The sequence below is a fragment of the Sediminibacterium soli genome (genome assembly GCF_009939225.1).
Classification (GTDB): Bacteria; Bacteroidota; Bacteroidia; order Chitinophagales; family Chitinophagaceae; genus Sediminibacterium; species Sediminibacterium soli.
The window spans coordinates 230,686-346,028 of sequence record NZ_JAACJR010000003.1; the positions used below are offsets into that span (position 1 = coordinate 230,686).

At 49.9% G+C, this 115,343-nt stretch carries 92 protein-coding genes, 1 tRNA gene and 1 riboswitch (2 of these 94 only partly in view); of the genes, 60 read left to right on the forward strand and 33 right to left on the reverse strand.

Features of this window, described 5'->3' with window-relative positions; genetic code table 11:
- The 6 genes from GWC94_RS01120 to panD all read left to right on the forward strand — a co-directional run.
- On the forward strand, positions 1-2,437 hold the 3' portion of the coding sequence (locus tag GWC94_RS01120) for a SusC/RagA family TonB-linked outer membrane protein (RefSeq protein WP_161833161.1). Its footprint begins 818 nt before the window's first position; only the last 2,437 of its 3,255 coding nucleotides appear in the window; the start codon falls outside the window, past its left edge; the stop codon is at positions 2,435-2,437.
- Positions 2,438-2,460: 23 nt separating this feature from the next.
- Positions 2,461-4,233: a RagB/SusD family nutrient uptake outer membrane protein gene (locus tag GWC94_RS01125; RefSeq protein ID WP_161833162.1), complete on the forward strand. Its 1,773-nt coding sequence runs from the start codon at positions 2,461-2,463 to the stop codon at positions 4,231-4,233.
- A gap of 102 nt (positions 4,234-4,335) precedes the next feature.
- Positions 4,336-5,232, forward strand: a complete 897-nt coding sequence (locus GWC94_RS01130) for an endonuclease/exonuclease/phosphatase family protein (RefSeq protein ID WP_161833163.1) — start codon at positions 4,336-4,338, stop codon at positions 5,230-5,232.
- Positions 5,233-5,438: 206 nt separating this feature from the next.
- A riboswitch (cobalamin riboswitch) is annotated at positions 5,439-5,667 on the forward strand.
- 96 nt (positions 5,668-5,763) lie between these two features.
- Positions 5,764-6,735 (forward strand): ribonucleoside-diphosphate reductase small subunit, encoded by a 972-nt coding sequence (locus tag GWC94_RS01135; protein WP_161833164.1) that lies wholly within the window; start codon positions 5,764-5,766, stop codon positions 6,733-6,735.
- Positions 6,736-6,780: 45 nt separating this feature from the next.
- Positions 6,781-9,171, forward strand: a complete 2,391-nt coding sequence (locus GWC94_RS01140; RefSeq protein WP_161833165.1) for a ribonucleoside-diphosphate reductase subunit alpha — start codon at positions 6,781-6,783, stop codon at positions 9,169-9,171.
- A 157-nt stretch (positions 9,172-9,328) separates the two neighbouring features.
- Positions 9,329-9,673, forward strand: a complete 345-nt coding sequence (gene panD / locus GWC94_RS01145) for an aspartate 1-decarboxylase (RefSeq protein ID WP_161833166.1) — start codon at positions 9,329-9,331, stop codon at positions 9,671-9,673.
- Between the two features lie 78 nt (positions 9,674-9,751).
- Here panD and GWC94_RS01150 read toward each other — a convergent pair whose 3' ends face one another.
- The 3 genes from GWC94_RS01150 to GWC94_RS01160 are packed head-to-tail and all read right to left on the reverse strand — an operon-like array spanning position 9,752 to position 14,576.
- Positions 9,752-10,609 (reverse strand): hypothetical protein, encoded by an 858-nt coding sequence (locus GWC94_RS01150; protein WP_161833167.1) that lies wholly within the window; start codon positions 10,607-10,609, stop codon positions 9,752-9,754.
- Positions 10,610-10,619: 10 nt separating this feature from the next.
- Positions 10,620-11,915: a hypothetical protein gene (locus GWC94_RS01155; protein WP_161833168.1), complete on the reverse strand. Its 1,296-nt coding sequence runs from the start codon at positions 11,913-11,915 to the stop codon at positions 10,620-10,622.
- 6 nt (positions 11,916-11,921) lie between these two features.
- On the reverse strand, positions 11,922-14,576 hold the full coding sequence (locus tag GWC94_RS01160; protein WP_161833169.1) for a leucine-rich repeat domain-containing protein: 2,655 nt from the start codon (positions 14,574-14,576) through the stop codon (positions 11,922-11,924).
- A 209-nt stretch (positions 14,577-14,785) separates the two neighbouring features.
- Between GWC94_RS01160 and GWC94_RS01165 the strand changes: the two genes are divergently transcribed.
- The 5 genes from GWC94_RS01165 (at position 14,786) to GWC94_RS01185 (ending at position 20,252) form a co-directional block, all read left to right on the forward strand.
- The gene (locus GWC94_RS01165; RefSeq protein ID WP_161833170.1) at positions 14,786-17,308 is read left to right on the forward strand and encodes an SUMF1/EgtB/PvdO family nonheme iron enzyme; all 2,523 of its coding nucleotides are present in this window, start codon (positions 14,786-14,788) and stop codon (positions 17,306-17,308) included.
- A 52-nt stretch (positions 17,309-17,360) separates the two neighbouring features.
- Entirely contained in the window at positions 17,361-18,101 is a 741-nt protein-coding gene (locus GWC94_RS01170) for a polysaccharide deacetylase family protein (protein WP_161833171.1), read from the forward strand.
- Between the two features lie 148 nt (positions 18,102-18,249).
- Positions 18,250-18,498 (forward strand): YtxH domain-containing protein, encoded by a 249-nt coding sequence (locus tag GWC94_RS01175; protein WP_161833172.1) that lies wholly within the window; start codon positions 18,250-18,252, stop codon positions 18,496-18,498.
- A 27-nt stretch (positions 18,499-18,525) separates the two neighbouring features.
- A complete protein-coding gene (locus GWC94_RS01180) occupies positions 18,526-18,696 on the forward strand; it encodes a YtxH domain-containing protein (protein ID WP_161833173.1) in 171 nt (56 codons plus the stop codon).
- A 137-nt stretch (positions 18,697-18,833) separates the two neighbouring features.
- On the forward strand, positions 18,834-20,252 hold the full coding sequence (locus tag GWC94_RS01185; RefSeq protein ID WP_161833174.1) for an arylsulfatase: 1,419 nt from the start codon (positions 18,834-18,836) through the stop codon (positions 20,250-20,252).
- A 122-nt stretch (positions 20,253-20,374) separates the two neighbouring features.
- Here the strand turns inward: GWC94_RS01185 and GWC94_RS01190 are convergent, their stop codons facing one another.
- Positions 20,375-21,472: a SusE domain-containing protein gene (locus GWC94_RS01190; RefSeq protein WP_161833175.1), complete on the reverse strand. Its 1,098-nt coding sequence runs from the start codon at positions 21,470-21,472 to the stop codon at positions 20,375-20,377.
- Between the two features lie 450 nt (positions 21,473-21,922).
- Between GWC94_RS01190 and GWC94_RS01195 the strand changes: the two genes are divergently transcribed.
- From GWC94_RS01195 to GWC94_RS01215, 5 genes are all read left to right on the forward strand, one after another.
- Positions 21,923-22,975, forward strand: a complete 1,053-nt coding sequence (locus GWC94_RS01195; protein ID WP_161833176.1) for an Atu2307/SP_0267 family LLM class monooxygenase — start codon at positions 21,923-21,925, stop codon at positions 22,973-22,975.
- A gap of 174 nt (positions 22,976-23,149) precedes the next feature.
- Positions 23,150-23,533, forward strand: coding sequence for a hypothetical protein (locus tag GWC94_RS01200; RefSeq protein WP_161833177.1), 384 nt, complete (start codon positions 23,150-23,152; stop codon positions 23,531-23,533).
- A 99-nt stretch (positions 23,534-23,632) separates the two neighbouring features.
- Positions 23,633-24,715, forward strand: coding sequence for an efflux RND transporter periplasmic adaptor subunit (locus GWC94_RS01205; RefSeq protein WP_161833178.1), 1,083 nt, complete (start codon positions 23,633-23,635; stop codon positions 24,713-24,715).
- 46 nt (positions 24,716-24,761) lie between these two features.
- Positions 24,762-27,929: an efflux RND transporter permease subunit gene (locus tag GWC94_RS01210; RefSeq protein ID WP_161833179.1), complete on the forward strand. Its 3,168-nt coding sequence runs from the start codon at positions 24,762-24,764 to the stop codon at positions 27,927-27,929.
- Positions 27,922-29,349, forward strand: a complete 1,428-nt coding sequence (locus tag GWC94_RS01215) for a TolC family protein (RefSeq protein WP_161833180.1) — start codon at positions 27,922-27,924, stop codon at positions 29,347-29,349. The genes GWC94_RS01210 and GWC94_RS01215 overlap by 8 nt, the downstream gene beginning before the upstream one ends.
- A 122-nt stretch (positions 29,350-29,471) precedes the next feature.
- On the opposite strand, the gene GWC94_RS01220 is transcribed toward GWC94_RS01215, so the two are convergent.
- The 4 genes from GWC94_RS01220 to GWC94_RS01235 form a co-directional block, all read right to left on the reverse strand.
- Positions 29,472-29,882 carry a response regulator gene (locus GWC94_RS01220; protein WP_161833181.1) on the reverse strand — a complete coding sequence of 137 codons (411 nt, stop codon included), beginning with the start codon at positions 29,880-29,882 and terminating at the stop codon, positions 29,472-29,474.
- Complete coding sequence (locus GWC94_RS01225) at positions 29,869-31,317, reverse strand: sensor histidine kinase (protein ID WP_161833182.1); 1,449 nt, start codon at positions 31,315-31,317, stop codon at positions 29,869-29,871. Before GWC94_RS01225 ends, GWC94_RS01220 begins: the two co-directional genes overlap by 14 nt.
- A gap of 100 nt (positions 31,318-31,417) precedes the next feature.
- Positions 31,418-32,245 (reverse strand): hypothetical protein, encoded by an 828-nt coding sequence (locus tag GWC94_RS01230; RefSeq protein WP_161833183.1) that lies wholly within the window; start codon positions 32,243-32,245, stop codon positions 31,418-31,420.
- Positions 32,246-32,316: 71 nt separating this feature from the next.
- Positions 32,317-32,883, reverse strand: a complete 567-nt coding sequence (locus GWC94_RS01235) for a hypothetical protein (RefSeq protein ID WP_161833184.1) — start codon at positions 32,881-32,883, stop codon at positions 32,317-32,319.
- A 97-nt stretch (positions 32,884-32,980) separates the two neighbouring features.
- Between GWC94_RS01235 and GWC94_RS01240 the strand changes: the two genes are divergently transcribed.
- The 4 genes from GWC94_RS01240 to GWC94_RS01255 all read left to right on the forward strand — a co-directional run bounded on the left by GWC94_RS01240 (position 32,981) and on the right by GWC94_RS01255 (position 36,553).
- Positions 32,981-33,403 (forward strand): nucleotide pyrophosphohydrolase, encoded by a 423-nt coding sequence (locus GWC94_RS01240; protein ID WP_235918417.1) that lies wholly within the window; start codon positions 32,981-32,983, stop codon positions 33,401-33,403.
- The gene (locus GWC94_RS01245) at positions 33,400-35,262 is read left to right on the forward strand and encodes a DUF2075 domain-containing protein (RefSeq protein ID WP_161833185.1); all 1,863 of its coding nucleotides are present in this window, start codon (positions 33,400-33,402) and stop codon (positions 35,260-35,262) included. The genes GWC94_RS01240 and GWC94_RS01245 overlap by 4 nt, the downstream gene beginning before the upstream one ends.
- A gap of 250 nt (positions 35,263-35,512) precedes the next feature.
- Positions 35,513-35,893: a hypothetical protein gene (locus tag GWC94_RS01250; RefSeq protein ID WP_161833186.1), complete on the forward strand. Its 381-nt coding sequence runs from the start codon at positions 35,513-35,515 to the stop codon at positions 35,891-35,893.
- 9 nt (positions 35,894-35,902) lie between these two features.
- A complete protein-coding gene (locus GWC94_RS01255; protein WP_161833187.1) occupies positions 35,903-36,553 on the forward strand; it encodes a sigma-70 family RNA polymerase sigma factor in 651 nt (216 codons plus the stop codon).
- 253 nt (positions 36,554-36,806) lie between these two features.
- On the opposite strand, the gene GWC94_RS01260 is transcribed toward GWC94_RS01255, so the two are convergent.
- A complete protein-coding gene (locus GWC94_RS01260) occupies positions 36,807-37,307 on the reverse strand; it encodes a hypothetical protein (protein WP_161833188.1) in 501 nt (166 codons plus the stop codon).
- 264 nt (positions 37,308-37,571) lie between these two features.
- Here GWC94_RS01260 and GWC94_RS01265 point away from each other — a divergent pair, with 264 nt between their 5' ends.
- The 3 genes from GWC94_RS01265 (at position 37,572) to GWC94_RS01275 (ending at position 40,334) form a co-directional block, all read left to right on the forward strand.
- Positions 37,572-38,081 carry a hypothetical protein gene (locus GWC94_RS01265; RefSeq protein WP_161833189.1) on the forward strand — a complete coding sequence of 170 codons (510 nt, stop codon included), beginning with the start codon at positions 37,572-37,574 and terminating at the stop codon, positions 38,079-38,081.
- 369 nt (positions 38,082-38,450) lie between these two features.
- Positions 38,451-39,446, forward strand: a complete 996-nt coding sequence (locus GWC94_RS01270; RefSeq protein ID WP_161833190.1) for an agmatine deiminase family protein — start codon at positions 38,451-38,453, stop codon at positions 39,444-39,446.
- 240 nt (positions 39,447-39,686) lie between these two features.
- Positions 39,687-40,334: an alpha/beta hydrolase gene (locus tag GWC94_RS01275; RefSeq protein WP_161833191.1), complete on the forward strand. Its 648-nt coding sequence runs from the start codon at positions 39,687-39,689 to the stop codon at positions 40,332-40,334.
- Positions 40,335-40,484: 150 nt separating this feature from the next.
- Here the strand turns inward: GWC94_RS01275 and GWC94_RS01280 are convergent.
- Positions 40,485-40,556: transfer RNA gene (locus GWC94_RS01280), tRNA-Arg, on the reverse strand.
- A gap of 218 nt (positions 40,557-40,774) precedes the next feature.
- On the opposite strand from GWC94_RS01280, the gene GWC94_RS01285 reads away from it, so the two are divergent.
- The 3 genes from GWC94_RS01285 (at position 40,775) to GWC94_RS01295 (ending at position 49,166) form a co-directional block, all read left to right on the forward strand.
- On the forward strand, positions 40,775-41,221 hold the full coding sequence (locus GWC94_RS01285) for a VOC family protein (protein ID WP_161833192.1): 447 nt from the start codon (positions 40,775-40,777) through the stop codon (positions 41,219-41,221).
- 128 nt (positions 41,222-41,349) lie between these two features.
- The gene (locus GWC94_RS01290) at positions 41,350-42,003 is read left to right on the forward strand and encodes a tetratricopeptide repeat protein (protein WP_161833193.1); all 654 of its coding nucleotides are present in this window, start codon (positions 41,350-41,352) and stop codon (positions 42,001-42,003) included.
- A gap of 383 nt (positions 42,004-42,386) precedes the next feature.
- Positions 42,387-49,166, forward strand: coding sequence for an Ig-like domain-containing protein (locus tag GWC94_RS01295; protein WP_161833194.1), 6,780 nt, complete (start codon positions 42,387-42,389; stop codon positions 49,164-49,166).
- Between the two features lie 30 nt (positions 49,167-49,196).
- Here GWC94_RS01295 and GWC94_RS01300 read toward each other — a convergent pair whose 3' ends face one another.
- The 4 genes from GWC94_RS01300 to GWC94_RS01315 form a co-directional block, all read right to left on the reverse strand.
- Complete coding sequence (locus GWC94_RS01300) at positions 49,197-50,486, reverse strand: serine hydrolase domain-containing protein (protein WP_161833195.1); 1,290 nt, start codon at positions 50,484-50,486, stop codon at positions 49,197-49,199.
- A gap of 49 nt (positions 50,487-50,535) precedes the next feature.
- A complete protein-coding gene (locus tag GWC94_RS01305; RefSeq protein WP_161833196.1) occupies positions 50,536-50,979 on the reverse strand; it encodes a hypothetical protein in 444 nt (147 codons plus the stop codon).
- Between the two features lie 218 nt (positions 50,980-51,197).
- Positions 51,198-51,929: a TylF/MycF/NovP-related O-methyltransferase gene (locus GWC94_RS01310; protein WP_161833197.1), complete on the reverse strand. Its 732-nt coding sequence runs from the start codon at positions 51,927-51,929 to the stop codon at positions 51,198-51,200.
- Positions 51,930-51,966: 37 nt separating this feature from the next.
- Positions 51,967-52,956 carry a phosphoribosylglycinamide formyltransferase gene (locus tag GWC94_RS01315; protein ID WP_235918418.1) on the reverse strand — a complete coding sequence of 330 codons (990 nt, stop codon included), beginning with the start codon at positions 52,954-52,956 and terminating at the stop codon, positions 51,967-51,969.
- Positions 52,957-53,320: 364 nt separating this feature from the next.
- Between GWC94_RS01315 and GWC94_RS01320 the strand changes: the two genes are divergently transcribed.
- The 16 genes from GWC94_RS01320 to GWC94_RS01395 all read left to right on the forward strand — a co-directional run bounded on the left by GWC94_RS01320 (position 53,321) and on the right by GWC94_RS01395 (position 71,980).
- Positions 53,321-54,571, forward strand: coding sequence for a c-type cytochrome (locus GWC94_RS01320; protein ID WP_161833198.1), 1,251 nt, complete (start codon positions 53,321-53,323; stop codon positions 54,569-54,571).
- 177 nt (positions 54,572-54,748) lie between these two features.
- Positions 54,749-57,844 (forward strand): TAT-variant-translocated molybdopterin oxidoreductase, encoded by a 3,096-nt coding sequence (locus tag GWC94_RS01325; protein WP_161833199.1) that lies wholly within the window; start codon positions 54,749-54,751, stop codon positions 57,842-57,844.
- A gap of 120 nt (positions 57,845-57,964) precedes the next feature.
- Complete coding sequence (locus GWC94_RS01330; protein ID WP_161833200.1) at positions 57,965-59,425, forward strand: hypothetical protein; 1,461 nt, start codon at positions 57,965-57,967, stop codon at positions 59,423-59,425.
- Positions 59,416-59,916 (forward strand): hypothetical protein, encoded by a 501-nt coding sequence (locus tag GWC94_RS01335; protein WP_161833201.1) that lies wholly within the window; start codon positions 59,416-59,418, stop codon positions 59,914-59,916. The genes GWC94_RS01330 and GWC94_RS01335 overlap by 10 nt, the downstream gene beginning before the upstream one ends.
- A gap of 125 nt (positions 59,917-60,041) precedes the next feature.
- Positions 60,042-61,484: an NrfD/PsrC family molybdoenzyme membrane anchor subunit gene (nrfD, locus tag GWC94_RS01340; RefSeq protein ID WP_161833202.1), complete on the forward strand. Its 1,443-nt coding sequence runs from the start codon at positions 60,042-60,044 to the stop codon at positions 61,482-61,484.
- A gap of 146 nt (positions 61,485-61,630) precedes the next feature.
- Positions 61,631-62,218, forward strand: a complete 588-nt coding sequence (locus tag GWC94_RS01345; RefSeq protein ID WP_161833203.1) for a DUF3341 domain-containing protein — start codon at positions 61,631-61,633, stop codon at positions 62,216-62,218.
- Between the two features lie 17 nt (positions 62,219-62,235).
- Positions 62,236-62,877, forward strand: a complete 642-nt coding sequence (locus tag GWC94_RS01350) for a c-type cytochrome (protein WP_161833204.1) — start codon at positions 62,236-62,238, stop codon at positions 62,875-62,877.
- A gap of 57 nt (positions 62,878-62,934) precedes the next feature.
- On the forward strand, positions 62,935-64,164 hold the full coding sequence (locus tag GWC94_RS01355) for a quinol:cytochrome C oxidoreductase (RefSeq protein WP_161833205.1): 1,230 nt from the start codon (positions 62,935-62,937) through the stop codon (positions 64,162-64,164).
- Positions 64,165-64,368: 204 nt separating this feature from the next.
- Entirely contained in the window at positions 64,369-65,451 is a 1,083-nt protein-coding gene (locus GWC94_RS01360; RefSeq protein ID WP_161833206.1) for a cytochrome c oxidase subunit II, read from the forward strand.
- Between the two features lie 59 nt (positions 65,452-65,510).
- On the forward strand, positions 65,511-67,322 hold the full coding sequence (locus GWC94_RS01365; RefSeq protein ID WP_161833207.1) for a cytochrome c oxidase subunit I: 1,812 nt from the start codon (positions 65,511-65,513) through the stop codon (positions 67,320-67,322).
- Positions 67,323-67,527: 205 nt separating this feature from the next.
- On the forward strand, positions 67,528-68,487 hold the full coding sequence (gene cyoE / locus GWC94_RS01370) for a heme o synthase (RefSeq protein ID WP_161833208.1): 960 nt from the start codon (positions 67,528-67,530) through the stop codon (positions 68,485-68,487).
- A 112-nt stretch (positions 68,488-68,599) separates the two neighbouring features.
- Complete coding sequence (locus GWC94_RS01375; protein ID WP_161833209.1) at positions 68,600-69,172, forward strand: cytochrome c oxidase subunit 3; 573 nt, start codon at positions 68,600-68,602, stop codon at positions 69,170-69,172.
- A 77-nt stretch (positions 69,173-69,249) separates the two neighbouring features.
- Positions 69,250-69,927, forward strand: coding sequence for a cytochrome c oxidase subunit 3 (locus tag GWC94_RS01380; protein ID WP_161833210.1), 678 nt, complete (start codon positions 69,250-69,252; stop codon positions 69,925-69,927).
- Between the two features lie 28 nt (positions 69,928-69,955).
- On the forward strand, positions 69,956-70,450 hold the full coding sequence (locus GWC94_RS01385; RefSeq protein WP_161833211.1) for a cytochrome C oxidase subunit IV family protein: 495 nt from the start codon (positions 69,956-69,958) through the stop codon (positions 70,448-70,450).
- Positions 70,451-70,523: 73 nt separating this feature from the next.
- A complete protein-coding gene (locus GWC94_RS01390) occupies positions 70,524-71,330 on the forward strand; it encodes an SCO family protein (RefSeq protein WP_161833212.1) in 807 nt (268 codons plus the stop codon).
- A gap of 65 nt (positions 71,331-71,395) precedes the next feature.
- Positions 71,396-71,980, forward strand: a complete 585-nt coding sequence (locus GWC94_RS01395; protein ID WP_161833213.1) for a DUF420 domain-containing protein — start codon at positions 71,396-71,398, stop codon at positions 71,978-71,980.
- A 333-nt stretch (positions 71,981-72,313) separates the two neighbouring features.
- Here the strand turns inward: GWC94_RS01395 and GWC94_RS01400 are convergent, their stop codons facing one another.
- From GWC94_RS01400 to GWC94_RS01420, 5 genes are all read right to left on the reverse strand, one after another.
- Complete coding sequence (locus GWC94_RS01400; RefSeq protein ID WP_161833214.1) at positions 72,314-72,706, reverse strand: MGMT family protein; 393 nt, start codon at positions 72,704-72,706, stop codon at positions 72,314-72,316.
- A 95-nt stretch (positions 72,707-72,801) separates the two neighbouring features.
- Positions 72,802-73,896, reverse strand: a complete 1,095-nt coding sequence (locus GWC94_RS01405; RefSeq protein ID WP_161833215.1) for an acyltransferase family protein — start codon at positions 73,894-73,896, stop codon at positions 72,802-72,804.
- Positions 73,897-73,986: 90 nt separating this feature from the next.
- Positions 73,987-74,178 (reverse strand): DUF5522 domain-containing protein, encoded by a 192-nt coding sequence (locus GWC94_RS01410; RefSeq protein ID WP_317163407.1) that lies wholly within the window; start codon positions 74,176-74,178, stop codon positions 73,987-73,989.
- Positions 74,162-74,863 (reverse strand): tRNA (guanosine(46)-N7)-methyltransferase TrmB, encoded by a 702-nt coding sequence (gene trmB, locus GWC94_RS01415; RefSeq protein WP_161833216.1) that lies wholly within the window; start codon positions 74,861-74,863, stop codon positions 74,162-74,164. The genes GWC94_RS01410 and trmB overlap by 17 nt, the downstream gene beginning before the upstream one ends.
- Positions 74,864-74,952: 89 nt before the next feature.
- Positions 74,953-75,258: a putative quinol monooxygenase gene (locus tag GWC94_RS01420; RefSeq protein WP_161833217.1), complete on the reverse strand. Its 306-nt coding sequence runs from the start codon at positions 75,256-75,258 to the stop codon at positions 74,953-74,955.
- A 100-nt stretch (positions 75,259-75,358) separates the two neighbouring features.
- On the opposite strand from GWC94_RS01420, the gene GWC94_RS01425 reads away from it, so the two are divergent.
- On the forward strand, positions 75,359-75,655 hold the full coding sequence (locus GWC94_RS01425; RefSeq protein ID WP_161833218.1) for a hypothetical protein: 297 nt from the start codon (positions 75,359-75,361) through the stop codon (positions 75,653-75,655).
- Between the two features lie 204 nt (positions 75,656-75,859).
- Here GWC94_RS01425 and GWC94_RS16970 read toward each other — a convergent pair whose 3' ends face one another.
- Both GWC94_RS16970 and GWC94_RS01435 read right to left on the reverse strand, forming a co-directional pair.
- Positions 75,860-76,495, reverse strand: coding sequence for a response regulator transcription factor (locus tag GWC94_RS16970; protein ID WP_317163408.1), 636 nt, complete (start codon positions 76,493-76,495; stop codon positions 75,860-75,862).
- 408 nt (positions 76,496-76,903) lie between these two features.
- Positions 76,904-78,358, reverse strand: a complete 1,455-nt coding sequence (locus tag GWC94_RS01435) for a hypothetical protein (RefSeq protein ID WP_161833219.1) — start codon at positions 78,356-78,358, stop codon at positions 76,904-76,906.
- 620 nt (positions 78,359-78,978) lie between these two features.
- Between GWC94_RS01435 and GWC94_RS01440 the strand changes: the two genes are divergently transcribed.
- The 6 genes from GWC94_RS01440 (at position 78,979) to GWC94_RS01465 (ending at position 88,798) form a co-directional block, all read left to right on the forward strand.
- Positions 78,979-82,089 carry a SusC/RagA family TonB-linked outer membrane protein gene (locus GWC94_RS01440; protein ID WP_161833220.1) on the forward strand — a complete coding sequence of 1,037 codons (3,111 nt, stop codon included), beginning with the start codon at positions 78,979-78,981 and terminating at the stop codon, positions 82,087-82,089.
- A gap of 21 nt (positions 82,090-82,110) precedes the next feature.
- Positions 82,111-84,063, forward strand: a complete 1,953-nt coding sequence (locus tag GWC94_RS01445; protein WP_161833221.1) for a RagB/SusD family nutrient uptake outer membrane protein — start codon at positions 82,111-82,113, stop codon at positions 84,061-84,063.
- A gap of 258 nt (positions 84,064-84,321) precedes the next feature.
- Positions 84,322-85,185 (forward strand): IS3 family transposase, encoded by an 864-nt coding sequence (locus GWC94_RS01450; protein WP_262886243.1) that lies wholly within the window; start codon positions 84,322-84,324, stop codon positions 85,183-85,185.
- Positions 85,186-85,969: 784 nt separating this feature from the next.
- The gene (locus tag GWC94_RS01455) at positions 85,970-86,443 is read left to right on the forward strand and encodes an Lrp/AsnC ligand binding domain-containing protein (RefSeq protein WP_161833223.1); all 474 of its coding nucleotides are present in this window, start codon (positions 85,970-85,972) and stop codon (positions 86,441-86,443) included.
- Between the two features lie 47 nt (positions 86,444-86,490).
- Entirely contained in the window at positions 86,491-87,351 is an 861-nt protein-coding gene (locus GWC94_RS01460; RefSeq protein ID WP_161833224.1) for a GumC domain-containing protein, read from the forward strand.
- Position 87,352: 1 nt separating this feature from the next.
- On the forward strand, positions 87,353-88,798 hold the full coding sequence (locus GWC94_RS01465) for an O-antigen ligase family protein (RefSeq protein ID WP_161833225.1): 1,446 nt from the start codon (positions 87,353-87,355) through the stop codon (positions 88,796-88,798).
- Positions 88,799-88,824: 26 nt separating this feature from the next.
- Here GWC94_RS01465 and GWC94_RS01470 read toward each other — a convergent pair whose 3' ends face one another.
- A complete protein-coding gene (locus GWC94_RS01470) occupies positions 88,825-89,901 on the reverse strand; it encodes an ABC transporter permease (protein ID WP_161833226.1) in 1,077 nt (358 codons plus the stop codon).
- Positions 89,902-90,126: 225 nt separating this feature from the next.
- Positions 90,127-91,275 (reverse strand): glycosyltransferase, encoded by a 1,149-nt coding sequence (locus tag GWC94_RS01475; protein ID WP_161833227.1) that lies wholly within the window; start codon positions 91,273-91,275, stop codon positions 90,127-90,129.
- Positions 91,276-91,391: 116 nt separating this feature from the next.
- On the opposite strand from GWC94_RS01475, the gene GWC94_RS01480 reads away from it, so the two are divergent.
- The 3 genes from GWC94_RS01480 to GWC94_RS01490 all read left to right on the forward strand — a co-directional run bounded on the left by GWC94_RS01480 (position 91,392) and on the right by GWC94_RS01490 (position 95,088).
- Positions 91,392-91,832, forward strand: coding sequence for a MarR family winged helix-turn-helix transcriptional regulator (locus GWC94_RS01480; protein ID WP_161833228.1), 441 nt, complete (start codon positions 91,392-91,394; stop codon positions 91,830-91,832).
- Between the two features lie 96 nt (positions 91,833-91,928).
- Positions 91,929-93,719 carry an acyl-CoA dehydrogenase family protein gene (locus GWC94_RS01485; RefSeq protein ID WP_161833229.1) on the forward strand — a complete coding sequence of 597 codons (1,791 nt, stop codon included), beginning with the start codon at positions 91,929-91,931 and terminating at the stop codon, positions 93,717-93,719.
- A 199-nt stretch (positions 93,720-93,918) separates the two neighbouring features.
- A complete protein-coding gene (locus GWC94_RS01490; RefSeq protein ID WP_161833230.1) occupies positions 93,919-95,088 on the forward strand; it encodes an N-acetylmuramoyl-L-alanine amidase in 1,170 nt (389 codons plus the stop codon).
- A 79-nt stretch (positions 95,089-95,167) separates the two neighbouring features.
- Here GWC94_RS01490 and GWC94_RS01495 read toward each other — a convergent pair whose 3' ends face one another.
- Complete coding sequence (locus GWC94_RS01495) at positions 95,168-97,318, reverse strand: S9 family peptidase (protein WP_161833231.1); 2,151 nt, start codon at positions 97,316-97,318, stop codon at positions 95,168-95,170.
- A 218-nt stretch (positions 97,319-97,536) separates the two neighbouring features.
- Here GWC94_RS01495 and GWC94_RS01500 point away from each other — a divergent pair, with 218 nt between their 5' ends.
- A complete protein-coding gene (locus GWC94_RS01500; RefSeq protein WP_161833232.1) occupies positions 97,537-97,884 on the forward strand; it encodes a carboxymuconolactone decarboxylase family protein in 348 nt (115 codons plus the stop codon).
- A gap of 99 nt (positions 97,885-97,983) precedes the next feature.
- Positions 97,984-99,021: a 2-oxoacid:ferredoxin oxidoreductase subunit beta gene (locus GWC94_RS01505; RefSeq protein ID WP_161833233.1), complete on the forward strand. Its 1,038-nt coding sequence runs from the start codon at positions 97,984-97,986 to the stop codon at positions 99,019-99,021.
- A gap of 68 nt (positions 99,022-99,089) precedes the next feature.
- Here GWC94_RS01505 and GWC94_RS01510 read toward each other — a convergent pair whose 3' ends face one another.
- Entirely contained in the window at positions 99,090-99,743 is a 654-nt protein-coding gene (locus GWC94_RS01510) for a response regulator transcription factor (RefSeq protein ID WP_161833234.1), read from the reverse strand.
- Between the two features lie 247 nt (positions 99,744-99,990).
- Positions 99,991-100,875: a cupin-like domain-containing protein gene (locus tag GWC94_RS01515; protein WP_161833235.1), complete on the reverse strand. Its 885-nt coding sequence runs from the start codon at positions 100,873-100,875 to the stop codon at positions 99,991-99,993.
- Positions 100,876-101,026: 151 nt separating this feature from the next.
- Here GWC94_RS01515 and GWC94_RS01520 point away from each other — a divergent pair, with 151 nt between their 5' ends.
- A complete protein-coding gene (locus GWC94_RS01520; protein WP_161833236.1) occupies positions 101,027-101,641 on the forward strand; it encodes an L-threonylcarbamoyladenylate synthase in 615 nt (204 codons plus the stop codon).
- Positions 101,642-101,785: 144 nt separating this feature from the next.
- Here the strand turns inward: GWC94_RS01520 and GWC94_RS01525 are convergent, their stop codons facing one another.
- Positions 101,786-102,424, reverse strand: a complete 639-nt coding sequence (locus tag GWC94_RS01525; RefSeq protein WP_317163409.1) for a ribonuclease HII — start codon at positions 102,422-102,424, stop codon at positions 101,786-101,788.
- Positions 102,425-102,509: 85 nt separating this feature from the next.
- Between GWC94_RS01525 and GWC94_RS01530 the strand changes: the two genes are divergently transcribed.
- From GWC94_RS01530 to GWC94_RS01540, 3 genes are all read left to right on the forward strand, one after another.
- A complete protein-coding gene (locus tag GWC94_RS01530; protein ID WP_161833238.1) occupies positions 102,510-103,574 on the forward strand; it encodes a COX15/CtaA family protein in 1,065 nt (354 codons plus the stop codon).
- A gap of 166 nt (positions 103,575-103,740) precedes the next feature.
- Complete coding sequence (locus GWC94_RS01535) at positions 103,741-105,969, forward strand: patatin-like phospholipase family protein (RefSeq protein ID WP_161833239.1); 2,229 nt, start codon at positions 103,741-103,743, stop codon at positions 105,967-105,969.
- Between the two features lie 18 nt (positions 105,970-105,987).
- On the forward strand, positions 105,988-107,751 hold the full coding sequence (locus GWC94_RS01540; RefSeq protein WP_161833240.1) for a cellulase family glycosylhydrolase: 1,764 nt from the start codon (positions 105,988-105,990) through the stop codon (positions 107,749-107,751).
- 31 nt (positions 107,752-107,782) lie between these two features.
- On the opposite strand, the gene GWC94_RS01545 is transcribed toward GWC94_RS01540, so the two are convergent.
- The 3 genes from GWC94_RS01545 to GWC94_RS01555 form a co-directional block, all read right to left on the reverse strand.
- Entirely contained in the window at positions 107,783-108,685 is a 903-nt protein-coding gene (locus GWC94_RS01545; RefSeq protein WP_161833241.1) for a diacylglycerol/lipid kinase family protein, read from the reverse strand.
- A gap of 93 nt (positions 108,686-108,778) precedes the next feature.
- Positions 108,779-109,828 carry a 3-oxoacyl-ACP synthase III family protein gene (locus GWC94_RS01550; protein WP_202628598.1) on the reverse strand — a complete coding sequence of 350 codons (1,050 nt, stop codon included), beginning with the start codon at positions 109,826-109,828 and terminating at the stop codon, positions 108,779-108,781.
- Positions 109,829-109,941: 113 nt separating this feature from the next.
- Positions 109,942-110,940 carry an alpha/beta hydrolase gene (locus GWC94_RS01555; protein WP_161833242.1) on the reverse strand — a complete coding sequence of 333 codons (999 nt, stop codon included), beginning with the start codon at positions 110,938-110,940 and terminating at the stop codon, positions 109,942-109,944.
- A 146-nt stretch (positions 110,941-111,086) separates the two neighbouring features.
- Between GWC94_RS01555 and GWC94_RS01560 the strand changes: the two genes are divergently transcribed.
- The gene (locus GWC94_RS01560; RefSeq protein WP_161833243.1) at positions 111,087-112,205 is read left to right on the forward strand and encodes an acyltransferase family protein; all 1,119 of its coding nucleotides are present in this window, start codon (positions 111,087-111,089) and stop codon (positions 112,203-112,205) included.
- A 185-nt stretch (positions 112,206-112,390) separates the two neighbouring features.
- On the forward strand, positions 112,391-114,205 hold the full coding sequence (gene typA, locus GWC94_RS01565) for a translational GTPase TypA (RefSeq protein ID WP_161833244.1): 1,815 nt from the start codon (positions 112,391-112,393) through the stop codon (positions 114,203-114,205).
- Between the two features lie 15 nt (positions 114,206-114,220).
- On the opposite strand, the gene GWC94_RS01570 is transcribed toward typA, so the two are convergent.
- From GWC94_RS01570 to obgE, 3 genes are all read right to left on the reverse strand, one after another.
- Complete coding sequence (locus GWC94_RS01570; protein ID WP_161833245.1) at positions 114,221-114,415, reverse strand: hypothetical protein; 195 nt, start codon at positions 114,413-114,415, stop codon at positions 114,221-114,223.
- A gap of 131 nt (positions 114,416-114,546) precedes the next feature.
- Complete coding sequence (locus GWC94_RS01575) at positions 114,547-114,963, reverse strand: hypothetical protein (protein ID WP_161833246.1); 417 nt, start codon at positions 114,961-114,963, stop codon at positions 114,547-114,549.
- A gap of 274 nt (positions 114,964-115,237) precedes the next feature.
- A protein-coding gene (gene obgE, locus GWC94_RS01580) for a GTPase ObgE (protein ID WP_161833247.1) crosses the window boundary here: on the reverse strand, positions 115,238-115,343 show its end. Its footprint extends 893 nt past the window's final position; 106 of the gene's 999 nt are visible here — the last part of the coding sequence; its start codon lies off the right edge, out of view — the gene reads right to left on this strand; the stop codon is at positions 115,238-115,240.

Consider the following 115,343-nt stretch of genomic DNA (forward strand, 5'->3'; position numbering starts at 1 on the left):
CACGCTGATGTTTGATTCCGGCTGGAGGGCCTGGAACGATTATTCACAGGTTCCGCAGAACATCAACAAAACACAGCCTTACTCGGCCGCCTACCTGGCTGAGTACAAAAAAAGAGATGCCGATCCAAGCCTGCCGAAAGTGGAAGTGGGCAGCAACGGTAACTACGTGTACTACGGCAATACCGATTGGTACGACCTGCTCTACAAAAAACACACAGGCGCCATCGACCAGAACCTGGCGGTATCCGGCAGCAACGGCAAAACCAGTTTTTATATCACCGGCCGCTACTATGGTCAGGACGGTATTTTCCGTTACAATACCGACGACTATAAAATGTATAACCTTACTGCCAAAGGTTCCGCACAGGTATATCCCTGGTTAACGATCACCAACACCACGCAATACAATAACCGCTCTTACCATAACCCGCTCAACGTGGGTGAGGGTGGTGGTATCTGGCGTAACCTTGCCGACGAAGGCCACCCTTCTTCCATGCTGTTCAATCCCGATGGCAGTCTAACATTTTCTGCAGCTTATACCGTGGGTGATTTTGTATACGGAAAGAACGGCATCGATCTCAACGACCAGGTGCTGCGGAACACTTCCGGCTTTACCGCCAAAATACTGGGTAACGAACTGCGTCTGAAAGGCGATTTCACCTTCCAGAACACCACCGTTTCGAACAAACAGGTGCGTGTGCAGGTGCCTTACAGCATAGCGCCCGGTGTGGTTAACTATGTAGGCACTTCCTACAACGATCTTACCATGATCAGCAACAAAACCAATTACCTTGCGGCTAACCTGTATGCAGAGTATGAGAAAACGCTGAACCGCGATCATTATTTCAAAGTGCTGGCCGGCTATAATTATGAGCAATCTGTTTACAACGGGTTCTCTGCCACGCGCAACGGCCTGATCTATGCCAACGCCACCGATATCAACCTGGCGCTGGGACAAAGCATTACCACCAACGGCGGTTATGAGAAATGGGCGATACTGGGCGGATTTGCACGTATCAACTATTCTTTTAAAGACCGTTACCTGGTAGAGCTGAACGGACGGTACGACGGATCTTCCAAATTTCCTTCTAACCAGCGGTATGCATTCTTCCCCTCTGCCTCTGCAGGATGGCGTGTTTCGAAAGAAGCCTTCTGGAATATTTCACCAAGGGCGATATCGGACCTCAAGATCCGCGCTTCCTACGGTTCGCTGGGTAATGGTAATATCAGTTCTTATGCCTACCAGGAGCAGTTTGGCATTACACAGTCAGGACGTGTGATCGGCGGTGTATTACCGCAGTATGCCAGTGCACCGGGTGTGTTGCCGAGCGGCCTTACCTGGGAAACAGCGATCTCCAAAGACCTGGGTCTGGATGCCTCCTTCTTTAACAACAAGCTCACGTTCACCGGCGATATCTACGAGCGTCGTACAAAGAACATGTTCACGGTGGGTATGACATTGCCCGCGGTATTCGGCGCTTCGGTGCCAAAAGGCAACTATGCCGATCTGAAAACAACCGGCTGGGAACTTTCGATCAACTGGAAAGACCAGCTTAAATTGGGATCCAAACCCCTGCATTACAGTATAGGGTTCAACCTGGCCGACTACACGGCGGTTATCGAGAAATACAACAACGCAACCAATACCCTTACCGACTACTATCCCGGTATGAAACTGGGTGAGATATGGGGTTATACCAACGATGGTTACTGGACAAAAGACAATGTATCCCAGGCAAAAGCCATGCAGCCCCTGTTCAGGGCATCCAATTCGGGTACCTGGCTGCCGGGTGATATCAAATTCAAAGACATGAACGGCGACGGGGTGATCAACAACGGCGATAACACGCTGGCGAATCCCGGCGACAGGCGTGTGATCGGTAATTCGCTGCCGCGTTATACCTATGGCATTACGCTGGCGGCCGATTACAGCAATTTCTTTTTCAGTGCGTTCTTCCAGGGTGTGGGCAAACAGGACTGGTGGCCCGGTTCGGAGTCTGATGTGTTCTGGGGACAATACAACCGCCCGTACAACTACCTGATGCAGTACCAGGTAAACAGGATCTGGTCTGAGTCCAACCCGGATGCCTACTTCCCGAGGTACCGCGGTTATGTGGCACAGAACGGTTCGGGAGAACTGTTTAATGCGCAGACCAGGTACCTGCAGCAGGTGCGTTATATCCGTCTGAAAAATATACAGCTGGGTTATAACCTGCCCGCAGGTTTGCTGGCGAAAGTAAAGATCACGGGTGCCAGGATTTATGTGTCCGGCGAAAACCTCTGGTCTGCATCACCATTGTATAAACTGACAAAAGACCTCGACGTGGAGAGCATCGGTAAATCGGATGTGGTACTCACGGGCTCTTCCAACTCGGGCAACGGTAACAACTACCCGATCATGAAAAGCTTCACTGTTGGTTTATCGGTTACTTTTTAATGATAACGAATAAAATTACGATCATGCGTATAGCTTATAATAAACTGATCCTTATGTCGGGTCTTGTGTTGCTGCTCGCTTCCTGCGGAAAGAACCTGGACCAGACACCCAAAAGCACGGCCAGCAAGAGTGCTGTATTCGGAAGCGAAGACGGGTTGAAACTGTACACCACTTCCTTCTACAACATGCTGCCCGATCTGAACACCGCTTTCCGCACGGACTGCAATCTTTCAGATTTCGGTGCCACCACCACTGTTCCTGATTTTCTGCGTACGGGTGCATTCACTTCGCGCCAGAGTTCGGGATGGTCATGGGGTAATCTCAGGAATGTGAATTATTTTATCAATAACTGTAATGACCCTGCCCTGCCGCTGGCTGTCAGGGAAAACTACATCGGCATCGCCCGTTTCTTCCGCGCCTATTTCTATTTTGAAATGGTAAAGCGTTTCGGCGATGTGCCCTGGTATAACAGGCCGCTGGAGGTAACCGATTCTGCTCTGTATAAACCGCGCGACCCCCGCACCATGATCATGGATTCGGTGGTGGCCGATCTCGACTATGCAGCGTCTAAAATCATTGCCACCGATGACCAGACAAGAAGCACCATCACCAAATGGGTGGTATACGGATTCAAATCGCGTGTATGCCTGTTCGAAGGGACCTTCCGGAAATACCAGACCTCATTCGGCCTCACGGGCAGTGCTGATAAATTTCTGCAGATGGCGGCAGAAGCGGCAAAAGCGGTGATCGACAGTAAGAAATACAGCCTGAACACGGCCGGCGGCAACCTTGCCTATCGCAACCTGTTCATCAGCGCAGCGCCCGTGGCCAGCGAAGTGATGCTGGCGAACATAACCAGCAGCGCACTGGGTAAAAACAACGATGCCAACTGGTATTATACGAGTGCAACCTATGGCTCCCGTTTCAGCTTTACACGCATGTTTGTGAACACTTACCTGAATACCGACGGCACGCCGTTCACCGATAAAACGGGTTACCAAACCACGGTGTTCTCCGATGAAGTGCAGAACCGCGATCTCCGGCTGCAGCAGACCATACGCATGGGCGGCTACAAACGCGTCAGCGGCGGATCGCTGATACCCGGCCCGCCGGTGTTCTCCTATACCTATACGGGCTACCAGCCCATTAAATGGTGTCTGGATGATATGTACTACGATGCGGGCACACTGAACACCAACGCTGTTTGCCTGATGCGTTATGCAGAAGTGTTGCTGAACTATGCCGAAGCGCAGGCGGAACTGGGTGCGATCACAGCTGCCGACTGGTCGGCAACCATCGGCGCCCTGCGTGCAAGAGCGGGCATCACGGGCGGTCTGACCACCTTACCGGTTGTGGCCGATCCCTATCTCACCACAAATTATTTTCCCGACATCACCAGTGCTGCCATACTCGAGGTAAGACGGGAAAGAGGCATCGAACTTGCACTGGAAGGCTTCCGTTTTCATGACCTGGTAAGATGGAAACGCGGCGACCTGTTGCTGAAACAGTGGAATGGTTTCTATGTTCCGTCTCTGAATACACCGATGGATCTGAACAACGACGGTATCATGGATGTGGCATTCTATCGCAATACCCTGCCTTCGCCAACCGTACCGGGTGTTACGTATGTGAATGTAACCAACGATCCGCAGAAATTGTCGAACGGCACTTCGGGAGAACTGCATTGGCTGGATAATATCGGCAGGGACTGGCAGGATTACAAATACCTGTACCCGATTCCTTATGCGGATCTCCAGATCAATCCCAAACTGAAACAGAACGCGGGATGGCAATAAATTATATCACCGCGGGTTTGCAGCAGATAAAAATACCTGCAAACCTGCGGTGATAACTTTTGTGAACAGTAATTTGCTCCCCAACACCACAAAAATTCATTCATGAAAGCAAACTGGTTTCTTTTTCTGTTTTGTTTTTGCATCGGCCACCGGCTTTCGGCGCAATCCTTCAACGCAGGCACCTACAATATCCGTTACGCCAACCATGGCGATTCTGCGAAGAACAATGGCTGGGGTCAGCGTTATCCTGTTATCGTGAGCATGATCCGTTTTCATGCAATGGATATTTTCGGCACACAGGAAGGTCTGTACCAGCAGCTGGAAGACCTCAGAAACAACCTGCCCGGTTATACCTATATCGGTGTTGGCCGCGACGATGGCCGGCATGCGGGCGAGCATTCCGCGATATTCTATCGTACCGATAAGTTTGACCTGCTGGAGAGCGGTGATTTCTGGCTCTCAACCCAGACCGATCATCCCAACAAAGGATGGGATGCAGCATTGCCCAGAATCTGTTCCTGGGGAAAATTCAGGGAGAAAGGAACCCGGTTTGTGTTTTATATGTTCAACCTGCACATGGACCATGTGGGTGTGAAGGCAAGGGCCGAAAGCGCCAAACTCATCCTGCAGAAGATCAGCGGGTTCCCGAAAAACATACCGGTCATACTCACAGGCGATTTCAACGTGGATCAGCATAATGAAAGCTATGCACTGATCAACCATTCAGGCATACTGAAAGATGTGTATGACCTGGCCCCTGTGAAACTGGCCACCAATGGCACCTTCAATTCATTTGATCCCGATGCAGGAACGGAGAGCCGCATCGATCATATTTTTGTCAGCAAGGCATTTACGGCAAAAAGATACGGGATCCTTACAGATACCTATCGCGCCAGGCGTACAGACAGTCTGCCGGCCAATACACGCAATGTATTCATAGCAAGGATGCCCTCCGATCATTTTCCCGTGATGGCTGAACTGGCTCACGGCAAAAAATAGCAGGAACGGCAATACCCGCCACTATTAAGTTTACACCAATACCAAGTCTTCCGGCGGATTTGCTCAAGATCCGCCGGACAGCACAATCGGCGGCGGCGCGGAAAGATTGACCGGTTTATCTCCCCAATCCCTTATCCCTGCTGCGTTTTCCCCATTTGTCAACATAGCGTGTATAACCAAATCCTGAAGTTTGAACGGCAGCGGTTTATTTTACAGGAGATTTTGGTTGATGCCGCAGTATCGCAGCATCATGAAAAGGGAACCGGGTGCAAATCCCGGACTATCCCCGTAGCTGTAAGCTCATCAGTGCAAAAGAGTCGGTTATCGTTATTTTTTGCACTTCCCCGGATACCCCAGCCACTGTAGTGCCGACTGCACTATGGGAAGGCCCCGCGGAGAGTAAGTCAGAAGACCTGCCAGGATCCATTATGTAACACGCTTTCGGAGGAAAAGCAGGTGTACTGGCAGCACTGTCGATTTACGTCAGGCTTCAGCACCCCGGCTTCCAACAGCACAGACCAGCGTTTAATTATGCAACACACTGAAGAGATTCTCCTGAAGGAGAACAAGGACCGTTTTGTCATTCTGCCCATCAACTATCCCGTTATATGGGAACATTATAAACGCCATGAAGCCAGTTTCTGGACTGCCGAAGAGATTGACCTGGGCAGCGATATGAAAGACTGGGAGAGCCTGAACGACGGCGAGCGCCATTTTATCTCGCATGTGCTGGCTTTTTTTGCCGCGAGCGATGGCATCGTCAATGAAAACCTCGCCGTGAACTTTATGAGCGAAGTGCAGCTGCCGGAAGCCAGGTGTTTTTATGGTTTCCAGATCATGATGGAGAATATCCACAGCGAAACCTATGCGTTGCTGATAGATACCTATGTGAAGGATCCGCAGGAGAAGAACAAACTTTTTCATGCGATAGATACTGTACCTGCCGTGGCAAAAAAAGCCGAATGGGCATTGCGCTGGATACAGAACGGCACATTTGCCGAGCGGCTGGTGGCTTTTGCGGCGGTGGAAGGTATTTTTTTCAGCGGAAGTTTCTGCTCGATCTTCTGGCTGAAAAAAAGAGGGCTCATGCCCGGGCTTACATTCAGCAACGAACTGATCAGCCGCGATGAAGGTCTGCACTGCGAGTTTGCCTGCCTGCTGTACGGCATGCTGAAAAATAAATTATCGCAGGAAGAAGTGTACGCAATCATTTCCGATGCGGTTACGATCGAGAAACAATTCATCACCGAGGCCCTGCCTGTTGACCTGATAGGCATGAATGCCCGGCTGATGCAGCAGTACATAGAATTCGTTGCCGACCGCTGGCTGTCGGAACTGGGGTACGACAAGATATACAACGCAGCCAACCCGTTTGATTTTATGGAGATGATATCGCTGCAGGGCAAGACCAATTTCTTCGAGAAAAGAGTGGGTGATTATCAGAAAGCAGGCGTAATGGCGTCAAAAGACACGCAGGTATTCTCTACCGATGAAGATTTTTAAATACAACCGAATAACCATTACAGCTAACCATACAATTCTATCCCGATGTTTGTAATTAAAAGAAACGGAAAACGCGAGTCCGTTAAATTCGATAAAGTCACGGCCCGTATCGAGAAACTCTCCTACAGCCTCAGTCCGATGGTGAATGTGATCGATGTGGCAAAGAAGACGATTGAAGGCATATACGAAGGTGTTCCCACCACGGAGCTTGATAACCTGGCCGCAGAAACAGCCGCCTCGCTGACCATCACGCATCCCGATTACGCCATACTGGCTTCGCGCATTGCAGTGAGTAACCTGCATAAGAACACTGTGAAGTCTTTTTCAGAAACAATGCGGAAACTGTATAATTATGTAGATGAGGTAAGCGGTAAGAAGCTGCCGTTGATTGCAGATGATGTCATGCAGCTGATCGAGGAAAATGCCGATCTGCTGGACAGCACGATCATCTACGACCGCGATTATGCGTTTGATTATTTCGGTTTTAAAACACTGGAAAAATCCTACCTGCTCCGGATCAACGGAAAGATTGCCGAACGTCCGCAGCACATGTATATGCGGGTGGCGGTGGGTATTCACAAACAGGATATTGAATCGGCCATCAAGACCTATCACCTGATGAGTGAACGCTGGTTCACGCATGCCACGCCCACTTTGTTCAACGCAGGAACCCCCAAACCGCAGATGAGCAGCTGCTTTTTGCTGGCGATGAAGGACGACAGCATCGATGGGATCTACGATACGCTCAAACAAACCGCAAAAATATCACAGAGCGCAGGTGGTATCGGCTTATCGATACACAATATCCGCGCAACCGGCAGTTATATCGGCGGCACCAACGGAACCAGCAATGGTATCATACCCATGCTGCGCGTGTTTAACGACACCGCACGTTATGTTGACCAGGGCGGCGGAAAACGAAAAGGTGCTTTTGCCATTTACCTGGAGCCCTGGCATGCAGACGTATTCGAGTTCCTGGATCTGCGGAAAAACCATGGTAAGGAAGAGCTGCGTGCGCGCGATCTTTTTTATGCATTGTGGATCTCGGATCTTTTTATGAAGCGGGTGGAAGCCGATGCAGAATGGAGCCTGTTCTGTCCCAACGAAGCGCCCGGATTAAGTGATTGCTGGGGTGCTGCATTCGATACGCTGTACACCCGCTACGAATCGGAAGGAAGGGCGCGCAAAACGGTAAAAGCCCAGGATCTCTGGTTTAAGATCGTAGAGTCGCAGATAGAAACGGGCACACCTTACCTGTTGTACAAAGATGCCGCCAACAGCAAAAGCAACCAGCAGAACCTGGGCACCATCAAAAGCAGCAACCTTTGCACGGAGATACTGGAATATACCTCTCCTGACGAGGTGGCGGTATGCAACCTGGCATCACTGGCCTTGCCGAGATTTGTGATTGACGGCAAGTTCGATCACCAGCGATTGTATGAAGTGACCTACCAGGTAACAAAGAACCTGAACGCGGTGATCGACAACAATTATTATCCCGTGGAGGAAGCGCGTAATTCCAACCTGAAACACCGGCCCGTGGGACTGGGCGTACAAGGGCTGGCGGATGTGTTTATCATGCTGCGTCTTCCCTTTGAGAGCGATCTGGCCAAACTGCTGAACAGGAATATTTTCGAAACCATCTATTTTGCCGCCATGACTGCCAGCAAGGATCTTGCCAGGGAGCAGGGTGCCTACCAGACATTCGCCGGATCGCCGCTGTCGAAAGGTGTTTTCCAGTTCGATATGTGGGATACAACGCCATCGGACCGCTGGGACTGGGAAACACTGCGTTCGGAAGTGGTGCAGTATGGTGTACGGAATTCGCTGCTGGTGGCGCCGATGCCTACCGCATCCACCTCGCAGATATTTGGTAACAACGAGTGTTTTGAACCCTATACCTCGAACATCTATACGCGCCGCGTGCTGAGCGGGGAGTTCATTATCGTGAACAAGCACCTTTTGAAAGATCTGGTGAGTCTTGGCTTATGGACCAATGCCATGAAAAACAAGATCATCGCCGCCAATGGGTCGATACAGCAGATCGAAGAGATACCGGCCGATATAAAAGAGCTTTATAAAACCGTGTGGGAGATCAAACAGCGTAACATCATTGATATGGCTGCCGACCGCGGTGCCTATATCTGCCAGTCGCAATCGCTGAACCTCTTCGTGGACAGTCCAACCACCTCCAAACTTACTTCCATGCATTTTTATGCCTGGAGAAAGGGACTGAAAACAGGTATGTATTACCTCCGCACCCAGGCTGCCTCGCAGGCGGTGCAGTTCACGGTTGAAAAACAGGGCAGCCATGAAGCCAACCCGGTGATTCCGCAGACAGCAGCAAAACCCGGCAGCGCCCACGATATCGAACCCACGCAGACAGACGGGCCGGTATGTACCATGCAGGATGGGTGTGTAAGTTGCGGGTCGTAGTGCGGGCGATATTAGTAAATAATTGAATGGCTAAATGGTTAAACGGCTGTATTGTTGTCTTATATTATTTTGGTAATACCTTCCAGGCAACAATTTGACCATTTAGCCATTTAACAGTTCCCCCCATACCCCCTACCTTTGCGAAAATTTTGGAATCATGCAGATACAGGTATTGAAATCTAAAGTGCACCGGGCGGTTATTACCGAAGCCAACCTGAATTATGTAGGGAGTCTTACGCTCGACCAGGACCTGATCGATGCCGCTGGTATGTTTGTCAACGAGAAAATACAGGTGGTGAACGTGAACAACGGGGAAAGGATAGAGACCTACCTGATCTCGGGCGGCCGCGGAAGCGGCGTATGCTGCCTGAATGGCCCCGCGGCGCGTAAAGGCATGGAAGGCGATGTGGTGATCATCATCAGCTATGGGCTGATCGATGTCAAAGAGGCAAAGGACTGGCAGCCGGTTGTTGTTTTTCCAAAAGAGGGGAACAGGTTGTAATGAGAATTCGGTGCCGGATGGTTAAATCTGGATTCTTCAGGGCAATATGGTATTTACCAAAAAGTGGGATCGATTCCGTCACTTCAATTTTATCTCCACCATCTTTCCCTGTTCTTTCCATAATATGAACAATCTGCCACGGTAAATACGCAGTTTGCCGTGTATCACATTGGTGACAATATCGAAATCGTCATCATCAAGTGAGGCATAATGTAGAATGCCTTTGGTAGTGCTAATGTATACCGACCCATCGGAGTCCGTTGCGATGCCATCGATTTCCTGGTCTATTTTCAGTAATGTTTTTGGCGGTTGGTTAAAAGACACTGCAAGAACATTGTTATCTTCTATCATCAACACATTGTTCTCATCCAGAAGATCTATTTCCTTGATGTTTTTGGCAGAATTGTATAGCATTCTCAGTTTGATATTATCGTATACATACAGTTTTGAGCCGGCTGGTTCCGCGCCCCATATATAGTAACGGTTACTGGCGGCTACACGCAGGTCATAGAATCCGAATGGCATCTTGGCAAGCGATCCGGAAGAGTCGTTTAGATGGAGGGCGTAGTTCTTTTGCAGAAGTATACGGCTGTTTTTGGGGTCCACCTTGATCAATGCAAGCGCTGAATCTTTTTTGTCGATTACCTGGTCGGCAGAAACAATACCTGGCAGACCGGGGAGCATAAGCCACTTTTTGATGGCGGGCATAAACAGACCACCATCCGAAGGAACTACCGCAACACCAGGCTCCAGTACAAAAAAGCCGGCGGCTGGTATTTTACTTTGCGGAAGATCGTATACCCTGAATCCCTTTTTCAGGCTGATCAGTTTTGCCAGTTCATTGTTGGTTTGCGAAAATGAATTTTGGAAGGGGTATACACATAACAGAATAAGAAATCCTGACAGTGATCTTTTATTGATTTTGAAATAGCACATAGCCTTTGTTTTAAAGATTGGGAAGTGTGACCTGCGGGTTTTCTTTAATGAAATCTTTCAGCTTTTTCCCTTCATTATAAATCAGGTAGATGGCCCCGCCCACTGCGATAGCCGGTGCTGCGGTAATAGCGCCCGCTGTTACAATCGTGGTAGCTCCCCAAATGCCTGCACCGACGATACCCATGCCGATAAAATTTCCGATACCCGTTCCACCTACTTTGGTAACATAATCTGCATCAATCGGTTCTTCTCCATTACTGGCTTTTCGCAACTGATCGAGCGAGGACCTGTAAATGGTAGTTACCATGCCCGGGGGCAGCGTGGGTTTAAGCCAGGATGCCTTTTCTTTTATTGAAGAGAAAATACTGCTGATCCGGCTGGTTTTGGAAGCGCTTTCATCAGCGGTGTTATAGCCGTAATCAGGGATGTCTTCCACCCTGGTATCCTGCTTAGGTTTAAAGATGCCCAGTATTTTGGAAGCAATCTTTTTTCCATAACTGTAATTTTCGCCTCCTGAACGTTCGTAATCGTTATACGATGCACCCATATTATCCATCGAATTGTTATCCTCTTCGCTGAATTTATTTTTTAATGCGCCTAACGCATCTCCAAAAACTTCTCCTGCCGTAACTTTTGCGTTATTTAATATGTCTTTCGCCTTGTTAATAGCTCCCTGGTTGCTGGTATTCAGGGTATTTTTTTCCCGTGCGCGGTCCAGTTCATCTTCCGTCTCGCGGTTATTGGCGGCAATATCGTTCTGTAAACCGCGTAAGGCGTTATCCAGGCGCTCCTGCCTTGCTCTTTCTTCTGCAAGTATCCTTTCATTTTCCGCTTTAACGCGTTCATTTTCCGCCTGCACATACGCCTGTCGTTCCTTCTCCTGCTTGGTTCTTACAGAAGTGTTACAATTTTCCAGTATCCTTCTTAATTCTATTTCTCGATTGACGCGTACCGCGTTTTGCTCTGCAGTCCATCGTTGCATGGAACTGCCATCTTTTACCCAGTGATTTACCGGACAGATAGGCGGCGGCCCACCTGCATTGCAGGTGCCGGGATTTATTTCAACCCAGCCATTCATGTGGCTTTGCAGCTGGTTGGTCAGCAGCTTGCTGTTTTGTTGATCCTGTGCCTTATATTCAGAATATTTTTTGTCCACGGCCTGTTTGCAGCTATTGTCGGCAACGCTGTAAGGAAATTGGGGTAACCGCGCATTGAGCACTTCGGTCATAGAAGCCTGCGAAAAAACCACTTGGCAGCAGAACAGTATTGCGGAAAGAGCGATAGGTTTGCGTAAGTTTTTTTTCATAGTAACTTAATTTGCTTTGTTCAGGTAATATTTGGCGGTATTATTCAGGTCTTCTATTTTTCTTTTCAGGTTATTGTTTTCATTCTGAATTCTGTCGGCCTTTGTCTCTTTTGCGTCGGCGGCAACTTTGCCAAACAAAGAAAGCCCCGCACCCAGCAGCGTGGTTGTATTGGACTGTGCCGCATTGGCCAGTTGCGTTCCTGCAGATGAGATATTGTTCATGGTGCCTGAACCACCGATCAGCCGCTGGATCTCGCGTCCGTTGTCTTCAAACAACTTTTTCAGGTTGCTCACGGTTTCGTTGTAAATAAGCGATGCATTAGCGCAGGCGCGTTTGATAACCGGCTTTCCTTTTACTCCCGAGGCTGCATTATCGCATAGCTTACAGTAAATATTCAGTGCCGTGTTGTTGCTGATATTCTGGGTGTAGTCGCTGTAGGAAGAATAATTTCTTGCTTTGTAAATGGAGTTATATGCACGTTTGTTGCTCCTGTCATTATACATGTCGGCGATCTTACTGTATGCAATAGCCGACTCTTCTGTGCCTTCCTTCGTCAATTTGGTGGCGAGAAGATAGTACAGTTTAAAAGCATATCCATAGTCATTTCTTTTTTCAAAGAATTCCCCCAGCTCATAACAGGCGTCACCGGTGCCGCCCAGGCATTTGTTCATCAGGGCCTGGAATCGCGGTTCTTCGTCTTGTGTAAGCGGCTTGCTTTCAAAGTTGAGCCCGAGCTCCGTGCTGAAATATTTAACGTAGGCAAACGGAATCGATTTGCGTAAAGTCATCAATGCTTCGCCCGTCAATGGAGAATTTTCCATATTCAGCAATTCCAATTGTGCAAGATCGCCAAGATTTTTTGGAAACGTGGTGATATTGTTCCCATTCAGGTGGATCTGTTTCAATCTCGGCAGCTGGAATAAGCTTTCCGGTACTGTGGTGATACCGCAATTAGAAAGATATAATGTTTTCAGTCGCTTTAAATTACCGATGCCCGCGGGGATGGTTTTAACCGGTGTATTACTCAGACTGAGTAGCTCAAGTTTGCTTAGGCTGAGCACCTGGTCGGGAAAGCTGGTAGTATAGGGATTGGCATAGAGATAGAGTTCCCTGAGGTTCTCGTTGCGGACGATGCTTTTGGGAAGTCCCAGCAATGAACTGGGGAGCGACAGCACCCGAAGCTCCGTGAGCTTACCAATGGAATCCAGCTGTTCGATTTTTGTATCGTGCAGCAGTAGGGTTTGCAGGCTGTTCAACTGAAAGAACTCATCCTTTATTCTCGTGATGGGGTTGCTGTTAAGGTTCAGGTATTCAAGCTCACCGAACATAGAGCTGTCGATCTCTATATTTCTGATCAGATTATTCGCCAGGTGCAATCGTTTCAGATTATGAATCGTATACAACTCTTCCGGAATATCTTTCAGCCGGTTGTTATTAAGATTGATTCCATCGATATGGATATTGATATCCTCCTTTGCTGCCCTCAATCCATAAAAACCGGTGATCTGGTTGTTGTTTAAGTCCAGCGTCTTCAGTGCGGGAAGCGTTAGTATTTTGGAATCCACCGACTTTATCGTATTGAATGAGGCTGAGACATACGCGATTTTAGAACCGGCAACGTCCGATTTCACAGTCAGGTCTTTGATATAATTGCTGTCAATCCGCAATAGCTCCAACTTGGGAAGCGACAACACTTCTTCCGGCATCTCCTTCAGTACATTGTTACTGAGATCCAATACCGAAAGCTGGTTATAAGAGGCGAGACCATCAGGCACCTTTTTTAGAATGGGCTTATTAAGGTAAGCCGCCCGAACGGTGAGCGTATTGGCGCCGAGCGTTTTAAATACAGGTATAGCCAATAACTCCTTGAGATCCGTAGATTCTATCCTTTCTTTCGGCGTTTTTACTTCATCTGTTCTTCTTTTTCTCGATTTTTTGGCAACCACTTTTTTGGCCTCCTCTGCCTTATCTTCTGCAGTGATGACCGATTCTATTTTTGCTTCACTGTCTGTGACCACCGTTTTTCTGGGAACATTGAAATTTTCTATATAGCCATTGGCGTATACAATTTTGGCAACGTTGTTTTTGTTCATCTCCATTACCGGAACCCTGGCCTCCGGTATGACCAGCTTAACCGAGTTGTCGGTTATTTCCGATACAAAGCCGTTGTACTCAAGTCCCTCAACCGTTATCAGCAAGTCTTTTTTCTGATCAGGTGCTATTTTTACGCTTGCGCCTGAAACGGTCTGAACGGCCAACGCATTGTATTTTTCCTTAAAGCCGTTTGCATAAGCAATATTGGCAACGGAGTCCATCAGGATATTTTTCACCTGGCCAGCAGCATCGCCTGTTTTTACTGCTATAACTGAATCGCCCACTTCCACGATACTGCCGGTGATAACCTGGTAATTGACAAGCTGGATGGTATCGGCCTTTATAATATCCGCCTCATGGTATTTTTCCAGAAACCCGTTTTTGTACCGTACATACTGTATGCCTTCGGTGCCGATTTTTTGTGGTTTTTTGGTTTCCCCGCTTCCCGTCAGTATAACGATAAAGTCCTCGTCAACATCAACGGTCTCCCCGATTACGTACGAATGATTGCGCATACGAACGGTATCCTGGCCTGCGGTATATTGCACCAACAGGATCCAAAGCATTGCAGTTAACAGAAATCTCACGGTTCTATAGAACGTCTTGGTGATAAAAGGAATTCAATATACCGAATCCAGGGCATTGTAAAAATACCTGCTAGCTGGTATTTCTCCAATCAAATTATCGCTTAATTCTTTGAATATAACGCAATGCCATATTGCTTTTTGCCCTATTTTAGCCTGTTGCCAGCTCCACCGAAACTAACATTGACAAGATGCGCATGACCCCTCAATTCCTGCCGGTAGTAGCGGTACTGTTATGTATCAGCACCCGGGCGCAGGACCGGATTTACCTCGATAAAGAGCAAAAGGACGGGAAAGTCATCGAAGTAACCGATGATAAAGTGCGATATAAAAACCCGCTGAACCCCGGACCGGTATATTCCGTCAGCCGTAACAAGGTATTATTTGTATTCAGTGAAACAGGCAATTTCCTGGTACTTGACAAAGTAGAGCCGGCCGGTTCGCTCGCTTCCGCCGCTATCGGAAATTTTCTGGCTCCCCCGGCTGGCAACAGGCAGGACAGGATATTTACTTCTCAGAAAAAGGAACTTGTTTGTGATATCGTGAAGGAGGAGGACGCCTCGGTATCGGTAAACGTCAACGGCATCGATATGAAGTTGGAAAAGACCGTAATTGCCCTGATCGTTTATAAAGATGGTAAGCATAAGCTGTTTTGTGATCCTGCGGTGGCGTCCGAGATATTGCTGGAGGCCCAGACTAAAACACTGGCAACATTGTCTAGGCCTGCCGCCAATACTGAAACGCCAGTTACAAGCGTCAATCCGCCCAAAAAGGATGCGGAAGGCCCCAGTGTTCAAATGCCCGCAGTCAAAACAGAAACTTTGTTGTCCGGGGCGGCAGGCAGCAGAGAGCCAACCGCTGGTCTGATCGGCAGTTCTGAGACGAAATCCACCGAAACCAAAATAATACGGACAGCGCCATTGTATGCTGCGGTAATTATTAAGGCAAACAAACAATCGGCTATTGTCTATAATATTAACGATACATTAAGCGGTGAGGTAAAGCCGACAATGGGTAAGCGATTGTTATTGAAGCCCGGTCAATACAATTACAAGCTTGATGATAAACAGGGAAATATTACGGAAAGCACTATTTCTATCGGCGAAAACGATCTGGGCAGGGAAATAGCGATCAGTTTTCCCGAGATCAATTACGCTGCCATCAAACTGGAGGAAGCAAGAAAGAAAAAGGCTTCAGCAGACAGCCTGAGTGCTATCCGGGCTCAGGCTGCAGAAGTCATGCGAATGGCACATGAAAATAACCTGCAGGTCTTAAAAGACGGCCTCACGGGCACAGCAGATGAAATACTCATGTTACAGGCGAGCATCGAGAAGTCGATATTACAGATCAGGAACGGCGGCGAAGAGTTTGATGCCGGATTTATCGGTAAGGGGAAAGAGCTGGAAAAACTGCGCACACGCTTTGCCGATATAAGGAAGCTATACCTTGATTCTGCGTCCTTACCGGCTGACAAAGAGAAGAAAGAGACATTTCTGCGACAGCTGAAAACGAAGGAAGATAAATTCAATACAAGAAGTGACAAGTTTATCGAGAATGTGCAGGCAGGAAGGGAGGCAATGAGCCAGGATCTGATGACCGCGCTAAAAAAGGCACGGACAAACGATCTCGGTTATTTTATTCAGGCCGACAGTGTGAATGAAAAAAAGATAGAAGGCGAATACCTGGTGATGTATGCGATAAAAAAACAGTTGCATTATTCAATATTGAAGCACCTGGTTGACAAAGGGGCAGAAGTAAACTATTTCGGAAAACGTTTCGCAGATAACAGAGAGATATATGAAACACCGATGGCCGTTGCCTGTATTAATGGCGATGAGAACACGGTAAAAGTGCTCGCGGATGCCAAAGCTGCTTTTGTTCCAACACTTAGTTCGCCAAAGGAGAAAAGACATAACCTGAAGTATGTACTTACCAGGATATCCAATCCCAGAGTGAAGGAGATACTGAAGTCATCCGGTTACGATCTAAACGATGGTACAGACGATATGCTGAACGCGCTGAAATCCGTCGAAGCAGGTATGGTAAAAGTGGAAGGGGGATATTTTACCATGGGTTGCACCGAAGATCAGAAAAACGATTGCGTAGCAGCAGAAACACCCGCGATACAGGTATCGGTGAAAAATTTTTCCATCAGTAAATTTGAGGTTACGCGCAGGCAATGGATAGCCATCATGGATGGCGATAACCATGGCGAATTCAAGGATTGTATGGACTGCCCGGTTGAAGGCATTACCTATGATACGGCCATCGCTTTTCTGAGCAGACTGAATTCCATCTCTGAAAAAAAATACCGGCTGCCCACCGAAGCGGAATGGGAGTACGCAGCCCGTGGCGGTAAATCAGCTTCCAAAACATTCCGATTTGCGGGAAGTGATGATTTTAACGAAGTTTCACTAAGCAAGGATAACGGCACTGGCAAACCCAAGCCGGTTGGACAAAAGAAACCGAATGATCTCGGGTTATACGATATGAGCGGCAATGTGGCCGAATGGTGTTCAGACTGGTATATAGAGCGATATTATCTCAACAGCACGAAAAACAATCCTCTTGGCCCTGAAGAAGGCAGCCAGAAGGTATTACGCGGTGGCTCCTGGAACCTTAGCTCCTGGAGTGCACGTGTTTCAGGGAGAAGGGGAGTGGAAAAAAATATGGTGAACAGCGGCATCGGATTCCGGCTTGCATCCGATGAATAACGATGCAGTTTTTTCAGCATCTTATCCGAACTTTCGGTACAAATGCACGCATATGAAACACATCCGCTGGTACCGCTGGGTATTGATTGGCATGCTTTCTATGGCTGCCGGCCCGGCTTTCCCCCAGGCCATACAGCCTTTGCGATACATCTACCTCAGTTTTGACGACGGCCCTCTGGAGGGAAGCGAGAACATAGACAGCGTGGTACTTGCCGAGAAACTGAACATCAGTGTTTTTCTTGTTGGCGAACATGCCGTCAGAAGCAGGCAACTGGGACTGTACTATAAAATGTACGAGCAGAACCCCTTTGTGGAATCATATAACCACAGCTTTACACACGCACACGACAGGTACAGGGCTTTTTACAGCAATCCCCGGCAGGTGGTAGCCGATATAGAGATGAACGAACAGGTGCTGAAACTCAGGTACCGCATTGTTCGCCTGCCCGGACGCAATATGTGGCGCGTAGGCAATCGCAAACGGGATGATCTTGCCAGCGGATCAGTGGCCGCGGATATGCTGGCGCAAAAAGGATTCCGGTTATATGGCTGGGATATTGAATGGGCTCATCATCCCAAAGACGGGTCGCCGGTTCAGTCGGCAGACGAAATGGCCAGGGAAATCGAAACCAGACTGGAACAGGGAAAGACATTCACAAGGGATCATATCGTTGTGCTTATCCACGACGAAATGTTCCGGAAAAAATGGGAACAAAGCGCGCTGAAGCAACTTATTGATAAACTCCGGTCAAAACCCAATTACCGTTTTGCCCATATCCGTAATTACCCCTGATGCCTTGCGGATAGCTTGCAAGGTTTGCAAAACCTTCCTTTTCTTTTCTCTGCAAACGCCTTTTTGGCTGTTATGGGGCAAATTTTTACCAATCCTCAGACCGGCGGGTGTTGGTACGATTATTTAACCGTATCCGGAAACAGATGTTATGAAATTCACATTGGGTCTTTTATTGGGCGCAGCAGTGGGAGGTATCATAGTGCATTACCTCGATTCTGTAGAAGGGTACGCACTGCGGCGCCGGATCAGCAAAGACGTAAACGATTTGTCAGACAGCTTTTCCGAAATGGCCGATACCGTCACCGAAAAAGCGAAATCGCTCATCGGTAAGAAAGAAGCCATGCCGGAAGAGGAAAGGATCATGATCGTTGGAATAACGGAAGAACCGCTTCCCTAGAATTGTCAACAACGTAAAATACATCATATGAAATGGTTATTAGGAATTGCGGCCGGTGTTACAGTCGTATACCTGCTCAGAACAGATAAAGGCAAGAAAATGTTAACCGATCTCAAAACCCAGGTCAATGACCTGAGCGATACGATCTGCAATGCCACGGGCGATCTGTTTAAAAAGGCAAAATCAGCGGTTTCCTGAATCAATACCCCCGGTTATATACACGCGCAACAGCATCGCTGTTGCGTTTTTTTTTTTGGATAACTTGCCCACCTTATCCGCAAAACGGCAGACCATTATCGCGTAATAACGTAATTTGACAACCTGAATTACCTGCCATGAAATACCTGTCCGGCCTGCTGTTGTCTGCTGTTGCCCTCACTGTCTCTGTTTTTGCCGGCGCACAGCGGAGCCGTCCCAATCTCATTTTTATCCTGGCCGATGACCTGGGCTATTCGGATATCGGCTGTTATGGTCAGCAAAAGATCAAAACACCGAATATCGATGCCCTGGCCAGACAGGGAACACGCTTTACCCAATATTATTCCGGGAGCACGGTATGCGCTCCGGCACGTTCTGCGTTCCTGACCGGATTACATACCGGGCATACACCCATAAGAGGCAACAGGGAATTGCCGCCCGAAGGGCAATACCCGCTGCCTGATTCAAGCATCAGTTTCCCGATGCTGTTACAGCAGAGCGGTTACTATACCGCGGCATTCGGCAAATGGTCGATGGGTTTTATCGGGTCAAGCGGCGATCCGCAGAAAAAAGGGTTTGATGATTTCTTCGGATACAATTGCCAGCGGCTGGCACACAAATATTATCCCGATCATCTCTGGTTCAATCATACAAAGATCGACTACCCGGGCAACCCGTATCTCCACAGCGATTATTCAGCGGATATCATTCACGCAAAAGCGCTGGAAACGCTGCAAAAACAGGATGGCAGCCGCCCCTTCTTTTTATACCTGCCGTATACCTTACCGCATTTTGATCTGACCGTACCGCACGACAGTCTGTATCAACATTATGTAAAGCTGTTTAACGAACCGCCTAAAACCATTGTGGCCAAAAACGATACAACAGGCAAACCTTTCGAGCCCTACCCGCATGCGGCATTTGCGGCCATGGTGAGCCGGCTCGATCAATATGTGGGCGAAGTGGTGGCACTGGTGAAGAAGAAAGGACTCGATAAGAATACGCTGATCATTTTCACCAGCGACAATGGCCCGCACAAAGAAGGTGGCGGCGATCCCGAATTTTTTCAGAATACAGCCAGTCTGCGCGGCATCAAACGCGATCTGTACGAAGGTGGTATACGAGACCCCATGATCATGGCGTGGCCGGGTCATATCAGGGCCGGCGCTGCCAGTGATCACCCGTTTGCGCTATGGGATTTTCACGATACCTTCCTGGAACTTGCCGGTATACGCGGCGCCAAACCAACAGACGGCGTATCTATGGTGCCCCTGCTTGCAGGTAAAAAACAAAAGCACCATGACTACCTGTACTGGGAACTTCCCGAAGCCGGCGGCAAGCAGGCGCTGCGATGGGGTAAGTGGAAAGCCGTGAAAAACGGTACGCTGGCAGATGCCGGTGCACCTGTTGAATTATACGACCTGAAAATCGATCCCTTCGAAAAAAACAACCTGGCCAGGCAGCATCCTGAGATCGTTGCACAGATGGCCGGGATGATGAAAGAGGCGCACCATCCCAACAAAGACTGGCCCCTGTTTGCATCGGAAAAACAGTAAAAGAAACGGTAAATAGGGAGCAACAGAAATTAAAAAGGCAAGGCGGCGCATCCCCTTATGGCCGGCCTTGCGTTGGAAATGGATGTTAAATGGCCCGAGGGCCTATCATTGACAACAAACGATCAGCTTACTCTTTGCACTCCGTATGAATAATTGCCTGCATTCAGCAGCGATAACACGATCTTGTACCTGCCGGCCACGGGGATGGAAATAGCCGGCGCATTGTAGGCAACGCTGCCGGTGGCATCTGCCTCGTTATGCCCGAGTGCGATCTTATCGGCATGATTGGCACGGAATATAAAATTGCCCACAGCAAAATTTCCCGTAAGGCTCCAGGTCCGCGTTGCCGCATCGAAATCCATCTCCGCATCGCCGTTGCCGGCAGCGGAACCGGTTACGCTCCAGTTGTAGATACGTGTGCAGGTCCATTTATTGGTATTGGTGCTTGCATTGCATTTGTAAATACCGGCACCTTCCCATACCGCGAACATTTTTCCGTTAAAGCCGAACTTGCCAGCGCCGATATCGGTAAACGTGTACCCGTCTTCCCAGGTGGTTACGCTTTTCACCAGCAGAAACTGTGCGTAGGCATTGCTGAAATTCACGTAGCCCTCATATTCCCTGTCTGCTTTGGCAGATACCATCATCGGCGCCTGGCTCACTTTCCAGCTTTGGTAATTGCCGGGGATACGGATGATGTTTTTACCTTCAAAATCCTGGAAAGGCTGGTAGGTGGTTACCTCCATCGCCACCGGATACGAATACATAGCGGCATTTGATTTGGTATTCAGACGCACCCTGAAATCAACCCGTGCCTCCGCACCGGTGATCAAGATAGAACGCAAACGATCATTGAGTTCTTCAACAGAAACCGATACGCTTTCGCCTTCGGCACAGTTGGCAACGGCAACGCTGTTGGTAAAAGCATTGCCCGATACACAGGCTTCGATCGTATACGACATGATCACATTATCAGGACAGGCAAATTTTGACCAGTTGAACCTCGCCGCCATGTTTTTGGCATTACCCTGCAGCAGCGCGATGCGTGATGCGGATGCGATTAATTGCGGAGAACCAACGGCGGCCGGCATTTCGGGCTTCACTGCCTGCGCGGGCATAACCAGGTCTGCATTTTTGCTGCAGCCCATCAGCACATATAGCATAGCCACAAGAGAGATGACAATTGCCTTTCTGCCGGTAGTTTTGGTTCCTTTCTGCATAAGCCTTTATTTCTTTCATAAAGTGACTGAAACAGCGGCGGCCTGCAAATAGTGTATCTACCATTTGCCTGTAATAACGATAAACCCAAAAACGTGATAAAGCTGCATGCAGATTGTCTACAAAATGAAACTGCCTGTAGTGAAAAACTGACGCAAAAAGTTCAGGCTTTTTGACGCTTCCGAGAGGTCCTCACCCTGGTCTGTCGTCTTACCGGAAGACTTTTTGTAAACGGATTGCGACACGATGCTGGTAATGTCTATCCATCGGCATAAGAACGCACGGTAAATTTGTCGTAATACCACGACCTGCACTTTACAAAACAGGATGGGGTGCCTGGGCGGCTATCCCGAAAACAGTCGTTGGTATTTTTACAAATGGCGTTCTGCACAGGGCCGATCAGGTGTTTGCCGTAACGACCGTCTTACCGAACTTTGCAGCAAACAGCGACTATGGAACTGGGCATCATGAGTTTTGCGGATATGCAACCCGAAACAGAAAAAGGGAAAGGCAGTAACGGGCGGCAGCGTATCCAGGACCTGCTCGAGGAGATCCGTCTTGCCGACCAGTTGGGACTGGATGTGTTTGGCATTGGGGAACATCACCGCGAAGATTACGCCGTGTCATCACCTGCCGTGGTACTGGCGGCGGCGGCAGCCATTACAAAGAATATCCGGTTATCGAGTGCGGTAACGGTATTGAGCTCCGACGATCCCGTTCGGGTATACCAGCAATTTGCCACGGTTGATCTTCTCTCCGGCGGCAGGGCCGAGATCATGGCAGGTCGCGGCTCTTTTATTGAATCTTATCCCTTATTCGGCTACGACCTGGAAGATTATGATGAGCTGTTCAGCGAAAAACTGACGTTATTGCTGCAGCTGAACAAAAATGAGCCTGTCAGCTGGCAGGGCAGGCACCGCCCTGCTATCCGCGGGTTACAGGTATATCCGCATCCTTTCGGCGCATCGATGCCCGTATGGATTGCCGCGGGCGGTACACCCGCATCCGCCGTGCGCGCTGCCAACCTGGGTTTGCCGCTGATGTTGGCCATCATCGGCGGCCAGCCGCAGCAGTTCAGGGGTTTTATCGATCTCTATAAACAAACAGCACTTCGCGCGGGCAGGCAATTGTCTGAGCTGCAGTTTGGCGTGAACAACCATGTATTTATCGGGAAAGACTCGCAGAAAGCAGCCGATGATTTCTTCCCTTATTATGCTGCGCAGATGAACCGTGTGGGCCGCGACCGTGGCTGGCCTCCGCTGAGCAGGCAGCAATACGAATTTGCCAGGTCGCCCCAGGGTGCACTGATGGTGGGCAGCCCGCAGCAGGTCATCGATAAGATACTGCACCAGTACGAACTCTTCGGCAACACCCGTTTTCTTGCACAGGACAGCGTAGGCCCCGTACCCCACCATCTAACCATGGAATCCATCCGGCTGTTTGGGGAAATAGTGGTGCCCGCCGTCAGAAAGGCAGTGCGAACAGAGGAGAAGGGGAACAGATGAAGAAGGAACAAGGAACAGATGAACAAGGAACGGAGCGGCGGCTGAGCATGGGTCGGGCAGCGGTTTTCCCGATCATCCGTTCCCATCACGGGCCGAGATTTAAGCTTTATTTCACCTGTTGGTACATATGCATTTTTTTTCTCCTCCCGGGTTTTCTCTATTTTCGGGCCCGAAATGAAGGCAACCGCATTCTTTGTATTCCTGATACTACTGCTCAGTGGTGGCAATTATGCTGCCGCAATGCCGGTATTTTCGGGGAACGCGGTAACTGCCCTTCAGGCTCCCGCTGCACAGACGGCGGGCATAGCGCAGGACCAGACCCTGCTCAAATCCATCTATCTCGATACCAAGGCCGAATACCTGGTTGCCGACAACTTTGAAGACGAAGAAGACAATAATGATACCGTTGCACGCAAACTCAGGTCCCTGCTCAGGGCTTCGCTCACGTCATCGTACCTGTTTGCGCTAAGCCGTCTTTATAACTGCCGGGCATTTTATAAGCCTATGGGCGGTTTGTCATCCGACAAATACCTTGTTCAGCGGGTACTGCGCATCTGATCCCACACCTTATTCTATCCATTACACCCCGATTGCGTAAGCCATGAACTGAATTGCCCGCACCGGGCATAGCATCGCTTATTATTTATTACAACTGTCATGAAAAAAATGATCTTGCTCGCAGGCCTTGTGGCGCTGCTGGGCCAAACAGGCTGTAAACAGGCCAGGGAACAAAAAGAAGAACCCGAAAAGTACATTGCCACTACCCCTGTTCGGATGGATACTTCTTTTGTAAAACAATATGTGTCGCAGATACGCTCTGTGCGCAATATCGAAATACGAGCACAGGAAAAAGGTTACCTGGAAGCCATTTATGTTGATGAAGGCCGCTTTGTAAAAGCCGGCCAGTTACTGTTTCGTATCATGCCCAAAATTTATGAGGCAGAGCTGCAGAAAGCAGAGGCCGAAGTAAAAGTGGCCGAAATAGAACTCGATAATACCCGCGCACTGGTGCAGAAAAACGTGGTGTCAAAAAATGAACAGGCCATGGCACAGGCAAAACTGGACCAGGCCAAAGCGCAGATGACGCTTGCCAAACTGCATCTTTCCTTTACAGAGATCAGGGCACCGTTCGACGGCACGATTGACCGTATCCCCAAAAAACTGGGAAGCCTGATCGATGAAGGGGAGTTGCTGACCAGTCTTTCGGATAACAGCCAGATGTTTGCCTACTTCAACGTGTCCGAACCCGAATACCTCGATTACCAGACCAACACAAAGAACCGGGGAAACAGCAAAGTGAGCCTGCTGCTGGCAAACAACAAACCGCTGGCCTACAAAGGCGATGTGGAAACCATTGAAAGCGAATTCGACAGCGAAACGGGCAATATCGCTTTCCGCGCCAGGTTCCCGAACCCGGAGCGATTGCTGAAGAACGGAGAAACCGGTAAGGTAATGATGACCGTTCCGTTCCGCGGCGCGCTGATCATTCCACAAAAAGCCACTTACGAGATACAGGATAAGATCTATGTATTTGTGATCGATAACAACCATGTGGTGCATTCGAGGAATATCACCATCGCAGGCAGGCTCCCGGATCTGTATGTGGTGGAAAAAGGTCTTGAAACAAATGACAAAATATTGCTTGAAGGCGTACAGAAAGTAAAAGACGATGATAAGGTTGCATTCGAGTTCAAAAAACCGGAAGAAGTGCTCTCACGTCTTCGTTTGAAAGCGGAATAATCATTATCGATGAAACAGCACTGTAGTCCCTTAACCGTAAAATTCCATGTTCAATAAATTTATACAAAGACCGGTACTCTCGATCGTTATCTCACTCATTATCGTATTCCTGGGTGTGCTGGCGATCGTGCAACTGCCGGTAACGCAGTTTCCTTCGATTTCTCCTCCCAAAGTGAGTGTGATCGCAGAATACCCCGGCGCCAACAATGAACTGCTGATCAAATCCGTGGTGATCCCTCTCGAAAGAGCGATCAACGGCGTACCCGGCATGAAATACATCGCATCCGACGCCGGTAATGACGGCGAGGCAAATATCCAGGTCGTATTTAACCTGGGCACCGATCCCAACCAGGCATCGCTTAACGTGCAGAACCGCGTGGCTTCTGTTGTAAACAAACTGCCGCCATTGGTTGTACGCGAAGGTGTGAAGATCACGCGCGAAGAATCGAATATGCTGATGTACATCAACCTGTACAGCGATGACCCGAATGCCGACCAGAAATTCCTGTTCAATTTTGCCGATATCAATATCCTTTCCGAGATCAAACGCGTGGATGGTGTTGGTTTTGCAGACATCCTCGGTAACCGCGAATATGCCATGCGTATCTGGCTCAAACCCGATCGCATGCTGGCATACAAGATATCTGCCGATGAAGTGATGAAAGCGCTCGACGAACAAAGCCTTGAAGCCTCGCCCGGAAAAACCGGTGAAAGCTCGGGTAAGCGGTCCCAGTCTTTTGAATACGTATTGAAATACCCCGGCCGTTTTACCACCAAGGAAGGTTACGAAAACGTGGTGGTACGGTCCAGCGCCAACGGCGAACTGCTGCGGCTGAAAGATGTGGCAGAGGTGGAATTCGGCAGTTCGATGTACGATATCTACTCCACGCTCAACGGCAAGCCTTCGGCGGCCATCGTACTGAAACAATCCTACGGCAGCAACGCCAGCCAGGTGATCAAAAACGTGAAGAAAAAACTTGCCGAGATAAAAGCCGCTTCCTTCCCCAAGGGAATGAACTATGAGATCAGCTACGATGTATCCAAATTCCTGGATGCCTCCATAGAAAAAGTGGTGCACACACTGATGGAAGCCTTTATACTGGTGGGACTGGTGGTATTCCTGTTCCTCGGCGACTGGCGTTCTACCATTATCCCTGCCATGGCGGTGCCTGTTTCGCTGATCGGCACGTTTGTGTTTATGCAGTTCTTCGGTATTACGCTGAACCTGATCACCCTGTTTGCGCTGGTGCTGGCGATCGGTATCGTGGTAGATGATGCCATCGTGGTGATAGAGGCCGTGCATGCAAAAATGGAGAAAGAACATCTCTCACCGCTGAAGGCCACCCGCAAGGCGATACACGAAATCGCCGGCGCGGTGATCGCCATTACCTTTCTGATGGCTGCGGTGTTCATACCCGTGGCGTTTATGTCGGGGCCTGTCGGTATCTTTTACCGCCAGTTCTCCATCACCATGGCCACGGCGATCATTCTCTCGGGTATCGTAGCGCTTACACTTACCCCGGCACTCTGCGCCATGATCCTGAAGAACACACATGGCAAGCCCAAAAGAAAAACACCGGTCAACCTGTTCCTCGACAGCTTCAACCGCAGGTTTGAGAGAACAGCCGACCGTTACCAGGGTCTGCTTGGCAGGATCATCACCCGCAGACTGGTAACCTTCGGGGTGCTGGTGGCATTCTGTTTGGGTGTATGGTATCTCAACGGCAAAGTGCCTTCGGGTTTTATACCGAACGAAGACCAGGGTATGTTCTACGCCATTATTCAAACACCCCCGGGTTCCTCGCTCGAGAGAACCAACGAGATAGCCGAACGTTTGCAGAAAGTGGCGGAAGGTATCGAAGGTGTGAGTTCGGTTTCTTCTCTGGCGGGTTACGAGATTTTGACAGAAGGCACCGGTTCTAACTCGGGTACCTGTCTGATCAACCTCAAGTCATGGGAAGAACGCAGGCATTCGGTGCAGGAGATCATTCTTGAACTCGAAGAGAAATCAAAAGACATTACAGGCGCCACCATCGAATACTTTCAGCCGCCGGCCGTACCCGGGTACGGTGCAGCGGGCGGTTTTGAACTGCGTTTGCTGGATAAAGCGGGTTCGGGCGATTACAAGAAGATGGAAACCGTAAGCAACGAGTTTGTAAAGGAACTGGGCAAACGCAAAGAACTGTCTTCCGTATTCAGTTTCTACAGCGCCAGCTTTCCGCAGTACATGCTCCGTATCGATAATGATATTGCGCAGCAGAAAGGGGTGAGTATCGATAATGCCATGAGTACCATGTCTACGATGGTAGGCAGTAACTACGAGATCAGCTTTATCAAATTCGACAGGCAGTATAAAGTGATCATACAGGCATCGCCTGAATACAGGGCCCTGCCGGAAGACATTCTCAAACTGTACGTAAAGAACGATAAAAACGAAATGGTGCCGTTCTCCGCCTTTATGAAAATGGAGAAGGTATACGGGCTTTCAGAGATCACCCGGCACAATATGTACAATGCCTCGGAGATCAGTGGCGCGGCCGCACCGGGATACAGCAGCGGCGAAGCGATACGCGTGATCAATGAAGTGGCGCAGAAAACATTGCCGAGAGGTTTTGGCATCGACTGGGCGGGTATCTCCAAAGACGAAGTGGCGCAGGGTAACCAGGCTATATGGATCTTCCTGATCTGTTTGGGATTTGTATACCTGATCCTTTCCGCACAATACGAAAGTTTCATTCTACCGCTGTCTGTGATCCTCTCTTTGCCCGCGGGTATCTTCGGCGCATTCCTGCTACTGAAATTACTGGGACTGGAAAACAATATCTATGCACAGGTGGCCATGGTGATGCTGATCGGTCTGCTGGGTAAGAACGCGGTACTGATCGTGGAGTTTGCGGTGCAGCGTCATCGTGCCGGTGCAACGGTGCTGCAGGCCGCCATGGAAGGGTCGAGAGCGAGGTTCCGTCCCATTTTGATGACGTCCTTCGCCTTTATCGCCGGACTGATACCGCTGGTGGTGGCAACAGGCCCGGGCCGGATCGGTAACAGAACCATCGGTACCGCCGCGGCAGGCGGTATGCTGCTGGGAACAGTGTTTGGCGTGATCGTGATACCGGGACTGTATTTCATTTTCGGCAAGATTGCAGAGAAAAGAATACTGATAAAAGACGAGGAAGAAAATCCATTAACCGAAGAAATCGATAACAATGTATAGACCGAAAATAGGGATGGGTATACTGGCTGTTTGCCTGGTGGCAGTCAGCTGCAAAGTACCGGCGATCGTTGAACAGTCGGAAAACAGATCGGTACCCACGGCATATGCAGGCAGCAGCGATAGCGCCAACAGCGCGGCTGTGCAGTGGCGTAATTTCTTTACCGATGCCCATCTGGTAAACCTGATCGATACGGCGCTGAAGAATAACCAGGAGCTCAGGATCACTTTACAGGAAATAGAAATCGCCAGGAATGATATCCGCAGTAAACAGGGCGCATTATTGCCTTCTGTTGGTGTAAGAACAGGTATCGGCGTAGAGAAAGTGGGGCGGTACACCAGTCAGGGTGCGGGCGACGCATCTGCAGAGATCGTACCGGGCAAACTGGTGCCGGAAGTGCTGATGGACTGGGGAGCCGCCGCCTATGCCAACTGGGAAGTGGATATCTGGAAAAAACTCCGCAATGCCAAAAAAGCGGCCATCGCCCGTTACCTGGCCACGGTGGAAGGGAAAAATTTCGTACTCACCGGTCTTGTTTCGGAAGTGGCGGGTTCTTATTACGAACTGCTGGCGCTGGACAGTCAGCTCGATATTGTAAAACAAACCATCAAACTGCAGCAGGATGCACTGGGTATCGTAAAAGTGCAGAAAGATGCGGCAAGGGCAACCGAGCTGGCCGTGCAAAAATTTGAAGCAGAGGTGCTGAAATCACAAAGCCTCGAATACGATATACTGCAGCAGATCAGGGAAACAGAGAACAGGATCAACCTGCTGCTCGGCCGTTTTCCGCAGGAGATTGCAAGAACCAGGGGTAATATACTGGCACTGTCGCCGGCAGCGGTACAGTCGGGTATTCCCTCGCAGCTGCTGGTAAACCGGCCCGATATCAAACAGGCGGAACTGGAACTGGCTGCGGCAAAACTGGATATCAAAGTGGCGCGTGCGGAGTTCTATCCCTCGTTCGGTATTTCGGCAGCCCTGGGTTTTCAGGCGTTCAAGCCGAGTTACCTGGTGAAATTTCCAGAGTCACTGCTGTTTTCGCTGGCGGGCGACCTGGCAGGGCCATTGATCAACAGGAACGCCATCAAAGCGGAATTCTACAATGCCAATGCAAAGCAGCTGCAGGCCATCTACAACTATGAACGTACGATCCTGAATGCGTACATAGAAGTGTCCACACAGCTGTCCGGCATCGGCAACCTGCAGAAGAGTTACGAGCTCAAATCAAAACAGGTGGATGCACTAACACGTTCCATCGATATCTCTAATGACCTGTTCAAATCCGCCAGGGCTGATTATTTAGAAGTACTGATGACGCAACGCGATGCACTGGAGGCGAAACTCGAACTGATCGAAACAAAAAAACAACAGCTGGCTGCGGTCGTGGGCGTATACCGCGATCTTGGCGGCGGTTGGCGATGATACGGTTTTGGATAGATATAGTGTAGTTTGGAGCCGGCTTCAAGGGGAGGCCGGCTTTTTTATTGCCTGCTGCAGACGCTGTCTGTTTTCGGCAAGAGCGCGGCTGGCAGAAAACCGCCCGGTCACTGATCCACCAGTCTTTTTACTTCTGCAATGATCTGTTGTATATCGTCTCTTTTTACCGGCTTCACATAAAAATTGGCAACGCAGTTGTACTGCTGTATCCTGTCATGATCCAGGGGGTCGATGGAAGAACTGACGATATAGATGCATACCCGCTTGCTGAGCCGGAGCTCCGCGAACTGATCCAGGAATTGCCAACCGTCGAGCACCGGCATATTCAGATCGAGCAGGATAAGCGAAGGAAGCTCCCCGGCGTTGCCGCTGTTGGATTGCAGGGCATCGATGGCCTGCTGCCCGTTACCAAAAGTCTCCAGCTTGCCGCAGCAATCCAGTTGCTGCAGCTGTCTGGTCATGACATAGGTATATATTTTGTCGTCGTCAACCAGCCAGGCCAGGTCAATATTTTTCATGCCGTGGTTTTGGAATATCAATGGTAAAGATGGTGCCTGTATTTACAACGCTCTCGGCCGTAACGGAACCGCCCATGGCTTCTGCCTGGCTTCGCACCATAAACAGTCCCAGGCCCCTCGAGTCGGGATGCCCGTGAAAAGTTTTGTACATACCGAAAAGTTTGCTGCCATACAGTTTCATATCGAATCCGCGTCCGTTATCGGACACTTTTACCTGGATGCTGTCGCCGGTTTCCGTGGCAGTGATATCGATCACCGGATGGCGTTCGGGATGGCGGTAGCGCAGGCTGTTGCTGACCAGGTTCACAAAAATACTTTCAAGGTAGGCGGGGTTGAACAGCACCTGTATCGTGGCAGGCAGCTGGTTGCGCAACTCGGCCTGCTCCTGCAGCAGGGAGGCATAGAGAATGGTACGCACACGCTCCACCATTTCAGACAGCACCAGCCATTGTTTTTCAACGGAAGTTTTTTCCTGTATCACCACCACATTGTTCAGGTCGCTGATGGTTTCGAGCAGACTGTCGGCACTGTCTGACAATAATCTCATCAGGTGGCTGGCTTCCGCAGGGTTGGCTTCGCGCAGCACCAGATCGGTCAGCGCTTTGATATTGCCCGTATGCGATCGGAGGTTATGTGAAACAATGTGCGCAAAATTGAGCAACCTGTCGTTTTGCGCCCGGATGGTTTCGGCATTTCTTTTTTGTTCGGTGATATCCTTGATCTGCGATACAAAATACAGGGGTTCGCCGCTGCTGCTTTTAACCAGCGAAACATTCAGCAGGGCCCAGATAAGGTTGCCGTTGCGATGGAGATAGCGTTTCTCCATACTGTAGGATTTGATCCTGCCCGCCAGCAGCTGTGTTACATAACCGAGGTCGATTTCAAGATCGGCGTGATAGGTAAAATCCTGGAAAGTGTGTTTGAGGAATTCGTCTTCGGGATATCCCATCATTTCGCAGAGACTGGCGTTCACTTTTATCCAGCTGCCGGACAGTCCTACCAGCGCCATACCGATCGGTGCATTGTTGAAAGCCTGCGAAAACCGCTGTTCCCTTTCTTCCAGTAAACGCTGCAGGGTTTCTTCAACGGTCACATCTTCGAGCGTGCCGTACAGAAACCGGCACATACCCTGTTCGTAGCTGCCCTGTATCCGCAGCTTCACCCATTTCCGCTGGCCCGTAATGGTGATCAGCCGGGTGGTTATCATGCAGGGACTGGCTGTGCGGGTTACCTCGCCGGTAAGACTGCGGATGGTGGAAGCATCTTCAAAAAAGCCGAGAAATGCATCCGGCGAAGGTTGCTGCGTTCCGGGCAGCTCAACAATATTGCGGACAATATCGTTGATATAGACCTGGCCGTTCTCAAGATTGTACTCCCAGATACCGAGTCCGGCAAGCTGGGATGCCAATTGGTAAAGTCCGGGTCTGGTCTGCATCGGTTGAAGGTACAACTATCGGCAGGATAATAACCGCGTTTTACGGGGCGCCCGATGCAGATCCGGATGAAAATTTGTTTAAAGAATAACCGGTGCCGGTCTATAGTCTTACCCCCGCACTTACGGTAACATAGAACATATTTCTGCCTCGCTCCGACAGGTCGGGTCTTCCTGCAACGGTTACCAGGTTTTGCGGCAGCACGTAGGCCGGTGTTACCGACGCATTGAACTTACCCGCCACAAAAACAAAGGGTATGGAAGCCTCGTAGGAAAGTATGTTGAATTTTGTTACCTCCCGCGAACTGGTTTGTGTGAAGGGGAACAGGGGCAGGCCGGCTTTTTCAAAGTAGCGCTGCGTAAATTTCTGCGTGCCCGCGTACAGGTAAAACGACGGATCTATGGCAAATGCCGTTTGGTGTTGCCCCCTGAAGAGAAAAAGATGGTCAACACCCGCTGTTACGCCGAAATCTGTCTGGCTGCTGAATTTTGCATCCGCGCCGGCGGTAATGTTCAGCACGGGGTTGTTGTACTGGATATTGAACCCGGCCTGCGAGTTTAGCGCAGACTGAACCAGGGTGGTTTTGTCGCGGTACAGAAAATGCGTGTAAAAAATATTGCCGCTCCAGCCACCGCGCTGTGGAAAACGGTACCCCGCCTCGATCGTGGTGCCTGTGTAGGCGAGCGGGGTGGCTTTGTTTTGCGTGAAAATGAAATTCCCCTGCGCATACAAACCGGTTTTTGACTGAAAACCGATGGAAGGAAACAGACCGCTGCTTTTAAGGCTGTCTGTTCTGCCAAAATAATGCAGTGCCGACTGGTAATTTGCCGACAGGTTGAACCGATCGGTCTGTGTGGAATCCTGCGCCTGTAAGAGACCGGGAATGCAGCAGCAAGCCAGCAGCAGAAACCTGGGTAAACAATCTTTCATATACCTGCTTTTTACCGAACGATGCCCGGACCATATCAGCCGGGCATCGAAATGTATGTATTTACGAGAAATTACCGGTTGCCGGTTTTAACGGCTGTTTTTGCTTTCACCTCGCCTTCTGCTTTAATGGAAGGTTCTGCGGTTTTCAGTTTGTCTTTTGTTTTTGCTTCTGTGGATGCAGCCGCTTGTTTCGTTTTTTCTCCTGTGGCTTTTGCCTTGCCCGCTGCAGACTTAGCGTCGTTTTTGATCTCGCTCTTCAGTGTGGCTCCGTCAACATTGGCATCTGTTTGCGAAGAAGCGCCGATGCTGGCATTACCCGAACCCGATTGTGTACCGGCAGCCGCAGCGGCGTTACCGCTTGTGGAAACATTTGCGTTGACACTGCCGGCTGCATGGTTGCCGGTCTGAACTGCGGCCGAACCGGCTTTTTTAGTGGCCGATACGCCTGTTGAAACCGCTTTAGACGTGGCAACCTGGGCCTTACCTGCGGCGTTTACAGCGGCATTGGTGGCGCGTGTGGTGTTGATGGTGGCGTTGGTGGTGGCACCGGCGGCCGTTTTCAGACTGAGCTGTGCCTGTACAGACTGGATACCGAACAAAGCAGCCACTGCCAGTGAAGACCTGATAAGCATTTTCATAGGGATAAATTGTTTAAGGTTTAAAACTTGGATAACAGTACCCTGAATTCAATTACTGTGCCAATCGGGTGCCAGAAGTTAAAAAAAACGCAATAAAATGTTAAGGCACCAAGCAGCGAAAATGATCCGCTTCGTATCGGCGGCAGGCGAAAGGATACTGGTTGTATTGCAAAATCTGTATCTTGTTAGGATGACAGACATACAGGATATCGCCCAGGCGTTAAGGGAGTTCTCCAATGCAAGAGACTGGGATCAGTTTCATAACCCCAAGGACCTGGCATTGGCAATTTCCATAGAAGCGGGCGAACTGCTGGAGCAGTTTCTGTGGAAGGATCCCGCAGATGCCGATCCTGACAGGATAAAGCAGGAGCTTGCCGACGTGTTTTCATTTGCCATTCTTCTGGCAAACAAATATAACTGGGATGTAAAGAAGATCGTGTTAGATAAGTTGCAGGAAACTGAACTAAAGTATCCTGTGGAAAAAGCGAAGGGAACGGCAAAAAAATACAACGAGCTATGATCGTGTACCAGGCCACAAAGGAAAAATTTCTGGATGACGTGTTTTCAAACGATATCGAGAATATCGTCCTTGCAAATGTAAAACGGAAACTTCAGACAGGTGTCGGTGTCAGCGAAATCAGGTCCTGGGCCCATTCGCTGGTATATATGGACCGCGTTATGCGGGATCCGATGATACCGAAAGATTGCGGCATTGCCATTGAATACCGGATACCGCAGACAAGCAAGCGAATTGACTTTATTATTACAGGACAGAACGAGTGGCAGCAACCCTGTGTCGTTCTCGTCGAATTAAAACAATGGTCGCAGGCAACACTGACAGGCAAAGATGCCGTCGTAAATACTTTTGTAGGTAACCGGGTGGGTGAACATCCCCATCCCTCGTACCAGGCATGGTCTTATGCCACGTTATTGCAGGGATTCAATGAAGTGGTGTACAATGAAAAGATCCCGCTTCATCCCTGTGCTTACCTCCACAATTATGTTGAAGACGATGTGATCAGGAACCCGACGTTTGCGGAGTATATCGAAAAAGCTCCGGTGTTTCTGAAAAGCGATGCGGTACAACTGCGTGATTTTATCCGTAAGCATGTAAAGACAGGGGATAAAACCAACCTTATGTATCGCATTGATGAAGGAAGGATCAGGCCTTCAAAAATGCTGGCCGACAGCGTTGGCAGAATGCTAAAGGGTAACCGCGAGTTTGTTATGATCGACGATCAGAAGATTGTATTTGAAAATGCAATGGCGCTGGCAAAAAAAGCGTCTGAAAAAAACAAACAGGTGCTGATTGTTGAAGGCGGCCCGGGTACGGGAAAATCGGTTGTAGCCATTAACCTTCTTGCCGAACTTACAAAATCAGGAATGTTGGCGCAATACGTCTCAAAAAATGCGGCACCAAGGGCAGTGTACGAGGCAAAACTTACGGGTACTGTAAAACCGACAGTGATACGCAATCTCTTCCGCGGTTCGGGTGCATTCGTAGAAACCGCGCAGAACGAGTTTGATGCATTGATCGTTGATGAGGCACACCGCTTAAACCGCTTCAGTGGGCTATATAGCAACCAGGGAGAAAACCAGGTAAAGGAAATTATTGCAGCCGCTAAATTCAGTGTTTTTTTTATCGACGAAGATCAGCGGGTCACCCTGAAAGACATCGGTACCAAGCGGGAGATTGAAATATGGGCGCATAAAGCGGGAGCCAGTGTGACGGAACTGCAACTCAGCTCTCAGTTCCGGTGCAATGGCTCCGATGGCTACCTGGCCTGGCTGGATAATTTTTTACAGATACGCGAGACAGCCAATGAGGATATTTCTGATATTGCCTATGATTTCAGGGTCATGGATTCTCCTTCGCAATTAAGGGATCTCATCTATGAAAAGAATATCGCCGGTAACCGTGCACGCATGGTTGCCGGGTATTGCTGGAAATGGAAAAGCAAAAAAGATACAGATGCTTTTGATATCGTTTTTCCGGAATTCGATTTCGCAGCCAAATGGAATCTGACAGAAGACGGCAGTAAATGGATCATCAGCCCCAATTCGGTCTCGGAGATTGGCTGCATCCATACCTGCCAGGGTCTTGAATTGGATTATGTGGGCGTGATCGTTGGCGCTGACCTGGTAGTGCGGAATGGACAGGTCGTTACCGATACAGCACAACGGGCATCATCGGATACCTCGGTCAAAGGGTATAAAAATCTTTTCGTCAGAAATCCGGCACTCGCAAAGGAAACCCTTGACAGGATCGTCAAAAACACCTACCGCACACTGATGACCAGGGGCATGCGCGGCTGTTATGTATATTTCGCTGATGCGGAAACCCGGCAGTATTTTGCAAAAATCGCCGGAGGAAGGTAGTTTTCGCCTTCAATTCTTTTTTTCGGGAGGAACCTCAGAGTAATTGGTTTTCGATAAGGTCAGCTTCCATGACCTGATTGTGGCGACAAAAAACCGATAAAATCGATTATAAACGACATTTTGGAAATAACGACAGTATTAAAGACAAAATCGATTATAGCTGGTCGAGGAAAATACCGTGTTATCGGTTCCAGAGTACGGCTGTTGTAACCTTTTCCTTCCCCGCCTACTCCAATCAATAAAAGGCAAAATGGAAAACACAACCACACTGAAGCAAACAGTCAACCTGCTGAAGTACACATTCGTTATCGTACCGATCGTTGCAGGCGCAGACAAGTTCACCAACCTGCTCACGCACTGGGAGCAATACCTCAATCCCACACTGGCGGGTAGCTTACCTTTTTCTGCAGCTTCGTTTATGATGATCGTTGGCGTGATAGAGATAGCCGCAGGGATCATTGTTCTGAAAAAGCCAGCCATTGGCGGTTATATTGTGGCGGCCTGGCTTACGGTTATCGCCTTAACTTTGCTGCTTGGTTTTATGTATGCAGACGTAGCCGTACGCGACCTCGTGATGGCCATCGCCGCGTTCTCAATGGCAAGACTGTCTAAACTTGTAGCAAACCCGTAGCAAATCCGTATGGAACAGTTTGAACAACTTTCGGAAACGGAGATTATCAGGCGCATACTGTGCGGCGAGAAACCGCTTTATGAAATCATTGTAAGACGGTTCAATCCTTACCTGTACAAGGTGGGCAGGTCGTACAACTATAACCACGAGGATACGCAGGATCTGATGCAGGATACCTATATCGATGCATTCCGAAACCTGGCCCGTTTCGAGGGGCGGTCGGGTTTCAGAACCTGGCTTATCCGCATCATGCTCAACAACTGCTACCGGAAGAAAGAGAAACAGGGTTTTAAAAATGAATACGCGGCCGAAAGCGCCGGAGAAAATGCAGTACCCATGTATGCCAATTCCAACAACGATGCCCACAGGCAGATGCATAACCGCGAGCTGGGACATATCATAGAGGAGTCGCTTGCCGGTATCCCGGAAGCCTATCGCATGGTGTTTTCCCTTCGGGAAGTGACGGGGCTGAATGTGTCAGAAACGGCGGGCCTGCTCGATATCAGTGAGGCCAATGTAAAAGTCAGGCTGAACAGGGCAAAAGCGATGTTACGGAACGAAATCGAGAAATCGTATTCCGCAGCCGAACTGTTCGAATTCAACCTTATCTATTGCGATGCGCTGACGGAAAGGGTGATGAAAAGGATCCATGCGTTGTAAAGCTGCCTTGTTCGTCAGGGGTTAGAGCTTTATTGCAACAGCATCTTTTAATGTGTAATAGTTAGTAGTTGATCTGACAGTTTAGGATTTTTCTTTTTTGGTTTTTATAGGATATTGATAAAAAAAGTTAGGCTGCAGGACTTCATTCTCCGCAGGGTGTCCAACACATTACAACCATTGCGGTTCTCCGCAGGGTCTCTCGCAGAGGACCCTGCGGTGCTGCGCATAGGTCAACTGGCTCAAAGACGGCCATTCAGCACGGAGATGAAGTTAAATCAATTTCCTGTAATTGCATGTACGTAATCACCGGATACGTGTCTTGGTTACCAGTAAAATAATATTTAGCTGAGCTAGGCATATAGTCCTCCGGCAAGCACACAAGACCGTCCTTACATGGATTCTGGTGCATATAACTCGTCTTTTGTTCCATAAACTTGATGCTGAAACATTCTTTCCTGTCAAACGACGGTTCAAACATTTCGTGCCTCTGGTTTTTTAATTGGTCAGTTTTGTTTACCCATCCAGCCATCTGGCCCAGAGTTTCTGTTTTGTTTTGCTGTGCGAGTCGTTTTACCAGATCATATGCCATAAAACGTTTGCCATTGGCAATAATGGTATTAATAGATGTGCTGCTCTCCTTAAACGCTATCATTGCATGCACATGGCTTGGCATGATTACATAGCCCACGATATGATGTCCGGCCCTTTTCAGGCAATCAAACCATTTATACACAGAATCGTAACCATTCGCCATCTCAAATAATGGCAACCACCTGGCACATGTGAAAGTGATAAAGAAAACACCATTGGTTTCATGAATTTTCCGCCTTACGCTCACAATACTTTTTGAAAAGCAAGTTATCTCCTAGAGCAAAATAAATTATTTCGGCTTATACCCGTGTTTTACAGCATGCAGGGTTGCTGTGTGTGCGCCGCAGGGTCCTCTTCGAGAGACCCCGCGGAGACTCCCGCTTTTTAGGTGGCTTAAGTACACCCTGAGGAGAAGGGAATTCACAATGTGAAAAAATCTATATCAGATAAGCGCATTTTTCGAGGAGAAGAGATTTCGGAAGGCGCAAAATTTATTGGAAATCCATCTGACTTATTAAGTTTCTACAATCGTACTCCTTCCAATGCATTTACATTATCATTAACAGTTGACGAATCTGGCCATTACAAACTCCAAGATATAGGGCGAGGTTATATTGCTTTAAGCAGTATTGATACTATATCTCTAAAAAAAATAGTAGGAGAAGACACATTTTCGGTTCGGAGTTCTATTATACTCTCATTTGCACAAAGAGGTGGCAATAGCCTTCATTATTCACCAACTTATTCTTCGTCCGGTACGATCAAGAAAAAAAATAACTCTATTGAAATATCTCTTACCGAATCGTCAAACAGAAAGCAAACGCTAATGGAGCAGATTACTTCGTCAAATACCTTCTACGATAAAAAGCCTGGAACATACAAATTCAAATCGCAAACTCTTGATCTTAAGGTAGATATTTTCATTTATGATGTATAGGGACAATATTGCTACAGCAAGATTACGGGCATGGCTGAGGTTACAAAGAATATTATTGATTTTTATGGTGAGGGAATAGATTGGCAAATCTCCTATTAAACTATTTCGGTATAAAATTAATATGTAGAAGTTAAGAGTTGATCTGACAATTGGGATTAAATTTAAGTAACGACACTTATTTAATAACCCCAAAATGTCAGATCAACTCTTAACTTCTACAATTTACATAAATTATAAAGGCACGTCGCATAACCTTGCAACTAATATAATAGTAACTTTTACAATGAACACCGTTTAAATTGAGGCGAAAGGCTTAAAATCTCTCCAACGAACCCCTTCGTACCTTTGCGTCACAAATTTTCATTGCAAATGGTCTACACAGACTATTCGGACGTTCAGAATCTTATTCTTGCCTATCCTGAGCGTTTCTACAACGAATATGAATCACTGACACCCTTCTATGACTCGCTAATTGACCTAATACCAAATAACATCCAATTGTGGCTGGTAACGAACAATAAGGCTACCTGTCAAAAACTGGATAGTAGGTATCAGTACAAGAAGGTGAATACCATCGGAATCAAGCACTGGGACGAAATCTGGCTGCGAGATTGTATAGGAATAAATACCAGCGAATCGGTAGTTAAACCGTTCTATCACCCCCAATACTGCACCCACTACCGACATAAGGATTATTTCGAACATCTCAATAAGCAATCGAGGCTAATCGTAAAAGAGTGCCTACAGAAGAAAATATCTCATCTGCCTTTAATAATGGATGGAGGTAATTTTTCCAATAACTCGACAACCGTATTTCTTACCAACAGAATATTGGAAGATAATCGTGAACTATCCAAATCGGAAATCGTGAATATGTTGCAGGATTTTACTTCCCTGCGGCCTGAAATCATTGAAAGAAGCAAGACAGATACAATTGGTCATACTGATGGGTTTATCAGTTTCCTCTCTGAAAAGCAAGTATTGCTTTCAAACTATCCCTCGTTGCCATTTTTAAAAGCTGATATTGAATTTATCTATGAGGTCAGAAAGAGGCTTGAAGACGAGAAATTCGAGGTGATAGACTTCTATGATCGGCCTATTGACGAAATAGTACCATGTGAGTGTTATCGTAATAAGAAAAAAGCATGCCTTTATTCTGCAAGAGGTAATTACATTAATTTTCTGCGGCTGAACAACACCGTTATTCTACCAGAATACAATCTGCCAACTGCCAAGGAGACAAAGTATTATAACACGCGGAATGCAGAAATATTATCCAACTTGGGATTTGAGATAAAAACGATTAATTGCGATCAGTTGGCAAAAATGGGCGGCTCATTGCATTGCCTTAGTTATACTTTTTAACTTCAATGGAGAAGATTCTAAAATTTCTGGAAGGTGAATGGACTTTGCGGCTGGCTTAGCGTGTAATCTGATAATCCTATTTATTTAATATTGGTTTTAGATCGACCTGTATGTTTTATAGTAGATTAAGGAAGCCTGTAGTTGCGTATATGCTTCCTGTGGAGGGTGGATTTGCGCAAGTTGATTTTAACGGGGTGTCGTATATTTGAGAGTTAGCAGTAACCCATCTAAACTTGAAAATTGAATTTATATTTTATAAGTGGATTAGGAGCAGATGAAAGAGTATTTCAACGCCTGGAGCTTCCTGATAGTATAAAAGTTCATCATGTCGCGTGGCCGAAAATCTTGCCTAATGAAACAATTGTTTCTTATCGAGATAAGATTATTTCAGTTATTGATACATCTCAAGAATTTGGCTTAGTAGGATTGTCATTTGGTGGTATTCTTGCGACAGAAGTAGCCAAGATCTTGGAACCCCAAATAACCATATTACTTTCAAGTATTAGCAACATCAGCGAAATTCCGTGGTATTATAAGGTTCTTGCCAAATCAAGATTTAATAGAATTGTACCGGAATTCCTTTTGAACAAGATTTATCCCTTTACAAATTGGTACTTTGGTATTTCTGAATCTTCAGACAAAAGATTGCTTAAATCAATTATTCATTCGACCTCTGCATCTTTCATTAAATGGGCTGTAAATGAAATTATTAATTGGAAAAATATAGATAGACCAGAAAGTATCTACCATATTCACGGTGATAGTGACAGATTATTTCCAATAAGTCTCGTTAACGCGGACAAGATTATAAAAAATGCCGGGCATTTAATGGTGTATACTCACGCGAAATTGGTCAGCCAGGTTATTCGAGATCGATTGGGCAACTAACACGAGCTTGCAAAAGGTGGGCTGAAAAATATGGTCAATTAGAGAATATTAATATTGTAATTTTTTATTTTATTATTTCAACCAATATCTCAACCATACCCCTAAAAACGAAAAAAGCGCCGATTTTACGGCGCTTTCGCGAAAAAAATGTAGTCCCGACAAGAATCGAACTTGTATCTAAAGTTTAGGAAACTTCTATTCTATCCATTGAACTACGGGACCAGGTTTGTTGTTAAAAGAACTTGTATCAAAGTTTAGTCCCCACAGTACTGTGGGGATATGCTATCCATTGAACTACGGAACCGGCTTATCAATTAATAATTTCGCAGTCAAAAATTGATAATCGGGTGGCAAAAATAGCGGTTAGGAAGGAGTTGAACAAGAAAAACCGGTGCGGTAAAGCCTGCTTAAATCGGTATATTCGGTGCTCAATTACCGCTATGAAACAGCTGCTGCTCCTTTTTCTCTTGTCTTTTGGCGCCAAAGCCGCCTTTTCGCAGGATAACAAAGCGCATATCAACCATGTTGCCGTATTCGTGGTGAGCCTGCAGAAATCGGTGGATTTCTATACGAATGTTATGGGACTGGATACCATTCCCGAACCCTTTCACGATAACAAACATGCCTGGTACCGCATTGGGCCGGGCGCGGCGCTGCATGTGATCGAGGGCGCTAAAGAACCCAAAGAATATTTCCTCAACAACCATATGTGTTTTTCCGTTGCGTCTGTGGACGGCTTTGTGGAGAAACTGAAAAAACACCAGATCGGCTGGGTCAACGCCAAAGGCGAAAAAATGCTGGTCACTACCAGGGTGGATGGGGTAAAACAAATCTGGATCAACGACCCCGACGGGTACTGGCTGGAGATCAATGATGCGAAGGATTAGTTTGGTTTGTGATTGACTGCCTGCTTTCAGTGGTTCCTATCAGAGGAATAACCAAACTGCAGACCACAAACCACAAACCAAATCCAACCACCCAAAACCCCTATTTTTGCAGCCGAAAATTCGCCTGCATGAAGTTTTACAACCTACTTATACGTTACCGTTTCTGGCTTAGCCTGGTGCTGATCGCCGGCGCCGTGGTATTGAACCTGACGGGTACCGGTTTCTGGCCCAGTTTCCCCCTGTATTTTGTTGGGGTGATCGGGTTGGCCAGCCATTTTTTCATCGGACCGCTGCGCCTGATCCAGGAACCGATGGAACAGGGTAATGTGGATGCGGTGGAGAAGATCCTGGATACGATCTGGTTTCCCGGCCTGCTGTTCAAACCCGTGCGCTCTACCTACTATACCATCAAAGGCAACCTGGCCATGATGAAACAGGATTTCACCACGGCAGAAAAACACCTGAAAAAAAGCACCGATCTCGGCTCCCCCATGCCCGAAGCCGAAGGCGCCAACAAACTGCAGCTGGGTATGATGGCCATGCAGCGCGGCGACCTGAAACAAGGTGAGTCCTATATCCGTGCCGCCATCCGCGCCGGTATCCCCGATAAAGAAAGCGAGGCCGTTGCCTACCTCAGCATGTGCCAGATCTTCATGAACAAACGCGAGTTCCGCGCCGCCAAGGAATTCTTCCGCAAAGCCAAAGCCTGCAAACCCAAAACCCAGCAGGTAGTCGACCAGATAAAGGAGATCGAGAAATACATTTCAAGAATGCCGGGGTAGGATGGGGAATAAGGAACAGGGAATAAGGATTAAAGAACAGAAGAGCAAGGAAGGGGAGAATGGGGGTGAACGGGGAGGAGGAATCGTAAGTTATAGATTTACAGATGGTTAGATAGATGGTGCCAACCGCTGGAAAGGCCGGAAGATGAAGAAAAGATCATCTTTCCGGCCTTTTTGGTTTTGGGGACGGCCGTGTTTTACAAACCAGTATTTTTGTGATCCAATATCCCCCGAAAGACTACAGCGCGGCACATTATTTACTACAGGATAAGAAAGGCGTTCATATACCATGCATCCTGGAGATGAAAACTGATATCCTAAAACGATCCAAATATCAACTGATATCCTTATGGGCCGTCTTTGCCGGGCAGAGATGGTTCCGCATGATTATGCTGGCAGCGCTGCTGGGTCTGGGTACACCTTCCTTATCACAGGTAACCATCAATCTTGATCTTTCCGCAAACAAGGACACGACCGTTGTTATCGATGATATAGCCCGTAATGGCAACGCCTGTTCCGGCAGTAACTGTATCGTGTTCAATATCAAATTAAACAGCGGATCCGATCGGGTTAGCCTTGACGTACTGAAACCGGCGCCGACAGGTGCATCTACTTATTACCAGGTAAACTGCGGCACAGTTACTTCACTGGCAACGCCGGTCTGTATCTCAGGATTATCAACCGTGTCGATTTCATTCTGTAAGACCGGTAATGATAAGCCCACCTACACAATCAGTGCTTCTTCACTCGTAAAAGCTTCTGACGACATCACCCTGCGCCAGGGCTGTTCGGGAACGATGAGTGTAACGGGGTTGAGTGCGGCCTCGGTTACCTGGACCTCGATTACCGGTACCCCCGGTCAATACAACAGTTACCTGAGCTGCACCAGCGGATGCACCAGCACTACGGTTACACCGCCGGTGGGTGCACCGGCCTATATCGATTACCGGGTCAGCGGTTCTACCACCGCCTGCGCCGGAGCACGGGCAGATACCGTCAGGGTGTATACCACGCCGCCACTCAGCGTGGCCATCACACCCGCCAATCCCGCCATCTGTTCGGGTGCCAGCACCACTTTAACGGCCACCGCCTCCGGCGGAAATGCACCTTATGCTTTTTCCTGGAGTTCGGGTCAGACAGCCTCTTCCATCACTACCGCTACACCGGCAACCTATACCGTTTCAGTGTCGGATAATACCACCGGTTGCGGACCCATTACACAAACAGCTACCGTAACCGCAGCGCCAACGCCCACAGCACCCACGGTAAGCGGGGTCACCATCTGCGCAGGCAGCACCGCAACGCTGTCGGCCACCGCACCGGGTGGCACCTATAGCTGGTTCGATGCGCCTTCGGGCGGCAACCTGCTGGCAACAGGCAGTTCCTTTACCACCCCCGCACTCTCGGCCAGCACCACCTATTATGTGCAGACACTGGTATCTAACTGCAGCAGCAGCCGCACAGCGGTTACCGTTACCGTTAACCCCATACCCAGTAACCCAACGGTAAACAACGCCACGATCTGCGCGGGCAGTGCCGCCTCGCTGAATGCTACAGCACCAGGCGGAACCTACCAATGGTACGATGCAGCCACCGCCGGTAACCTGGTATTCACCGGGAGCAGTTTTACCACACCCGCATTAAATGCCAGCACGAATTATTATGTTTCCAGCACCCTGTCGGGCTGTACCAGCGGCAGGTCAACCGCAGCGGTAACCGTCAACGCCATACCGGCAGCGCCCACGGCTTCTTCGGCCACCATCTGCACCAATACCAGCGCTTCGTTGCAGGCCACGGCTCCGGGCGGTGTCTACGAATGGTATAACCAGGCTTCGGCAGGTACATTGCTGGCTACCGGGACGGGATATACCACACCCGCGCTTACCAGCAATACCACCTATTATGTACAGTCCACAATATCCGGCTGTACCGGACCCAGGGCGGCTGTTTCGGTCACCATCACCAATAGTCCCGCCCCTCCCACCGCGGCAGGAGCAGCCATCTGTGTTGGCAACAGCACAACACTTACCGCCACCGCTCCCGGCGGACCTTACGAATGGTATGGCGTGTCCAGCGGCGGTACAGCCCTCTATACCGGTGCTTCCTATGCCACACCCGTGCTGACTGCCGATGCCACCTATTATGTTCAGGCCGGTGTGGCCGGTTGCATGAGCAGCCGCACAACGGTTAGGGTTACCGTCAGTTCAATACCCTCGGCACCCGTGGCAAACAATGCCAGCATATGCGCGGGCAGCACCGTTACACTTACCGCCACCGGCGCGGGCACCAATCAATGGTATGATGCCGCTTCGGGTGGTAACCTGCTTACATCAGGTAACAGCTATCTTACGGCCGCCCTGAACAGCAGCGCGGATTATTATGTTCAGACAGTGGTAAACGGATGTGCGGGTCCGAGGAAAACAGTATCCGTAACGGTCAATGCCATTCCCTCCGCACCGGTGGCCGCTGCAGTAACCATCTGTACCGGCACAAAAGCAAACCTGCAGGCAACTTCTCCCGGCGGTTCGTATGGATGGTACGGATCCCCATCGGGCGGAACACAGCTGGCAACAACGGCCAGTTACCAGACGCCGGCGCTGACAGCCTCCGCCAGTTATTATGTACAAACCTCCATTAATGGTTGCACCAGCGACAGGACCGCGGTGCCGGTAACGGTATCTGCCTTACCATCCGCACCCACCGCGTTGCCGATGACGATCTGCGCAGGCAATACCTCCACCTTAACGGCCAGTGCACCAGGTGGTAGCTATGAATGGTACGATGCTTCTTCGGGCGGTAACCTGTTATCGGTTGGCGTTTCATACACCACCGCCACGCTAACCGCCGGCAAAACCGTGTATGTGCAGACAACCGTGGGAGGCTGCACCGGCCCGCGGGCGGCTGTGAGCACAACGGTGATCGCCCTGCCTGCCGCGCCTTCGGTTACGCCGGGCGCTGTCTGCGGGGGTAATACGGTAACGCTTACCGCCACAGCGCCCGGCGGCACTTATCAATGGTATGATGCGCCTTCGGGCGGAACATTACTGGGCGGCGGTACCAGTTATACCTCGGGTGTGCTTGCCGGTAATTCCATGTTCTATGTAAGTGCAACCATTTCGGGATGTACGGGCAGCAGAACAGCCGTTCCGGTTACCGTTACGCCTATCCCGGCGGCACCGGTTGTTTCGGGTACCACCATCTGCGCGGGCAATACAACAGATCTTTCAGCGGCTTCATCGGGCAGCAGTGTTGAATGGTACGATGCCGCTGCCGCAGGTAATCTTCTGTTTACCGGCAATACCTTCCGTACCGCCACGCTCAGCGCCAACGCTTTTTATTATGCGCAGGCCGTCGTATCCGGCTGCACCAGTGCAAGAACCGGTGTGGCGGTAACAGTAACACCATTACCCGCTGCGCCCACGGTGGCGGATAAGACCGTTTGCCAGGGTAATGCAGCATTGTTTTCAGCCACCGCGCCGGGCGGTGTATACCATTGGTATTCACTGGCAGGCGGCGGCACCCCGCTGTTCACCGGCGCCAATTATGCAACGGGCGTATTATCGGCCACAACACGGTATTATGTAAGCGCTTTTGTTTCGGGTTGTGAAGGACCCATGGCCATGGTAACGGCAAATGTGATTGCCACACCCGCCGCACCCAACGCCGCCGGAACCGCTATTTGCCAGGGCACGGGTACCACCGTTACCGCCACCGCGCCGGGCGGTGTATACGAGTGGTACGATATGTCTGCTTCCGGGGTATTGTTATCAACCGGTGCCGCTTTTAACACACCGGTTCTCAATGCAAACACCACTTATTACGTACAATCCGTAAGCGCCGGTTGCATTGGTCCCAGAACAGCCGTAACCGTTACGGTAATACCCAAACTCAGCCCCTCTTTTCAATACGCTTCGGGAACTTTCTGCCTGTCGGGCACCAACCCCCTGCCAACGATCGCCGGCGGGTTATCGGGTCTGTTCAGTGTGGCGCCGGCAGGACTGGTATTCAGCAATACTGCCACCGGCGAGATCAACCTGGCGGCCAGTACGCCCGGCAGTTATGTACTGAGTTTTGTAACCAGCGGCGCCTGCGTGTACAGCAGCTCGTCCAGGATCATGATAACCAATACGCCCAATGCCGCGTTCTCCTATGCGGGTCCTGTTTGCCAGCAGCAGCAGTCCATCCAACCGGTTTTTGCCAGCGGCGCCAGCGCCGGGGTATTCTCGGCAAATGCTGCAGGTCTTGTGTTTGCCGATGCAAGCACGGGTGAGATAGACCTGTCGCGGTCTGCCGCGGGTACCTATACCATTACCAATGGCATTGCTGCTGCCGGAGGGTGTGCGGCTACATCGGCATCGAATACGCTTACCGTTAATCCCGCCGCCACCGCCCGTGCCGGTGTTTCGCAAACGATCTGCGCGGGCAACCCGGTGCAGCTTAACGGATCGATGGGCGGATCGGCAACCGGCATCACCTGGTCGGGAGGGAAGGGTGTGTTCTCCAATGCCAGCCAGCTCAGCACCGGCTATACCCCCGCGCCGAACGAAACGATTGCCAAACTGTTTCTTATCACCGATGACCCGGCCGGTCCCTGTGCCGCTGCGGTCGACAGCCTGCTTGTTTTCATCACACCCAAACCGGCAAACCCTGTGGTATCGGGCGCAGAAGCCTGTACCGGCGCCAGCGCCACCATTATTGCCACTTCACCCGGCGGTGTGTACGAATGGTACGATGCCGCTTCGGGAGGAACCCTGCTGGCATCGGCCGCATCTTATACCACGCCTGTTTTAACGGCCAATACCACCTACTATGTACGGTCCGTTATCAGCAATTGCGCCGGTGATCGCGCACCGGTGACCGTAAAAGTTGCGCCTCCGCCCAGGATCAACAGTCCCGGCGCCGCTATGGTCTGTACCGGTTACCCCATGCTGTACGAGATCAGCAGCGACCAGGCGGGGGTGTCGTACCGGTGGTCGAGAAATACGATCGCGGGCATCAGCAATGCAGCCGCATCCGGTTTTACCAGTACCTCTATCAGCGAGGTGCTGAACAATACCGGCAGCACGCCGGTTGCCGTTACGTATTCCATCGTTCCGGATAACGGCAGTTGCACGGGCGTGCCATTTTCTCTGGTATTAACGGTAAACCCCACGCCGGCGGCGCCCGGTGTTACGGCAAGCTCTCCTGTTTGCGTGGGCAGTACCCTGTCTTTATCAACCGCTTCTGTTACCGGCGCCAGCTATGCCTGGACAGGGCCCGATAATTTCAGTTCTTCGCAGCGCAACCCCGTGCTGCCGAATGTTACGCTTAAGTCGGCCGGCGTATATGCCGTAACGCTTACCGTGAACGGTTGTACCAGCCAGGCGGGCAGTATCAATGTTTTTCCGGTGATTGCGGCACCCACCGCCACCAATAACGGCCCTGTATGCGAAGGCAGCAGCATACAGCTGACGGCCGGTACGCTTGCCAATGCCACCTACCGGTGGACGGGCCCTTACGGGTTCAGCTCGGCGCTGCGAACGCCGGTGATACCCTCCGGCACCAAACTGCATGCAGGCATGTACTACCTGGCCGCATCCATCGCCGGTTGCCCGGGACTGACGGATTCAACAAGGGTAACGGTGAACCTGCCTCCGACAAAACCACAGGTCCGCAGCAATGCGCCCATCTGCTCCAGCGACTCACTGGTATTTGCGGTTGACAATATCCAGGATGCATCATATAAATGGACCGGTCCGAATGGGTTTTCAACAACAACACAAAACCCGGTGATACGCAATACCACCGCTCAATACAGCGGAACGTATACTGTAGTGGCAAACACACCGGGCTGTGCCATCACTTCCAATGCATCCGTTCCTGTTACAGTAAAACCTACACCCGGTGTACCTACGCCCGCCAGTAACAGTCCTGTATGTGCGGGCGGCACACTGTTTTTGTTTGCCACATCGGCCAGCGGCGCCAATTTCCAGTGGCTGGGAAAATCGGGATTCAGCACCACCCAGCAAAATCCTTCGTTAACGAATATCAGCCTGGCGGATTCCGGCACTTACCGCGTGGTGGCTTCCCTCAGCGGTTGTTATAGCGATACGGCGCTGACCAAAGTGGCGGTGGTGGCACCTGCACAGGCCATGGCAGGCAGCGACCAGTCCGTGTGCGCCAACAATGCCGTGGTTCAGTTGCAGGGTGTTATACAGGGCGATGATACCCGTACAGGAATATGGGCCAGCTCGGGATCGGGTGTGTTTCTTCCGTCGACCACCAGTCTTTTGGCTAGGTATATTCCCAGCAGCGGCGATACGGCAGCCGGCAGCGTAAAGCTGACACTTGTCACTACCAATAACAAGGTCTGTCCCGTTTCCGGCATGTCGGTCAACATCCTTATTACAGATGCGCCCGTTGCTGATGCCGGCGCCGATGTGGCGATCTGCTCCAACGATTCGCTGATCAGCCTGAAAGGAAAGGTCATCAATGCCGGCGGTGCACAATGGTATTCGCAGGGAACCGGTTATTTCAACAGATCGGGCAACGGCGATCTGCAGCCGGTATACGTGCCGTCTGCACGCGATATCAGAACCGGCAAAGTAAATTTCTACCTTGTTACAACCGGTAACGGAAGCTGCCTGGCTGCTGCCGATACATTAAGCGCCGTTATCAACGCTGCGCCGAAAGTGAACGCGGGTGCCGACAGGATGATCTTTCTCGATGATAAAGTGGTATTGAGCCCTTCCATAACCGGCAACGTGGTTCGCTATGAATGGTCGCCCAACAGCAACCTCAGCAGTAACCAGGTGCCGAATGCGGTGCTTACCGGCAAGGAGAGCACCACCTATACGCTGCGGGTTACGGACGACAAATCCTGCACAGCTTCCGATGATGTATTTATCAAGGTGCTGAAGCCGATAGCCATACCCAATGTGTTTTCACCCAACGGTGATGGCATTCATGATACCTGGGAAATACCCGAACTCAACAATTACCCCGGCGCCACCGTTGAAATATTCGGCAGGAGCGGGATGCGGCTTTACTATTCCGTGGGCTACAGCAAACCCTGGAACGGAACCTACGAGGGCAAGCCCGTTCCGGTTGCCACTTACTACTACATCATCCACACCAATTTCAACAACAAAATGTTTGCAGGATCGGTAACGGTTCTCCGGTAAAAAAATAACAGGGCCGGTGCCGGTATGCTGTTATTTTTCCAATGCCTGGTATACCGCCACTTTGAATTTTTCTGCGATATCGCCATGGCTCATGGGGTACTGCTGTAAAACGAATTGCGCAACGATCTTATTCCTGGGGTCGATCCAGTAAGATGAAGCAAACATGCCTCCCCAGCTAAACGTTCCCAGCGGTGAATTGCTGCGGGCCTCGTCGGCTTCCGTCACCACCTGGAAGCCCAGGCCGAACTTGGCCGCCCTGCCCATATTGATATCGCCGATCTGGTTAATCGTCATCAGGTGCAGGGTGTTGGGGCTTAACAGTCGCTTTCCGTTGTAATCGCCGCCATTCAGCAGCATTTGCATGAATACCGCGTAATCATAGGCGGTGGATACCAGTCCGCCGCCACCGGAATAAAAACTTCCGTCTGCAAGCGCAGGATAATCACGGATGAACACGCCGTTCAGGTACATTTTTTCAGGTGCGTTGATCACTTTTTTATTTGCGTCTTCGCTGTGCAGCATGGCAAGACGGGCTTGCTTGTCTTTGGGCAGATAGAAATAGGTGTCTTTCATGCCCAGCGGCTCAAATATTTTTTTGCGGAAGTAATCATCAAGGCTCATACCGCTGATCACTTCGATTACGTAACCCAGTACATCGGTATTGAGACCGTAGGTATATTTTTCGCCGGGCTGGTGAACAAGCGGCAGCGATGCCAGTCTGTTGATATTGTCGGCGAGCCTGCTTCCGCCCATAAGACCGATACCGCCCACAACGCCGTGTTTGTAGTAGATGGCATTCATCTGCTGGCTTCCGATCTGTGCATAACCGATGCCCGATGTATGGGTGAGCAGGTCCCGGATAGTGATCTCTCTTTTGGCCGGAACGGTGGTGTAGCTGGTATCCGCGGCATTGAATTTATCGAGCACCTGCGGTTTGCGGAACCCGGAAATGTATTTTGAAACGGGTTCGTCGAGCAGTAAGCGGCCGTCTTCGTAGAGCATCATAATGCCCACGCTGGTGATGGCTTTTGTCTGGGATGCAATGCGGAAGATGGCATCTTTCTGCAGCGTGTTGTTTTTTACCGCGTCGTCGATGCCGATGCCCTTGTGGTAAACGATATTGCCATCTCTCGCAACAATGGCTATGGCACCTGAAATCCAGTTACTGTCTATATAGGACTTCACCAGCCTGTCGATCCGCTGCAGGCGCTCCGCAGAAAATCCTGCTTTAGCCGGTGCTGCCGGAACCAGTGTTCGCGACTGCGCAATAATAACCGATGCAAATAACAGCGTAAACGCCGTACCGATAATTCTTCTCATGGCAAATCAATTTGCCTCAAATTAATCAATCAGAACGAGAGATATTCCCTCAGTCTCCCCAAACCTTTGGGTGCTCGGCAAAATAGGGGATGGCGAATGCGCCCATCAGGCCGGTGATGAGTTCCACGCCGAGGGTAAGACCGCGCGCGCTTTCGGGCATCGGCTCGCCGGTGGGGAGCATGTAGGGGCCGAGGGGGATAAACGCCACCACAGCCGTCAGCACCAGGCATAGGCCGATGTAAACGACCAGTCCGGGTTTGATGAACTGCAGGATCAGCGAGTACACAATACCGCCCAGCACCAGCGTTGGAATGGTGAAGAAAATAATGGTGTTGATGTTGATGAATTCGGCGAATTCATACCCGGTGATCTTCCGGTACACAAAGTCGAAGATCAGGTTGATAACGGTTGCACCAATACCAACGAACAATCCGCCCAGTATACCCCGGGCAGAAATATTGTAGTGGTAGGCACTTGAAGATTCGGTCAGCATACAGTAGCGTTTTCGTGTAACAAATAAGGTTTACCAAAAAACAGTCAGTTGCGTATGTCCGAGGCTATGGGTAAGAGCTGGTATAAAGTTCCGAAGAATTTGGGATTTCAGGAGGAAAATTTGCGGGACTGAAAAGCGGAATGGTCAAAAGGTTGGATGGCTACATTGTTTTATTGTTGCCAATAGCCATTCAACAATGTAGCCATCCAACCTTTTAACTATATAACCACCACCGCCACCTGGTAATAATTATTCACCGCGCCCACCAGCTCCGTTTGTACATAGAAGGCTTCGGTGAAGATCCGGAGGGCCTGGAACTCGTGGTTGGGTACGTTGAATTCGTCGAAGAAAAGAATATCTCCTTTTTTCAGGTATGGGTACAGCGTGGATAAGGCAAACAGGGTGGAAGAAAACAGGTCTGCATCGAGGTGAATGATTTTCCTGCGGTTATTGTGCATCGGGTGCTCCTGTAAAAAAGGCACCAGCGTATCCTGGAAAAGTCCTTTTACAAATTTGGCGCGGTGATCGGAGAGACTGGGCACATCGGCATACATATCGCCCTTGCCAAAGAATACGCCCCATTTTTCGGGCAGGCCTTCAAAAGTGTCGAACCCGTAAAAACGGGAATCGCTGTTGGTATTGGCTTTCACCCACCATTCGAACGATCTGCCGCCGAATACGCCGAACTCCAGGTAATCTGCCGGTATATCGAGCAGGGAATACTGGCCGGCAACATACCGGTACAGATCGTATCGTTTATTGTAGTTGCGTTTCAGAACGGGGAAATCGTTGAACTCCGTTTTTGGCTGCCTGGCTATCCAGCGCGATAAGGCCAGCGTATTGGAAAAGAACAGCAGCGGGTTGCGCAGAAATCCCAGCCAGGCATGCGGGCGCAGCAGCAGGATCAGGTGTTTACAAAAAGCATTCAGGGCGATCAGTGTTCTTTTCATAGGTTCAGGCGAAAATAAAGCTGTAACCCGCCGGCAGTTACTGCTGCGGTCTCTGTAAAATAAGTTTTTCGATAACGATCGGAAAATGCAGGTGTTCCAGGGCGTGGATCTTCTGCGCCAGCAACTCGGGTGTGTCTGCCTCCGCTATGGCACAGCTGGCCTGGAAAATAGCTTCGCCCTCGTCAAAATGTTCGTTCACATAATGAATGGTGATCCCGCTTTCTTTCTCTTTGGCTGCTATCACGGCTTCGTGTACGTTCATGCCGTACATTCCCTTGCCGCCGTATTTGGGTAACAGTGCGGGGTGTAGGTTGATGATCTTACGCGGGTAAGCCGCGATCAGCGAACCCGGTATTTTCCAGAGAAAACCGGCCAGCACAACAAAGCCGATACCCCTTGCTGTCAGCTCCGGCACATAGGCATCGCCCCTGAAAAAACGTTCTTTCTCGATCAGCAGGGTCTCGATCCCATGGTCTGCGGCGATCTGCAATACCCCCGCTCCCGGTTTGTTGCAAACGATCAGTCCAACCCGGATCGAATCCTTTCCCGCGAAATGCGCAATGATCCTTTCCGCATTCGACCCGGCCCCCGATGCAAAAATGGCGATATGAATCCCGGATGACGGATGGGTTTCTCCTTCCGCCGTTTTACTTTCTTCCGCAGGCCTCGGGGTTGAGGTTGCAGACTTATTCACCGCCTCATGAATAAACAGTTTCGCCTCCTTTCTCTTTTTGTGTCTTCCCGGTATCCCCAGCTTCTCCAGCAGCTTCCGCTCGTATTTCCAGAAAAAAGCCCATTGTCCGAGTAACGCTCCGTAAAACAATAAGAGTAGCTGGTAGCCTACCAGCAGCATCGCCAGCCGGAGCAGCAGTTTCCAGGCCCAGTGCGTATATGCATCAAACCCGAGCCAGCCGGTGATATAGCGGGTAAGGATAGCAGCGGTGGTGCCGGTAAGACCGAAGGCAATAAAGATGATCCAGAACTGGCGGGTGCTTACCCCCCATTTCTGCTGCAGTCGTTTGAACATGGGGGCAAAAATAGTTGATAGGTTGATAGGTTGAAGAGAGAAGCCCGGTTGGGAACGGTTATATTGTTTAATTGTTTAATAGCTGCGTTGCTGCCGGCATACCACCAGCGGGAATCTGCCATTTAATTTACCATTCATCAATAAAGCCATACAGCCATTCAGCAATTAAACCATGCAGCGGCTCAACTATTCTTCCGCTCCATTCCATGACAATTTGCACATCTTTCCCTCGGTAATCCGCTGAAATGCAGGCTGGATAAGGGTAAAAAAATTTTAAGGAGGTTTGGTTTTTGTCAGCTTCCTGTCATATTTTTGCCCCCGTTCACGGATATTTTTCCACACCAAGAATCACCCGTTTGTGAATATGATATCTTTTAGACGTTTAGCCAAGACAACGATAACCGGAACAATCCTCTTATTCGGCACTTTATCAGTAAATGCACAAGACGGTAAGACATTATTTCAGACAAATTGCGCCTCCTGTCACGCGGTTCACAAAAAACTGACGGGTCCGGCGCTGGCTGGCGTGGAAGACCGTTGGCCCGATAAAACCAAGCTGCATGCCTGGGTGCATAACCCCGCGGGTTTTGCCAAAACCGATGCCTATGCAGCCGGTCTGATCAAAGAATATGCGCCTACGCTGATGACTGGCTTTCCCCAGCTGAGCGAGAAAGATATCGACGCGATCGTTGACTATATTAAAACTGTTCCCGATCCTTCCAAAGCGGGTCCTGCTGCCGGCCCTGTTGCGGAAAAAGGCGAGGAAAGCGATAACAGCCTGTTATTCGGTATCCTTACCCTGATCCTGGCAGTGGTTGCGCTTACTTTATTACAGGTAAATGCCAACCTGAAAAAACTGGCCGACGAAAAAGAAGGTCATGGCGGTGTTGAACCCGTGCCTTTCTGGAGAAACAAGAGCTATATCGCCATGATCACGATCGTACTGTTCGTTATCGGCGGATACCTTACGGCCAAGGGCGCCATGGCGCTGGGCCGCTCAAAAGACTACGAGCCCACGCAACCCATTTTCTACTCTCATAAAGTGCATGCCGGCATCAACCAGATCAATTGCCAGTACTGCCATATTGGTGTATACCAGGGCAAACAGGCCACCATTCCTTCGGTGAATATCTGTATGAACTGCCATGCCGCCATTACGGAATACAACGGCGAAAAACTGTACAATGCAGAAGGCGAAGAGGTGAATGGTACCGCGGAGATCCAGAAACTGCACAAATACGCCGGTTTTGAAACCAGTAAAACCTGGGCCAACTGGGATCCGTCCAACGCAAAACCGGTTGAATGGGTTCGCATCCATAACCTGCCCGACCATGTTTACTTCAACCACTCACAGCACGTAAAAGCCGGCCAGGTGGCCTGCCAGACCTGCCATGGTGAGATCCAGAAAATGGACGAAGTAAAACAGTTTGCAGACCTGAGCATGGGCTGGTGTATCAACTGTCACCGCGAAACAAAAGTTCAGTTTAAAGACAACGGATTTTACAGCATTTACGAGAAATACCACGAAGACCTGAAAAACGGAAAGATCGACAGTGCCAAAGGCATTACGGTTGAAAAGATCGGTGGTACGGAATGCCAGAAATGTCACTATTAAGCAATTTGACAATTTAAAGATTTGAAAATTGTCGGTTTTGGATTGCCTGATTTCAATGCGAAGTACAACAGAAATTTAGAATAAAGAAAGCGGGAATTGAAAATATGCTTCAATGCATGTTCAAATTTTCAAATTCTCAAACCCGCCTGCCGGGTGGCAGGTTTTCAAAATAATACGATGGAAAAAAAGCACTGGCAAAGTTTTGGAGAGCTGAATCAGTCTGATGCATATCAGAAAGATACCAGGGACGAATTCAGGGACGAGCTTCCTTTTGTGGGCGATGAGAGCAAAAGCTTCCTGGCCGCCAAAGCGCCGCGCAGGGATTTCCTGAAATACCTTGGCTTCAGCACTGCCGCTGCAGCCGTTGCCGCAAGCTGTGAGATGCCCGTAAAAAAGGCGATCCCCTTTGCCAACAAACCCGAAGACATCGTTCCCGGCGTTGCCAAGTATTACGCCACCACCTATGTGCAGGATGGCGATGTGCTGAGCATTCTTGCCAAAGTGCGCGATGGCCGCCCGATCAAAATAGAAGGTAATGAACTGGATCCGTTCAACGGCGGTGGCACCTCCGCCCGTGTTCAGGCTTCCGTTCTTGACCTGTACGATACCGCCCGTCTCCGTTTTCCTACGATTGACGGCAAGGAAGTGACTTTTGAAGCGATCGACAAATCCATCGCCGGCGCTATGGCAGGTCCGGTGGTGATCCTCACAAGCTCTGTCACTTCTCCCACAACCAAAGCGATCATTGCCGAATTCATTGCCAAATACCCCGGAAGCCGCCATGTAACTTACGATGCGGTTTCTTACAGCGGTATGCTGCTGGCCAATGAAGCCACCTACGGTAAAAAAGCCATTCCTTCCTATCATTTCGAAACTGCCAAAGCCATTGTGAGCATCGGCGCCGATTTTCTCGGTACCTGGCTCAGCCCGGTGGAGTTTGGCAAACAATACGCCACCGGCAAGAAGCTGAACGAGAAAGCGCCCGAGATGAGCAGGCATATCCATTTCGAAGCAGTGGCCAGCCTCACCGGCGCCAATGCGGATGAAAAATTCCTGCACCGTCCTTCCGAAACAGGCGCCATACTGACCGCGCTGTTATCGGCCGTGAACGGACAGGGCGTAACCGGCATCAGCGATGCCAAACTGAAAGCGGGCATCGAAAAAGCCGCCAAAGCGCTTACCGAAAACAAAGGCGCCGCCCTTGTGGTTTGCGGAAGCAACGATGTGAATGCGCAGATCGTCACCAATGCCATCAACGAAGCCGTTGACGCCAATGGTAAAACGATCGACTGGACCGCAACCGTGAATAGCCGCCAGGGTGTGGATGCTGATTTTGTGAAACTGGTGGAAGACATGAATGCCGGAACCGTGGGAACCATCCTTGTCCACGGCGCCAATCCTGCCTATACCTGGTACGATGCGGAGAAATTCAAAGCCGGACTGAAGAAAGTAAGAACAACGATTTCATTTGGTGCAAAAGCGGACGAGACAACAGAGCTCTGCCGTTATGTACTGCCCGATAGCCATTTCCTGGAGAGCTGGGGTGATGCCGAGCCAAAAGCCGGTCATTATTCCTTTATGCAGCCGACCATCTTCCCGCTGTTCAAAACACGCCAGTGGCAGGACAGCCTGCTGAAATGGTCAGGAAATACAAACGATTACCTCGCCTACCTCAAGAATTACTGGGGAACACAGGCTGGTGGTGAAGCAGGCTGGGATAAAGCATTGCGCGATGGCGTGATCAATCCTGCCACACCGGTTGCCGTTTCGGCCGCTGCATTCAACGGCGCTTCGGTTGCCACTGCGCTGACGGCCCTGGCTTCGGGTAAGAAAGGCGGTAAGACCGAACTGGTGATATACGAGAAAGTGGCCATCGGTGCCACCGGCGCTGCCAACCCATGGCTGCAGGAAATGCCCGATCCGGTTACCCGTGCCACATGGGATAACTACGTGATCGTTTCTCCTGCGCTGGCCCGCACACTGCTCAGCATTGATCTGAACCATAACGGCCAGGCCGATGACTACGAGGTAAACCCTCCGAAACCCGTTGTTAAAGTAACCGTAGGCGGCAAGACCATCGAACTGCCGGCACTGATCATACCAGGCACACATCCCGATACCATCGGTATTGCATTGGGATACGGCCGCAGCGAAAAAATGGGTAAATCAGTGGTTGGGTCAGGTAAGAGTGCCTTCCCGCTGCTGAGTTTTAACGGCACCACCGTGAGCAACACCAATGTGGATGTTACCATCACGGCCACGGGCGAAAAATACCCGGTGGCCCTTGTTCAGACACATAACCGTTACGACACCACACAGGGTGAGCGTACCGAAGTGGTGAAAGAACTCACGCTGGCAGAATACAAAGAACATCCCACCGAAATACTCGAAGAACGTGAAGAAGAACTGAAACCATGGGGTGGTCTTGAAAAATTTGAAGGCAAAGGAACCTTATATCCTGTATACGACAGACCCGGTATCAAATGGGGTATGAGCATAGACCTCAACAGCTGTAACGGTTGCGGTGCCTGCGTGGTGGCCTGTAACGTGGAGAACAATATTGCTGTTGTGGGTAAACCCGAAGTGCTCCGCGGCCACGAAATGCACTGGCTCCGTATCGACCGCTACTACAGCGGTGATATGGACAACCCGAACACCGTATTCCAGCCGATGCTTTGCCAGCACTGCGATAACGCTCCCTGTGAGAACGTTTGTCCGGTGGCGGCAACCAACCACAGCAGCGAAGGCCTGAACCAGATGGCCTATAACCGCTGTATCGGTACCCGTTACTGCTCAAACAACTGTCCGTTTAAAGTGCGCCGCTTCAACTGGGCCGATTATATGGGTGCCGACAGCTTCCCGCATAACCAGGATATACTGAGCGATGTGGTGCTGAACATGAACGACGATCTTACCCGTATGGTGCTGAACCCGGATGTAACCGTACGTTCACGTGGTGTGATCGAAAAATGTTCATTCTGTGTACAGCGTCTGCAGGAAGGTAAACTGGAAGCAAAACGGAACAGCCGTCCGCTCGAAGATAAAGATGTGAAGACAGCCTGTCAGCAGGCCTGCGCCAGCGGTTGTATCACTTTCGGTAACCTGAACAACCCCAACAGCGAGGTGTCCAAACTGAGAAAAGACAACCCGAACCGTTCCTTCCATGTGCTGGAGCAGCTGCATGTACTGCCAAGTATTTCTTACCTGGCAAAAGTGAGGAACTCGGAAGAAGCGCATGGTAAAGCGGAAGAGAAGAAAGAAGCGCATTCATAGTCAAACGTGAAAGACAAATCCCCTTTCACCTTTGACAAAAAGAAGTTGATTCAATAAAAATAGCTATAGCCTATTAACTATGGCTTAAGTAAGTAAACAGTAATGCTACACAAGTTGCATATGAACACAATAATCAAAGCGGTGAAAATGCTACTGGGTTTTTTAGTAGTGGCATGCTGCATGTTGTTCTCATGTAACAAAAGTGTTGTAGGGGTTTCTTCTATAGAAAAAACCGAGTTACAAACTTGGCTAAGAGAAAATGGGTTGAATTTTTCCTCAGGAACTCTTTATGTAAAAAACAATTCCGGTGGTCAGGACGAAAAAAAAATAGACTGGGATAGAATAAGCAGTTTCAAATCAGGAGCATTTCACTTTTTTGATGTTCCATATAGCTCTTCCCAAGAAAGTAGCGCAGATTTTTTTTTAGTTTTTCAAAAAAATGAATATGGCCAAATTGAAGCACGAATAAAAATTGTTTTTAAAAGAGATCCCTCAGTGCCGATTTCTAAGGGGGACACATATTATGCAGCTTCATTTTTTGATAGATTAGATGGCAGTCGGGAAGCGAATTTTATTTGGAAAGACGTTAGTGCTAAAATGCCAATTAGAGTTTATCGCAAGCCTCAGACCGCTTATTCCGTTCTTTCGCAAAATTCAAGAAAACAATTTTATGTCCCCGACGATTGTGCCAGTTATTTGATTCCAAATCGAGAATATATTTGTCGATTTGTAGGCATTTCAGAATCGCAGTCTTATAATATGGAGTGCGGTTATGAAACCATCGGTTATACCACGTTTACAGTTTGTTTGCCACAATCAGGAGGAGGAGGAGGGGTTTCGTCGGAGACTTTTTATTATCCAGGGTATTATCATTCAGGAACCAACGGACTGACAAATTTACCTAACAAAAGGATAATAGACTCCTTGGACGGATACCCCTGTGCCCAAAATGCGATGGCGAATTCTATTTTTAATTATAATGGAATTTGCGACGAAATATATTCGTTACTAATGGGAACCTTTAATGTATCGAGTTCAGTCGACCTCATTTACAAGGTGGACAATAGTTTAACAATGAGCGACCTGCTGAACGGTTATGCAGACTCTATACATTTTCTTAACGATCCATTTACTTATAGCGAAAGAGTTTATTTGAATCCATGGGTGTTAAAGAATTCGAGTCAGGAATTTACGGTGTCTGTATTAATACACGAAGGGATGCACGCAGTTATTGATTATTGGCGAAAGCAACAAAGGTATGGATACATTGATTCGGTTCAATTTAAAAATATGTTTCCTATTTTCTGGGACTATAACAGAGTAAGAACGGGCACAGAGTTGTCTCAGCATAGTCAAATGGCAGAAGGGTATATTGGCCAATTCAAGCATTTTTTGAGTGGGTTTAATAGTAACATTAGTGATAGCATGGCGACAGCTTTAGCTTGGATGGGATTACAAGAAACTACAGCGTGGAAAGCGAGATCGGATACTAATGAATTGAAAATATTACAGCATATAGCTCGAAGGGATAATAGCGATTCTACGAGATATTCAACTTATTTATTAAAGAAATGCCCATAAAAATTAAAACGATATTGTTTTTATGTAGCATTTTTGCTTTTCAATTTTCGAAAGCACAAAATTCTTTTGCAGAAAGTCTTCGCAGGCTAATTGGCAGAAGCATGGTTGAAAAAAGGAATGTCTATAATGAGTTTAGCGAGATTGTTTTTATTGAGTATAAGCTGAAGGGCAGAAAAATTGAAGTTAGAAAGTCTGGAAATAGTATATATGTAAAAGCAATAGAAGAAATAATAAGCAACAAACGTATTTCGCAATTTATAAAAGATTCGGCCAAAGTGAATTTCTTGTTGCCAGTTTATTTTTCGGTTGACCATGATGAGAAAGATTGGAAGTGGGGAGATGATGCTTTGTTATTTTCGCGGAGTGGGGTAAAAGGGATATTTGCTCTGTTATCGGAAGCAAATAAGGGGATTAAAGAGATTTTTGAGCCGCTTATCGTAGCACCTACTTTCAATGGAAGAAAGACGCAGATCGAAGCGGACAATGAATGAGAGTAGAAGGACAAGGAAAAGTGAAGGGGCATTTTCTTTAATATCTAACTTTTGACAAAAAGGAAGTTGATTCAATAAAAATAACTATCTCCACAGCACTGCGGGGATGAACTAAACAAGACCAGATGCATTTAAAGTACGAATCACAGCTGAGGGAACCGCTGGTGTATGGCGACAAAACCTATCACCAGGTAACGGAAGATATCGTTAGACCCATTGAGGCGAAACCATCCAGGCTTTGGTATATCGGTTTCTTTACGGCCGTTGCCCTGCTGATGTTTGGTGTGTACAGTGTGTACAGGGAGGTTACCTACGGTATCGGTCAGTGGAACCTGAACAAGACCGTAGGATGGGGTTGGGATATCACCAACTTCGTATGGTGGGTGGGTATCGGTCACGCGGGTACGCTGATCTCTGCGATCCTGCTGCTGTTCCGCCAGGGATGGAGAACCGGTGTGAACCGTGCGGCGGAAGCCATGACCATCTTTGCGGTAATGTGCGCCGGTCAGTTCCCTATCTTCCACATGGGTCGTGTTTGGATGGCCTTCTTCGTACTGCCTTATCCCAACACACGCGGTCCGCTCTGGGTGAACTTTAACTCACCGCTGTTATGGGATGTGTTCGCGATCTCCACCTATTTTACCGTATCACTTTTATTCTGGTATTCAGGTCTGATCCCCGATTTTGCCACCGTACGCGACCGCGCTTTCACCAAACTGCGTAAGCGTTTGTATGGTATTGCATCATTCGGCTGGACAGGCTCCACCAAACACTGGCAGCGTCATGAAAGTCTTTCGCTGGTACTCGCCGGTCTGAGTACGCCGCTGGTACTGTCGGTACACACAATCGTATCCTTTGACTTCGCCACTTCGGTGATTCCCGGATGGCATACCACCATCTTTCCACCGTACTTCGTTGCCGGTGCCATCTTCTCGGGGTTTGCGATGACGCAGACACTGCTGCTGGTGGTACGTAAGGTATTCGGTCTGCAGGATTACATCACCATGGGTCACGTGGAAGCGATGAACAAGGTGATCGTACTTACAGGTTCCATCGTAGGTATTGCCTATCTGACCGAACTGTTCATGGGCTGGTACAGCCAGAACAAATACGAAGGATACACTTTCTGGTACAGCCGTGCCTACCTGTTCAGTCCCTATGGCTGGAGCTACTGGGGCATGATGGCATGTAACGTGCTGAGCCCGCAGATATTCTGGTTCCGGAAAATGAGAAGGAACCTGTTCGTAACCTTCTTTATGAGCATCATCGTGAACACGGGTATGTGGTTCGAGCGTTTTGTGATCATCGTTACCTCGCTGTACCGCGATTATCTTCCGTCAAGCTGGTCTGTGTACTATCATCCGACCATCTGGGAGATCGGTTTTTACATGGGAACATTCGGCCTGTTCTTTACCTGCTTCTTCCTGTTCGCGAAGTATTTCCCGACGATCGCGATCGCAGAGATCAAGTATGTACTGAAAACAACAGGTGAATCCTATAAAGACAAAATGGGCGTTTACGAAGCACAGCCGCTTGAGCAGTTTGCGCATGACCAGACGCACCATTGATAATTTGAGAATGAGATAGTTTGAAAATTTGAAAATGCTGATTTGTTTGATCTGAAAATTCGCAATGAATATAAAACCTGTTCATTGTCAAATTTTCAAACCTGCCTGCCGGCAGGCAGGTCGCCGAATCTTCAAATTGAACCAATATGGCTAAAAAGAAATTCGTAGTAGGCTGTTTCGATGATGAAGCGGTGCTGTTTCCGGCGGTGAAGAAAGTACGTACCGCGGGTTACAAGATCCACGATGTGTACACACCTTTTGCCGTGCACGGTCTTGACCATGCGATAGGCGAGCGGGAAACCAGTCTGCATACTGCCGGTTTTATCTACGGCATCACCGGCACCGCCACCGCATTGAGCGGCATAGGCTGGATCTTTACGCGCGACTGGCCGCTGAACATCGGCGGTAAACCGCATTTTGCGCTGCCGGCGTGGATACCGATCATGTTCGAGCTGACCGTATTGTTCTCGGCTGTGGGAATGGTACTCACTTTCTGCTATCTCTGCCAGCTGGCACCTTTTGTTAAGAAACATCATTTCCATCCCCGCGCAACAGACGATCTGTTTGTGATGGTGATCGAATGCACCGATAAGACCAATGTAGACGACCTGAAAGGATTTTTGTCGAGCAACGGCGCAAAAGAGATCGATGTACAGGTGGCTGAGACAGGCTGGTGGCTGGGTAGCTACGACAAGAACGAAGTATTATTTGAGAACAGAACCGTTGCCGCATAATCAAGAACAGAAAGCAAATGAAAAAATCATCGATCATAACCGTTTTAGCTGCCGCAGTAGTGATTGTTAGCTGCGGTGGTAAGAATAGTCCCGGGGTAGCCTATATGCCGGATATGATGAACAGCCGCGCCTACGAAACCTATGCGGACCACAGCAACCTGGCTGAGAAGAATATCAACTATACCAGTGTGCCTGTTCCCGGAACCATCTCGCGCGAGGAGGAAATGCCTTTCCATATCGCCAAAGACCAGGGCACGGATTCATCACATTATGTGGCATCCAGGGCCGTTCCCAATCCCATCGATTCACTGAGTGAAACCGATACAAAAGAGGCGGAGCGCCTGTATATGATCAACTGCGGTATCTGTCATGGTGCCAAAATGGACGGTAACGGTCCTTTGTACAACGGCGGCTCGGGTCCTTACCCCGCTGCGCCAAAGAACCTGATCGGCGATGCCACGGTATCTGCCATGCCCGACGGACAGATGTTCTATTCGGTGACCTATGGCAAGAACCTGATGGGCTCTTACGCGTCGCAGATGAGCCGTAAGCAGCGCTGGATGGTGATTAAATACATCAAGACAAAACAGGCGGAAGCCAAAGCGAAAACGGCACCGGCAGCAACAGTCGCTGCACCCGCTGCCGCAACAGCAAAATAGAAAGAACTAATTATAAAGTGCGGACACAGAGCTCGCAGCTAACTAAACTTGAATACGATGGCATCTTTCAGAGAGCAATTTGAGATCCCCGGGAAAATGAAGACCTGGTCATGGGCCCTGATCGGTATCGGCGCGGTGGCGCTGATAGTGGGGCTGGTGACAAAAGGCATGAGTTCCGATGAACATGAGCAGGCCGTTTTTATCGGCACGCTGATGTACAATACGATCTTCTGGACCCTGGTATGTAATGCTGCTATGTTCTTTATCTGCGCCACCACACTGGCAATGGGCGGATGGCAGCTGTCTTTCCGCCGCGTAAGCGAAGCCATCTCCGCCATGGTGCCGATTTTCGGCGGCATCACCATGGTTATCCTGTTCTATGTGATCTTCTCACATAACCACCATATTTACCACTGGCTGGATAAGGATGCTGTTGAGAACGACCCGCTGCTGAAAGGCAAGGCAGGCTTCCTGAACCCGGCTTTCTTCCTGATCTGGACAACGCTCACCATCGGTCTGTGGAGCATTCTGGGCTGGAGGATCCGCCAGCTCAGCCGCGAGTCTGACGAGAGCCCGATGGACAACCAGACCGGCACCAGCTTTATTTTCCGTAACACGGTTCGCGCGGCCCTGTTCATCGTATGGTTTGCGCTGACAGTGGGCTCTACCGTGCCCTGGCTGTGGATGATGAGCATCGATGCACACTGGTATTCTACCATGTACAGCTGGTATACATTTGCCAGCACATTTGTATCGGGTATGTCCCTGATAGCGCTTTGGGTGATCTACCTGAAAAACAAAGGCTACCTGGAACTGACCAACCAGGAGCACCTGCACGACCTGGGTAAATTCATGTTCGCCTTCTCGATCTTCTGGACCTATCTCTGGTTCTCACAGTTTATGCTGATCTGGTACGCCAATATTCCTGAAGAAACCGTTTATTTCAAGCATAGGGTGCAGGGACCTTACAAAGGCCTGTTTTACCTGAACCTGATCATCAATTTCGTTTGCCCGATCCTGATCCTGATGAAACGTTCGGCCAAACGTAACTATACGCTGATGACGTTTATGTCGGTGCTGATCCTTTTCGGCCACTGGATCGATTTCTACCAGATGGTGATAGGCAGCCTGTCGAAAGAACATGTAACGCTGGGCTGGCTCGATTTCGGTATACTCAGCCTGTTCGTGGGTATCATGATCCTGGGTGTGGCAAAATCACTGGCAAGCAGACCGCTGATCGCAAAGTATCATCCGTTCCTGAAAGAAAGCGTGATACACCAGGTGTAGTAATTGGAAAATGGGGCAACCTGCCTGCCGGCAGGTTTGAAAATTTGAACATGGATAATCAATGTTTCAAATGCCTAAAAGATATAAGCAGGTATAATAGTTAGAAAATGAAAAAATTCGGAGAATCAGCAATTTGAATGAGGAACGGCGAAGCGCGGCTCATTTTCAAATTCTCAAGTCTTCAGATTTTCAAATCAAAGTAGTATGACAATGTTTTTAACCATAGCTGTGATTGTGCTGATCTTTGTTGTGATCTTCCAGATCGCCAAAGCCAGTGAATACGTATCAGTGCTGAAGGGAGAGGAAATTGCCCGCAAGCAGAACAACAAGATCAATGCATTCCTGATGGTTGCATTTCTGGTGCTTGGTATGATCGGCGTATGGTACTGCAATAAGGTATTGTATCATAAGACCCTGCTCCCGCACGGCTCGGCAAGTGTTGAGGGCGAAAGGGTGGATTCCATGTTATGGGTTACGCTGGCGGTAACCGGAATCGTGTTTATACTGACACAGGCGGTCCTTTTCTGGTTTTCGTACAAATACCAGGAGAGCGACAAGCGCAAAGTGTATTTCTTCCCGCACAACAACAAACTGGAAATTATCTGGACCGTTATTCCCGCCATCGTTCTGACGGTGCTGGTGATCATCGGTCTGCGTAACTGGTTCCTGTTCACCGGCGAGCCACCAGCCAATTCGATGGTGGTGGAAGTGACCGGCAAACAGTTCAACTGGATTTTCCGCTATCCCGGAAAAGACGGGGTGCTGGGTAAGAAATATTACAAAAATATCGATGATGCCAACAACAATGCCCTTGGCCAGTTGTGGGACGACAAACTCGGTCACGATGACGTGGTAAGCCAGGGTACCGTGTACCTGGTAAAAGGCAAACCGGTAAAACTGATCATCGGCTCCAGGGATGTGATCCATGATGTGGGTCTGCCCCATTTCCGTATGAAGATGGATGCGGTTCCGGGAATACCCACCACCCTGTGGTTTACCCCGAAATATACCACCAAGGAAATGAAGGAAATCACCGGAAACCCGAACTTTGTATATGAATTGAGCTGCGACCAGATGTGCGGAAACAGCCACTATTCGATGAGAGCGGTGATAGAGGTGGTAGACCAGGAAGAATTCGATGTATGGATGGTTAAACAGAAGCCCCAGTACCTGGTGGCAAATCCCGACAAAGATCCGGCCAACGCAACACCGGCAACACCTGCGGATTCCACTAAAACGGCTGCAAAGATGGCCGCGGCAGAAACAAAGCCGGTAGCAAAATTGTAAACAATGATTCCCGCTTCGGCGGGATGACGCATAGAACTTAATTAAAGGAGACAAAGAGTATGAGCAACGAAGCTGTATTGCATACACACCACGACACAGCGCATGGCGTGCATGACGATCATCATGAGCATCATCATCATGAGACGTTCATTTCGAAGTACGTTTTCAGCATGGACCACAAAATGATCGCGAAGCAGTTCCTGATCACAGGTATGGTATGGGCGGTACTCGGTGGTTTGATGAGCGTACTGTTCCGTCTGGAACTGGGTTATCCCGAGTCTAATTTTCCCTGGCTGAACACCCTGCTGGGTAAATGGGCCGAGAATGGCCATATCAAACCGGAGGCATATTATGCACTGGTAACCACACACGGTACCGTGCTCGTGTTTTTTGTACTGACAGCCGGTCTTAGCGGTACGTTCGCCAACTTCCTGATCCCGCTGCAGGTGGGCGCCAGGGATATGGCTTCTCCTTTCATGAACATGCTCAGCTACTGGTTCTTCTTTGCTGCCAGCGTGATTATGTTATCTTCCCTGTTTGTAAGCACCGGGCCTTTCAGCGGTGGCTGGACGGCGTATCCGCCGCTAAGTGCACTTGCCGCGGCTTCGCCGGGTTCGGGTACGGGTATGGATCTCTGGCTGATATCGATGGCATTGTTCGTGGTATCCTCCCTGCTGGGCGGTCTGAACTATATCGCAACGATCCTGAACATGCGTACCAAAGGCATGAGCATGACGCGTATGCCGCTCACCATCTGGGCGCTGTTCTTTACCGCCGTGCTTGGTGTACTTTCTTTCCCTGTATTGTTCTCAGGATTTATCCTGCTGATATTCGACAGGAATTTCGGAACGAGTTTTTACCTGTCAGATATCTTTATCGCAGGCGTTGGCGCATTGCCGAACGAAGGTGGCAGCGCCATCCTTTACCAGCACCTGTTCTGGTTCCTGGGTCACCCCGAAGTATACATTATCCTGCTGCCTGCCATGGGTATGGTATCCGAGATATTGGCCGTTAACTCGCGTAAACCGATATTCGGCTACCTCGCAATGGTGGGTTCGCTGTTCGCAATCACCGTGCTGGCCTTCCTGGTATGGGCGCACCATATGTTTGTAACAGGTCTGAATCCGTTCCTTGGATCGATATTCGTATTGCTGACGCTGCTGATCGCGGTGCCATCCGCCATCAAAGTGTTTAACTGGCTTACCACGCTGTGGCGCGGTAATATCCGCTTTACCCCGGGTATGCTGTTTGCGATCGGTTTTGTGAGCCTGTTCATCTCCGGTGGTCTTACCGGTATCTGGCTGGGTAACTCGGCGCTGGATATTCACCTGCACGATACCTATTTCGTGATCGCTCACTTCCATATCGTAATGGGTGTGGCTTCCATGTTCGGTATGTTTGCCGGTATCTACCACTGGTTCCCGAAAATGTATGGCCGGTACCTGAACAATACATTGGGTTATATCCATTTCTGGGTAACCATCGTAGGCGCTTACCTGATCTTCTGGCCCATGCACTACGAAGGCCTGGCCGGTATGCCGCGTCGTTACTACGATTACGGAACCTGGGAGAGCTTTAAACAGTTCCTCGAACTGAACCGCTTTATCAGCACCGTGGCCATGATCGTATTTGCCACACAGATACTGTTCCTGTTCAATTTCTTCTATTCCATATTCAAAGGCAGGAAAGTGACATCGTTGAATCCGTATGGTTCAAATACACTGGAGTGGACAACGCCATTGCGTCCCGGTCACGGCAACTGGCCCGGTGAAATACCCGAGGTACACCGTTGGGCATACGATTATGGTAAGGACGGAAAAGAATTCATTCCGCAGACCACACCGGTGGGCGCAGATGAAAGTCATCATTAGGAGGATTTTGGAATTTTGAACCTGCCTGCCGGCAGGCAAGATTGGGAAATTTTGGAATTGAAAAACAGATCAAATCGATTTCAAAATTTCCCAGTTCCCAATTTCAAAATGATAACTGACTTAATGCTCCTGGTCCCGGATCGGGAGCATTGTTTTTAAAATACACTCTGCGGCTGAACAGCAGGGTTTGCAGAGCGGGAGAAGCATGGTAAACACAGCAGAGACATCCACATCGTTTTCGATAGCTTCTAAAGTGAAGGATTATTTTCAACTGATCAAATTCACTTTAAGCTTCACCGTGGTGTTTTCCTGTGTGGTGTGCTACCTGTTGGCGCCGAATGTGATCGGCTTCGACTGGTGGATGATAACAGTTCTTTTTATTGCGGGTATGCTGGTAACAGGCAGCGCCAATGCCATTAACCAGGCGGTGGAAAAAGACACCGATGCCATGATGAAGCGCACGGCCAAGCGGCCCGTTGCCAGCGGCAGAATGAGTCAGGCAGAAGCCTATGCATTCGCAGCCATAGCCGGTACCGTGGGTGTGCTGATGATGGGTTGGTTTTTCCGTTCCTCGGAAAACGGGTTCAACTGGAACGCGGCATTGCTGTCTGCCTTCAGCCTGTTCCTGTATGCGTTCATCTACACGCCGCTGAAGAAGATCAATTCGATAGCGGTGCTGATCGGTGCATTTCCCGGCGCGTTGCCCTGCCTGATAGGCTGGGTGGCCGCCACCAATATGATCGATCCTTTCGGTACATTATTGGTGAACGGGAGAGAATACCTGAACGTGGGCGGCTGGGTGTTATTCGCCATACAGTTTCTCTGGCAGTTCCCCCATTTCTGGGCAATTGCCTGGGTGGCGCATGGCGATTACAGCAGGGCGGGTTTCAAATTGCTGCCGGCCGACAAAGGACCCACGCGGTTTACGGCCATTCAGGCGGTAATGTATTCGGTGCTGATGATACCGGTGGGAATACTGCCCTATTATTTTGGAATGAGCGGACAGGTAAGCATGTTTATCGTACTGGCGGCAAACCTGTTCATGGTAGTGCAAAGTTTACGCCTGTACCGATCGATGGATGTGAAAGCGGCCAGAAGGGTTATGTTCAGCAGCTATATCTACCTGCCGATCGTATTGCTGGCATTGCTGGCGGATAAAGCATGAGTTGATATGCGTTTTGCGGAACATGGAAGGATACATATCAAATCTGAAAGGTAAAAGAGGTTGACGCTATGGAGATTCAAGTTCTGATTTCTTAATTACTAATTAAACAAAAATGATCGCTGTGCAAACGGAGAGAAACAGGATCCACCCGCACAAGTTCACTTTGTGGGTGGCGATGGGAAGCATCATTATGATGTTTGCAGGGCTTACCAGTGCCTATATCGTAAAGAAGAACCAGGCCAACTGGCTGGAGTTCAGTCTGCCCGGTATTTTCTGGTATTCAACGCTGGTGATACTGCTGAGCAGCGTTACCATGCATCTTTCGGTAAAATCGTTCAAAGCCCGCGAACTGGGCCGGTATAAGGCGCTGATTACGCTTACGGCCCTGCTTGGCCTGGTGTTTATCATCATGCAGTACCTGGGCTTTACAGAACTTGAATCACGCAATATTGCATTAACGGGTGCCAGGAGCAATTCATCCGCTTCTTTCCTGTTTGTGATAACCGGTCTGCATATGCTGCATGTGCTGGGTGGCGTGATCGCATTGCTGGTGGTGTTCACCAGGGCATTTGCTGCCAAACAAAGACATTACAGCGCCGTTCCGGTTGAAATAACGGCCACTTACTGGCATTTTGTAGACGTACTCTGGATATACCTTTTTGTATTTTATAACTGGATCAGCTAACCAAGAAAAAGTTGCCCGGCGGGCAGCTTTTTTGGACGGCAGCCAATATTTTTGTAACGAAATTTTAGAACTGAATCATGTCAAGTACAACAGTTACACCAACCAAATTGTGGAGCGGCGGAAAAAGCCCTTTCAATGTTGAATATGGTAAATTGATGATGTGGTACTTTTTGATGAGTGATGCCTTTACTTTCGGCGCATTCCTGATCTCTTATGGTACCATCCGTTTCTCTACCAATGGCTGGCCCGACCCCAACGCCGTATTCCGTAGTTTCCCCTTTGCACCCGAAGGCGTACACGCGCCCCTGGTGTTTGTGAGTGTGATGACGTTTATCCTGATCATCAGTTCCGTTACCATGGTATTGGCGGTGCATGCCGGTCATAACATGGATAAGAAAGGAGTGGTAAAGAACCTGATCTGGACCATCATCGGCGGTATTGCGTTTTTGAGCTGCCAGGCATGGGAGTGGACACACCTGTACCACGAAGGCGCCTGGTGGGGTCACAATCCTTTCCTTAACCATGACGGAACGGCATCTTCCACCAATTTCACCAACTACTTCTTTACCATTACAGGATTCCACGGATTCCACGTATTCTCGGGCGTGATCATCAACATTGTGATGCTGATCATGACACTGACCGATAAATTCGAGAAAAGAGGACACTACCTGATGATCGAGAAAGCCGGTCTGTACTGGCACTTTGTAGACCTGGTATGGGTATTCGTATTCACCTGTTTCTATCTTATCTAACCATTACTAAACGCATCAAGCAAATTATATGGAACACACTACAGCACACGAAGAGCACGGACACGGTGGCGGAGGTACCAAAGAGATCGTTCGTGTAACGATCATCCTTTCGGTACTTACGGTTATTGAACTGGCACTGGGTTTCTGGATGATCAGTATGCCGCTCGAAAGCAGTCTTCGCCTCGCGGTGAAGGGCGCGATCATCATACTGATGCTGGCCAAAGCATTCTATATCGTTGGTTATTTCATGCACCTGAAACACGAAGTCAAGAACCTGATCATGACCATCGTAGTGCCACTGGCATTGTTTATCTGGTTCATTATCGCCTTTTTGAGCGATGGTAACTCTTTCCGTAACCTGCGTAATACCTATGATCCTTATTTCAAGGAGAAAAGCACGATCAAGGTAGCGCCGGCCGAAGAACATGGCGGCGCACACGGCGAGGCGAAACACGAAGAAAAAAAGGCTGAGGAAAAACACGAAGAAGCCAAACCCGAACAGAAGGAAGCGGCACATCACTAGTACAGGCCTTAACCGGAATACATCATATGAAAACCATCGCCTGTATGCCGATGGTTTTTTTATACCAAATAGTATGAACAAAAAAGCATTGTTGGGATTGGCTATTGCGTTGCTCCTGCCCGTTGTCTGCTATGTGATACTGAAATATGCCAGCGATGATGCGGTTGATATTCCCCGGCATTATTTCTATGATACGGTAACAACGCGAACGGTAAACGGCCGCCTGGAGGAAGACACCGCCTGGCATGTAACCAGGAATATCCGCCTCGTAAACCAGCTTGGCGATACGGTGAGCCTGTATGATAAACCCGGCAAAATCATTGTTGCGGATTTTTTCTTTACCCATTGCGGAGGCATCTGCCCGCAGCTCACGCATAATATGTCGCGGCTGCAGCAATCGTTCAAACGCGGCGGAAATCCAAGACAGAAGCTCGATACATCCGTTGTGCAGTTCCTGTCTTTCTCGATAGACCCCGAACACGACAGTGTGCACGTGCTTAAAGACTATGCAGACAAATTCGGCGTGCTGCACGATAACTGGTGGCTGCTGACCGGTAACAGGGATTCGATATACCGGTTCGTATTCGAGGAAATGAAAGTGGACAAGTACAGCGAAGCGCCCATCAGCCCGGATTTTATTCATACCAACCGTTTTGTGTTGCTCGACAGGGAATACCGGGTACGCGGTTACTATAACGGGCTTGATACCGTATCGCTTGGCAAACTGGCCCGCGATATCGGCGTGCTGATGCTGGAAAAAGACGATCGGAAAAAAAGCACCGTATTTCAGCAGATCGTAGACCTGAGCTGGCTGTGGCTGGTGGTTGTTTGTCTTGTGATATTCTTTCTTTTGTACCTGCGCAGCCGGAGAAAGGAGTAATGGTTTGATACGCCGAAATGCCCTCAACTGTTAAACTATTCAACAACCAACAATTAACCATTGCCATGCTTCCTCCTACCATTGATAAGAACGATAAACAGGCCTTCTGGCTGATCGGTGTATTTTCCATCATTGTTTTTGGGGTTATCGTACTGCTGGGTCGTTATAAGCTCGAGGTAGACCTGAGCTTTGACGTGCATATTTTCGCACTTGTCAACGCCATCCTGAATTCGGTTACCGCACTGTTGCTGGCAGCGGCTTTATGGGCGGTGAAATCGGGGAAATATATACTGCATAAACAGTTAATGATGACAGCGCTCTTACTGTCGGTATTCTTTCTGCTGTCCTATATCACACACCACCTGCTGGCGGGAGATGCAAGATTCGGCGATGCCAATCACGACGGCAATGTATCACCCGAAGAGCTGGCCGTGGTTGGAAGGATGCGCACCGTTTATTTTTTCATTCTTGGAACGCATATCGTGCTGGCGGCGCTGATCCTGCCTTTTATCCTTTATACAGCCTACCGCGCGCTTACGGCGGAATTCGATAAACACAAAAAGCTGGCAAGAATCACCTGGCCCCTGTGGTTTTATGTGGCCGTCACCGGGCCGGTTGTTTATCTGATGATCAGTCCTTATTACAGGTGATATCCGGCAATTCCTCCGCAACCCTCCGTGTATTCTAAGTTCTTTATTTAACCAAATATCTTTTACTAAGGTGCCATTGGATTGGTTGGTGTTTATGCAGGCCATCGGGGGTCTTGGCTTCAGCGATGCGCGGTGATAGCAAAGCTTGCGTTTCGTATCGCCCCGTGTTCCTCCGTGCCCCTGTGGCTCTGTGTTGAAACTGTGTTTCGGCTACCTCCCGGTTCAATAACCTGATGGTCAGGATTTTTTTCAACACAGAGCCACGGAGTTGCACAGAGATTTTTATCCGTGTTCCTCTGCATCTTTGTGTATAGTAATCGCCAATACGCCATTTCACCAACCCCCCAACTCAACAGCCGGATCCCAGAATTTTTTTTCGAAGTCAACGATCGTATCGTCTTTTACTTTGATCTTTTCTTTCGCCAGCAATTCTTCCATCTGCGTGGGTGTGGCAAAATGCGCTTTGCCGCTGAGCATGCCGTTCCGGTTTACCACACGGTGTGCAGGTACCTTTGGTTTTGCGTGGAAGGAACCGTTCATCGCCCAGCCCACCATCCTAGCGCTGAGTTTGGCGCCCAGATAAGCGGCTATGGCGCCGTAGGAAGTAACGCGGCCACGGGGTATCTGTCTCGCCACATCGTATACCTGTTCAAAAAACGAACTGTCTTTTTTCCCGCTCGGCAGAACGGTCTTCAGTTTTCCGGTGGTTTTTTTGGAGGCGGACATGGCGGAGATTGTAAGGCAATTTACACATGGCGGGGCGTAAATAAAAATAGCCAGACCCGCCTGCATAAGCCCGACTGATCACCGCAGAAAGACTGCTACGAACCGGTATGCCGTATGCGTTGCTGACGAAAGCGGTTAACCGGGTTTACCACGTAACGGTTAATCAACGCCGATAACAACAAAGTGATCCCGATGGTAAGCATAGTCACAGGCAGGGATCTCAGCGTGGCGGTTTGACTGTTGGTCATGCTGACCGTTTGCAACACCAGCATATGCGACAGGTATACGGGATAGGATAGCTCACCGAGATAGTTATCAAAAGGAATCTGTTTGGCCAGGTTGATCAGGAAGGGAATGGCGAGAAAGACAAGCGAAAGATAGCCGGTTTTTTTACCCGCCAGCTCGGGAATGGTGCTGTAGAGAACGGTGACACCGGTCAGCAATACAAATATTGCCAGGCTGAGCGGATACGAAGGCGGTTTTGCTTTCAAAAACCGGTAGAACCTGTAGGCAATATTGCCTGCGAGGAAAAGCAGCAGCTGCGAAGGGAGGAACCGGAATACCCAGGGATCGTAGCTCAGGTGCAGCGAATGGACCAGATATCGTCTTAGGAGATAGCTTGCCAGCATACACAACGCAATCACATACCATTTACGTTTTAGCAGCAAAGGAGCAAGCAGATAAAATACCAGTTCTATACCCAGCGACCAGCCCTGCGGTATCACCAGGAAATTGAACAGGAAAGGATAGGTCTTCATAAAATCTGCGGTAAAGAACAGATCACCCGTTGCTTTGTTCAGCCCGAAAAAAGAAACGATATCCTGTCCGAGTATGGCCAGGTTGCTGAAACCCAGGAACGCGATCCCCGGCCAGTTCATATTGAAATGAACAATATGGTAAAACACCAGGATCGGGGAACCGGTAACAAACCAGAAAAACAACTGCATCAGCACCGCAAGCAATAGCACCGTCCAGTAGGCAGGGTATAGTTTCAATAAACGGTTGCTGATAAATAATGCATACCCTCCGTTGACACCGGTATATTTTGTGTCGAGGATCAGCGACATATAAAAACCGGAGATGATAAAAAACGCTTCCACGGCCACACCGCCGCCCACGAACTGGTACCCTTCGGGGTTGGCATGAAACAGAACAACAGAAATGGCTAACAGCAACCGGAGTAATCCCATTGTTGGTTATGGATTAGTGGATTATGGATTAGCGCATTTGCGGATTAGTGGATTTTCGTTGGTTCTTTAATCCGCCAATCCACTAATCCGCTAATCCGGAATATTGTTCTTGGCAGCCAGCAACTCGCTTCTCCTCGGCTCCGGCACGGCCTCATAGTCATAAGGACAATGTTTGCATCCGTTGCCGCAGCAAAACCCTTTTTCGAGATGGAACTTTTCTGTCAGCACCATAAAGCCCTGCTCGTTATAGTAAAAATCGATTCCCTCAATCAGCTTGCTCACGGAACATTTGTTTTAACACCTCGTCTTTTTCAACAGGAAGATCCCTGTTGATCCGGAACCGGAGGTAGTGGATGCGGTTGCTCTGCGCAATATCAAGACCTTCGTAATGCGTTTTGATGGACAGTTCCTGGCTGATATCGTCCTGTGCATATACATTGTATGACTGTATAACGATCTCCAGGTTGAACAGATCAATCACGGCCAGGGTAAAATGGTACAGATCAGGACTGTCTGTTTTCAGGTGCACCAGGCCGTCTTTTGCCAGCACTTTTTGGTACAGACGCAGGAAACGCGGATGGGTAAGCCGTTTCTTTGCTCGGGAGCCGCGCAATTGCGGGTCGGGAAAAGTGATCCATATTTCGGATACCTCCGCCGGTTCAAAATAATCGGTGAGTTTATCGATATGCGACCGGATAAAAGCCACATTGCGCAAATCTTCCTCAAGCGCTGTTTTGGCGCCGCGCCAGATACGGTTGCCTTTGATATCGATGCCGATAAAATTCCGCTGCGGGTATAATCTGCCCAACCCAACCGCATATTCCCCTTTGCCGCAGGCCAGTTCCAGTGTAAGGGGAAAGTTGTTTTGAAAGAAAGCCTGCCATTTTCCTTTCATGTTCTGCGGGTATTCCAGCACATTCGCAAAATGCCTGATGGCTTCAAACCGGATCAGTTTTTTTTGTCCCATCCTGCAAAAATAAAGTTTCGCAACCAAGCAAACGTTGCGATCCGCGGCAGGCAGCCGATAAGATGCGTTTAGTATGCCGAAGGGGTTATTCAGCTGCCTTTTCCCGCCAGCGCTTTCAGCACGATCTGCTTGGGAGGCAGGGAAAGCAGGGTGGCGGCTTCAGTAACCAGTTCCTTGCAGCCGTCCATCGTAAGCGATATGGCATGCGATTCCTCCGAATCCCATAGCTCGGTCACCCAGATACAGTCCTCATCCGTTGCATGAACGTTAATGATATACAGCTTGCAGCCCGATGCGGTGGAAACGATATCGTTCGCTTTTTTCAACAGCGTTACCAGGTCTGTCCCTTTACCCGGATGTGTAATAAACTGGGTGTACAATGCATGATGTGCCATAAAAACCGGTTGTTTCTCAGAGCAGCAAATAATGTGCCCGCAGCCTGCCGATCCGCCTGGCGGTGCGGGCATGGGAATTGTTTGTTCATTCAAAAAACGGATGAAAAAAAAGGTATCACTGGTGGTTGTTTTTTTGTGCTGGTGTGGCGCTGCGCTGCCGGCGCAGAAGAACAAAACCGCCTATAACGAACACAAAGAACATATCCGGAACGAATACCGGCAGCAGATGCTGTCGATCGCAAAGAATAAAAAGCTTACAAACGAGGAAAGAAAATACCGGCGCGATGCGGCCATCGATCAATACCTTACCGATAAAAAAGCAAATCGTATTGCCCATCGCCGAAAGATCAGCCATGCGGAAAACCCGCTGCTGAACCGCAAGAGACCTAGAGAATAAACGACTGCGCACCGGTGAAAAACAAAGCCACGCGTAAGGCGTGGCTTGCTGCTGCCGGGGGGAGCAGCTTTATATGCTCATGTGTCAAAATCGGTATTGTCGAAACCGGTACGCAAAATAACCCCTGCCCGGTGAGGATGTCCCTAATCATTTACGGGATGCTGTTGTACCCGGTTGGTTGCAGGCTGTAGTCTGCCGACTACATCAGATGCTCTGGAACAGGTTGTGCTCGATGGCATACCGCACCAGGTCTGCGTTGTTCTGCAGGGCGAGTTTTTGCAGCAGCCGCGTACGGTACGTGCTGATGGTGTGTACGCTCAGCGAAAGTGTTTCGGCGATCTCTGAAACACTGCTGCCATGCGACAGGTATTTGAACACTTCGTATTCTCTTTCCGAGAGCTGTTCGTGCAGGGGCCGGTCATCGTGAACCGACAGGGAGCTGGCCAGTATATCCGCCACTTCGGGGGTGATGTATTTTTTGCCGCTTAGCAGGCTCTCAACCGCCTTGATCAGTTCTTCGGTGGATGCCTGTTTGGTGAGGTAACCGGATGCGCCCATCTTGAGCGTGCGCAGCGCATATTGTTCGGCAGGATAGGAGCTTAACATAAGGATGGGTACGCCGGGCACCAGTTGGTATAGTTCCTTTACCAGTTCGGCGCCGGTTCGTCCGGGCATCGAAATATCAGAAATGATCAGGTCCCAGGTGCCGCGCACCGCTTCGCGCAGCAGTTCGGCGCCGTCCGACACCTCGGTGACAGTTGCATGCGGATAGTGGTTTTTCAGCAACAGGGCAATGCCGCTTCTCATTACCTGGTGGTCATCAGCTAATAAAAACTTCACTTTCGTATCGTTTTTGAAAAGTTATGCCATTGGATTATCTCCACCGGGGGAATTGGATACCTGCAATGTACAAAATAAGGTCTTCGAAAAAAGGCAGCCGGGCTGGCAATTCCGCTGCTTCTTTGCGCCTTTCTGCACCCGCGTTCCGCACCCGGTTCCTCTTTTTGCGGACCCCGGAACAAACCTGCCGGTATAACCATCGTTATTTCTTTTATATGTTTTCTGATGATAACTCATTGATAATAAGCAACATTTCGATTTTGTCGGATGTATCTAAAAACAATTCTGCGGCAGATGTTGGGTAGTCGTATTGCTGTATTTGCAAAAGTTGCCTGTCAACCTCTTTGTATTCAGTAGATGATTGAAACGATCAGCCTGCTCTACCCATGGCCATAAGCCTGCTTCTGGCTATTTCATCGCTGCGGGGTATATGCGCAGGTATACCTGGCCGGCCATGGGCGCGCTGCCATACAGTGGCGCCAGCCTGTTGTCGGGAAAATAGACACTCAGTTGCCCGCCCAGGGCAAATTTTGTCTTGCCATGCTGGAATATATCGTAAGCCGCGCCTGCCGTTACAGCATGAATGGGGTACAATACATTTTCACCAAAACGCGCAGGACTCAGGTTTAGCTCTTCCGTGGATTTTTGTACCCACTCATAACGTGCGTACAGATTTGTTTTGTCTACGGTATGCGTGCCTTCCATCAGTATGGCGTTCTCTTCCCTGTGACCAACCGGTTTGTTCATACCCCATAAAGCGGTGATATTCGTCATTGAATTACGGTTGCCTTTTGCACTGAAACTGGCAGAAGCTGTTGTACGGTTGATGTCTTCCTCCGGATGCAGCGCTTCGGGCGACCTGATAAAACCATGCGACACCTGTAGTGCCCATTTGGCATTGGGGTTGTACGACACACGCCCGCTCCAGCTGTCTAAACGCGGCCGGTCAAAACCCCAGCGGTGTTCATCGGGCTCCCTGCCGGTAAAAGAAGAACCTTCTATTTTCCAGTTTTGATAGCGGAACCCAAGCGTTGCCACGCCAAACGTAATATGCGTGGCATCCACCCAGTGATGGGTAAGCGGCGCGTCGGGATTAAAGAACCCCGATGGTCTGTGCACATAGGCGGAGGGCCCCATCGCCGGCTCGCCGGGATAACCTGCATACACGAACAGATCTGACCGGGGCGAAAGCGCATATGCATAGCTGACCGACAACTCCGAAAACAGGTCGTGCGGATGCTGCCGGTCTACCAATGGCTGCCCGCGATAGGTTTCACCCGTCTGGAATAACAGCGGATAACCGCTGGCGCCAACCGTCAGCGGGTCCAGCGAGAACATAGTACTGAAATGAAACAGGCCCCTGCTGCCCACATTTCTTTGTCCCATCAGCATTGCCATATTGGGTGCATCGAACTGGTTGCCGCCGCGGGAACTGGTTTTGCCGAACAGATCCTGCTTATTGTAGCGGAGATAGGCTTCGCCATGCAGCATATACATCCATTCGCCGGAATGGAACATATAGGCATACACCGGCGAATTATCGGGCAGCCAGGAAGTGCCGGAGCCGTTTCTTGTCATGGGCAGGTTGCGGGAAAACGCATGAGACATGCCCATACCCCTATGCCCTTCCATCGGCATGTTCCTGTGCTGCATTTGGGTGTGCTGTTCGTGTTGCATCGCATTCTTCCCGGGAGCCGCCGCAGGTTTATCCATGGTTCTGTGCCGCGGCATTTTTGCCGGCGCGTGTTGCACGGAATCCTTCTTCGGCGTGGCCGCAGGCTTGGCCGGCGTATGATGCATATGCTGCGAAAGGGCGGGTAAGGCAAAAGCCGGCAGCAGTAAAACAAACAGGAAACGTAGCATGGCGGTTGGTTGATGGATAATAAATCGGGGCATTGACAACCACCACGCGCCCGGTATTTTACCGGTCAGGCTTTGTTTGGGAGCGATAAAAGCATCCCGCAATACCCTGGTATGGCGTATTTGTCAAGCAGGTAAGGCGCAGATGGTACCGCTAACCGGACACCAAAACTATGCCAGCCGGCAGGCAGTTATTGTTCCTTCTCCTCCGGAGGCGGGATGAATTTTGAAAAGAACCCCTGCTGCGGTATACCTGGTTTTTACAGCCACCCCGGCCCGGGGCATGACAGGACAGGATAGTGCGGCTGTACGAATTTTTAAATTGTTGTGCAATAGATTGCTTGACCATAATCTGAATGCCCCCGCCCCCGCACTCCCGGCGGCGCCATGCGTTGAAATTACCGTCAAACAATCTTCCTGTTATTCTTAGAGCTTGTTTAGAAATGTTCCGGGCTACAAAGCCTGCGCTGGCAGCACAGCGTCATCCTTTTAAACAGTCCTTGGTGAATTTTTCAGGTGTGTTGCCTGAAATCCGTCCTGTTAAAAAAAGGGCCGACCGCAGACATGAATTGCGTTTCTGGCTGGCCCGGTAAAAAATCTTCAATTTCAAAACCAACTGCCGTATGAAAAAAAGGTGTCCATTGCCTCAGCGTATGTTCTTCGCATGCGTTTTCCTCCTGACCATTTCCCAACTGAGCCTTTACGCACAGAAACCCGCATCCCGTATTGTTGACGGTGTGGTTTCGAACGAAAAAGGCGAAGCATTGCAGGGAGTGGTGGTAGAAGTTAAAAATTCAAACACAAGAACGCTTACCGACCGCGCGGGAAAATTCAGTATCGCCGTTGCAGGCGGAAAAAATGCAGAGCTGGTGTTAACCTACACAGGCTATGCAGACAAAGAAGTAAAACTTACCGAGTCTTCCAGTAACCTCAACCTGGTGTTATCGCCGGATACCAAGGCGCTTGATGATATCGTGGTGGTGGGTTATGCCGCCGTTAAAAAAAAGGATGTTACGGGTTCTGTTGCCGGTATCAGCCAGACCGATATCAGGTCGCGTCCTGTTGCCAATGCCCTGCAGGCCATGCAGGGTAAGGTGGCCGGGGTGGATATTACCTCTAACGAACGTCCCGGACAGGTGGGCAGCATCACCATCCGCGGTGTGCGCTCGTTAACGGCTTCCAATTCGCCGCTGTTTGTGGTGGACGGTATTCCGCTGATGACGGGTGGCATCGACAATATCAACCCCAACGATATCGAATCGATCGATATATTGAAAGACGCGTCAGCCACTGCCATCTATGGCTCCAGGGGCGCAAACGGCGTGGTCATCGTGTCAACAAAACAGGGAAAAGCAGGCAAAGCGGTGCTGAGCCTGAACAGTTCGGTTACCATGGAGAACCTGCGGGATAAAGCGCCGATCATGAATGCCTCGGACTATATCACTTTCCGTCGCTGGGCGTATTATTACTCCAACCCGGCATTGTACCCGAGAGGAGATCAGCCCAATATCACCAACGACCAGAAAATATTTCTGGCCACCAGCGATCCTTCTGCCTGGTCCAATATTGCCAGGGGCTGGGCCGGTGGTACCTGGGACGGATCAAAAGTGATGACAACCGACTGGGGTGCCATGGTAAAACAAACAGGCATCACCACCGACCAGACGATCAGCGTAAGCGGCGGGTCTGACAAGATCAAAGCCTATGCCTCTTTTGGTTACCTGAATAACAAGGGCACGGCGCACGGACAGCAATTCACCAGGTATTCTGCTAAATCAAGCGTTGATATTAACCCCACCAACTGGTTCTCCATGGGAAGCAATATCAATGTGTCTTACAGCGTGCAGGAATTTGGCCAGTCTACCACCGGCGCCACCACGGTTTCTTCCAGTTCGGGTATCTATGAATCATCGAGGGCGCTTTTCAGGTATGCCGTGCCGTATGATTCTCTGGGTAACAGGATCCAGTATCCCGGCGGCGATGTGGCTTTTAAAACGGTTGCCGACGAATGGAATTTTACACAGGATCAGCGTGTAACACTCCGCGCTTTCGGAAGCCTGTATGCACAGGTAAACCTCGGCTCCCTCATACCGGCGCTGAAAGGCCTCAGGTACCGCCTGAATTTTGGTCCGGATTTCTCTTATTTCCGCGACGGTATTTATGTAGACGGACAATCGGTGATCAGCAGCGGCGCCAATTTTGCTTCCTTAAGCAAGAACCAGACTTTCTCTTATACGCTGGACAATCTGTTGTATTACGACAGGGTATTTAACAAACACAGCGTAGGTCTTACCCTTCTGCAAAGCGTTACCAAATATAATTTCGAGGCGAGCGCCATTGCAGCAAACGGTATTCCTTTCTCTTCGCAGAAATGGAATGCGCTCACACAGGCCAATATTCCTTCCGCCAGTCTTTCCAGCTACAGTTCCTCGTTAACCGAGAAACAATTGCTGTCGTATATGGCCAGGCTGAATTACGGGTTTACGGATAAATACCTGTTGACCGTATCTGCGCGTCTCGACGGTGCTTCGCAGCTGGCCGAGGGACATAAATATTCGCTCTTCCCTTCAGCCGCCCTGGCCTGGCGTGTGAACCGCGAGAATTTTATGCGGCAGGTTTCCTGGATCAACGACCTGAAACTGCGTCTGGGTGCGGGTGTCACAGGCAACTCTGCCATCGATCCCTATGCAACCAAAGGTGCGGTTACGCCTTTGTTCTATCCTTTCGTGACCAATATTACGTCCGGCTCGCTTCCCTCTTCGGTACTGGCCAACCAGTCGCTGGGATGGGAAAAGACCACACAGTATAACCTCGGTATCGATTTCAGTCTTTTCAACAGGCGTGTAAGCGGTACCATCGATGCCTATACTTCCGATACCAAAGAGCTGCTGATGCAGCGTTCCATTCCTACAGTGACAGGGTACAGCACTACGTATGCCAACATCGGTCAAACAGCCAACAAGGGTGTTGATTTCAGCCTCAGCACCATCAATATCTCGAACAGGAATTTCCAGTGGGCCACAACGTTGAATGTGACCTGGCAGAAAAGCCGTATTGTATCGCTGTCGAACGGAAAACAGAACGATATCAATAACAACTGGTTTATCGGTCAACCCATCGGTGTGATATACGGATACCAGTCTGCAGGTCTCTGGCGCGACAGCGTGGAGATGAACAAGTTCAACGCCAACGGAAGCAATTTTACCCCGGGCAATATCAGGCCTGTTGACCAGAACGGCGATTACAAGATCGATGCCAACAACGACCGTGTGATCATCGGTAACACCAGGCCCACCTGGGTGGTTGGTATGACCAATTCGTTCAGCTATAAAGGGTTTGAACTGTCGGTATTCCTGTACGGAAGACTGGGTTATATGTTCAGCACCGGCGGTGAAGCGCAGGTGGGCCGTTCCAACCAGCGGCAGATCGATTATTACACGGAACTGAACAAAAATTCGGAGTGGCAGAAACCGATCTATACAACGGCAACAGGCGATCTGTATACCGCTTCCCTGGGGTACAGGAATGCATCCTTTATCAAGATCCGCAATATTTCCATGGCGTACACATTCACCGGGAATGCGTTGAAGAAAATGGGTATGTCCAGTCTGCGGGCCTATTTCCAGGTGGCCAATCCGGGTATGCTTTTCTCGAAGATCAAGTGGCTGGATATGGATATCAACAGTGCTTCATACAACCGTGGGTTCACATTTGGGATCAACGCCGGATTTTAATCAAACCTAAAACGTTCAATCATGAAAAGATATCAATTCTTCAATATACTGCTTGCCGCCGGACTGATGCTAACGGCTTCGTGCAAGAAAACATTCCTGGATGAGAACCTGACCACGGCCAGGGGCATGGATTTTTACAAGACCGAAGCGGGCATACAATCGCTGGCCACCGGAACCTATTATTATGTCTTCAACACACCGTTCAACGGCGAATGGACCTTCTGTAATACCAATTACGGAACCGATGAGTTTCATGTGGGCGGCGATGCATCCAACGGTGTATGGAATGCTTACGATGCAGGTTTACGTTCGATCATTCCTGCGCTGAACGGTAATACAATTTCGGCGAATGTGCAGTGGGACAATGCGTATATCGGCATCGGGTATGCCAACCTGCTGATCCAGAATGCGTCGACCAGCACGTCTACCTCGGATGCCGTTAAGAAAGTGGCGCTGGGCGAAGGGTATTTTTTCCGCGCCTACAATTACCTGAGGCTGGTGAGCCAGTATGGAGGCGTTCCTTTGAAAACAAAACCAAGTACGGGTATTGAACTCGAGTTCACACGCGCAGCGGCCAAAGATGTGTATGCACAGGTGATAGCCGATTTCCAGAGCGCCTATAATCTCCTGGCCAACACCGGTGGTCCTTCCAGGATCACCAAAGATGCGGCGGCGCATTACCTGGCCAAAGCCTATCTTTTCCGCGCCAGCGAAGTCAACGATTCCTGGAATGCGTCTACCAAAACCGCCGACCTGCAGGCCATCGTGCCGCTCTGCGATGCGGTGATCGCCAATCACCCGCTGGCACCTGATTTCGGCGACCTGTGGAAGTATACCGGTCCGGATGCACCCAATGAAAAACTCAGTGAGCTGATCCTGTCGGCGCAGTTCACTTCCGATGTATCCGCCAGCGGCGCCAATACACAGCACCTGTATTATATCGGCCGTTACGATGACCTGCCTTACATGCAGCGTGATATATCGGGCGACAGGCCTTACAGCCGGCTTGCCACCACCTATTATATGTACCGTATATATGATATGGTGAACGATTCGCGTTTCTGGAAAAGTTTCAAAACAAAACACAGGCTCAACAAGGCATCCGGTGCTTACGTAAACGGCGACCTGGGTATTATGTACGTGGTGAACCAGCCCGGCGATAACCGGTATGCAAAAATGAAACTGAACGATGTGGTGGTATACGGCAGAACAGGCAAGACCATCCCCAATGTGTACGTGGCTTACCCCGCGGGCGCTACGGCAGACGGGGCCATGTTTGCCGATGTGCGTTTTCCCTCGCTGAGCAAGTTCATGGACGGTTCACGCATAGCGCTGAACGAAACCAGGGGTTTGCGTGATGTGGTGCTGGCGCGTTCGGCCGAAACCTACCTGATCGCCGCCGAGGCAAGGATACGCCTGGCCAATGCCGGTGTTGGCGCGTATGCCGATGCGCTGCCGTACATCAATGCGGTGCGTGCACGCGGCCAGTACAGATCAGGCGAAGACCGTTCTCTGTATGCCGACGGCGGCGGGGCCTATACCGCATCGGCATCGGGCCAGAGCCCTGCGATCAACTCGTATTACCCCGAGAATTCTTACTATGAATCCAACAATATTCCGGTAACCACGGCCGCTTCCACCAGCCTGGCGGTAACGAATACAGCGACGCTGCCGGCAGGCGATGAATACGTGATCAGCAAACTGGGTTATGCAACGCCTTACGACAGGATGCTCTGCTTTCTGCTGAACGAACGCTCGAGAGAGCTTTGCGGCGAGTTCAAACGCTGGGAAGATCTTGCGCGTACAAAAACACTGCTGGCCCGGGCCCGGGCGTTCAATCCAGAAGCGGCCCCCAATATCAAGGATTTCCATATGCTGCGCCCCATACCGCAGACCTATCTCGATGGTATACAGGCATCGGGTGCGGCATTGACTTCAGACCAGAAACAGGCGCAGCAGAATCCCGGATACTGATCGGGGATAAGATAAAAGCCGTATCGTATCAGCGAACCATACGATCGGACGATCGAATTTTTTTCGTGCTGCAGATTGGTTTATTAAACAGGGCCGGGATTTTTCCCGGCCCGTGTTTTTGTTATCTGGAGGAGATCGAATAACGAACAAGGAATAATGAATAAGGAATGTCGAAGGCAGTTTTCAGCAGAGACCATCAAAACAAAAAAGCCTTGCAAATTTTTATCTGCAAGGCTTCGATTGCTTGTTGTGCTGTCGATGGACTATTGTGTATATGGATACCGGAAGATGACCGAAGAACTTCGGGATATGGAGTACCATATCAACCCGAAGAAAGTGTATCGTCTGATGAGAGAGAGCCACTTGTTGTGCGGGAAGCGTATAAAGGTTCAAGGCAAACGAAAATGGGTCCGGCATCGCCGTATTGAAGCCAGGGGGCCGATGGAGTATCTATGCCTGGATATCAAGTGCATTTGGGTGCAGGGGAAGGGCCGGTGGTATTACCAGTTAGCTATCATGGATGTTTACAGCCGCAGGATCCTGTGCTGGATCTTGCAGCGGAGCGTTCGCCAGAACGATGTGATCGCATTGATGCGTTGGCTCGATCTTCGTTTTGGTCTCAAAGGGGTAATCATCCGCAATGACAATGGATCTCAGTTTATCGCCCATAAAGTGCGTGAGGCTTTACAATCGATGGAAGCCCGCCAGGAGTTCACCCATGTGGCCACTCCTGAAGAAAACGCCTACATCGAGGCTTTTCACGCCATCGAGCAAAGTGAGTTAATCGACCGGCATAGCTTTTCAGGTTATTACGATGCCAAACAACATATTGGAAAATACATGCACTGGTATAACTGCCGGCGAAAACACGGAGCAATCGGCTTCATTACGCCAATGCAAAAATGGGCACAGGGATTATCCCGGACAACTGTTAGGCCACAATCGCAGCACGGTTCGGCTGGCTTGTCAAGGCCGGACAGCGCAGGTATGCGCGTGGCGTCCGCTTTGTATAGCCTTGACAAGGCGGACGAACCGGGCTATCTTTGCCTGACAGGTGACCAGGATAACGATCAGTTAGTAGCAAACCTTTTTGAAAAATCAGTCCAGTTTATCGGGGGTTAAGACAGTGGGCGCTATTTTCACAAGTCTAATGTTCCAGTTGAAATAAACAAGATAAAGGTTGTATTTGTTGATGCTTTAGTTGAAGAAGATATTTTATATTCAGGAATTTATGCTGGCTTTGAATATTCTTCTGAACAAGATGCAGTGGTTAATATTATTTTAAAGGAAGCACGAAAGAGGAAGTGTTATAAAACGGAAGCCGAAAATTCGTTTGGAAAGCCATCCGGGATAGACGGCAGTGTTTTTATTTTGCCACTTAGCAAAGTTTGCAATTTAAACGTTACCTATGGATACTATCATGCAAAAGAGGAAAGGTCAGCAGGTCAACTTCAAGAATCGAGTTCAGTAGCAGTATAACGCGGAGCCTAGGTGAATTGTTATTAGGTCAGCCATTCACGAATAAAAAAGCCACCCGCCTCTGAGGCGGGTGGCTTTTTTATTCGTGCTGTAGGGGGAGGGATCGAACCTCCACGGGGCAGTTAGCTATAGCGCAAAGTTCAGTGGTCGACCCTGGTCTCCCGGTATCGCTACCGGAAGGCTCTACACTACGTTTATCCTGGATTCCCCACCCCCGAGACAAGAGGGCATGTCTGCCAAAAATTTCATCACCCCACAGTATTGAGAAAGAACAACGGTCAATGGGTCTGCTGATCCGCGATTGACAATACAATATTAGTGCAAATTGGCCGTCTGTTACAAATATTTCAATGAAAAATTTAATAATATAGAAATTTATCAATAAATTTGATTTATTATTGAAATGTATTCAAAACAGATTTAGAAAATGTCTTCCAAATTGAATCTTGACAAATTGGATCTGCAGATCATCCAGGAGATGATGCAGGATGCGGAAATATCCTATGCCGATCTCGGTAAGAAACTGTTTGTTTCGGGCGGCACCATACATGTGCGGATCAAAAAACTCGAAGAACTGCGTATCGTTAAAGGTAAGCGTTTGTCGGTTGATCTCAAATCACTGGGCTATGACGTGATCGCTTTTATCGGTGTGTACCTCGAAAAAAGCTCACTCTACGATTCTGTTGCCAAAGAACTGCAGAAGATCCCGCAGATCGTGCGGCTCAACTATACCACCGGCAACTACAGCATGTTTGCCGAGATCATCTGTAAAGACATTCAGGAACTCCGCTTTGTACTGCACGATGAACTGCAAAAGATCAAGGGCATAGAACGCACCGAAACCTTTATCTCCCTCGAAGAAAGCTTTGTCAGGAACGTAGTGGTGGCCAGGCCGGAATAGTTTTACCCGGGCGCCCCGGTTGCCGTTGTAAATCGTATTTTCATTGCATGCAAAACGATCTTAACCTGGTTCAGGCAGGCGAGGCATGGAAACAGGGCTGGAAAACCATCCTGCTGTTTACCCTGCTGGCAGGCGCCGTTACCGCGCTAACCGTTTTCCTGGTGCCGCAGTATTACCGGGGTAAAATAACCGTGGTGTCTGCCAACCCGGCGCTTGCCGATAAAGGCCGGTTCTTCAACAGCCATATCCAGCATCTCTATTCCTATTTCGGATCGGGCGACGATCTTGACCGCATACAGGGTATCGCCGATATGGATACCAGCTATCAGAAACTGGTGGATGAATTTTCGCTTATCGATTACTACCATACCACAGGAACAACCCGCGGCCTGCAGCGCTCCGCCGCGGTAAAAAAACTGCGCAGGGATATCGGTTTCCTGCGCAACGAACAGGGACAGCTGCAGGTATCGGTTTGGATGAAACAACCGCAGCTGGCGGCCGCCATCGCCAACAGGATGATCGCGATCGCTGAAGAAACAGCCGGCGCCATCTGGCAGGAAAATTACCGCCGCTCCGCCGGCAGCCTGCAGCATACCATCGACGCTATGGAACAGGAATACCGGCATATCAGCGACAGCGCAGCCACCCTGAGCGGCAGCGGCAAAGAACTCGCTGCAAACCGGTTAAGCACGCTGCTCGAACAGATCGGGCAATACCGCAAATCGGCAGGCGAGTTTGCGCTGGCAGAACAGGCCTCTCCCCCGGTGCTGTATGTGCTGGAACCTGCCTCGCCGGCCGCCCGGCCCGGCAAACCCGAGAAACTGCCCCTGGTCACCGCCGCCTGTATCGCAGGGTTTTTATTCAGCGGCGTGGTGGTATTGTTTCGCAGCAGACAACAACAGGTATGATATGAACGGCACAGCACGTACATATACACCTGCATCCATTCTGCCCTTTGCTTTTTTTCTGCTTGTTTCCGTTGCCGCTATCGTATTCCGGCAGTACTGGCTGATTGCGCTGCCTTTTGCCTGGGTGCTCGCCCCGCCGGCATTCGATGGCCTTACCAGGCATGCTTCCGCGCTTTTCTGGTTATTGCTGATGGCAGTACCGCTGTCTTCGGAAATCAGTTTTACGCCTTCGCTGGGTATGGACCTGCCCGATGAACTGCTGCTGATACTGCTTACGGTGCTGGTGCTGGCAAAATGGATACATGAGCCCCGCTGGTTCCCGAAATCCATGGCAAAGCGCCCCCTGATTTTTTTACTGGCGGCGCACCTGGCCTGGGTGCTGGTCACCTGTTTTTACTCCGAAGAACCCTGGTTATCCGTCAAATTCCTGCTGGCCAAAACCTGGTACACCGTACCCTTTGTGCTGCTGCCGCAAAAACTGCTTGCAGACAAACGATCGCTGCGTAAACTGGCCTTATACCTGCTGTTGCCCATGTGTCTGGTGGTGCTGCAGACGATGGTAAGACATGCTGCATACGGGTTTTCGTTCGGGGATATCAAACATATCTTCTTCCCCTTTTTCCGCAACCATGTGAATTATGCCGCCATGCTGGTGTGTTTGCTGGCCCTTGCCTGGTGCACCTGGAAACTGACGCCGGCAAAGAATCCCCGAAGAAAATGGTTACTGTACGGTATGCTGCTCGGGCTGCTGGCCCTGCTGCTGTCCTATTCGCGCGGTGCCTGGCTGGCGCTGGCAATGGGTATGGCCGGCGCCTGGCTGATCAGGAAAAAATGGCTGGGCATAACCATCGCCGCCTGCCTGGCGGTGCTGATCGCAGGTACTTGCTGGCTGGTGCAGGACAAACATTTTATGGCTTTCAGACCCGCACACGACCAGACCGTATTCCATACTGATTTTGCCCAACACCTGTCCGCCACCTGGAAAGGAAAAGATATCTCCAACGCCGAGCGTTTTTACCGCTGGGTGGCGGGGGCAAACATGCTTGCGGAGAAACCGGTAACAGGGTTTGGCCCCAACAGTTTTTACCTGCATTACCGTCCCTATACCGTACACAGTTTTGAGACATGGGTCAGCAATAATCCCGAACATTCAACGGTGCACAATTATTTTCTGCTTACAGCGCTTGAACAGGGATGGCCGGGTCTTTTGTTTTTCGGCGCGCTGTTCATCGGTATGCTGCTGTACACGCAGAAACTGTATCACCGGCTGCCCGACCGGTTCTACAAAACGGTGGCGCTTACCATAGGCGTAATACTGATCATGATCGGTACGATCAACTGTATGAGCGATATGATCGAAACCGACAAGATCGGCAGCCTGTTCTGGCTCTGCCTGGGTATGACTGTATGGCTGGAAGGGAGGTTGCCAATAAAAGATCAAAACTGAAGCAGCATCCGGTTTCTTTCCGTGCTTCAGTTCCTTACATCCAGCGCATCCCTCAGGCCGTTTCCGAGAAGGTTGAAAGCAAGTACCAGCAGCATGATGGCGATGCCCGGCGCCAGCGCAAGAACCGGGTTATGGGTGATGATGAAATTGTAATTCTCCTTGATCATCAGACCCCAGCTCGGCTGCGGCGGTTGTACGCCCACCCCCAGAAAACTCAGTCCCGCTTCTATCACGATGGCCGAGGCAAAATTGCTGGCGGCGATCACCATCACCGGTCCCAGTATATTCGGAAGTATATGCCGGAAAATGATCCGTATATGCGAATAGCCCAGCGCCCTGGTGGCTTCTATGTATTCCAGCTCGCGGATGGCAAGCACCTGCCCGCGTACCAGCCTGGCCACATTCACCCACATCGTCAGACCAACGGCAACAAATACCTGCCAGAAACCTTTTCCCAGCGCCAGCGTGATGGCGAATACCAGCAATAAAGTGGGAATGCTCCAGATCACATTGATCAGCCACATGATCAGGTCGTCTGTCCGGCCTTTGAAATAACCGGCCAGGGCGCCCAGCAAAATGCCGATCGTTAAAGAGATGAGCACCGCGATCAATCCAACGCTCAGGCTTACCCGTACACCGATGATGAGCCGGCTCAGCATATCGCGCCCGAACTTATCCGTACCGAGATAGTAAGTGGTTGCCACCACCGGTGTTTCCGCGGCCGCGCTGCGGGCAATGGTATGGGTTTCGGTAATGCCCTCGTCCACGAATTTCCGGTAAACGATGCTGTCGCCCCTGAGCCGGTACCCTGTAACGGGCAGGTACTGAAAACGTTCGTCTTTCCCGTTTAACAGTCTTTGCAGTAACGACTGGTTCGTTGCCGTTTTCTCGCGTTTGATGCGCAGGAGCGATATACGGAAGCCGGGTTGTTTGCTGCCTATTTCAGGAATCATTCTGTTGGCATTGGGCGAGGGATCGGGGGCGATAAAATAACCCAACCCGGCAAGCAGCAAACTCATGACGATCAGTATCAAGGCAAATACCGAGGTTTTGCTGTGGAAGAGTTTACGCAGTAAGGATCTGTTGTTTGTGCGCGCAGCCATTGTCTTGAAAGGGTTTACCGAGAAGAACCGATTTTTTACCGAAATAAACCAGGTTCGAATAAACGTTGGCAAAAAATTCGTGTCTATACAACCAAACAGCAACCAATATCTGTGTTTTTAACCAAAACGAAATCCATGAAACGCCTTTTTTCCTTTATCATCTCCCTGATTGCACTGCTACCCCTGCTGATCTATGCATGGTGGCCCGAAGAAGAGATCAAATAATCAGTTTACTTTCCTTCCTTTCCATTGGTAAGTGCCGAACTTACCCAGCCATCCGGCAATAACCGTATACAGCATATGAAAAGGCTGCATAACGGGGAACCATACCAGCACTTTTCCCTGTTTGAAAAAACGGGCAACGGGTATCATGAACGACAGTTCGATCAGTGTTTTGGCGATCACCAGCAGCAGCCAGTTGCTGAAACCGTTTCGGGTAAAAGGGGCGGCAATCAGTAATAACACCAGCAGCAGGTTCACCAGGTACACCAGCAGCAATACCCAGAAGATAGACCGGTCGTTGTATTTATCGGCCTTGCTGGCCCAGCGTATGCGCTGGTTGAAAAAGCTGTTCCAGTCGGGCATCGGTGGCGTGGTTACGATGGCTTCCCTGCTGAAGAGATAGCCAAGCCTGCCCGGAAAACGCTGCTGTACCTTATGCATCAGCAGCATGTCATCGCCGCTGGCAATATTGTCTATCCCGCGAAACCCGTTCACCTCCAGAAACGCCGCTTTTTTATACGCAATATTGGCGCCGTTGCACATGGCATGGTAACCCGCACCAACGGCGGCGGCGGTAATGCCCTGCAGACTGATAAAATCCAGCAGCTGGAAACAGGACAGAAAGCTCCCGTTATTGCTGAACATTACCGGCGCTGCAATAAAAACAGGATCGTGGGTCTGGATATACGCATCGATATGACTTATCCAGTTCTTACCGGTCAGGCAGTCGGCATCGGTGGTGATGATCCAGTCGTGACGGCTCTGCCCGATGGCCAGTTCAATTGCTTTTTTCTTGTAGGCGTTGAGTGCGCCGCCTGTCCATATTTCCGCCAGGTTCAGCAGCCGGAGATTGGGATGGATCTGCTGCAGTTCACGTACGATAGATTCGGTATTGTCGGTGGAATGGTCGTTGATCACTACCAGTTCCAGCAGTGTTCCGGGATAATCCTGTCCGAGCACCGACAAAAGACAGTCACGGATATTGGCTTCCTCGTTCCTTGCCGGAATGATCACGGTAAAGGAATGCAGCGGCGGTAGCCCCGCGGCGGGTCTGAACAAAGGCAGCCGCAGGTACCAGTGGCGGTACATCAGTATCAGCAGGCAATAGCCCAGCAGCAGGGCCGCGGTAATGATGATGGCCGTCCAGTACATGTGGCACAAAGAACGTTCATAAAGCCGAAATCCCGGCCCTGCTAAAAAATCCCGCGGTATTCTTGGTCAAATCCCGGAAACACGCTTATTTTGAAAATAGTTGCATAGCTAACTATATGTCAAACAACCAATTTAAACGCGGCGAACTGTACAGTGTCATCAACGGCATGGCGTCTACCGCTGTGGCCAGGAGACTGCAGAAAAATTTTCGCCAGGCCGGACTGGATATCACCATCGAGCAGTGGAGTATTTTATACCATCTGTGGAAAGAGGATTGTCTGAACCAGCAGGAATTGTGCAACCGCACTTTCCGCGATAAGCCAAGCATCACGCGGCTGATAGACAACCTCGAAAAACAGAAACTTGTTAAGCGCATGCCATCCAAAACAGACAGGCGCATCAACCTGGTTTGTCTGACCGATGCCGCCCGCGAACTGCAGCACCAGACCATTGATATCGCCAACGATACCATGAACGAAGCCCTGCAGGGCATAGACAGGGAAGAGATCGAAGTGGTGAAACAGGTATTGCAGCGCGTGTATGATAATTTGACATAGGGGATGACCGGCAGAAAAGGTAAAAACGAAAACGGGAGCAGGATCAGCAGATTGATATCGTACCAATAAAAACCAATCACAAATAAACTTTTTTCCATGGAAACCACAGCACAAGCAACCGGCCTCAAGGGCGGGGAATGGTTGATCAGAGAGAGCAGTTATGCGGATGTTTTTACGCCCGAAGATTTTGACGAGGAGCAGCGGATGGTAATGGATATGTGTACGCAGTTCCTTGAGACGGAAATATTGCCCATTGTAGACCGTATAGACAAACTGGAGCCCGGCCTGATGCCCTCGCTGCTGGTGAAAGCGGGTGAGCAGGGTTTGCTGGCCACTTCCTTTCCCGAGGAATACGGCGGACTGGGAAAAGATTTTGTCACTTCTACCATCGTGAACGAAGGACTGGGCGGCGGGTATTCTTTTTCCGTGGCGATCGCCGCGCATACCGGCATCGGTTCGTTGCCGATCCTGTATTTTGGCACCGATGCGCTCAAGCAGAAATACATTCCCAAACTGGCTTCGGGCGAGTGGAAGGGCGCATACGGTCTTACCGAACCCAACAGCGGCAGCGACGCACTCAGCGCCAAAACAGCGGCTAAACTGAGCGATGACGGCAAACACTATCTTCTCAACGGACAGAAATGCTGGATCACCAACGGTGGTTTTGCAGATGTCTATACCGTATTCGCCAAGATCGACGGCGATAAATTCACCGCCTTCGTGGTGGAAAGGGGTTTTGAAGGGTTTACCCAGGGGCCCGAAGAACATAAGATGGGCATCAAGGGATCTTCTACCGTGCAATTGTATTTTCAGGACTGCAAAGTGCCTGTTGAGAATGTATTGGGCGAGATCGGCAAAGGCCATCTTATCGCTTTCAATATCCTCAATATCGGTCGCCTGAAACTCTGTGCGGCTGCATTGGGCGGCTCAAAAAGATCGACAACGGCAGCGGTGCAGTACGCGGTTACAAGGGAGCAGTTCAAACTGCCCATTGCCAAATTCGGCGCCATCCGTCATAAAATGGCGGAGATGGCCCTGCGTATGTGGGTTTGTGAAAGCGCTTTATACAGAACCGCCAGGTATATTGACCAGAAGGAAGCGGAGCTGGTGGCATCGGGCAAATCGTTTGCCGAATCCCTGCTGGGCGGGGCCGAGGAATTTGCCATTGAATGTTCCATGCTGAAAGTATTCGGCAGCGAAGTGCTGGATTTTGTGGTTGACGAAGGCGTGCAGATACATGGCGGCAACGGCTTCAGCGATGAGTACCCGATTTCGAGAGCCTACCGCGACAGCCGCATCAACCGTATCTATGAAGGCACCAACGAGATCAACCGGTTGCTGACCGTGGATATGGTACTGAAACGGGCCATGAAAGGCAAACTGGACCTGATGGGCCCGGCTATGGCCATACAGAAAGAACTGATGAGCATTCCCGATTTTGGCATGGAAGACGAAGGCGCTTTTGCAAAGGAGCGCAGGTATATCGCCAATTTCAAGAAAGCCATACTGATGGTGGCCGGTGCGGCCGTGCAGAAACTGATGATGCAGCTCGAGAAAGAACAGGAAGTGCTGATGAACATCGCCGATATGGCCATCATGGCATTTCATGCGGAAAGCGCCCTGTTACGGGTAATGAAACTGGCCGCCGCCAGGGGAGAGGATGCCATTGCACTGCAGGCAGATATCATGCGTACCTACCTGTACGATGCCGCCGACGGCATCAACAAAGCGGGCAAGGACGCGCTGAACAGTTTTGCCGAAGGCGATGAACTGCGTATGATGCATATTGGTCTGAAGCGGTTTACAAAGACAGAACCCTTTAATACCAAGGCTGCCCGCCGCCGCATAGCCGACCGGCTGGTGGCCGATAATGGCTATCATTTCTGATAAAAATTGATAAAAAATTATTAACTTTCGCAAAGATTTTTAATATTTGGTTTTTGTTTTACGGTTGCTTGCTAAAACAAAGCCTCATTGCCTTTCCAGGCGGTGAGGTTTTTTTATGTCATTGCCCTGCCGGGTAATTCCTGTGACAGGCAAAGGTTGCCGCCCCGATTTTGGTATTATTTTGGGTACCTTCCATTTTATGAAGTCTGCCATAATTTCCTGCCTGTTGTTCATGGGTATACAGGCCTGCTCGCAAACGGTAACACAGAAATATATTCCGGCACGATCGGTGGGAAAACTGCCCGCCATCTCCTATGGTCTGGGCGATGACCGGCTGGGCGGTGCCAGGATGGGGTATATGGATACAGAACTGCTGTTTCGCGTGATCGATTCCACCGCTGCTTTGTACCATGTGCAGCTCTCCAAATACCATACGGCGTATGTAGACAAAGCCTTTCTCAGGTTCGACAGCCTGCCGCAGGAAAAACCTTTTTACCTGACAGGCTCGATGCTGGCAAAAGGCGATTCTACCACAGACAGCGTATTCATTGCCATGGACGCCAAACTTCCCTATAAGAGTTATATGGAGATCGACCCGGCAAAGATCGTTGTGGAAATATTCGGTGTGCAGAGCAATACAAACTGGATCACGCAGCTGAAGACCCTGAAAGAGGTAAAGAACGTGTATTATAACCAGGTGGAAGACGATGTGCTGCGGGTTACCATTGAACTGCTTCACCGGCAGCATTGGGGATACAGCATCGGTTACAAAGGAAAATCGCTCTGCATCAGGGTTAAACGGCAGCCTGCAAAGCCGGATCTGACAAAACTGAAGATCGGTATCGATGCCGGCCATGGCGGAACCAATACCGGCGCCGATGGCGTGCGTACCGGCGCTTCCGAAAAAACACTTACGCTTCAGTTTGCCAAAGCGCTGGAGAAAGCGCTGAAGAAAAAAGGCGTGAAGCGGATCGTCATGACCCGCACAAACGATACCACCTACGACAACAAAGACCGCATATTGCTGTACCAGCGCGAAGACCCGGATATCGTGATCAGCCTGCACCTCAATTCAAGCGGTAACCCGCAGACAAAAGGCGTAAGCACCTACTACAAACACATCGGCTACCGGCCGCTTACCGCAGCGATACTGAAAAGAATGCTCGAACTAAGGCTGGATGAATTTGGTAATGTAGGCAGTTTTAATTTCATGCTCAACCAGCCCACCGATTTTATCAACAGCCTGGTGGAGATCGCTTTTCTCAGTAATGTACAGGATGAAAAAAAAGTCGTAAGCCCCGCCTTTCAGACCGAAACGGCAAACAAGATCGTGCTGGGCATATCGGACTGGCTGAAAAACCTGAAATAAGGCGTAGTAAGGGATCAAAAAAACTGACATTGATCGTTGCCAATGCAGCGATCAATGTCAGCCTCCAGATTAGTTGGTGTCAGTGTTTGATAAACCTGTCGAAGAACTCCACCGTTCGCAGCATCTGGTCTATCCGCTGGCGGTTGTTACCGCTGCGGGTGAGTTCGTGCGTGCCGCCGGGGTGGCGTACATATTCAACCGTTCTGCCCAATACCTTTAAACTGCGATACAGCATTTCACTTTGGATCACGCCCGTGCGCAGATCGTTCTCGCCATGAAAAATAAGGTAGGGGGTATGGATATGCTGTACATAATTGATCGGTGATTCACGAAGGATATTGGCCCTTGTTGCCGTTTCCCATGGGTACCCGCCAAAATAATTCGGAACCAGCCGCCAGGCATTTCCTTCGCCAAAAAAAGTGCCGAGATCGTACACACCGCGCTGTGAACAGGCGGCTTTGAAACGCTGGTCGTGGCTGATGATCCAGGCAACAAGATAGCCGGCATATGAACCGCCGGTAACAGCCAGGCGCGAAGTATCGATAAATCCTTCCGACACGGCTTTATCGAGTGCGGTAAGCACATCGGATGTTGGTCCCGCGCCCCAGTCGTTCACATTGGCCCGGAGAAATTCAGCGCCGTATCCGCCCGAGCCGCGGGGATTGCTGTACACGATCGTATATCCCTGGGCGCAGTAATACTGAAACTCATGCCACATAGAGGTTTCGCCCGGTCCCCACATAGCCGTAGGCCCTCCGTGGATATTGAGGATGGCCGGGTACTTTTTTCCGGGTTGGTAATTGGCGGGTTTCATCACCCAGTACTCAATCGTAAGTCCTTTTTCGTTCACGAATGTTTTTTTCTCGGGCATACTCAGCGTCTTGTTCTTTACCCAGTCGTAGTTGAAACTGCTGATGCGTTTTGCGTTTTTGCCCTCGGCATCCGATGCATACAGTTCGAAAGGATTGGCCACTTCTGTTTTTACGAATACGAGGCGGTTGCCGCGCAGGTCAAAACTGCTGATGCCCGAATTATTATCGGTAAGCGTTTCCACTTTTTTGGTGGCCATATTCAGCCGGTTAACCGGCACGCCGCCATTGCTTTGCGACGAGAAATACAGGTATTGCTCATCCTCGCTCCAGGTAAAACCGCTTTTGCTGCGATCGAAGGGTATGGAAATAATGTCTTTGGCAGACCCATTGAAAGGCATGATGGCAAGCGTGGGCACATCCACAAAACCGGTTGATCCGTACTGGAACGCGATCCATTTGCCCGAAGGTGATAGCCTGGCGCTGTTATAGGTTTTGCCTTCCTCGCCCAGTATTTTTCTGAGGTTGCCGCCATTGGCATCTGCCACAAACAGCTCACTCTCGAGTGAGCGGTCGGGATGCTGGCCGGGGTCCATATCGCCGCTGACAAGCAGCTGTTTTCCATCGGGCGTAAATTCAACACCCGTAAAACGGTAAAAGCCATGGGTCAGTTCTTTTGGCTGCGCACCTGGCTGTACATCCACCACAAAAAAATGGGTGAAAGAGAGCTCGGCCGAAGTGGTGGCTTCTTCCTGGAAATTGAGTTTATTGAACACTTTCGCTTTGCGGTCGGTAACGTTGTTGTCGAGGTAGGCCCTGATCTCCTCCGTATTGCCGTCGGGATTGGGTTTGGCGCTGCTGCTGCTGAGCTGGCTGTTGTCTGCAAAACCGGGCTTTTCAAAAGGCCATTTGGGAATCTCTTTCCCGGGGTTGAGTACCGAATCTTTCAGCAGTTCTTTCAGCGATATACTTGCCGAAAACAGGATCTGCCGGCCATCGGGACTCCATTTCGGGCTGGCTGCGCCGTACCTGAATTTGGTGAGCTGTACGGGTTCGCCGCCATCGAAGGACAGTAAGAATAGCTGGGACTTGCCGTCTACCGGTCTTGCAAAAGCAAGCTGTCTGCCGTCGGGGCTCCAGGCGGGCTGTGAGGCCGGCTCGCGTGTGAGCTGTCTTGGCGCGGAAGAGCCGTCGGTGGGTACGATATACAACTGGTTCACATATTTGTATTCCCACCTGCTATCTGCCTCGGGTTCGATACTGTTGACCACAAATACGGCTTTACTGCCGTCGGGACTGATGGTTACGCTGTTCAGCTGCCTGATCCTGAGCATATCGGTCACTTTAACCAGCTGCCCGCTGTTCTGAGCCTGCGTAAACAGGGCCGTTCCCAGGAAAAGAAGAAAGAGAATTTTTTTCATACGGTTGGTTTCAACCGGGAAAATAGACCGCAAACGGGAGAATTCAAAGAGAGAGTTGGGTGGTGGGGCTGGCGGGGGTGGGTTGATAGAGCTGGATGGCTGTATGTCGTGAGTCGTCAACTCACGATCACTCAGGTTTGACGCCTATTCGTAGTAAAAAAGTCTACGCCCCCCAATTCATCCCCCGCCGTTGTATTTTTGCCAAAAAACCGATTTGTATGAGCCAGTCAGTACAGGAGTTCAACGATTACCGCGAGAAAATGAACAAAGTCATCCTCAGCAAAGACAACCTGGTGATGAAGCGTTTATGGAACCTCGATACCAATACCTATGAGGACGGGGCGCTCGACAGGAAGATAAAGGAAATGCTGGGGCTGGTGGCGAGTATGGTGCTCCGCTGCGATGACTGCATCAAATACCATCTCGGCAAAAGCCACGAAGAGGGTGTGACCACGGAACAGGTGTACGAAATTTTTGCGGTGGCCAATATTGTTGGCGGCACGATCGTAATACCCCATACCCGCAGGGCGGCGGAATACTGGGAGGAATTGACTGCGAAAGGGTAAGAGCCACCCAAAGAATTAGGCTTTCATTGCCTGATTATGCGTTATTTTAGTGTTGATTTTACCTACGACCGATTATTTGACCGTCAATTCCAGATTACCATGTCAGAAACCGCAACTGCCACACCCGTTCTTACAGCCAAAGATTTTTCAACCGACCAGGAAGTGCGCTGGTGCCCGGGCTGTGGCGATTATTCGATCCTTGCGCAGGTGCAGAAAGTGATGCCCACCATTGGTGTGCCCAAAGAGAATATTGTGATCATCAGCGGTATCGGCTGCAGCAGCCGTTTCCCCTATTATATGAATACCTATGGCATGCACAGCATCCATGGCAGGGCCACCGCCATAGCCAGCGGACTGAAAGCGGCCAGGCCCGAACTCAGTGTCTGGATCGTAACCGGCGACGGGGACGGTCTCAGCATCGGCGGTAACCATACCATGCACCTGCTGCGCAGGAATTTTGATGTGAACGTACTCCTGTTCAACAACCAGATCTATGGTCTGACCAAGGGACAGTATTCGCCCACTTCGGAAGAAAACAAGGTTACCAAGAGCACGCCGTTCGGCAGTATCGATCACCCCTTCAATCCACTGGCCTTGGCGATGGGTGCGGATGCAACTTTTGTGGCGCGCAGTATGGACCGCGATCCCAAACACCTGCAGGCATTGCTGACAAGGGCACATGCGCATAAAGGCGCTTCTTTCCTGGAGATATACCAGAACTGTAACATCTTTAACGATGGCGCTTTCGAGATATTTACCGAAAAAGGCACCAAGGCTGAAGAGACCCTGTTCCTGGAGCAGGGCAAACCCCTGGTCTTTGGCGCCACGCAGAACAAAGGCATCAAACTGGACGGATTCAAACCTGTGATCGTGGAGCTGGGACAGAATGCAGGCGCAGACGATCTCTGGGTACACGATGAACGCGATTATTACAAGGCACAGATGCTGGTGCGCATGTTCGATAACCCCAACAAAGACGGAGGACATTTTCCCCGCCCGTTTGGTGTTTTCTATGAAACGGACCGTCCCTGTTATGAAGATGTGATGTCTATGCAGATACAGGAAACCATTGCCACAAAAGGCAAGGGCGACCTGGATAAATTACTGCGCGGTAGAGAAGTCTGGGAAATCATTTAAGGGTTTCTCCCCTGCGTCAATGCATTTTTTCCGCAAAGATGCGGCGGTAACAAGTTCTGGGGAGTTTTTTATACCCTCACCACGCCATTGCGGATCGCAAAGATCACCAGTCCCACGCGGGAAGCGACTTTCAGTTTTTCGAACAGGATATCGCGGTAGCCATCCACGGTGCGCGGGCTCAGGTTCATAACGGTGGCGATCTCTTTATAGGATTTGTCGGAACACAGCCATTGCAGGAATTCTTTCTCCCTGTCGGTAAGATCGTGCGCTTTCCTGCGCTCGGTGTCCTCGTCCATCTGCGGCTGGCTCATAGACTGAACAATGTTCTGGTAAAGCAGTTCGTTGATGTAAATGCCTTTGCTGATCACTGAATCCAGTGCCATTTTGAGTTCCAGCAGTTCGGTATCCTTCAGCAGGTAGCCTTTTGCGCCGTTGCGCAGCATCTTGATAATGGACCGCTCGTCGTTGAGCATGGTAAGCGCCAGCACTTTTATCTGCGGGTAGTTGTCTTTCAGCCAGGCAGCCGTATCATAGCCATTCATTTCGGGCATGGTAATATCGAGCAGAACGATATCGGGAAGCGATGCGGGGTTCAGCACTTCGGTAAATTGCCGGCCATTGTCTGCTTCGAACAATACCTGGTATTCTGCAAATGAATTGATAACGGAGGCGAGTCCGTTGCGCAACAGCTTGTGGTCATCCACCAATGCAACGTTTATCATGTGGCAGGTTTGTGTGAATGCGAAAATTCAAATTTTACCGATACCCAAATAGCGTGTTTTTAACCGAAATGAATACCGTTTAAAAACCCTGAAAACTGCGTAGTTGCCGCATTTGCCGGGATGGGCGAAAGAGTAGTTTTAGGGCCGGAAGGTTAAGGTAAAGCCTTCCTGATTCAGTTTCACAAGGGGTTGCAAACAAAGGAAGGCGGCTATCCAGCCGCCTTTGTTATGATCTGAGAAATCCGTTCTATGCTTTTTGTAATTCCCTCTCTGCCCGTTCAAAGATTTTCTTTTTCTTCCAGTCATACCAGGGATGCGGCAGGGTTTTCTTCATTACGGTATCGATACTGCGCATACCGAACAGGTTCCATACACCGTTGAGCTTACCGCCGATGGTAGATTGCATGGCGCGCAGACTCATGGCAAAACCGCTGTCGAGGTATTCCATATGATGCCAGTAACCCGCGGGCATAAACAGGGTGTCGCCATGGTGCAGGGTGAGGTCGTAACCGGTGGCCCTTTCCAGCGCGGGAAACTGGCGGTAATCCACCTTGCTTCTGGTGGGGTCGTAATAGTTGCTGAAATCCGCAAGACTCAGCACTTCAAAAGGTTTGCGGTACAGTTTTGCCTGTTCTTCGAGCGGGAACAGCAAAATCCTTTTCCTGCCCACGAATTGCGTATGCAGGATATGGCTTACGTCGATGTCAAAATGCATATGGGTGATGGAGGTCTGTCCGCCGGTAAACAGCATCGGGTATTTTTTGACAAACCCTTTCATCAGGTGCTCGGGCCAGGTAAAGTCGTTGATCAGCTCGGGTGTGTGGTCAAAAATATTGAACAGGAAAATACGCCATCCCGCCGGTCCCTGGCTGATCATATCGATGTATTCGCCAAAGGTTTTGTAATCGTCGGCTGTATTGATGGGGGTATAGGCGTCGCTCTTGGTGTTGTTGTATAAGGCCACCTGCTGGTTACCCACCAGCTGTTTGAAATAATCCCAGTTCCATTTTGTATAAGCAGGCCAGTTTTTGGCAAGATCGCGGATCACCAGCGGTTTTTTGAGGTCGTAGTAGTTGTTCCTGAAATCTTCGGCACTGATCGAATCCACGGTGTCTACGGGTCTTAATTGCATAGGCAGAAGGTTTTCGCAAATGTAAACAAACCCCGGCTTTTGGTGAATGGGTTTGGTTTCCGGGAAACGGATTTTAACATATACAGCGGCATGTTTTGTATACTTTTTGCCTGTTGTAACCCACCTGCGCGCAAAAACTTACCTTTCTGTCATGTTATTGCATATTCATCCCGATAATCCCAATCCGCGCCATATCAAAACCGTTACGGAATGTCTGGCCGACGGTGGCGTTATTATCTATCCCACAGATACGATCTACGGACTGGGTTGCGATATCTTTCAGCCTAAGGCAATCGAGCGCATTGCCCGTATCAAACACATCGATCCGTCCAAAGCACAGCTGAGTTTTGTGTGTTACGACCTTAGCGATCTCAGCAAATACACCAAAAGCATTTCCACCCCGCTGTACCGCACACTGAAGAACCACCTGCCGGGTCCGTATACCTTTATCCTGCCTGCCAGCAAGGAGGTACCCAAAATACTCCACAGCAAAAAAAGCACGATCGGTTTGCGTGTGCCGGATAACAATATTGCCAGAACGATCGTAAAAGAACTTGCGCACCCGCTTCTCTCTGCTTCGCTGCCGGGCGATATGGTGGAGGAATATACCGACCCTGAACTCATGTACGAAAATTTCCACAAGCTCGTGGACATTGTTATCGACGGTGGCCCCGGCGGTATGATCCCCTCCACCGTGATCGACTGCACACAGGAGGAATACGAAGTACTCAGGGAAGGCGCGGGAGAATGGGAGAGCGGAGGGTAGGTGGTTAGGTAGGTGATGGCTAAATTGTTGAATGGTTACATTGTTAAATGGTTAAATGGCTTTGGGTGCGCGGATCACACCAGATGTGCTGGCGCGACTTCAACCATTTAACAATGTAACAATGTAACCATGCAGCCATCCCAACTATCCCCCCTCTTCCTCCACATCCTCACTATCCGGAATGCCATCAAATAACGTAACCGCCCTGGGGTCGATCTGGTAACTTTTGCGGTGGTACCTGCATAAACCGAATTGCTCTATGGCAAGCCGGTGTTCGGCCGTGCCGTAGCCTTTGTTCCTTTCCCAGCCATAGTGAGGGAACTCCTTATGCAGTTGCCGCATATAGGCATCGCGGTGGGTTTTGGCGAGGATGCTTGCCGCAGCGATAGAGGCATATATGCCATCGCCTTTTACCACGCAATGATGGCGGATACCGGGATACGGCGTAAACCGGTTGCCATCGATCAGCAGTAGCCCGGGTTTGGTCTGTAACTGTGCAATGGCGATATGCATGGCCCTGAAAGAGGCTTTCAGTATATTAAGCTGGTCGATGGCTTCGTTGTCTACGCAGGCCACCGCCCAGGCGATAGCAGACTCTTCGATGATCTCGCGCAGTATTTCGCGGTGTTCCTCGATCACCTGTTTGCTGTCGTTGAGCAGGGGATGGTAAAAATCTGCCGGCAGTGCAACCGCTGCGGCAAACACAGGCCCCGCGTAACAACCCCTGCCGGCTTCGTCAGCGCCGGCCTCCAGCAATTCGGTCTGTAAGTAGGATCTCAGCACAACGCAAAATTCAGGATTGTGGCAGAGTTTCCAAATATCATTATCAACAGCAGCGTACCTTTGCGCCGGATATAAAAAATTGCTTATGTATGCAGCTGAACGTTCCCGCAGGCTTGTTGCCGCCTGGTTATTGATCGGTGTTGGAATGACGGTGATACAGATAGCGCTGGGCGGCATTACCCGTCTTACCGGCAGCGGTCTCTCCATCACCGAATGGAACGTGGTTACCGGTGCGCTGCCACCCCTGAACGAACAGCAGTGGATGCTGGAATTCAACAAGTACCGGCAAACCCCGCAGTACCAGCTGCTCAATTTCGATTTCACACTCTCCGATTTCAAATTCATTTTTTTCTGGGAATGGTTTCACCGTTTATGGGCCAGGCTGATCGGTGTTGTGTTTGCGGCCGGTTTTGTCTGGTTCCTGGTAAAAAAACATTTCCGTAAAGAGATGATCAATCCCCTGCTGATCCTGTTCCTGCTGGGCGCCCTACAGGGTGCCGTAGGCTGGATCATGGTGGCAAGCGGGTTAACCGGTGATGCGGTATACGTAAAACCCACGCGACTGGCGCTGCATTTTATTTTTGCGTTGGGCTTGCTGTGTTATACATTTTGGTTTGCCCTGCAGCTGCTGGTTAACAAAGCCCAGACGGTTAACAGCACCCCGCTGCGCAAATGGAACGGCTGGATACTGGCGGCACTGGTGCTGCAACTGCTGTACGGCGCGCTGATGGCCGGTCACAAAGCCGCAACAGCGGCGCCAAGCTGGCCTACCATCAATGGCAGGTGGATACCCGAAAATATGTTTGCCGAACAGCCCCTGTTGCTGAATTTTATCGATAACAAGGGACTGATCCATTTTATACACCGCGGACTGGCCTACCTGCTGCTGGTGTTGATTGCCCTATGGACTGCCAGGATGTACAAAGAACCCGGCACCGCTCTTTTCCGCAAAACCAGGTGGATGCCGGTTGTCATCGTACTGCTGCAGGCCGTGCTGGGCATTGTAACCGTGTTAAGCAGCACGGGAATCGTTCCCGGAAGATGGGGCCTGTTCGAATGGATGGCGCAGCTGCACCAGCTGGCGGGTATGCTGTTGTTGTTGTCGCTTGTATGGATGTTGTATATTGTAAGGAGGAATTTGAAAATTTGAGAATGAGGTAATTTGAAAATGGAGTTTACTTGCTGAATGGCTACATGGTTGCATTGTCGAACCAACAATTTAACCATGCAGCCATATAGCCATTTCTCCCATTGTCAAATTTTCAAATCACCTAATTTTCAAATTATCCCCCTACTTTCGTTTATCCGCTGTTCATATGAAAAAGTACCTGGTAGGTTTCTGGCATTCTTTACCGGTGCAGCTGTTTTTGCTGCATTTCAGGCGGTACCAGGTATTGCTGCTTTTCTGGTACATACTTGCTTCTACCGTTGCGGGTGATTTTATGTTCACTTTTGGCGCCAACTCCCTGTTTCTGGCACCCGAATATTTTGGGGAAGTAACCGCACTCAGCACCTCGATCGTGGGATTTTCCATCGGTATTTTTATCATGAGCTGGAACATCACCACGTTCATACTGAATGGCCGCAGCGTACTGTTCCTGGCCACCACGGCGCAGCCATTCCTGAAATATTGCATCAACAACGCCGTGTTGCCATTGCTGTTCCTTTTCTTTTACCTGTACAAAGCGATTGACTACACGCTTCACCAGCAGTTGCTGCATGGCCTGGAGATCGCATTGCTGGCTGGCGGGTTCGTGATGGGATGTATGCTGTCGATCGCCATTTCGTTTATTTATTTTTTTGGGGCCGACAGAACCATTTACCGGAGCATCGGCAATGTGATCAAAACAGAGAACACCCGTTACAATGAAATGATCGCAAAAGCCGTGTTGCCCAAACAGAAAGCGGATATGAACGTGGAATGGTTTTTCAGCGCGCAGTTCAGGCTGCGTAAGCCACGCGATATACGACACTATACCCAGGGTTTTCTGGATTCGGTTTTTAAACGGCACCATTTTGCCGCCGTGATCGCCATCCTGCTGGCCTTTGTTTTCCTGGTGTTGATGGGATATATTTCCGACAGCAATCTTTTCCAGATACCTGCCGCAGCAAGTATCACCGTTTTTTTTGCGATACTGATCGCCGTTTCGGGCGCCATCGTTATGTTTCTCGGCAGCTGGAGCCTGCCGGTGCTGGTAACCGTTTATTTCGTCATCAATTTCTTTTACCAGAAAGAATGGATCGATCCGCGTAACAAAGCATACGGACTCAATTACCTGAATATTACCGAACGCCCCGTTTACAACCGCGATAATATCTGGCGGCTGGCCGGCGATTCCGCCATGGCGGCAGACAAACAACATTATTTGGGTGTACTGAACAGGTGGAAGGCAAGACAGACCTCTGAAAAACCCATCCTGTTCATCATCAATACCAGCGGCGGCGGAGCCAGGAGCGCGGCTTTTACCATGAACGCCCTGCAGCGGCTCGACAGTATCTTTCATGGTGAACTGATGCAGCGTACCGTGCTGATCAACGGCGCGTCGGGCGGTATGCTGGGGGCTGCTTATTTCAGGCAATTGTATTACAGCAAACTGAAGGGCGCTACCATAAACCTGCGCGACCCGCAATATGTGGATGATATTTCGCGCGACCTGCTCAGTCCTTTGTTCTCTTCTTTTGTTACGCGCGATATCATTGGCCCGGTACAGAAATTCGAAGTGAACGGATACAAATATGCCAAAGACCGGGGCTATGCATTTGAACAGAAACTGAATGAGAATACACACGGCGCACTTTCCAGGCCGCTGCGGTACTATACCGAACCGGAGGCGCAGGCATTGCTGCCCACCATGCTGTTTAATTCGGTGATCAACCAGGATGGCCGTAAGATGATCATCAGCACACATCCTGTCCGTTTCCTGATGCGCCCGCAGAAAGATACGGGCAATATCACGCCGTTCGATCCGGATGCCGTTGACTTCCATTCCTTTTTCCAGAAACAGGATCCGATGAGCCTGAACCTGCTTTCGGCGCTGCGGATGAATGCAACCTTTCCTTATGTATTGCCGAATGTCTGGCTGCCCACCTATCCTGTGATCGATGTGATGGATGCCGGTCTGCGCGATAATTTCGGACAGGAAGCCTCGCTGCGGTTCATCACCGTGTTCAAGGAATGGCTGCAGCAGCATACCAGCAAGGTGGTGTTGCTGCAGATACGCGACCGCAGTTTGGGCGACTGGGACAGTCCCTTCGAAAACAACAGCCTGCTCAGCACGCTTACCAAGCCCTTCCTGATTCTGCAGAAAAACTGGTACAAACTGCAGGATTATTACCAGCACGACGAACTGGAATATATGTCTGAGGCATACGGACCGGCTTTTTACCGTATCAGCTTCCAATACCTGCCGGTACGCAGCGGGGAGCCGGCCAGCCTGAGCTTTCACCTCACGGCCGCAGAAAAAAGGGATATCGCCCTTTCGCTCGACAACGCCGCCAATACCGAGCAATTTGAAAAACTGCGGCGTATCTTACAGCATCCATAAACAAACACCGGTCTGCCTATGTATACCACCATTATACGGCGCAGCGCGTACTGCCTTGTCTGCCTACTGTTCCTGTATGCGGGCGTATTGCATGCACAGGGCTTTCTCAGAACAAAAGACAGGCAGATCGTTAACGGGAAAGGAAAAGAAATCATCCTGCGCGGAATGGGTCTGGGCGGATGGATGCTGCAGGAGGGTTATATGTTCCGCCTGGGTGCGATCGGCAGGCAATACCTTATTAAAGAAAAGATAGGGGAACTGGTGGGAGCAGAAAAAACAAAACAGTTTTACGATGCCTGGCTGCTGAATCATACCACCAAAGCCGATATTGATTCGATGGCAGCCTGGGGTTTCAATTCGATCCGGCTGCCCATGCATTACGCGCTTTTTACGCTTCCTGTTGATGAGGAACCGGTGGCGGGTAAAAACACCTGGCTGGAGAAAGGGTTTGAGATGACGGATAAACTATTGCAATGGTGCCGGCAGCATAAAATATACCTGATACTGGATTTGCATGCGGCGCCGGGCGGACAGGGGAACGATCTGCCTATTTCGGACCGAGATCCCGCCAAACCATCGCTGTGGGAAAGCGAGGCCAACCGGCAGAAGACGATCGAGCTGTGGAGAAAACTGGCAGCGCGTTATGCAAAAGAAGAATGGATCGGCGGATATGATATCCTCAACGAACCCAACTGGGGTTTTGATGATCCGAAAGATTTTCGGGGCACGAACGAAAAGAACAATATACCGTTGCAGAAACTGATGAAGGATATCACGGCTGCCATACGCACGGCAGATAAGCATCATATCATCATTATCGAGGGCAACGGATTCGGGAATAACTACAACGGCATCACACCGGTATGGGATGATAACCTCGTTATGAGTTTTCACAAATACGGCAACTTCAATACAACCGGTTCTATCCGGCATTTCCTTGACCTGCGCGAGAAGTTCAATATTCCCTTATGGCTGGGAGAATCGGGCGAGAATGCCAACACCTGGTTTACCGAGGCAATCGGTCTGGCAGAAAGAAACGATATCGGCTGGGCCTGGTGGCAGGAAAAGAAAATGGGACTGAATAACCCGCTTGAGATCAGGCAGCCCGAGGGTTACGTGCAACTGGTGGATTATATGACGGGCAAAACAAAGGAAAAACCCTCCGAAGCAGCGGCCTGGAGCGTATTGCAGCAACTGCTCGAAAACCTGAAAATAAAAAACAATATTTTTCATCCCGATGTGGTAGATGCCATGTTCCGCCAGGTAAGTAAAACCGGCACCAAACCGTTCAGACAGCTGGTGATTGGCAGTGGATCATCGGAGATCCGGGCGGTGGATTTTGATATGGGCAGCCAGCGCGTGGCTTATTACGATACAGATACGGCAAGATACCAGTACACACCCGGTGTAAATACGGTAGGCAACCGCGGTGGTGCCTACCGCAACGATGGGGTGGATATTGCGAAGGACGCCAACGGGTATTATGTATTCAGCACGGAAGAAGGCGAATGGCTGCAATACACGGTAACGGTAAAAGAAGCGGGGAACTATGCCCTGTCATACTCGGTGGCCGCGGAAAAAGAAGGGAGCAGGATTTCTTTGCTGAAAGAAGGGATTGCGCTTGCGGGAGAAACTGCCGTACCCGCCACCGGCGGTTTTCAGAACTGGCAGCAGACCGGCCACCGGCAGGTATTTCTCGCCAAAGGAACTTATCCGCTGCGGATACGGTTTGACACGGGAGGCTGTAACCTGAAAGCCATCACTTTCACCCGGATGCACTGAAACGCCGGTTACCTCTGTACGCCCCACCGGATCAGGGTTGTATCAGATCAAAGCAGTCCTTTTCGATCTCTATCCTGAATTCGTCTGCCGTATCGCGCGGTTCTCCGTCTATATGCAGCGGTGCATGTTTCAGGTTGCGGATGGTAATGGAAGGTGTCTGGAAATAGAGTATGTTTTTCCTGCTCATATCTTCAACCAGTTGCTGCAGCCTGTTGTTTCCTCTCATCTGCTGTAAAATGGCAAAAGGCAGTTTGGCTTTGTTCATTTTTTGCACGATCACAATATCAAGCAGCCCGTCCTGCAGACTTGCCTGTGGCGCAATTGTGAAATTGTTGCCAAACTGGTTACTGTTGGCGATGCTGATAAAAAAAGCATCGGTAAAAAAAGAAAAATTATCCAGCACGATCTCGAACTGGTAAGGATGCGCTTTAAAATAATTGAGGATGCTTTGCTGCGTGTACATCACCAGTCCCCGCGTGGATTTATTGGCAAAATCATGCGCCACCTGCGCATCGAAGCCGATGCCGCTGAGCATGCAGGAATAATGCCCGTTAACGCGGAACGCATCTATCTTCTGCGATTTACCTGCAAAGATCAGTGCAAGCGCCTGCTGCGGTTTGGTGGGTATACCCGCAGCGCGTGCCAGCCCGTTGCCCGAACCAACCGGAATGATGCCAAACCGCAATGGCAAATGACAGAGTGCACCGGTTACCTGGTTAATGGTGCCATCGCCGCCGATCATCACCACATCGGTGATGTTTTCGTGGACGACCTTGTCGCGAAGCAATTCATAATCGCCGGCCGCATTCGTGGTGACAAATTCAAAATGAATCTCCTGGGCAGCAGTCTCCCTTTCGATCAGTTTACGCAGACCATCTTTTTTGGAAGTGCCGGATATGGGGTTGAGTAAGTAGACTATTTTTCGTTCATGCATCCCGTTGTGGTTATCGGGGAGACCGGTGATAAGTGGGAAATCGTGAGCGGATACCATCGTTTCCCACTCGCCGCCTGCCACGCGCACCCGCTCCTACCATTTCAATAATGCGCTGCCCCAGGTAAAACCGCTGCCGAATGCGGCAAGGCATACCAGGTCGCCTTTTTGTATCCTGCCCTGTTCCCAGGCTTCGCACAAAGCTATGGGAACGGATGCAGCCGTAGTGTTACCGTAATGTTGAATATTGTTAAAAACCTGGTCGTCTCGCAACTGCAGCTTCTGTTGCACAAACTGGCTGATGCGGAGATTTGCCTGGTGAGGTATGAGTAATTTGAGATCTGCCGGTGCAAGCCCGTTGGCGTTTAATGCTTCCTTGATCACTTCGGGAAACTTAACAACTGCTTTCTTGAACACAGACTGCCCGTCCATAAAGGGAAAATTCTGCGCGTTGTCGATCATCGCGTGGCTCATAAACATATCGCCTATCTCTGATTCATTGAAGGCTGCATAATTCCTGGCCGCCCAGTGGTTGGCATGCGTGCCGGGATTGTACATGGCCAGTAATTCTGCCGATTCCCCGTCGCTGTGCAGGTGTGTGCTCAATATACCCTGTTCCTGCTCTTCCGTGGGCTGTAATACAACGGCGCCGGCGCCATCGCCAAAGATCACCGAGATATTGCGGCCCCTCGTGGAAAAGTCCAGTCCGAAGGAATGTTTCTCGCTTCCCACCACCAGTATGTTCTTATACGTACCTGTTTTGATGAACTGGTCGGCAACACTGAGCGCATACAGAAAACCGCTGCACTGGTTGCGGATATCGAGTGCGCCGATCTCCTTCATCTGCATAGCGCGCTGCAGCAGTACACCGCACCCGGGAAAATAATAATCCGGCGATAAGGTGGCGAACACAATAAAATCGATATCCTGTGCCCTGGTGCCGGCCCGTTCCATCGCTATCCTTGCGGCTTCCACGGACATGGTAGTGGTGGTTTCTTCGGTGCGGTGGGCATAATGTCTTTCCCTGATACCTGTGCGTTCCTGTATCCATTCATCACTGGTATCCATGTATTGTATCAGGTCATGGTTGGTTACCGTATGCGGGGGTATGTATTTGCCGATGCCGGCAATTCTGCTGCGAACCATGGCAATCAGTTGTTCGGGGCGAAGGTATAAAAGTTTATACTACCTGTGCCGGCCATAACCTTGCTGTATCGTATGTGGCAGGGTTTGTTTTCGGCAAGTAAAAAATCATCTCTTCAGGGCTTTTCGGTGAGATGCATCACGCCGGTAAGAAAGGCCGCGGTCTGCGCTTCCACGGCCGCCACGTCTTTCGACTGGATAGGCGAGGCCATTACATGCTCGCCCACGGTGGGCATGTCAACGATCCGTTTCTGGGCGGCGGGTGTGCCTAACTGCGGCATCATTGTCTTCATGGCCGAAACTTTTACAACAGGGTCCTGGTGCTGTTCGTCTTTATAGTAACAAAGCACCAGTGCCGGCTGTTTTACCAGGCCGAATGTTTCGGGGGTCATCGCCGTCTCCAGCAATTCTTCCAGCTGTGCAGCGGCTTCCAGCCTGTACTGGTAGTTCCAGTATTGCTTGTAGTCGGGTGTGTTCGTTTTTGCGGTATTGAACCTGGAACGTTTCACCATTCTTGCTATCTGCAGCCCCCAGTGATTGTTCAGTATCCAGGCATTGGGGTCGTTGATCGCAATATTGGGGGAATACATGACCAGCCCCGCAATTTCGGGATAGGCAGCGGCCAGCTGCAGTGCCAGTGTGCCGCCGGTAGAAGTGCCCATGATGATCACTTTATTGCCCAGCTGCCTGGCGATGGCATAGGCCTGTTTGGCAGACTCCCAGAGATTGTCGGCCGTCATATTGATCAGCGCATCCGCGGTGTCGATGCCATGCTGCGACAGTCTTGCGAGGTAAAGATTACAGCCGAATTTTCTGGCGATATCCCTGTGAACAGGATTGCCTTCTTCCTGCGAAGCGCTGAATCCATGCAGGTATACGATGGCATATTCCGTTTTCTGTTTCAGCGAATCATTGGCCCATATGATCCTGGCTTCGTTATTGGGTTTGATCCTGTGCTGCGATTCCTGCTGCGCAACATAGGCTTCGAGTGCGGCGGGTGTGGTGGGTACGGCCGGAAGCTCGCGGTGATAGATCGGTTGCGAGGGGCGCGGGCCAAGTATATAGATGATGGCTAATACCGCGATCACAAAAAACAGTTTTTTCAGGAAACGCATGGTGATAAGCTTTGAATAAATGTAACTGAGTTTTTTTGAATGGGCATAATGATGGATCAAATTGTTGCCGGGTAAATGGCTGCATGGCTGAATCATATGTCTTGCGGAAAATAAAGAGTATATTGGAATGCCAACTTCCTGCTGCCATGACAAATACCCAACGGTTTCCCGCCCTAGATGTATTCCGGGGAATGACGATCTGCCTGATGATCATTGTCAACACGCCCGGCGACCATCTCCATACATTTTCTCCCTTACTGCATGCAAAATGGCATGGGTTTACACCCACCGACCTGGTATTCCCCTCTTTTTTGTTCGCGGTGGGCAATGCCATGAGTTTTACGATGCAGAAATGGGAGAACCGGGGAACGGGGTTTGTGCTGGGAAAAATAACCAAACGCACACTGATCATTTTCCTGCTTGGGTACCTCATGTACTGGTTCCCGTTTGTGGCAAATGACAACGGACAATGGGCGCTGTCACCGGTAAGTCATACAAGGATATTCGGGGTATTACAGCGTATTGCATTGTGTTATTGCCTGGCCTCGCTGATGCTGTATTTCCTGAAGGAGAAACTGATGGTGATCATCGGTATCGCGCTGTTGTTGCTTTACTGGGTGCTTTGTGTTGTGTTCGGCGATGCGGCGGATCCTTTCAGCCTTCCCGGTAATGCCGGTCTCAGCCTGGACCTGTGGCTGATGGGCGATGCGCACCTGTACCACGGAGAGGGTGTGGCCTTTGATCCCGAAGGATTGCTCAGCACCATTCCTGCCGCGGTGAATGTAATAGGCGGGTATGTGGCAGGCCGTTTTATCCAGCAAAAAGGGAAACAGTACGAAACCATCTCCGTACTGGCGTTGGCAGGTTTTGTATTGCTGGTGCTGGCTTATTTCTGGAATTTTGTGTTTCCCATCAACAAGAAACTCTGGACCAGCTCTTTTGTCCTGCATACCGTGGCACTTGACTGCCTGCTGCTGGCCCTGGTCATGTATATCATCGATATCCGCAAACAGCGAAGCTGGACGCCTTTTTTTGAGGTGTTCGGAAAAAATCCCCTGTTTATTTACCTGCTGTCAGAGTTGCTGGTAACGCTTATGTATACTTTCCGCGTTGGCGATACCAGTCTCTATCACTGGATCTACCAGCATGTGTTCAGCTTCGCCGGGTTTTACTGGGGCTCCCTGCTGTTCTCGGTCTGCTACATGCTGCTCTGCTGGTGCGTGGGCTATTGGATGAACAGCAGGAAGTGGTACGTACGGGTATAGCAGCAGGGTTAATTTAAAAGTAAAAATTAAAAACCCGACCCATTCACACCCAACAACTCAAATAACTCACGATATTCAGACCCACTCACATCTGACGTCTCACGCCCCCCCCGCCCCCTAACTTAGCGATTCTTTCACTTTGCCCTACGCCGGCAATCCCGTACCTTTGCGGCTTAATTTTTTACATGGAAATCAGAAACATTGCCATCATCGCACACGTTGACCATGGCAAAACGACATTGGTAGACAGGATATTACATGCCACAAAGGTCTTCCGCGACAACCAGGAAACGGGCGAATTGATCATGGATAGCAATGACCTGGAAAGGGAGCGTGGCATCACCATTTTCAGCAAAAACGCGGCCGTAACCTATAAAGACATCAAAATAAATGTGATCGATACCCCGGGGCACAGCGATTTCGGCGGTGAAGTGGAGCGCGTACTGAAAATGGCCGATGGTGTGATACTGCTGGTGGATGCGTTTGAAGGACCGATGCCTCAAACGCGTTTTGTATTGCAGAAGGCATTGCAGCTGAACCTGCACCCCATCGTGGTGATCAATAAAGTGGATAAACCCAATTGCCGTCCTGATGAAGTGCACGATGCGGTGTTCGAACTGTTCTTCAACCTGGACGCAACGGAAGAGCAGCTCAACTTCCCCACATTCTATGGAAGCGGTAAGAACGGTTGGTTCAACGACAGTCTTACACCCTCTGAAGATATCACGCCGTTAATGGATGGCATCCTCAAATATGTACCCACCCCGAAAATAACCGAGGGTAACCTGCAGCTGCAGATCACTTCGCTCGATTACTCATCGTTCCTGGGTCGTATTGCCATCGGAAAAGTGACCCGTGGTTCTATCAGGGAAAACCAGCAGGTGGCCCTGATGCAGACAGACGGTTCGATAAAAAAAGTGCGTGTAAAAGAATTGTATGTGTTTGAAGGAATGGGCAAACGCAAGGTAAGCGAGGTATTATCGGGCGATCTTTGTGCCGTAGTGGGTCTGGAAGATTTCAATATCGGGGATACCATCGCCGACGCGGAAAATCCCGAGGCATTACCGGTGATCAGCGTGGATGAACCTACGATGAGCATGACCTTCAGCATCAACAACTCGCCGTTCTTTGGCAAGGATGGAAAATTCGTTACCTCACGTCACCTGCGCGACAGACTGATGAAAGAAACCGAGAAAAACCTTGCGCTGCGTGTGGAAGACACAGACAGTGCGGATAGCTTTCTGGTTTACGGACGCGGTATCCTTCACCTCGGTGTACTGGTAGAAACCATGCGTCGCGAAGGGTATGAGCTGACGGTTGGTAACCCGCAGGTGCTGGTGAAAACAATCGATGGCAAAAAACACGAGCCCTATGAAAACCTGGTGGTGGATGTTCCGGCAGACTTCAGCGGTAAGGTTATCGACCTGGTTACCCAGCGCAAAGGAGAGATGCAGGTAATGGAAAGCAAGGGCGAAATGCAGCACCTTGAATTCGAGATCCCTTCACGCGGACTGATCGGCCTGCGCTCGCAGATGCTGACCAACACCGCCGGTGAGGCCGTGATGGCGCACCGTTTCGTTGATTACAAACCATGGAAAGGCCCCATCCCCGGAAGAAACAACGGCGTACTGATCTCCAAATTCCAGGGAACCACCACCGCTTATTCCATCGATAAACTGCAGGACCGCGGCGCTTTCTTTATCGATCCGGGAGAAGAAGTGTATGCAGGACAGATCATCGCCGAGCATATTAAACCAGGCGACCTGAACGTAAATGCCGTGGAAGCGAAAAAACTTACCAACCACCGTGCCAGCGGAAGCGACGACAGTGTGCGCATTACGCCAAAACTTCAGTTTACACTCGAAGAATGTATGGAATACATCCAGCAGGATGAGTGCATCGAAGTAACTCCCAAGAATATCCGTATGCGTAAAGTGATACTGAACGAAGAAGACCGCAAGAAGAACCAGAGGAGCATGCAGAGCGAAGCGGTGGGATAACCCGGCAACGATATTTTATTCTTCAGAGCCATCTGTCTTGTGCAGATGGCTTTTTTTATGCACTGCCTCTGACAGTAACTGGTTGGTTTCGCAGTTATCGCCGTCGCAGCAGGGCAAGGCATTGGTATGACATACCGGGCACTGGTAATGCCCGTGCACATGCACCAGCTGCACAGACTGCCCGCAAAAAAGACATGGCTGTTCCTGCATTTGGTAAAATTAACGGATTACGGATGATGTTGGCGTGAGACTTGGGTCGTCAGACCTGAGACAGAGGCCCTGCTCAAAAGAAAAGCCACCATGCGGCAGCATGATGGCTTTCAAAATAAATGAAGTGAACCTTAGTTCTTGCTAACAACTACTTCTTCCTGCACGCTTGTTTTCACATTCACGCTGTATTTTTCAATGGCAGCGGTCTTGGGATCTTCGATCACGAAAGTGAGCTTGCTCACTTCTGATTTCGGCAGTTTGAAAGTTTTGTTGAAGTTCTTGTCTTCAAAATGTGACTTGTACAGTATTTCACCCTGCTCGTCCAGAACAGACAACAGGAAAGTGCTGCCCGAAGGGTTGCTGTAAGTTACTTTGAAAGACAGTTGGTTGTCTTTGTCAACACCTGTGTATTTAACTTCTGCTTTGGTTGCTTCGAAAGCAGCGGTCTTATCGGTGGTGTTGGCGTTGGCAGACAGGAACATTGTTGCGGCTAACAGGTTACCAAAAAAGAACCTTTTAGCGATTGTAACGATTGCTTGTGTTTTCATAATCCTCAATATTTAATTTTTTATTATACAATAAAATTCCAGGGCGGACCGGTTGGGCCGCGGCGGCAAACAGCTTATCATACATGGGAACAATCGGAAGATGTACGTGTACCGTAACGGTAATCCAGGTTAATCTATGATGTACATCGAACCAAGTAGCTACTCTTAATACGTTAACGGGAGCAAAGGTAACCCCGGTGTATGTAAATTCCGGTCATTATTTTAATCTTAACAGAATGGTTAATAACGAACAGTTGTTCGTAAAAACAATACATTATTTATTTTCTGTAATTGTCTTCCAGAGCAGGTCTTTCAATTCCATAAGACCGGTTTGGGTGACGGAAGAGATGAATAAGTGCGGGATATTCGGCGGCAGTTCT

What these genes read in the sequence shown, in the direction of transcription:
- GWC94_RS01125 (WP_161833162.1), top strand. Translation starts at nt 2,461, where the DNA reads ATGCGTATAGCTTATAATAAACTGATCCTTATGTCGGGTCTTGTGTTG.
- GWC94_RS01130 (WP_161833163.1), top strand. Translation starts at nt 4,336, where the DNA reads ATGAAAGCAAACTGGTTTCTTTTTCTGTTTTGTTTTTGCATCGGCCAC.
- GWC94_RS01135 (WP_161833164.1), top strand. Translation starts at nt 5,764, where the DNA reads ATGCAACACACTGAAGAGATTCTCCTGAAGGAGAACAAGGACCGTTTT.
- GWC94_RS01140 (WP_161833165.1), top strand. Translation starts at nt 6,781, where the DNA reads ATGTTTGTAATTAAAAGAAACGGAAAACGCGAGTCCGTTAAATTCGAT.
- panD (WP_161833166.1), top strand. Translation starts at nt 9,329, where the DNA reads ATGCAGATACAGGTATTGAAATCTAAAGTGCACCGGGCGGTTATTACC.
- GWC94_RS01150 (WP_161833167.1), bottom strand. Translation starts at nt 10,609, where the DNA reads ATGTGCTATTTCAAAATCAATAAAAGATCACTGTCAGGATTTCTTATT.
- GWC94_RS01155 (WP_161833168.1), bottom strand. Translation starts at nt 11,915, where the DNA reads ATGAAAAAAAACTTACGCAAACCTATCGCTCTTTCCGCAATACTGTTC.
- GWC94_RS01160 (WP_161833169.1), bottom strand. Translation starts at nt 14,576, where the DNA reads ATGCTTTGGATCCTGTTGGTGCAATATACCGCAGGCCAGGATACCGTT.
- GWC94_RS01165 (WP_161833170.1), top strand. Translation starts at nt 14,786, where the DNA reads ATGCGCATGACCCCTCAATTCCTGCCGGTAGTAGCGGTACTGTTATGT.
- GWC94_RS01170 (WP_161833171.1), top strand. Translation starts at nt 17,361, where the DNA reads ATGAAACACATCCGCTGGTACCGCTGGGTATTGATTGGCATGCTTTCT.
- GWC94_RS01175 (WP_161833172.1), top strand. Translation starts at nt 18,250, where the DNA reads ATGAAATTCACATTGGGTCTTTTATTGGGCGCAGCAGTGGGAGGTATC.
- GWC94_RS01180 (WP_161833173.1), top strand. Translation starts at nt 18,526, where the DNA reads ATGAAATGGTTATTAGGAATTGCGGCCGGTGTTACAGTCGTATACCTG.
- GWC94_RS01185 (WP_161833174.1), top strand. Translation starts at nt 18,834, where the DNA reads ATGAAATACCTGTCCGGCCTGCTGTTGTCTGCTGTTGCCCTCACTGTC.
- GWC94_RS01190 (WP_161833175.1), bottom strand. Translation starts at nt 21,472, where the DNA reads ATGCAGAAAGGAACCAAAACTACCGGCAGAAAGGCAATTGTCATCTCT.
- GWC94_RS01195 (WP_161833176.1), top strand. Translation starts at nt 21,923, where the DNA reads ATGGAACTGGGCATCATGAGTTTTGCGGATATGCAACCCGAAACAGAA.
- GWC94_RS01200 (WP_161833177.1), top strand. Translation starts at nt 23,150, where the DNA reads ATGAAGGCAACCGCATTCTTTGTATTCCTGATACTACTGCTCAGTGGT.
- GWC94_RS01205 (WP_161833178.1), top strand. Translation starts at nt 23,633, where the DNA reads ATGAAAAAAATGATCTTGCTCGCAGGCCTTGTGGCGCTGCTGGGCCAA.
- GWC94_RS01210 (WP_161833179.1), top strand. Translation starts at nt 24,762, where the DNA reads ATGTTCAATAAATTTATACAAAGACCGGTACTCTCGATCGTTATCTCA.
- GWC94_RS01215 (WP_161833180.1), top strand. Translation starts at nt 27,922, where the DNA reads ATGTATAGACCGAAAATAGGGATGGGTATACTGGCTGTTTGCCTGGTG.
- GWC94_RS01220 (WP_161833181.1), bottom strand. Translation starts at nt 29,882, where the DNA reads ATGAAAAATATTGACCTGGCCTGGCTGGTTGACGACGACAAAATATAT.
- GWC94_RS01225 (WP_161833182.1), bottom strand. Translation starts at nt 31,317, where the DNA reads ATGCAGACCAGACCCGGACTTTACCAATTGGCATCCCAGCTTGCCGGA.
- GWC94_RS01230 (WP_161833183.1), bottom strand. Translation starts at nt 32,245, where the DNA reads ATGAAAGATTGTTTACCCAGGTTTCTGCTGCTGGCTTGCTGCTGCATT.
- GWC94_RS01235 (WP_161833184.1), bottom strand. Translation starts at nt 32,883, where the DNA reads ATGAAAATGCTTATCAGGTCTTCACTGGCAGTGGCTGCTTTGTTCGGT.
- GWC94_RS01240 (WP_235918417.1), top strand. Translation starts at nt 32,981, where the DNA reads ATGTTAAGGCACCAAGCAGCGAAAATGATCCGCTTCGTATCGGCGGCA.
- GWC94_RS01245 (WP_161833185.1), top strand. Translation starts at nt 33,400, where the DNA reads ATGATCGTGTACCAGGCCACAAAGGAAAAATTTCTGGATGACGTGTTT.
- GWC94_RS01250 (WP_161833186.1), top strand. Translation starts at nt 35,513, where the DNA reads ATGGAAAACACAACCACACTGAAGCAAACAGTCAACCTGCTGAAGTAC.
- GWC94_RS01255 (WP_161833187.1), top strand. Translation starts at nt 35,903, where the DNA reads ATGGAACAGTTTGAACAACTTTCGGAAACGGAGATTATCAGGCGCATA.
- GWC94_RS01260 (WP_161833188.1), bottom strand. Translation starts at nt 37,307, where the DNA reads ATGGCGAATGGTTACGATTCTGTGTATAAATGGTTTGATTGCCTGAAA.
- GWC94_RS01270 (WP_161833190.1), top strand. Translation starts at nt 38,451, where the DNA reads ATGGTCTACACAGACTATTCGGACGTTCAGAATCTTATTCTTGCCTAT.
- GWC94_RS01285 (WP_161833192.1), top strand. Translation starts at nt 40,775, where the DNA reads ATGAAACAGCTGCTGCTCCTTTTTCTCTTGTCTTTTGGCGCCAAAGCC.
- GWC94_RS01290 (WP_161833193.1), top strand. Translation starts at nt 41,350, where the DNA reads ATGAAGTTTTACAACCTACTTATACGTTACCGTTTCTGGCTTAGCCTG.
- GWC94_RS01295 (WP_161833194.1), top strand. Translation starts at nt 42,387, where the DNA reads ATGATTATGCTGGCAGCGCTGCTGGGTCTGGGTACACCTTCCTTATCA.
- GWC94_RS01300 (WP_161833195.1), bottom strand. Translation starts at nt 50,486, where the DNA reads ATGAGAAGAATTATCGGTACGGCGTTTACGCTGTTATTTGCATCGGTT.
- GWC94_RS01305 (WP_161833196.1), bottom strand. Translation starts at nt 50,979, where the DNA reads ATGCTGACCGAATCTTCAAGTGCCTACCACTACAATATTTCTGCCCGG.
- GWC94_RS01310 (WP_161833197.1), bottom strand. Translation starts at nt 51,929, where the DNA reads ATGAAAAGAACACTGATCGCCCTGAATGCTTTTTGTAAACACCTGATC.
- GWC94_RS01315 (WP_235918418.1), bottom strand. Translation starts at nt 52,956, where the DNA reads ATGTTCAAACGACTGCAGCAGAAATGGGGGGTAAGCACCCGCCAGTTC.
- GWC94_RS01320 (WP_161833198.1), top strand. Translation starts at nt 53,321, where the DNA reads ATGATATCTTTTAGACGTTTAGCCAAGACAACGATAACCGGAACAATC.
- GWC94_RS01325 (WP_161833199.1), top strand. Translation starts at nt 54,749, where the DNA reads ATGGAAAAAAAGCACTGGCAAAGTTTTGGAGAGCTGAATCAGTCTGAT.
- GWC94_RS01330 (WP_161833200.1), top strand. Translation starts at nt 57,965, where the DNA reads ATGAACACAATAATCAAAGCGGTGAAAATGCTACTGGGTTTTTTAGTA.
- GWC94_RS01335 (WP_161833201.1), top strand. Translation starts at nt 59,416, where the DNA reads ATGCCCATAAAAATTAAAACGATATTGTTTTTATGTAGCATTTTTGCT.
- nrfD (WP_161833202.1), top strand. Translation starts at nt 60,042, where the DNA reads ATGCATTTAAAGTACGAATCACAGCTGAGGGAACCGCTGGTGTATGGC.
- GWC94_RS01345 (WP_161833203.1), top strand. Translation starts at nt 61,631, where the DNA reads ATGGCTAAAAAGAAATTCGTAGTAGGCTGTTTCGATGATGAAGCGGTG.
- GWC94_RS01350 (WP_161833204.1), top strand. Translation starts at nt 62,236, where the DNA reads ATGAAAAAATCATCGATCATAACCGTTTTAGCTGCCGCAGTAGTGATT.
- GWC94_RS01355 (WP_161833205.1), top strand. Translation starts at nt 62,935, where the DNA reads ATGGCATCTTTCAGAGAGCAATTTGAGATCCCCGGGAAAATGAAGACC.
- GWC94_RS01360 (WP_161833206.1), top strand. Translation starts at nt 64,369, where the DNA reads ATGACAATGTTTTTAACCATAGCTGTGATTGTGCTGATCTTTGTTGTG.
- GWC94_RS01365 (WP_161833207.1), top strand. Translation starts at nt 65,511, where the DNA reads ATGAGCAACGAAGCTGTATTGCATACACACCACGACACAGCGCATGGC.
- cyoE (WP_161833208.1), top strand. Translation starts at nt 67,528, where the DNA reads ATGGTAAACACAGCAGAGACATCCACATCGTTTTCGATAGCTTCTAAA.
- GWC94_RS01375 (WP_161833209.1), top strand. Translation starts at nt 68,600, where the DNA reads ATGATCGCTGTGCAAACGGAGAGAAACAGGATCCACCCGCACAAGTTC.
- GWC94_RS01380 (WP_161833210.1), top strand. Translation starts at nt 69,250, where the DNA reads ATGTCAAGTACAACAGTTACACCAACCAAATTGTGGAGCGGCGGAAAA.
- GWC94_RS01385 (WP_161833211.1), top strand. Translation starts at nt 69,956, where the DNA reads ATGGAACACACTACAGCACACGAAGAGCACGGACACGGTGGCGGAGGT.
- GWC94_RS01390 (WP_161833212.1), top strand. Translation starts at nt 70,524, where the DNA reads ATGAACAAAAAAGCATTGTTGGGATTGGCTATTGCGTTGCTCCTGCCC.
- GWC94_RS01395 (WP_161833213.1), top strand. Translation starts at nt 71,396, where the DNA reads ATGCTTCCTCCTACCATTGATAAGAACGATAAACAGGCCTTCTGGCTG.
- GWC94_RS01400 (WP_161833214.1), bottom strand. Translation starts at nt 72,706, where the DNA reads ATGTCCGCCTCCAAAAAAACCACCGGAAAACTGAAGACCGTTCTGCCG.
- GWC94_RS01405 (WP_161833215.1), bottom strand. Translation starts at nt 73,896, where the DNA reads ATGGGATTACTCCGGTTGCTGTTAGCCATTTCTGTTGTTCTGTTTCAT.
- trmB (WP_161833216.1), bottom strand. Translation starts at nt 74,863, where the DNA reads ATGGGACAAAAAAAACTGATCCGGTTTGAAGCCATCAGGCATTTTGCG.
- GWC94_RS01420 (WP_161833217.1), bottom strand. Translation starts at nt 75,258, where the DNA reads ATGGCACATCATGCATTGTACACCCAGTTTATTACACATCCGGGTAAA.
- GWC94_RS01425 (WP_161833218.1), top strand. Translation starts at nt 75,359, where the DNA reads ATGAAAAAAAAGGTATCACTGGTGGTTGTTTTTTTGTGCTGGTGTGGC.
- GWC94_RS01435 (WP_161833219.1), bottom strand. Translation starts at nt 78,358, where the DNA reads ATGCTACGTTTCCTGTTTGTTTTACTGCTGCCGGCTTTTGCCTTACCC.
- GWC94_RS01440 (WP_161833220.1), top strand. Translation starts at nt 78,979, where the DNA reads ATGAAAAAAAGGTGTCCATTGCCTCAGCGTATGTTCTTCGCATGCGTT.
- GWC94_RS01445 (WP_161833221.1), top strand. Translation starts at nt 82,111, where the DNA reads ATGAAAAGATATCAATTCTTCAATATACTGCTTGCCGCCGGACTGATG.
- GWC94_RS01450 (WP_262886243.1), top strand. Translation starts at nt 84,322, where the DNA reads ATGGACTATTGTGTATATGGATACCGGAAGATGACCGAAGAACTTCGG.
- GWC94_RS01455 (WP_161833223.1), top strand. Translation starts at nt 85,970, where the DNA reads ATGTCTTCCAAATTGAATCTTGACAAATTGGATCTGCAGATCATCCAG.
- GWC94_RS01460 (WP_161833224.1), top strand. Translation starts at nt 86,491, where the DNA reads ATGCAAAACGATCTTAACCTGGTTCAGGCAGGCGAGGCATGGAAACAG.
- GWC94_RS01465 (WP_161833225.1), top strand. Translation starts at nt 87,353, where the DNA reads ATGAACGGCACAGCACGTACATATACACCTGCATCCATTCTGCCCTTT.
- GWC94_RS01470 (WP_161833226.1), bottom strand. Translation starts at nt 89,901, where the DNA reads ATGGCTGCGCGCACAAACAACAGATCCTTACTGCGTAAACTCTTCCAC.
- GWC94_RS01475 (WP_161833227.1), bottom strand. Translation starts at nt 91,275, where the DNA reads ATGTACTGGACGGCCATCATCATTACCGCGGCCCTGCTGCTGGGCTAT.
- GWC94_RS01480 (WP_161833228.1), top strand. Translation starts at nt 91,392, where the DNA reads ATGTCAAACAACCAATTTAAACGCGGCGAACTGTACAGTGTCATCAAC.
- GWC94_RS01485 (WP_161833229.1), top strand. Translation starts at nt 91,929, where the DNA reads ATGGAAACCACAGCACAAGCAACCGGCCTCAAGGGCGGGGAATGGTTG.
- GWC94_RS01490 (WP_161833230.1), top strand. Translation starts at nt 93,919, where the DNA reads ATGAAGTCTGCCATAATTTCCTGCCTGTTGTTCATGGGTATACAGGCC.
- GWC94_RS01495 (WP_161833231.1), bottom strand. Translation starts at nt 97,318, where the DNA reads ATGAAAAAAATTCTCTTTCTTCTTTTCCTGGGAACGGCCCTGTTTACG.
- GWC94_RS01500 (WP_161833232.1), top strand. Translation starts at nt 97,537, where the DNA reads ATGAGCCAGTCAGTACAGGAGTTCAACGATTACCGCGAGAAAATGAAC.
- GWC94_RS01505 (WP_161833233.1), top strand. Translation starts at nt 97,984, where the DNA reads ATGTCAGAAACCGCAACTGCCACACCCGTTCTTACAGCCAAAGATTTT.
- GWC94_RS01510 (WP_161833234.1), bottom strand. Translation starts at nt 99,743, where the DNA reads ATGATAAACGTTGCATTGGTGGATGACCACAAGCTGTTGCGCAACGGA.
- GWC94_RS01515 (WP_161833235.1), bottom strand. Translation starts at nt 100,875, where the DNA reads ATGCAATTAAGACCCGTAGACACCGTGGATTCGATCAGTGCCGAAGAT.
- GWC94_RS01520 (WP_161833236.1), top strand. Translation starts at nt 101,027, where the DNA reads ATGTTATTGCATATTCATCCCGATAATCCCAATCCGCGCCATATCAAA.
- GWC94_RS01530 (WP_161833238.1), top strand. Translation starts at nt 102,510, where the DNA reads ATGTATGCAGCTGAACGTTCCCGCAGGCTTGTTGCCGCCTGGTTATTG.
- GWC94_RS01535 (WP_161833239.1), top strand. Translation starts at nt 103,741, where the DNA reads ATGAAAAAGTACCTGGTAGGTTTCTGGCATTCTTTACCGGTGCAGCTG.
- GWC94_RS01540 (WP_161833240.1), top strand. Translation starts at nt 105,988, where the DNA reads ATGTATACCACCATTATACGGCGCAGCGCGTACTGCCTTGTCTGCCTA.
- GWC94_RS01545 (WP_161833241.1), bottom strand. Translation starts at nt 108,685, where the DNA reads ATGCATGAACGAAAAATAGTCTACTTACTCAACCCCATATCCGGCACT.
- GWC94_RS01550 (WP_202628598.1), bottom strand. Translation starts at nt 109,828, where the DNA reads ATGGTTCGCAGCAGAATTGCCGGCATCGGCAAATACATACCCCCGCAT.
- GWC94_RS01555 (WP_161833242.1), bottom strand. Translation starts at nt 110,940, where the DNA reads ATGCGTTTCCTGAAAAAACTGTTTTTTGTGATCGCGGTATTAGCCATC.
- GWC94_RS01560 (WP_161833243.1), top strand. Translation starts at nt 111,087, where the DNA reads ATGACAAATACCCAACGGTTTCCCGCCCTAGATGTATTCCGGGGAATG.
- typA (WP_161833244.1), top strand. Translation starts at nt 112,391, where the DNA reads ATGGAAATCAGAAACATTGCCATCATCGCACACGTTGACCATGGCAAA.
- GWC94_RS01570 (WP_161833245.1), bottom strand. Translation starts at nt 114,415, where the DNA reads ATGCAGGAACAGCCATGTCTTTTTTGCGGGCAGTCTGTGCAGCTGGTG.
- GWC94_RS01575 (WP_161833246.1), bottom strand. Translation starts at nt 114,963, where the DNA reads ATGAAAACACAAGCAATCGTTACAATCGCTAAAAGGTTCTTTTTTGGT.